105 protein-coding genes, 1 other RNA gene, 5 pseudogenes and 1 riboswitch (1 of these 112 cut by a window edge) are annotated in these 110,890 nt (G+C 72.1%); of the genes and pseudogenes, 60 read left to right on the top strand and 51 right to left on the bottom strand.

Annotated features, from left to right (window positions below; genetic code table 11):
- Positions 1-93: 93 nt before the first annotated feature.
- Positions 94-498: RNase P RNA component class A (gene rnpB, locus ACZ6TD_RS32935), an RNA gene on the bottom strand.
- 344 nt (positions 499-842) lie between these two features.
- Between rnpB and ACZ6TD_RS32930 the strand changes: the two genes are divergently transcribed.
- From ACZ6TD_RS32930 to ACZ6TD_RS32915, 4 genes are all read left to right on the top strand, one after another.
- Positions 843-2,519 (top strand): glycoside hydrolase family 13 protein, encoded by a 1,677-nt coding sequence (locus tag ACZ6TD_RS32930; RefSeq protein WP_471344006.1) that lies wholly within the window; start codon positions 843-845, stop codon positions 2,517-2,519.
- A gap of 405 nt (positions 2,520-2,924) precedes the next feature.
- Positions 2,925-3,728 (top strand): peroxide stress protein YaaA, encoded by an 804-nt coding sequence (yaaA, locus tag ACZ6TD_RS32925; RefSeq protein ID WP_471344003.1) that lies wholly within the window; start codon positions 2,925-2,927, stop codon positions 3,726-3,728.
- 459 nt (positions 3,729-4,187) lie between these two features.
- Positions 4,188-4,847, top strand: a complete 660-nt coding sequence (eda, locus tag ACZ6TD_RS32920) for a bifunctional 4-hydroxy-2-oxoglutarate aldolase/2-dehydro-3-deoxy-phosphogluconate aldolase (protein ID WP_471344001.1) — start codon at positions 4,188-4,190, stop codon at positions 4,845-4,847.
- A 105-nt stretch (positions 4,848-4,952) separates the two neighbouring features.
- On the top strand, positions 4,953-5,099 hold the full coding sequence (locus ACZ6TD_RS32915) for a hypothetical protein (RefSeq protein WP_471343998.1): 147 nt from the start codon (positions 4,953-4,955) through the stop codon (positions 5,097-5,099).
- Here ACZ6TD_RS32915 and ACZ6TD_RS32910 read toward each other — a convergent pair.
- From ACZ6TD_RS32910 to ACZ6TD_RS32895, 4 genes are all read right to left on the bottom strand, one after another.
- Complete coding sequence (locus ACZ6TD_RS32910; RefSeq protein ID WP_471343996.1) at positions 5,087-6,262, bottom strand: bifunctional RNase H/acid phosphatase; 1,176 nt, start codon at positions 6,260-6,262, stop codon at positions 5,087-5,089. The two genes, ACZ6TD_RS32915 and ACZ6TD_RS32910, sit on opposite strands and share 13 nt — an antisense overlap.
- A gap of 4 nt (positions 6,263-6,266) precedes the next feature.
- Positions 6,267-7,010, bottom strand: a complete 744-nt coding sequence (locus tag ACZ6TD_RS32905; protein ID WP_471358239.1) for a zinc ribbon domain-containing protein — start codon at positions 7,008-7,010, stop codon at positions 6,267-6,269.
- Between the two features lie 42 nt (positions 7,011-7,052).
- Entirely contained in the window at positions 7,053-7,901 is an 849-nt protein-coding gene (locus ACZ6TD_RS32900; protein ID WP_471343995.1) for a Nif3-like dinuclear metal center hexameric protein, read from the bottom strand.
- A 189-nt stretch (positions 7,902-8,090) separates the two neighbouring features.
- Complete coding sequence (locus tag ACZ6TD_RS32895; protein ID WP_471343993.1) at positions 8,091-9,125, bottom strand: ABC transporter substrate-binding protein; 1,035 nt, start codon at positions 9,123-9,125, stop codon at positions 8,091-8,093.
- Between the two features lie 227 nt (positions 9,126-9,352).
- Between ACZ6TD_RS32895 and ACZ6TD_RS32890 the strand changes: the two genes are divergently transcribed.
- Together ACZ6TD_RS32890 and ACZ6TD_RS32885 are read left to right on the top strand one after the other, a co-directional pair.
- Complete coding sequence (locus ACZ6TD_RS32890) at positions 9,353-11,026, top strand: hypothetical protein (protein WP_471343992.1); 1,674 nt, start codon at positions 9,353-9,355, stop codon at positions 11,024-11,026.
- 138 nt (positions 11,027-11,164) lie between these two features.
- Positions 11,165-11,326, top strand: coding sequence for a hypothetical protein (locus tag ACZ6TD_RS32885; RefSeq protein WP_165556244.1), 162 nt, complete (start codon positions 11,165-11,167; stop codon positions 11,324-11,326).
- Positions 11,327-11,458: 132 nt separating this feature from the next.
- Here the strand turns inward: ACZ6TD_RS32885 and ACZ6TD_RS32880 are convergent, their stop codons facing one another.
- The 4 genes from ACZ6TD_RS32880 to ACZ6TD_RS32865 form a co-directional block, all read right to left on the bottom strand.
- Positions 11,459-12,400 (bottom strand): 3-oxoacyl-ACP reductase, encoded by a 942-nt coding sequence (locus tag ACZ6TD_RS32880; RefSeq protein ID WP_471358235.1) that lies wholly within the window; start codon positions 12,398-12,400, stop codon positions 11,459-11,461.
- On the bottom strand, positions 12,397-13,482 hold the full coding sequence (locus tag ACZ6TD_RS32875; RefSeq protein WP_471343990.1) for a Zn-dependent alcohol dehydrogenase: 1,086 nt from the start codon (positions 13,480-13,482) through the stop codon (positions 12,397-12,399). Before ACZ6TD_RS32875 ends, ACZ6TD_RS32880 begins: the two co-directional genes overlap by 4 nt.
- Positions 13,483-13,583: 101 nt before the next feature.
- Positions 13,584-14,438, bottom strand: a complete 855-nt coding sequence (locus ACZ6TD_RS32870) for a MaoC/PaaZ C-terminal domain-containing protein (protein WP_471358232.1) — start codon at positions 14,436-14,438, stop codon at positions 13,584-13,586.
- 260 nt (positions 14,439-14,698) lie between these two features.
- Positions 14,699-16,159, bottom strand: coding sequence for an MFS transporter (locus ACZ6TD_RS32865; protein ID WP_471343989.1), 1,461 nt, complete (start codon positions 16,157-16,159; stop codon positions 14,699-14,701).
- A gap of 343 nt (positions 16,160-16,502) precedes the next feature.
- Here ACZ6TD_RS32865 and ACZ6TD_RS32860 point away from each other — a divergent pair, with 343 nt between their 5' ends.
- The 5 genes from ACZ6TD_RS32860 to ACZ6TD_RS32840 all read left to right on the top strand — a co-directional run bounded on the left by ACZ6TD_RS32860 (position 16,503) and on the right by ACZ6TD_RS32840 (position 21,169).
- The gene (locus ACZ6TD_RS32860; RefSeq protein WP_471343987.1) at positions 16,503-17,183 is read left to right on the top strand and encodes a class I SAM-dependent methyltransferase; all 681 of its coding nucleotides are present in this window, start codon (positions 16,503-16,505) and stop codon (positions 17,181-17,183) included.
- A gap of 418 nt (positions 17,184-17,601) precedes the next feature.
- Positions 17,602-18,546 carry an N-acetylmuramoyl-L-alanine amidase gene (locus tag ACZ6TD_RS32855; RefSeq protein WP_471343986.1) on the top strand — a complete coding sequence of 315 codons (945 nt, stop codon included), beginning with the start codon at positions 17,602-17,604 and terminating at the stop codon, positions 18,544-18,546.
- 162 nt (positions 18,547-18,708) lie between these two features.
- Complete coding sequence (locus ACZ6TD_RS32850) at positions 18,709-19,551, top strand: hypothetical protein (RefSeq protein WP_471343985.1); 843 nt, start codon at positions 18,709-18,711, stop codon at positions 19,549-19,551.
- Between the two features lie 219 nt (positions 19,552-19,770).
- Positions 19,771-20,781 carry an LLM class F420-dependent oxidoreductase gene (locus ACZ6TD_RS32845; RefSeq protein WP_471343983.1) on the top strand — a complete coding sequence of 337 codons (1,011 nt, stop codon included), beginning with the start codon at positions 19,771-19,773 and terminating at the stop codon, positions 20,779-20,781.
- 94 nt (positions 20,782-20,875) lie between these two features.
- Complete coding sequence (locus ACZ6TD_RS32840; protein WP_471343980.1) at positions 20,876-21,169, top strand: hypothetical protein; 294 nt, start codon at positions 20,876-20,878, stop codon at positions 21,167-21,169.
- A 350-nt stretch (positions 21,170-21,519) separates the two neighbouring features.
- On the opposite strand, the gene ACZ6TD_RS32835 is transcribed toward ACZ6TD_RS32840, so the two are convergent.
- The 3 genes from ACZ6TD_RS32835 to ACZ6TD_RS32825 all read right to left on the bottom strand — a co-directional run bounded on the left by ACZ6TD_RS32835 (position 21,520) and on the right by ACZ6TD_RS32825 (position 24,784).
- Positions 21,520-22,620 carry a prenyltransferase/squalene oxidase repeat-containing protein gene (locus ACZ6TD_RS32835; protein ID WP_471343979.1) on the bottom strand — a complete coding sequence of 367 codons (1,101 nt, stop codon included), beginning with the start codon at positions 22,618-22,620 and terminating at the stop codon, positions 21,520-21,522.
- Positions 22,617-23,351 (bottom strand): class I SAM-dependent methyltransferase, encoded by a 735-nt coding sequence (locus ACZ6TD_RS32830; protein ID WP_471343977.1) that lies wholly within the window; start codon positions 23,349-23,351, stop codon positions 22,617-22,619. Before ACZ6TD_RS32830 ends, ACZ6TD_RS32835 begins: the two co-directional genes overlap by 4 nt.
- A gap of 92 nt (positions 23,352-23,443) precedes the next feature.
- Positions 23,444-24,784 carry a glycosyltransferase family 4 protein gene (locus ACZ6TD_RS32825; protein ID WP_471343974.1) on the bottom strand — a complete coding sequence of 447 codons (1,341 nt, stop codon included), beginning with the start codon at positions 24,782-24,784 and terminating at the stop codon, positions 23,444-23,446.
- A gap of 394 nt (positions 24,785-25,178) precedes the next feature.
- Between ACZ6TD_RS32825 and ACZ6TD_RS32820 the strand changes: the two genes are divergently transcribed.
- Both ACZ6TD_RS32820 and ACZ6TD_RS32815 read left to right on the top strand, forming a co-directional pair.
- Positions 25,179-25,793: a TetR family transcriptional regulator gene (locus ACZ6TD_RS32820; RefSeq protein WP_471343972.1), complete on the top strand. Its 615-nt coding sequence runs from the start codon at positions 25,179-25,181 to the stop codon at positions 25,791-25,793.
- 203 nt (positions 25,794-25,996) lie between these two features.
- Entirely contained in the window at positions 25,997-26,617 is a 621-nt protein-coding gene (locus ACZ6TD_RS32815; protein ID WP_471343970.1) for a response regulator transcription factor, read from the top strand.
- 93 nt (positions 26,618-26,710) lie between these two features.
- On the opposite strand, the gene ACZ6TD_RS32810 is transcribed toward ACZ6TD_RS32815, so the two are convergent.
- Both ACZ6TD_RS32810 and ACZ6TD_RS32805 read right to left on the bottom strand, forming a co-directional pair.
- Complete coding sequence (locus ACZ6TD_RS32810; protein ID WP_037947116.1) at positions 26,711-26,944, bottom strand: ferredoxin; 234 nt, start codon at positions 26,942-26,944, stop codon at positions 26,711-26,713.
- Positions 26,944-28,410: an aldehyde dehydrogenase gene (locus tag ACZ6TD_RS32805; RefSeq protein WP_471343967.1), complete on the bottom strand. Its 1,467-nt coding sequence runs from the start codon at positions 28,408-28,410 to the stop codon at positions 26,944-26,946. The genes ACZ6TD_RS32810 and ACZ6TD_RS32805 overlap by 1 nt, the downstream gene beginning before the upstream one ends.
- A gap of 167 nt (positions 28,411-28,577) precedes the next feature.
- On the opposite strand from ACZ6TD_RS32805, the gene ACZ6TD_RS32800 reads away from it, so the two are divergent.
- The 8 genes and pseudogenes from ACZ6TD_RS32800 to ACZ6TD_RS32765 all read left to right on the top strand — a co-directional run bounded on the left by ACZ6TD_RS32800 (position 28,578) and on the right by ACZ6TD_RS32765 (position 38,297).
- On the top strand, positions 28,578-29,630 hold the full coding sequence (locus ACZ6TD_RS32800; RefSeq protein WP_471343964.1) for an MBL fold metallo-hydrolase: 1,053 nt from the start codon (positions 28,578-28,580) through the stop codon (positions 29,628-29,630).
- Positions 29,631-29,734: 104 nt separating this feature from the next.
- Positions 29,735-31,258 (top strand): cytochrome P450, encoded by a 1,524-nt coding sequence (locus tag ACZ6TD_RS32795; protein ID WP_471343962.1) that lies wholly within the window; start codon positions 29,735-29,737, stop codon positions 31,256-31,258.
- 41 nt (positions 31,259-31,299) lie between these two features.
- The gene (locus ACZ6TD_RS32790) at positions 31,300-31,863 is read left to right on the top strand and encodes a GNAT family N-acetyltransferase (protein ID WP_471343960.1); all 564 of its coding nucleotides are present in this window, start codon (positions 31,300-31,302) and stop codon (positions 31,861-31,863) included.
- Between the two features lie 31 nt (positions 31,864-31,894).
- Positions 31,895-31,969, top strand: a riboswitch (cobalamin riboswitch).
- A 173-nt stretch (positions 31,970-32,142) separates the two neighbouring features.
- Positions 32,143-33,417: a prenyltransferase/squalene oxidase repeat-containing protein gene (locus ACZ6TD_RS32785; RefSeq protein WP_471343957.1), complete on the top strand. Its 1,275-nt coding sequence runs from the start codon at positions 32,143-32,145 to the stop codon at positions 33,415-33,417.
- Positions 33,418-33,425: 8 nt separating this feature from the next.
- A complete protein-coding gene (locus ACZ6TD_RS32780; protein WP_471343954.1) occupies positions 33,426-34,223 on the top strand; it encodes an SCO2322 family protein in 798 nt (265 codons plus the stop codon).
- 17 nt (positions 34,224-34,240) lie between these two features.
- Positions 34,241-35,413, top strand: a pseudogene (locus ACZ6TD_RS32775) (energy-coupling factor transporter transmembrane component T); the annotation flags it as partial.
- 407 nt (positions 35,414-35,820) lie between these two features.
- Positions 35,821-37,443, top strand: a complete 1,623-nt coding sequence (locus tag ACZ6TD_RS32770) for an ABC transporter ATP-binding protein (RefSeq protein ID WP_471343951.1) — start codon at positions 35,821-35,823, stop codon at positions 37,441-37,443.
- The gene (locus ACZ6TD_RS32765; RefSeq protein WP_471343949.1) at positions 37,440-38,297 is read left to right on the top strand and encodes an ECF transporter S component; all 858 of its coding nucleotides are present in this window, start codon (positions 37,440-37,442) and stop codon (positions 38,295-38,297) included. Before ACZ6TD_RS32770 ends, ACZ6TD_RS32765 begins: the two co-directional genes overlap by 4 nt.
- Positions 38,298-38,372: 75 nt before the next feature.
- Here the strand turns inward: ACZ6TD_RS32765 and ACZ6TD_RS32760 are convergent, their stop codons facing one another.
- On the bottom strand, positions 38,373-38,939 hold the full coding sequence (locus tag ACZ6TD_RS32760) for a hypothetical protein (protein WP_471343946.1): 567 nt from the start codon (positions 38,937-38,939) through the stop codon (positions 38,373-38,375).
- Between the two features lie 286 nt (positions 38,940-39,225).
- Positions 39,226-40,395 (bottom strand): steroid 3-ketoacyl-CoA thiolase, encoded by a 1,170-nt coding sequence (locus tag ACZ6TD_RS32755; RefSeq protein ID WP_471343943.1) that lies wholly within the window; start codon positions 40,393-40,395, stop codon positions 39,226-39,228.
- A 250-nt stretch (positions 40,396-40,645) separates the two neighbouring features.
- Here ACZ6TD_RS32755 and ACZ6TD_RS32750 point away from each other — a divergent pair, with 250 nt between their 5' ends.
- Together ACZ6TD_RS32750 and ACZ6TD_RS32745 are read left to right on the top strand one after the other, a co-directional pair.
- Complete coding sequence (locus ACZ6TD_RS32750; protein ID WP_471343940.1) at positions 40,646-41,878, top strand: cytochrome P450; 1,233 nt, start codon at positions 40,646-40,648, stop codon at positions 41,876-41,878.
- 58 nt (positions 41,879-41,936) lie between these two features.
- Complete coding sequence (locus ACZ6TD_RS32745) at positions 41,937-42,536, top strand: HD domain-containing protein (RefSeq protein ID WP_471343937.1); 600 nt, start codon at positions 41,937-41,939, stop codon at positions 42,534-42,536.
- Positions 42,537-42,618: 82 nt separating this feature from the next.
- Here ACZ6TD_RS32745 and ACZ6TD_RS32740 read toward each other — a convergent pair whose 3' ends face one another.
- The 3 genes from ACZ6TD_RS32740 to ACZ6TD_RS32730 all read right to left on the bottom strand — a co-directional run bounded on the left by ACZ6TD_RS32740 (position 42,619) and on the right by ACZ6TD_RS32730 (position 46,515).
- Positions 42,619-43,245 carry a superoxide dismutase family protein gene (locus tag ACZ6TD_RS32740; RefSeq protein ID WP_471343935.1) on the bottom strand — a complete coding sequence of 209 codons (627 nt, stop codon included), beginning with the start codon at positions 43,243-43,245 and terminating at the stop codon, positions 42,619-42,621.
- A gap of 98 nt (positions 43,246-43,343) precedes the next feature.
- Positions 43,344-45,428, bottom strand: a complete 2,085-nt coding sequence (locus tag ACZ6TD_RS32735; RefSeq protein ID WP_471343933.1) for a bifunctional glycosyltransferase 87/phosphatase PAP2 family protein — start codon at positions 45,426-45,428, stop codon at positions 43,344-43,346.
- A 274-nt stretch (positions 45,429-45,702) separates the two neighbouring features.
- On the bottom strand, positions 45,703-46,515 hold the full coding sequence (locus ACZ6TD_RS32730; protein WP_471358229.1) for an AraC family transcriptional regulator: 813 nt from the start codon (positions 46,513-46,515) through the stop codon (positions 45,703-45,705).
- A 148-nt stretch (positions 46,516-46,663) separates the two neighbouring features.
- Here ACZ6TD_RS32730 and ACZ6TD_RS32725 point away from each other — a divergent pair, with 148 nt between their 5' ends.
- Positions 46,664-47,074, top strand: a complete 411-nt coding sequence (locus ACZ6TD_RS32725; RefSeq protein ID WP_471343931.1) for a DUF2000 family protein — start codon at positions 46,664-46,666, stop codon at positions 47,072-47,074.
- Positions 47,075-47,083: 9 nt separating this feature from the next.
- Here ACZ6TD_RS32725 and ACZ6TD_RS32720 read toward each other — a convergent pair whose 3' ends face one another.
- A complete protein-coding gene (locus ACZ6TD_RS32720) occupies positions 47,084-48,031 on the bottom strand; it encodes an AraC family transcriptional regulator (RefSeq protein WP_471343929.1) in 948 nt (315 codons plus the stop codon).
- 114 nt (positions 48,032-48,145) lie between these two features.
- Between ACZ6TD_RS32720 and ACZ6TD_RS32715 the strand changes: the two genes are divergently transcribed.
- The 4 genes and pseudogenes from ACZ6TD_RS32715 to ACZ6TD_RS32700 all read left to right on the top strand — a co-directional run.
- Positions 48,146-49,129 (top strand): zinc-dependent alcohol dehydrogenase family protein, encoded by a 984-nt coding sequence (locus tag ACZ6TD_RS32715; protein WP_471343928.1) that lies wholly within the window; start codon positions 48,146-48,148, stop codon positions 49,127-49,129.
- A 445-nt stretch (positions 49,130-49,574) separates the two neighbouring features.
- A complete protein-coding gene (locus tag ACZ6TD_RS32710) occupies positions 49,575-49,901 on the top strand; it encodes an antibiotic biosynthesis monooxygenase family protein (protein ID WP_470011068.1) in 327 nt (108 codons plus the stop codon).
- A 362-nt stretch (positions 49,902-50,263) separates the two neighbouring features.
- A complete protein-coding gene (locus tag ACZ6TD_RS32705) occupies positions 50,264-51,460 on the top strand; it encodes a helix-turn-helix domain-containing protein (protein ID WP_471343927.1) in 1,197 nt (398 codons plus the stop codon).
- A gap of 118 nt (positions 51,461-51,578) precedes the next feature.
- Positions 51,579-52,271: pseudogene (locus ACZ6TD_RS32700) on the top strand (zinc-binding dehydrogenase); the annotation flags it as partial.
- A gap of 47 nt (positions 52,272-52,318) precedes the next feature.
- Here the strand turns inward: ACZ6TD_RS32700 and ACZ6TD_RS32695 are convergent.
- The 7 genes from ACZ6TD_RS32695 to ACZ6TD_RS32665 all read right to left on the bottom strand — a co-directional run bounded on the left by ACZ6TD_RS32695 (position 52,319) and on the right by ACZ6TD_RS32665 (position 59,840).
- Complete coding sequence (locus ACZ6TD_RS32695; RefSeq protein WP_262699670.1) at positions 52,319-52,963, bottom strand: response regulator; 645 nt, start codon at positions 52,961-52,963, stop codon at positions 52,319-52,321.
- 4 nt (positions 52,964-52,967) lie between these two features.
- Entirely contained in the window at positions 52,968-54,323 is a 1,356-nt protein-coding gene (locus ACZ6TD_RS32690; RefSeq protein ID WP_471343925.1) for a sensor histidine kinase, read from the bottom strand.
- A gap of 99 nt (positions 54,324-54,422) precedes the next feature.
- Entirely contained in the window at positions 54,423-55,649 is a 1,227-nt protein-coding gene (locus ACZ6TD_RS32685) for a hypothetical protein (protein WP_471343924.1), read from the bottom strand.
- A 214-nt stretch (positions 55,650-55,863) separates the two neighbouring features.
- Positions 55,864-56,367 carry a GNAT family N-acetyltransferase gene (locus ACZ6TD_RS32680; protein WP_471343923.1) on the bottom strand — a complete coding sequence of 168 codons (504 nt, stop codon included), beginning with the start codon at positions 56,365-56,367 and terminating at the stop codon, positions 55,864-55,866.
- Complete coding sequence (locus ACZ6TD_RS32675) at positions 56,364-56,927, bottom strand: YciI family protein (RefSeq protein ID WP_471343920.1); 564 nt, start codon at positions 56,925-56,927, stop codon at positions 56,364-56,366. Before ACZ6TD_RS32675 ends, ACZ6TD_RS32680 begins: the two co-directional genes overlap by 4 nt.
- Before the next feature lie 77 nt (positions 56,928-57,004).
- The gene (locus ACZ6TD_RS32670; protein WP_471343919.1) at positions 57,005-58,309 is read right to left on the bottom strand and encodes a sialidase family protein; all 1,305 of its coding nucleotides are present in this window, start codon (positions 58,307-58,309) and stop codon (positions 57,005-57,007) included.
- Between the two features lie 163 nt (positions 58,310-58,472).
- Positions 58,473-59,840, bottom strand: coding sequence for a phosphatase PAP2 family protein (locus ACZ6TD_RS32665; RefSeq protein ID WP_471343918.1), 1,368 nt, complete (start codon positions 59,838-59,840; stop codon positions 58,473-58,475).
- Positions 59,841-60,076: 236 nt separating this feature from the next.
- Between ACZ6TD_RS32665 and ACZ6TD_RS32660 the strand changes: the two genes are divergently transcribed.
- The 6 genes from ACZ6TD_RS32660 (at position 60,077) to thrS (ending at position 66,025) form a co-directional block, all read left to right on the top strand.
- Positions 60,077-60,811, top strand: a complete 735-nt coding sequence (locus ACZ6TD_RS32660) for a response regulator transcription factor (RefSeq protein ID WP_471343917.1) — start codon at positions 60,077-60,079, stop codon at positions 60,809-60,811.
- Positions 60,812-60,813: 2 nt separating this feature from the next.
- Positions 60,814-61,650: a sensor histidine kinase gene (locus ACZ6TD_RS32655; protein WP_471343915.1), complete on the top strand. Its 837-nt coding sequence runs from the start codon at positions 60,814-60,816 to the stop codon at positions 61,648-61,650.
- A 170-nt stretch (positions 61,651-61,820) separates the two neighbouring features.
- Positions 61,821-63,065 carry a cytochrome P450 gene (locus ACZ6TD_RS32650; protein WP_471343913.1) on the top strand — a complete coding sequence of 415 codons (1,245 nt, stop codon included), beginning with the start codon at positions 61,821-61,823 and terminating at the stop codon, positions 63,063-63,065.
- 47 nt (positions 63,066-63,112) lie between these two features.
- Complete coding sequence (locus tag ACZ6TD_RS32645) at positions 63,113-63,310, top strand: ferredoxin (protein WP_471343911.1); 198 nt, start codon at positions 63,113-63,115, stop codon at positions 63,308-63,310.
- On the top strand, positions 63,307-64,497 hold the full coding sequence (locus ACZ6TD_RS32640) for an NAD(P)/FAD-dependent oxidoreductase (protein WP_471343909.1): 1,191 nt from the start codon (positions 63,307-63,309) through the stop codon (positions 64,495-64,497). Before ACZ6TD_RS32645 ends, ACZ6TD_RS32640 begins: the two co-directional genes overlap by 4 nt.
- A gap of 262 nt (positions 64,498-64,759) precedes the next feature.
- Positions 64,760-66,025 (top strand): threonine--tRNA ligase, encoded by a 1,266-nt coding sequence (gene thrS / locus ACZ6TD_RS32635; protein ID WP_471343906.1) that lies wholly within the window; start codon positions 64,760-64,762, stop codon positions 66,023-66,025.
- 106 nt (positions 66,026-66,131) lie between these two features.
- On the opposite strand, the gene ACZ6TD_RS32630 is transcribed toward thrS, so the two are convergent.
- From ACZ6TD_RS32630 to ACZ6TD_RS32620, 3 genes are all read right to left on the bottom strand, one after another.
- Positions 66,132-66,668, bottom strand: a complete 537-nt coding sequence (locus tag ACZ6TD_RS32630) for a hypothetical protein (protein ID WP_471343902.1) — start codon at positions 66,666-66,668, stop codon at positions 66,132-66,134.
- On the bottom strand, positions 66,662-67,363 hold the full coding sequence (locus ACZ6TD_RS32625; protein WP_471343899.1) for a hypothetical protein: 702 nt from the start codon (positions 67,361-67,363) through the stop codon (positions 66,662-66,664). Before ACZ6TD_RS32625 ends, ACZ6TD_RS32630 begins: the two co-directional genes overlap by 7 nt.
- Positions 67,364-67,457: 94 nt before the next feature.
- A complete protein-coding gene (locus tag ACZ6TD_RS32620) occupies positions 67,458-67,670 on the bottom strand; it encodes a hypothetical protein (protein WP_471343897.1) in 213 nt (70 codons plus the stop codon).
- On the opposite strand from ACZ6TD_RS32620, the gene ACZ6TD_RS32615 reads away from it, so the two are divergent.
- Positions 67,669-68,112, top strand: coding sequence for a GNAT family N-acetyltransferase (locus ACZ6TD_RS32615; protein ID WP_471343895.1), 444 nt, complete (start codon positions 67,669-67,671; stop codon positions 68,110-68,112). The genes ACZ6TD_RS32620 and ACZ6TD_RS32615 overlap by 2 nt on opposite strands.
- Before the next feature lie 27 nt (positions 68,113-68,139).
- Here ACZ6TD_RS32615 and ACZ6TD_RS32610 read toward each other — a convergent pair whose 3' ends face one another.
- Entirely contained in the window at positions 68,140-70,245 is a 2,106-nt protein-coding gene (locus ACZ6TD_RS32610; RefSeq protein WP_471343893.1) for an MFS transporter, read from the bottom strand.
- A 164-nt stretch (positions 70,246-70,409) separates the two neighbouring features.
- Here ACZ6TD_RS32610 and ACZ6TD_RS32605 point away from each other — a divergent pair, with 164 nt between their 5' ends.
- Positions 70,410-71,444: a peptidoglycan-binding domain-containing protein gene (locus tag ACZ6TD_RS32605; RefSeq protein ID WP_471343890.1), complete on the top strand. Its 1,035-nt coding sequence runs from the start codon at positions 70,410-70,412 to the stop codon at positions 71,442-71,444.
- 308 nt (positions 71,445-71,752) lie between these two features.
- On the top strand, positions 71,753-72,403 hold the full coding sequence (locus ACZ6TD_RS32600) for an HAD-IA family hydrolase (protein ID WP_471343887.1): 651 nt from the start codon (positions 71,753-71,755) through the stop codon (positions 72,401-72,403).
- 176 nt (positions 72,404-72,579) lie between these two features.
- Here the strand turns inward: ACZ6TD_RS32600 and ACZ6TD_RS32595 are convergent, their stop codons facing one another.
- A complete protein-coding gene (locus ACZ6TD_RS32595; protein ID WP_471343885.1) occupies positions 72,580-72,978 on the bottom strand; it encodes a VOC family protein in 399 nt (132 codons plus the stop codon).
- Between the two features lie 93 nt (positions 72,979-73,071).
- Here ACZ6TD_RS32595 and ACZ6TD_RS32590 point away from each other — a divergent pair, with 93 nt between their 5' ends.
- Positions 73,072-74,082, top strand: a complete 1,011-nt coding sequence (locus tag ACZ6TD_RS32590) for a helix-turn-helix transcriptional regulator (protein ID WP_471343882.1) — start codon at positions 73,072-73,074, stop codon at positions 74,080-74,082.
- A 164-nt stretch (positions 74,083-74,246) separates the two neighbouring features.
- On the opposite strand, the gene ACZ6TD_RS32585 is transcribed toward ACZ6TD_RS32590, so the two are convergent.
- Positions 74,247-74,828: a TMEM165/GDT1 family protein gene (locus ACZ6TD_RS32585; protein WP_471343879.1), complete on the bottom strand. Its 582-nt coding sequence runs from the start codon at positions 74,826-74,828 to the stop codon at positions 74,247-74,249.
- A 1,601-nt stretch (positions 74,829-76,429) separates the two neighbouring features.
- Here ACZ6TD_RS32585 and ACZ6TD_RS32580 point away from each other — a divergent pair.
- The 6 genes from ACZ6TD_RS32580 to ACZ6TD_RS32555 all read left to right on the top strand — a co-directional run bounded on the left by ACZ6TD_RS32580 (position 76,430) and on the right by ACZ6TD_RS32555 (position 83,618).
- A complete protein-coding gene (locus tag ACZ6TD_RS32580; RefSeq protein WP_471343877.1) occupies positions 76,430-77,089 on the top strand; it encodes an HNH endonuclease family protein in 660 nt (219 codons plus the stop codon).
- 127 nt (positions 77,090-77,216) lie between these two features.
- Positions 77,217-79,079, top strand: a complete 1,863-nt coding sequence (locus ACZ6TD_RS32575) for a DUF7800 domain-containing protein (protein ID WP_471343874.1) — start codon at positions 77,217-77,219, stop codon at positions 79,077-79,079.
- A 217-nt stretch (positions 79,080-79,296) separates the two neighbouring features.
- Positions 79,297-81,270, top strand: coding sequence for an FAD/NAD(P)-binding protein (locus ACZ6TD_RS32570; protein WP_471343871.1), 1,974 nt, complete (start codon positions 79,297-79,299; stop codon positions 81,268-81,270).
- Positions 81,271-81,429: 159 nt separating this feature from the next.
- A complete protein-coding gene (locus ACZ6TD_RS32565; RefSeq protein WP_471343869.1) occupies positions 81,430-81,909 on the top strand; it encodes a DoxX family protein in 480 nt (159 codons plus the stop codon).
- A 236-nt stretch (positions 81,910-82,145) separates the two neighbouring features.
- A complete protein-coding gene (locus ACZ6TD_RS32560) occupies positions 82,146-82,835 on the top strand; it encodes a DedA family protein (RefSeq protein ID WP_470011025.1) in 690 nt (229 codons plus the stop codon).
- Between the two features lie 84 nt (positions 82,836-82,919).
- Positions 82,920-83,618: a lytic transglycosylase domain-containing protein gene (locus tag ACZ6TD_RS32555; protein WP_471343866.1), complete on the top strand. Its 699-nt coding sequence runs from the start codon at positions 82,920-82,922 to the stop codon at positions 83,616-83,618.
- Here the strand turns inward: ACZ6TD_RS32555 and ACZ6TD_RS32550 are convergent.
- The gene (locus ACZ6TD_RS32550) at positions 83,602-84,384 is read right to left on the bottom strand and encodes an alpha/beta fold hydrolase (protein WP_471343864.1); all 783 of its coding nucleotides are present in this window, start codon (positions 84,382-84,384) and stop codon (positions 83,602-83,604) included. The two genes, ACZ6TD_RS32555 and ACZ6TD_RS32550, sit on opposite strands and share 17 nt — an antisense overlap.
- A gap of 276 nt (positions 84,385-84,660) precedes the next feature.
- Here ACZ6TD_RS32550 and ACZ6TD_RS32545 point away from each other — a divergent pair, with 276 nt between their 5' ends.
- The 3 genes from ACZ6TD_RS32545 (at position 84,661) to ACZ6TD_RS32535 (ending at position 86,844) form a co-directional block, all read left to right on the top strand.
- Positions 84,661-85,134: an MASE1 domain-containing protein gene (locus ACZ6TD_RS32545; RefSeq protein WP_471343862.1), complete on the top strand. Its 474-nt coding sequence runs from the start codon at positions 84,661-84,663 to the stop codon at positions 85,132-85,134.
- A 201-nt stretch (positions 85,135-85,335) separates the two neighbouring features.
- On the top strand, positions 85,336-85,998 hold the full coding sequence (locus ACZ6TD_RS32540; RefSeq protein WP_471343861.1) for a histidine phosphatase family protein: 663 nt from the start codon (positions 85,336-85,338) through the stop codon (positions 85,996-85,998).
- A gap of 288 nt (positions 85,999-86,286) precedes the next feature.
- Positions 86,287-86,844, top strand: a complete 558-nt coding sequence (locus ACZ6TD_RS32535; RefSeq protein ID WP_471343858.1) for a helix-turn-helix domain-containing protein — start codon at positions 86,287-86,289, stop codon at positions 86,842-86,844.
- A gap of 21 nt (positions 86,845-86,865) precedes the next feature.
- Here the strand turns inward: ACZ6TD_RS32535 and ACZ6TD_RS32530 are convergent, their stop codons facing one another.
- Both ACZ6TD_RS32530 and ACZ6TD_RS32525 read right to left on the bottom strand, forming a co-directional pair.
- The gene (locus ACZ6TD_RS32530; RefSeq protein ID WP_471343856.1) at positions 86,866-87,471 is read right to left on the bottom strand and encodes a ClpP family protease; all 606 of its coding nucleotides are present in this window, start codon (positions 87,469-87,471) and stop codon (positions 86,866-86,868) included.
- A 1-nt stretch (position 87,472) separates the two neighbouring features.
- Entirely contained in the window at positions 87,473-88,126 is a 654-nt protein-coding gene (locus ACZ6TD_RS32525; protein WP_471343854.1) for a ClpP family protease, read from the bottom strand.
- Positions 88,127-88,420: 294 nt separating this feature from the next.
- On the opposite strand from ACZ6TD_RS32525, the gene ACZ6TD_RS32520 reads away from it, so the two are divergent.
- Positions 88,421-89,065, top strand: a complete 645-nt coding sequence (locus tag ACZ6TD_RS32520) for a restriction endonuclease (protein WP_471343851.1) — start codon at positions 88,421-88,423, stop codon at positions 89,063-89,065.
- A 35-nt stretch (positions 89,066-89,100) separates the two neighbouring features.
- Here the strand turns inward: ACZ6TD_RS32520 and ACZ6TD_RS32515 are convergent, their stop codons facing one another.
- Positions 89,101-90,294 (bottom strand): MFS transporter, encoded by a 1,194-nt coding sequence (locus ACZ6TD_RS32515; RefSeq protein ID WP_471343849.1) that lies wholly within the window; start codon positions 90,292-90,294, stop codon positions 89,101-89,103.
- A gap of 209 nt (positions 90,295-90,503) precedes the next feature.
- Complete coding sequence (locus ACZ6TD_RS32510) at positions 90,504-91,232, bottom strand: SDR family oxidoreductase (protein ID WP_471343847.1); 729 nt, start codon at positions 91,230-91,232, stop codon at positions 90,504-90,506.
- A gap of 164 nt (positions 91,233-91,396) precedes the next feature.
- On the opposite strand from ACZ6TD_RS32510, the gene ACZ6TD_RS32505 reads away from it, so the two are divergent.
- Positions 91,397-91,873, top strand: coding sequence for an RrF2 family transcriptional regulator (locus ACZ6TD_RS32505; protein ID WP_471343845.1), 477 nt, complete (start codon positions 91,397-91,399; stop codon positions 91,871-91,873).
- 40 nt (positions 91,874-91,913) lie between these two features.
- Here the strand turns inward: ACZ6TD_RS32505 and ACZ6TD_RS32500 are convergent, their stop codons facing one another.
- Positions 91,914-92,582 carry a nitroreductase gene (locus tag ACZ6TD_RS32500; protein ID WP_471343842.1) on the bottom strand — a complete coding sequence of 223 codons (669 nt, stop codon included), beginning with the start codon at positions 92,580-92,582 and terminating at the stop codon, positions 91,914-91,916.
- Positions 92,583-92,737: 155 nt separating this feature from the next.
- Between ACZ6TD_RS32500 and ACZ6TD_RS32495 the strand changes: the two are divergent.
- Positions 92,738-92,833 (top strand): annotated as a pseudogene (locus tag ACZ6TD_RS32495) (FMN-dependent NADH-azoreductase); the annotation flags it as partial.
- 61 nt (positions 92,834-92,894) lie between these two features.
- Here the strand turns inward: ACZ6TD_RS32495 and ACZ6TD_RS32490 are convergent.
- On the bottom strand, positions 92,895-93,380 hold the full coding sequence (locus ACZ6TD_RS32490; RefSeq protein WP_471343840.1) for a MarR family winged helix-turn-helix transcriptional regulator: 486 nt from the start codon (positions 93,378-93,380) through the stop codon (positions 92,895-92,897).
- A gap of 211 nt (positions 93,381-93,591) precedes the next feature.
- Complete coding sequence (locus ACZ6TD_RS32485; protein WP_471343838.1) at positions 93,592-94,329, bottom strand: TetR family transcriptional regulator; 738 nt, start codon at positions 94,327-94,329, stop codon at positions 93,592-93,594.
- A gap of 143 nt (positions 94,330-94,472) precedes the next feature.
- On the opposite strand from ACZ6TD_RS32485, the gene ACZ6TD_RS32480 reads away from it, so the two are divergent.
- Positions 94,473-95,615: an FAD-dependent oxidoreductase gene (locus ACZ6TD_RS32480; RefSeq protein ID WP_471343835.1), complete on the top strand. Its 1,143-nt coding sequence runs from the start codon at positions 94,473-94,475 to the stop codon at positions 95,613-95,615.
- Between the two features lie 107 nt (positions 95,616-95,722).
- On the opposite strand, the gene ACZ6TD_RS32475 is transcribed toward ACZ6TD_RS32480, so the two are convergent.
- On the bottom strand, positions 95,723-96,268 hold the full coding sequence (locus tag ACZ6TD_RS32475) for a cupin domain-containing protein (protein WP_471358227.1): 546 nt from the start codon (positions 96,266-96,268) through the stop codon (positions 95,723-95,725).
- A 222-nt stretch (positions 96,269-96,490) separates the two neighbouring features.
- Between ACZ6TD_RS32475 and ACZ6TD_RS32470 the strand changes: the two are divergent.
- Positions 96,491-96,726, top strand: a pseudogene (locus ACZ6TD_RS32470) (cold-shock protein).
- Between the two features lie 62 nt (positions 96,727-96,788).
- Here the strand turns inward: ACZ6TD_RS32470 and ACZ6TD_RS32465 are convergent.
- Complete coding sequence (locus tag ACZ6TD_RS32465; protein WP_471343834.1) at positions 96,789-97,853, bottom strand: aldo/keto reductase; 1,065 nt, start codon at positions 97,851-97,853, stop codon at positions 96,789-96,791.
- Between the two features lie 117 nt (positions 97,854-97,970).
- Between ACZ6TD_RS32465 and ACZ6TD_RS32460 the strand changes: the two genes are divergently transcribed.
- Entirely contained in the window at positions 97,971-98,807 is an 837-nt protein-coding gene (locus ACZ6TD_RS32460; protein ID WP_471343832.1) for a helix-turn-helix transcriptional regulator, read from the top strand.
- 50 nt (positions 98,808-98,857) lie between these two features.
- Here the strand turns inward: ACZ6TD_RS32460 and ACZ6TD_RS32455 are convergent, their stop codons facing one another.
- Positions 98,858-99,856 carry a cupin domain-containing protein gene (locus ACZ6TD_RS32455; RefSeq protein ID WP_471343829.1) on the bottom strand — a complete coding sequence of 333 codons (999 nt, stop codon included), beginning with the start codon at positions 99,854-99,856 and terminating at the stop codon, positions 98,858-98,860.
- Between the two features lie 82 nt (positions 99,857-99,938).
- On the opposite strand from ACZ6TD_RS32455, the gene ACZ6TD_RS32450 reads away from it, so the two are divergent.
- Together ACZ6TD_RS32450 and ACZ6TD_RS32445 are read left to right on the top strand one after the other, a co-directional pair.
- Entirely contained in the window at positions 99,939-100,787 is an 849-nt protein-coding gene (locus ACZ6TD_RS32450) for an NmrA family NAD(P)-binding protein (protein WP_471343828.1), read from the top strand.
- Between the two features lie 64 nt (positions 100,788-100,851).
- Complete coding sequence (locus ACZ6TD_RS32445) at positions 100,852-101,280, top strand: pyridoxamine 5'-phosphate oxidase family protein (RefSeq protein WP_471343826.1); 429 nt, start codon at positions 100,852-100,854, stop codon at positions 101,278-101,280.
- A 207-nt stretch (positions 101,281-101,487) separates the two neighbouring features.
- On the opposite strand, the gene ACZ6TD_RS32440 is transcribed toward ACZ6TD_RS32445, so the two are convergent.
- Positions 101,488-102,339, bottom strand: a complete 852-nt coding sequence (locus ACZ6TD_RS32440) for a helix-turn-helix transcriptional regulator (protein WP_471343823.1) — start codon at positions 102,337-102,339, stop codon at positions 101,488-101,490.
- Between the two features lie 88 nt (positions 102,340-102,427).
- Here ACZ6TD_RS32440 and ACZ6TD_RS32435 point away from each other — a divergent pair, with 88 nt between their 5' ends.
- A complete protein-coding gene (locus ACZ6TD_RS32435) occupies positions 102,428-103,240 on the top strand; it encodes an SDR family NAD(P)-dependent oxidoreductase (protein ID WP_471343821.1) in 813 nt (270 codons plus the stop codon).
- Between the two features lie 109 nt (positions 103,241-103,349).
- On the opposite strand, the gene ACZ6TD_RS32430 is transcribed toward ACZ6TD_RS32435, so the two are convergent.
- Positions 103,350-103,751: a RidA family protein gene (locus ACZ6TD_RS32430; protein ID WP_471343819.1), complete on the bottom strand. Its 402-nt coding sequence runs from the start codon at positions 103,749-103,751 to the stop codon at positions 103,350-103,352.
- A 102-nt stretch (positions 103,752-103,853) separates the two neighbouring features.
- Here ACZ6TD_RS32430 and ACZ6TD_RS32425 point away from each other — a divergent pair, with 102 nt between their 5' ends.
- From ACZ6TD_RS32425 to ACZ6TD_RS32415, 3 genes are all read left to right on the top strand, one after another.
- Entirely contained in the window at positions 103,854-104,237 is a 384-nt protein-coding gene (locus tag ACZ6TD_RS32425) for a winged helix-turn-helix transcriptional regulator (protein ID WP_471343817.1), read from the top strand.
- Between the two features lie 154 nt (positions 104,238-104,391).
- Positions 104,392-104,826: a VOC family protein gene (locus ACZ6TD_RS32420; RefSeq protein WP_471343816.1), complete on the top strand. Its 435-nt coding sequence runs from the start codon at positions 104,392-104,394 to the stop codon at positions 104,824-104,826.
- Positions 104,827-105,223: 397 nt separating this feature from the next.
- On the top strand, positions 105,224-106,345 hold the full coding sequence (locus ACZ6TD_RS32415) for an asparaginase (RefSeq protein ID WP_471343814.1): 1,122 nt from the start codon (positions 105,224-105,226) through the stop codon (positions 106,343-106,345).
- Here the strand turns inward: ACZ6TD_RS32415 and ACZ6TD_RS32410 are convergent.
- The 4 genes and pseudogenes from ACZ6TD_RS32410 to ACZ6TD_RS32395 all read right to left on the bottom strand — a co-directional run.
- Positions 106,332-106,500, bottom strand: a pseudogene (locus ACZ6TD_RS32410) (LysR family transcriptional regulator); the annotation flags it as partial. The gene ACZ6TD_RS32415 and the pseudogene ACZ6TD_RS32410 overlap by 14 nt on opposite strands.
- A 127-nt stretch (positions 106,501-106,627) precedes the next feature.
- A complete protein-coding gene (locus tag ACZ6TD_RS32405; protein WP_471343812.1) occupies positions 106,628-106,915 on the bottom strand; it encodes a hypothetical protein in 288 nt (95 codons plus the stop codon).
- 915 nt (positions 106,916-107,830) lie between these two features.
- Positions 107,831-108,226 (bottom strand): hypothetical protein, encoded by a 396-nt coding sequence (locus tag ACZ6TD_RS32400; protein WP_471343809.1) that lies wholly within the window; start codon positions 108,224-108,226, stop codon positions 107,831-107,833.
- Positions 108,227-108,388: 162 nt separating this feature from the next.
- A complete protein-coding gene (locus tag ACZ6TD_RS32395) occupies positions 108,389-108,649 on the bottom strand; it encodes a hypothetical protein (protein ID WP_471343808.1) in 261 nt (86 codons plus the stop codon).
- A gap of 148 nt (positions 108,650-108,797) precedes the next feature.
- Here ACZ6TD_RS32395 and ACZ6TD_RS32390 point away from each other — a divergent pair, with 148 nt between their 5' ends.
- Positions 108,798-109,313, top strand: coding sequence for a hypothetical protein (locus tag ACZ6TD_RS32390; RefSeq protein ID WP_471343805.1), 516 nt, complete (start codon positions 108,798-108,800; stop codon positions 109,311-109,313).
- A gap of 479 nt (positions 109,314-109,792) precedes the next feature.
- On the opposite strand, the gene ACZ6TD_RS32385 is transcribed toward ACZ6TD_RS32390, so the two are convergent.
- Positions 109,793-110,890 carry the 3' portion of a hypothetical protein gene (locus tag ACZ6TD_RS32385; protein WP_471343803.1) on the bottom strand. The gene runs 246 nt beyond the window's last position, so only the last 1,098 of its 1,344 coding nucleotides appear in the window; its start codon lies beyond the right edge, outside the window; it ends in the stop codon at positions 109,793-109,795.

Below are 110,890 nucleotides of genomic sequence, written 5' to 3'. Positions count from 1 at the left end.
CGGGTCGGCGACGGTCTGTGGGCACGCGAAGAAGTACGGCGACCTGGCCGAGCGCCCTGAACAGGGCATACGCCCAGGTCAGGCGCGTGAAGGCGGACGAGTCGGCCTGTACGCCGGGTTCTGTCTCCCGGGGGCCTCGCGGCCCTCGGGGAGGCGGCCATCCATCTAGGACCGGCGTTGCCGCCGGTCTCGTGCGGTCTACCCGCGGACTCGGGCGGGCAGCCCTCGATCGTCCGCGCAGAGCCGCCGTGCGGCGGCTCCTCTTGACCTTGCTCCAGGTGGGGTTTACCGAGCCGTCCGAGTCACCTCGGACGCTGGTGGTCTCTTACACCGCCGTTTCACCCTTACCGGTCGCCTCGCGGCGTCCGGCGGTCTGTTTTCTGTGGCACTGTCCCGCGGGTCACCCCGGGTGGGCGTTACCCACCACCTTGCCGTGTGGAGCCCGGACGTTCCTCGGCGGGGCCCGAAGGACCCCGACGCGACCGCCCGGCCGGCTCGTCCGCCGTGGTGACCATGATACCCGTAGGGGCAGCCCGGTCGGCTCGGGCGGCCCCGACTCCGCAGGGGGGCGGCATCGCACCGGGCCGGGTGGTCAGGTGGTGCGCGGGCGGATCGGTTTCCCGGCCCGCCGGGTGCCGTGCCCCAGGCGGGGTGGGTGGAGCCGTGCTGCCCCGGGGATGACGCGGGTAGGGAAGACGATGTGGCGGGCGGGTTCGGCCTCCGGGGCATCGGTGATCGAAGGGCCGGCTCCACGGCGGCGCGGACGGCCACCCGCATCCGCGATCCGTGCCCATTTCCGCATCCCGCCCGTACCCATCACCCCCCATCACCGCGAGGACCTCGTGACCCTTCAGCCCTCGGACCCCAACTGGTGGCGGCAGGCCGTCTTCTACCAGATCTACCCCCGCAGCTTCGCCGACTCAGACGCGGACGGCATCGGTGACCTGCCCGGTATCACCTCCCGGCTGCCGTACCTCGCCGACCTCGGCGTGGACTGCGTCTGGCTGAGCCCGTTCTATCCGTCCGCGCTCGCCGACGGCGGCTACGACGTGGCCGACTACCGCGATGTCGATCCGCGCCTGGGCACCCTGGACGACTTCGACCGGATGGTCGCCGAGGCGGACCGGCTCGGGCTGAAGGTCATGGTCGACATCGTGCCCAACCACACCTCCAGCGACCACGCGTGGTTCCAGGAGGCGCTGCGCTCGGCGCCCGGCTCCGCCGCCCGCGACCGGTACGTGTTCCGCGACGGGCGCGGTCCGGACGGCTCGCTCCCGCCCACCGACTGGATCTCCTGCTTCGGCGGCCCGGCGTGGACCCGGCTGCCCGACGGGCAGTGGTATCTGCACCTGTTCGCGCCCGAGCAGCCGGACCTGAACTGGGACCACCCCGAGGTGCGCGCCGACTTCCTCACCACACTGCGCTTCTGGTCCGACCGCGGCGTGGCGGGCTTCCGCGTCGACGTGGCCCACGGCCTGGCCAAGGACCTGACCGAACCGCTGCGCGACATCGGGGACGTGCGGGCTTACGACCCGGACGACCTGCCCGAGGACGGCAGCCATCCGCTGTGGGACCGCGATGAGGTGCACGGCATCTTCCGCGAGTGGCGCCAGGTGATGGACGAGTACGACCCGCCGCGCATCGCCGTGGCCGAGGCGTGGGTCCGCAACTCCCGCCGCACGCCGTACGCCAGCCCCGACGAGCTGGGCCAGGCGTTCAACTTCGACTTCCTCTCCACCCCGCTGTCCGCGCCCGCGCTGCACACCGCCATCGACAGCGCGCTGCACGCCGCCCGTACCGCCGGTGCCTCGGCCACCTGGGTGCTCTCCAACCACGATGTGATCCGGCACGCCACCCGGCTGGCGCTCCCGGACGAGCTGGGCCGGGCGGGGCGGGAGGCGTGGCTGCTCGCCGACGGCCGGGAGCCGGAGGCCGACCGGGAGCTGGGGCTGTGCCGGGCCCGTGCCGCGACCCTGCTGATGCTCGCGCTGCCGGGGTCGTCGTATCTCTACCAGGGCGAGGAGCTGGGCCTGCCGGAGGTGGCCGATCTGCCCCGGGAGACGCTCCAGGACCCGACCTGGGAGCGCAGCGGCGGGCGGATCAAGGGCCGGGACGGCTGCCGGGTGCCGCTGCCGTGGACGCGGTCCGGCCCGTCGTTCGGCTTCGGCGAGGGGGGCTCCTGGCTGCCGCAGCCGGAGTACTTCGGCGAGCTGTCGGTCGAGGCGCAGGACGGAGTGGCGGGCTCCACGCTGGAGCTGTACCGGGAGGCGCTGCGGCTGCGCCGTGCGCTGGGCGGCGACGAGGGCGTGGAGTGGGTCGGCTCGGTGGAGGAGCTGAGCGCGGGGGTGCTGCACTTCCGGCGCTCCACCGGCTGGCACAGCCTCAGCAATCTGTCGGCGGTTCCGGTGCCGCTGCCGGAGGGCCTGGAGGTGGTGCTGGCCAGCGGTCCGCTCGACGGGGGCCGGGTGCCCGCGCGGACGACGGTCTGGCTGCGCCAGGGGGTGTCCGGCGGATCGTGACGCCCGCGGCGGACTGCTTTCCCCTCCCCGCCCCTTCCCTCACAGCGTCGATGTGCGGCTCCGCCACAGCGTCGATGTGCGGCTCCGCCGCGTGGGGACTCCGCCCCAGACCCTGGCCGGGCGACCCGGCCGTGCGCGGGCGTCCGCCCGGTCTGCCGCCGCGTCGGCGTGCCGACCGCGAGCAGTCCGCTGGTGCGGGTGTTCATGGCGGCGACGGTCGGCTCGTCGGCCTCTGGGCTCCAGGGGCGAAGCCCCTGCCACGCGGCGGACACGGCGGACACCCCGTAGCCGGAGGCCATGGGCTGCGGGGCGGTTGGCCGGAGGCCGTAGGCTGCGGGGCGGGGCGGGCCCGGTTTTCCGGGCCCGCCCCGCGCCCCGTCGCCGACGACCCTTCGAGGAGAGACCGTGCTCGTGCTGCTGCCCCCGTCCGAGGGAAAGGCCACAGGAGGCTCCGGGTCCCCACTGGACCTGGGATCGCTGTCGCTGCCGGGCCTGGGCGGGGCGCGGGCGGAGGTGCTGGACGAGCTGGTGTCGCTGTGTTCGGGCGACGAGGCGAAGGCCGCGGAGACGCTGGGGCTCAGCGAGGGGCTGCGCGGCGAGGTCGCCAAGAACGCGGCGCTGCGGGAGGCCGCGGCGCGGCCCGCCGGGGAGATCTACACCGGTGTGCTGTACGACGCGCTCGGGCTGGCCACGCTGCCTGCCCCCGCCCGCCGCCGGGCGGAGCGGTCGCTGCTGGTCTTCTCCGGGCTGTGGGGCGCCGTACGGATCGACGACCGTATCCCCTCCTACCGCTGCTCGATGGGCGTGAAGCTCCCGGGCCTCGGCGCGCTCGGCACTTACTGGCGGACCCGGACCCCGATGGCCGAGGTGCTTCCGGAGGCCGCCGGGGACGGGCTGGTGCTGGACCTGCGCTCGGCGGCGTACGCGGCGGCGTGGAAGCCCAAGGGGGCGGTCGCCGAGCGGACGGCGACGGTGCGGGTGCTCCAGTCGAAGATCGTGAACGGGGTCGAGAAGCGGTCCGTCGTCAGCCACTTCAACAAGGCGACGAAGGGCCGGATGGTACGGGACCTGCTGACCGCGGGCGCCGAACCGGACGGCCCAGGCGAGCTGGTGGAGGCGCTGCGGGGGCTGGGGTACGTGGTGGAGGCCGCGCCGCCGGAGCGGGCGGGGCGGGCATGGGGGCTGGATGTGGTGGTGACCGAGCTGTAACCCTCTGGGCGTCGGCCCGGTCCGCCCGCTTCGGGGCCCGGTCCGACCACCGCTGCCCGCCCCGGCCACCGCCCCTGGCCCGGCCACCGCCTCTGGCCCGGCCACCGCTCCCGGCACGCCCGCTGAGCGGCACGACTCGACTGCCGGGCGGCCCGGCTACCAGGCGGCCTGGACCGTCCGCTGAGCGGTACGGGGGCGGGCTACCAGGCGGCCCGCCCGCTACCCGGCCCGCCCGCTGAGCGTGCGGCCCGCCCACCGCCCGGACACGCCCACCGCCCGGACCCGGCTGCCGGACGGAGCCGTCCGGACCGGCCGCTGGGGCCGCCCGGACTGACCGCTGGGCCGTACGGGGCCGGGGCGGCGGGCCCGGCGCGTCGCGCCCGGCCGCGCCCTCCCCCGTATCGCGCCCGTTGCGACATGCGCAACCGCCATTGCGTAGCGCGCCGCACCACAGGCAGGATGGGCGCCGTGACTAGCACCGCGCCCTCCCCCGGTACCCCGGATTCCTCGCTGCTCGACCTCGCCCCCGTCATCCCCGTGGTCATCGTCCACGACGTGGCCACCGCGGTCCCGATGGCCCGTGCGCTGGTGGCGGGCGGGCTGCCCGCGATCGAGGTGACCTTCCGGACGCCCGCCGCCGCGGACGCGATCCGGGCGATCGCCGACGAGGTCCCGGGCGCGGTCGTCGGCGCCGGTACGGTCCTGACCCCGGAGCAGGTGGAGACGGCCGTCGCCGCCGGGTCGCGCTTCCTGGTCACGCCCGGGTGGACGGACCGGCTGCTGGGGGCGCTGGACGCGTCCGGGCTGCCGTATCTGCCGGGCGTCTCGACCACCTCGGAGGTCGTGGCGCTGCTGGAGCGGGGGGTCGAGGAGATGAAGTTCTTCCCGGCGGAGGCGGCCGGGGGCACCGCGTATCTGAAGGCGCTCGCCTCGCCGCTCCCCCGGGCCCGCTTCTGCCCGACCGGCGGGGTCAACGCGTCGAACGCCCTCGGGTATCTGTCCCTCCCCAACGTCGGCTGTGTGGGCGGCACTTGGATGCTGCCGCCGGACGCGCTGGAGGCGGGCGACTGGGCCCGGGTCGAGTCCCTGGCCCGGGAGGCGGCGGCCCTGCGGCGGTGACGGCCACCGCGATCGGCACCGTGCCGGAGGAGCGGAGCCGCTTCGGTCGGCGCTATGGCACCCGCCGCCGGTCGGCACCGTGACAGAGCCGCTTCGGTCGCCACAGTGACCGCAGCGGTCGACACCGTGACAACAGCGGCGGTCGCCGCAGTGACCACAGCGGTCGGCAACGCGACAACAGCGGCGGTCGCCACCATGACCGTTCCGGTCGCCACCGTGACAGCTACCGCGGTCAGCCCCTACCGCAGGTGAGACGTGTCGTTAAGGAGGCGGACGGACGCGTTCCCGTCCCCGTAGTACGCCACCGCCGTCAGCGAGGCCGCCGAGAGCTCCATGCGGAACAGGGACTCCGGCGGGGCGCCCAGGGCCAGCCGGACCAGGGTTTTGATCGGGGTCACGTGGGTGACGAGCAGCACCGTACGGCCCGGGTAACGGGTGATCAGCTTGTCGCGGGAGAGCGCGACCCGGCGGGTGACCGCCGCGAAGCTCTCGCCGCCGCCGGTGGGGGCCACCTCCGTGGAGGCCAGCCATGCGTCCAGGTCGTCCGGGTAGCGCTCCTTGACCTCCGCGAAGGTCAGGCCCTCCCAGGCGCCGAAGTCCGTCTCGCGCAGCCCCTCTTCGACGCGGACGTCCAGGCCCAGACGGCGGGCCACCACCTCGGCGGTCTCCCGGCAGCGCCGCAGCGGTGAGGCGACGACGGCCTGGATGGTGCCGCGTGCGGCGAGCGCCGCCGCCACCCGCTCGGCCTGGTGGCGGCCCACGTCGGAGAGTCCGGGGTCGGTGCCGCCGCTGCCGGAGAAGCGCTTCTCGGGGGTGAGCGGGGTCTCCCCGTGCCGGAGCAGGACGAACGTGGCGGGGGTGCCCAGGTCCGCCGAGCCCCAGCCCACCGCCGGGGCCCCCGTGGCGGCGGGCTCGGCGAGGGTGTCGTCGGCGGGCGCGGCGGCCGCCGGCGCGCCCGCCGCCAGTGTGCCGCCGGGCGGCACCTTCGGCCGCCACTGCTCGCCCCGCTTGCCCGCGTCCATGGCCTCGTTGGCGAGCCGGTCCGCGTGCTTGTTGTTCTCGCGCGGGATCCACTCGTAACTCACCTGGCCGGGCGGGACGATCGCCTTGGCCTCGGCGGCGAGCGGCCGCATATCGGGGTGCTTGATCTTCCAGCGGCCCGACATCTGCTCGATGACCAGCTTGGAGTCCATCCGCACCCGGACCTCGGCCGCCGGGTCCAGGGCGTACGCCGCCCGCAACCCGGCGATCAGGCCCTTGTACTCGGCCACGTTGTTGGTCGCGGTGCCGAGGTACTCGGCCGCCTCGGCGAGCGTCTCACCGGTCTCGGCGTCGCGCACGAGGGCGCCGTAGCCGGCCGGCCCGGGGTTGCCCCGGGACCCGCCGTCCGCCTCGACGATGAAGCGCCGCGCCATCGGCCTACAGCCCCGACTCGGGCGTACGGACCAGGATCCGGCGGCAGTTCTCGCAGCGCAGCACCGTGTCGGGGGCCGCCGAGCGCACCTCGTTGAGCTCGGTGATGGCGAGCTCCTGGCGGCAGCCGTCGCAGCTCCGCTGGTAGAGCCGGGCCGCGCCGACGCCGCCCTGCTGCTCGCGCAGCTTGTCGTAGAGCTTCAGCAGATCGGCGGGGATGGTCCCGGCGATCACCTCGCGCTCCTTGGTGACGGTCGCGATCTCGGCGTCGATCCCCTCGGCCGCCGCGTCCCGGCGTGACGTGGCGTCGCCGATCTTGGACTGGAGGGACTCCACCCGCTCGGTCAGCTCGGCGACCCGCTCCTGGACGGACTCCCGGCGCTCCATGACCTCCAGGACGACGTCCTCCAGGTCGCCCTGGCGCTTGGCGAGGGAGGCGATCTCGTGCTGGAGGTTCTCCAGGTCCTTCGGCGAGGTGACGGCCCCGGAGTCCAGGCGCTTCTGGTCGCGGGCGGCACGCTGGCGCACCTGCTCCACGTCCTGCTCCGCCTTGGTCTGCTCGCGGGCGGTGTCGCTCTCCTCGGTCTGCGCGGCGATGAGCAGGTCGCGCAGTTGGGTGTGATCGGCGTTCAGCGTCTCGATCTCGGCGTGCTCGGGCAGCGTCTTGCGCTTGTGCGCGAGCTGCGACAGCCGGACGTCGAGCGCCTGGACGTCGAGGAGGCGGATCTGATCGGCGGGCGCGGCATTCAGCGTGGGGCTCCAGGGGAGTCGAGTGGGGATGGGAAGACGAGGTCAGGGAGTCGAGCGAGGGGCGGCGGGGGCCGCGGCGTGGGCCGTCCAGGGGTCGGTCACGATACGGGAGACATGCGTCCGCAGACCCCAGCCGTGCCGGTCGGAGATCTCGTCCAACTGGGCCGCGGCCTGCTCGGTCCAGGGCCATTCGGTGGCCCAGTGCGCGGCGTCCAGCAGGGCGAGATCGCTGTGCTCCCGCGCCTCCGACGACGGGTGGTGGCGCAGATCGGCGGTGAGGAACGCGTCGACCCCGGCCGCGCGCACCGCGTCGAAGAGGCTGTCGCCGGAGCCGCCGCTGACGGCCACCCGGCGGACGGTACGGTCCGGGTCACCCGCGGCGCGGATCCCCTGCGCGGTGGCGGGCAGCCGGGCGGCGGCGCGCCCGGCGAACTCCCGCAGCGTCTCGGGGTGGTCGAGCTCGCAGATCCGGCCCAGCCCGCGGCGGCCCTCGGGGTCGGTGGCGTCGGGCACCAGCGGACCGACGATCCGCAGGTCGAGCGCGCCGGCGAGGGCGTCGGAGACGCCGGGGTCGGCGGTGTCGGCATTGGTGTGCGCGACATGCAGGGCGATGTCGTGCTTGATCAGTGTGTGCACCACCCGGCCCTTGAAGGTGGAGGCGGCGACCGTGGTCGTCCCCCGCAGATAGAGCGGATGGTGGGTGATCAGCAGATCGGCGCCGAGGTCCACCGCCTCGTCGGCCACTTCCCGGACCGGGTCGACGGCGAACAGCACGCGGGTGACCTCGGCGTCGGGGTCACCGCACACCGTGCCGACGGCGTCCCACTGCTCCGCCCGCTCGGGCGGCCAGAGGGCGTCGAGTGCGGCGAGGACGTCGTTGAGTGCGGGCACGGGGCAAGGCTACCTCCCGGATCACGGCTGAGCCCTGCCCCGGGCTTCACCCAGCGCGACGACGGTCGCCACGCGGGCTCCGCCCGGGATCACGGCCTGGCCGACCTGGCGCGGGCACCGGCGGCGGGCCACCCGCACCGGAGTTCACTCCCCGGGCGGCGGCCCCGAGTGCCCGAGCGGAAACGCTCATCAGTGGACGAGGTAGCCGCGCAGGTCGTCCAGGACCCGGTCGGCGGCGGTGACGCCGAGGCCCAGGTACCAGGTCTCCTCGTCGACGTCTTTGGCCCGGCCCGCCTTGACCGCCGCCAGCTTCTTCCACAGCGGGTTGGACCGCGCCTGGTCGCGCTTGGTGGCCTTGGGGTCGCCGTAGACGCCGGTGAAGATCCAGTCGGCGTCGGCCTCGTCGATCCGCTCCGGGCCGATCTCCGCGGCGAGGTCGTTGACCTGCTGGTTCTTCGGGCGCGGCAGACCGACGTCCTGGAGGATGGTGCCGATGAAGGACGCCTTGGCGTAGAGCCGGGTGGCCTGCGGCATGAAGCGGAGCATGGTGATGGTCGGCTTGTCGGCGCCGATGTCCTCGCCCAGCTTCTCGGCCTTCTTCTCGTACGCGTCGAGGGAGCGCTCGGCCTCGGCGGTGCGGTCCAGGGCCGCGGCGTTGAGACGGTAGTTCTCCTTCCAGGTGAAGCCGGGGCGGATGGAGAAGACGGTCGGGGCGATCTGCTTCAGCTCGTCGTAGAGCGGCTCGGCGCGCAGCTTGCTGCCGAGGATCAGATCGGGGTGGAGGGCGTTGATGGCCTCGAGGTTGAGGTTGTTGATGGTGCCGACGTTCTTGGGGTTCCCGGCGTCCTTCTTGAGGTAGTCGGGTATGGCCTGGTCGCCCTCGGAGGGGGCGTAGCCGACCGGCTTCAGCCCCAGCGAGACCACGTTGTCGAGTTCGCCGACGTCGAGCACCACGACCCGCTTCGGCTTGCTCTTGAGCTCGGTCTTGCCCATCGCGTGGGTGATGGTGCGGGGGAACGCGCCGGGCTTCGCGTCCGTGCCCAGCTTCGCGGTCTCCTCGGCCGCCTTGCCGAAGTCCTTGCCGCCCTGGGCGACGGACTTCCCGCCCCCGCCGTTGCGCTTGCCGCCGTCCGCGCCGTCGTCCGACGATCCACAGGCGGTGAGGGAGAGCGCCCCGGCCAGGGCGAGGGTGAGGGCGGCACTGCCGCGGGCGCGCAGGGGCATGACGGAGCTCCAGGGATAGCTGGGCGCGCCCGTGTCCACGAGCGCGCCGACCGCACTTAGGTGTGCCTTACTTTAATCACAAACCATCCCCGCGTCGCTTACAGCACATTCACCCCCGACCTCTCAGGCGAATCGGGCAAGAGCCACACTTACGGGTGGAGCACGCCCATTACGGCCTTCGGTAGCGAGTGCGATAACTACGTTCAGTTGCCGGAGGTGACTGAACGATGACTGCCTGTGCCTTCGACACCGCCCTCACCGGGGGCGTCGGCGACCGGCCACGAGGGGGTTTCACCATCGCCTCGGACCGCTCGTACGGCGCGCGGCTCGCGCTCAGCGGGGAGGCGGGCTGCTGGTACCCGGAGCGCTGGACGCTGGACGGCCCGGAGCCCTACGCCGTGCCGCTGCCCGCCGCCCAGCCCGAGGAGCCGGACAGCGAGTTGCTGCCGCTGGCCGACGGGCAGGTGCTCATCCACCGCCGGGTGGCCGGCCACCACGCCTTCTCGCTGCTCTACCCGGCCGGCCCCGGCACCGGCGAGCGCCCGCTCGGCGGCATCGACCGCGCCGACGTCTCGCTGCTGCCGCCCGCGCCCGGCGGCCTGTGCGCGTTCGCGCTGGGGCGCGGGGCGCGGTCCACCTCCGTCTGGCTGCTGTTCGGCGGCGGCGTCCTCGCCCCCCAGCACCTGGCCGAGGTGCCCGGCCGCTGTACGGGCGGCAGTTGGCTGGACCGTACGGGCCGGCTGCTGGCCCTCGACCGCGAACTCGACGGCCGCACGAAGACCGTGGTGGTCGATCTGCGGCGCGGCGGCGAGACCAGCCCGCTGCTCCAGATCACCGAGCGCAGCGACGACCGGCTGCTGCTCGCCGACCCCGACAGCGGTCTGCTGCTCGTACGGTCCGACGCGCCCGGCGAGGAGCGGCTGGGCTGGGGCGTGCTGGGCAGCACCCGCCCGGTGCGGTTCCCGGACTGTCTGCGTCCCGCGGGGTGGTCCGGGGTCACGCCGTTCGCGGTGCAGCCGGGGCAGGTGCTGACGCCGGAGGTGTGCGCGGTGGCCTTCCGCATCGACGGACGGGGCGGATCCGGGTCCGGGACCGGTACCGGGTCCGGGCGGCCGTGGGTGGGCGTATGGCGCCCGGCGGAGCGGCGCTTGCGCGAGTTCCCGGCCCCGGAGGGCTGGCTCCCGGGCGCGGGCCTCTGGACGAGGGACGGCGAGCTGCGACTGCCGTACGTCACCCCACAGGTCCCCTGCGGGCTGGCCCGGGTCCGCCCACCCGGGGCGCCGGGAGCGCCGGGGGCGGCGGAGACGCGGTGGAGACCCGACGACACGACGGGGCCATGGAGACCGGGCGACGCGGCGGCGCCGTGGGGATCGGACGAGGCGACCGGAGCTCGGCGGATCGCGCGAGTGACACGGGCATCCGGCCCGGCTGCGGCCGAAGCGCGGGGCGTTCACGCGGCGCGGACGATGCCCCCAGCCGGGATCGCGACCAGAATCACACCCTGGACCCGGGTCGGCGGGCCCGGCGCGTCCGCCCCCGCGCGAGCGTCCGGGCCGACGCCTGAGCCGACGCCGACGCGGACGCGGGCACCCGAGCCGATGCCGCTGCGGGAGCGGGTGTCGATGCCCGTACCCGAGCCGGTGCCGATGCCCGTACACGAGCCGGTGCCCATGGCCGTGCACGAGCGGGCGCCGGAGCCCGAGTGCGGGTCCGGGGTGGAGCCGTGGGGTGGGACCGGGTCGTGGGCCGGGGTGGAGCAGGAGATGGGGCCCGAGCCGGAGCCCGCTCCCGGGACCGGTGCGACCCCCGCCCTGCGGCCCGTACCGTTGCAGCAGGCGCCGCTCGCGCGGCCACCGCGGCCCCGGCCACCCCGCTGGGTCCGGGATCACCCACTTGGTTAGACTCGGGCAGGGGCTGCGCATTCCTTGCGTTCCGTCCGCGCGCGGACGCCTCGGGTGATGCGCATCGAACGTCGTGCGACATCGTGGTCAGCCCCTTTCGCACAGTACGAAGCGATCTGACGGGGTGACGTACCCACCATGTCCGAAACCCACATCGACACGACCCAGGCGCGCCCGCGGGACGCCGCCGCGGCCCAGGCCGATGGCGGTCAGGGCAAGCACCGCGGGCAGGCCGCGTCCGAGGAGACCCAGGCACCGGCCCACGGCCGCCACCGTCGCCCGAACGAGAACGGCTCCTGAGGACCTCAGGACCGTAGCTCAGAGTCGTCCCCGATCGCGGGACGGGCTGGATTACCCCCGGAAGTCCGGCCCGTCCGGCGATCGCGGGGGGCCACCGGCCAGCCCCCCGGCCGACGGCCCTCCGACGGCACCTCACCCCCGCTTGAGCCGCAGCACCTCCACCGCCGCGAAGCCCTCCCCGCCCCGCTCCGCGAAGTACGGCGTCAGCGCCGTGTCCAGCTCCTCGAAGCCGAAGGCGTCCCCCTTCGCGTCCACCTTCGCCGCCACCTTCGGCCGCTCCAGGATCGCCAGCATGCCGCCGTGCACCACGAACACCTGGCCGTTCACCTTCGCCGCGGCCGGTGAGGCGAGATAGCCGACCAGCGGGGCCACGTGTTCGGGGGCGAGGGCGTCGAGGCGGCCGTCCTCCGGGAGCTCGAAGTCGGCGAAGACGTCCTCGGTCATCCGGGTGCGGGCGCGCGGGCAGATGACATTGGCCGTCACCCCGTACTTGGCGAGGGCCGCCGCCGTGGAGGTGGTGAGCCCGACGATGCCGCCCTTGGCCGCCGCGTAGTTCGGCTGGCCCGGCGAACCGGCGAGGAACGCCTCGGAGGCGGTGTTCACGATCCGGCCGTGCACCGGGCCGCCGTCCGCCGCCTTGGACCGCTCGCGCCAGTGGGCCGCGGCGAAGCGGATCGTGTTGAAGTGGCCCTTGAGATGGACCCGGATCACCGAGTCCCACTCGTCCTCGCTCATCGAGAAGACCATCCGGTCGCGCACGATGCCCGCGTTGTTGACCAGGATGTCCAGCGCGCCGTAGGTGTCGATCGCGAACCGGACCAGCTCGCCCGCCCCCGCGAAGTCGGCCACGTCGCCCGCGTGGGCCGTGGCCCGGCCACCGGCCGCGCGGATCTCCTCGGCGACCTGCTCGGCGGGTCCGGCCGACGCCTCGCCGCTGCCGTCGCGTCCGCCCTGTCCGAAGTCGTTGACGACGACACTGGCGCCCAGCCGCGCCAGCTCCAGGGCCTCGGCGCGGCCGAGGCCGCGCCCGGCGCCGGTGACGATCGCGGTCTTCCCGGTCAGCGGGCCGGTCACATCTCGATACATGTGCGCAGCGCCTCCCCGGTCCTCATCTGGCCGATCGCGTCGTTGATCTCGCCGAGCCGCACCCGGTGGGTGATCAGCCCTTCGAGGTCGATCCGGCCCGCCCGCCACAGGTCGATGGTGCGCCGGTAGGAGCGGAGCACATCGCCGCCGCCGTACAGCGAGGGCAGGATCCGCTTCTCGTCGAAGAACAGCTCGAACATGTTGAGCTGGAGGAAGTCGTCCAGCGCCCCGGCCCCGACCACGCACAGCGTGCCGCCGCGCCGGGTGATCTCGTACGCCCGGCGGGCGGTGGCGGAGCGGCCCACGACCTCGAAGACGTAGTCGAAGCCCTCGCCCGCCGTGACGCTGGTCTTGACGGCGTCGAGGGCATCCGGCGCCACCGCCTCGGTGGCCCCGAAGCCCAGCGCGGCCTCGCGCCGCGACTCCACGGGGTCGACGGCGACGATCCGCGCGGCACCCGACGCCCTCGCGCCCTGGATGACGCTGATGCCCACCCCGCCGCAGCCGATGACCGCGACCGAAGAACCGGCCTCCACCCGGGCGGTGTTGAAGACGGCGCCGAGCCCGGTGGTCACCCCGCAGCCGATGAGCGCCGCGATGTCGTACGGGACGTCGTCGGGGATCGGCACGGCGCAGGGCGCGGGGAGGATGATCTCCTCGGCGAAGGTGCCGGTCCCGGACATCCCGAAGAGGTCCTCCGGACTGCCGCCGGGGCGCCGGAAGTTGGGGGTTCCGGCGTTCATGAACCCGGTCAGGCACAGCTCGGTCTGACCGCGCTGACAGGACGGGCAGCCGCCGCACGCGGGCAGCCAGCACACCAGCACCCGGTCGCCGGCGCTCAGCCCGGTCACCCCGTCGCCCACGTCGAGGATCTCGCCCGCGCCCTCGTGGCCGGGGACGAACGGCGCGGGCTGCGGCAGCACCCCGGCCATCGCGGAGAGGTCGGAGTGGCACAGCCCGGTGGCCCTCAGCCGCAGCCGGACCTTGCCGGGGCCGAAGCCCACCGCCTCGATGTCGTCGAGGACCTCGAGCTTGTCCTGTCCCGTCTCGTGCAGTACGGCTGCGCGCACAGCGGCTCCTCGTGATGTCGAGCGTGCGTGATCTCGAGCGTGCGTGGTCTCAGGCGTGGGTGGTCTCAGGGGCGTGGGTGGTCTCAGGGGCGTGGGTGGTCTCAGGCGAGTTCGACGACGGTGTCGGTGAGGACCGGCGCGTCGTCCCGCTCGACGGCGGTCGCCGTCACCTGGACGCGCCCCTCGTCCTGCCACATCCGGACGCGCAGGGTCTCGCCCGGGTAGGCCACCCCGGCGAAGCGGGTGGTGTACGAGCGCACCCGGGTCACCTCCCCGTCCAGCGCCGTGTCCACGACCGCCTTGAGCACCATCCCGTACGAGCACAGCCCGTGCAGGATGGGCTTTTCGAACCCCGCCAGCTTGGCGAACTCGGGGTCGGCGTGGAGCGGGTTCCAGTCCCCGGAGAGCCGGTAGAGCAGCGCCTGGTCCTCGCGGATGGCCCGCTCCACGGTGCGGTCCGGCTCCCGGGCCGGGGGCTCCAGGCGGTCGGAGGGGCCGCGCTCACCGCCGAAGCCGCCCTCGCCCCGGACGAAGATCCGGGTGTCGCAGGTCCACAGCGGGCCGTCCGCGTCGGCCACGTCGGAGCGCAGCACGATGACCGCCGCCTTGCCCTTGTCGTAGACGGCGGCGACCTTCGAGGTCTGGGTGGCGTCCCCGCCGAGCGGGATGGGCCGGTGCAGTTCGACGGTCTGGCCGCCGTGCAGGACGGCCGCGAGGTCGACGTCGATACCGGGTGCGGCCATGCCCCCGGCGACCGCCATCCCGCCGCCCGCGACGGTCGCGAAGCTGGGGAGCACATGGAGCTTGCTCTCCAGGGTGTAGCGGAGCTCCTGGGGGTCGGTGGCGGGGATTCCGGCGCCGATGCCCAGGTGGTAGAGCTGGATGTCCTTCTGCCCCCAGATGAGAGCCGTGCTCCGGGGTTCGGCCGAGACGGCCTTCGCGACATCGATGGGCATGGGGCGACACCACTCCTTGGTCCGCTCGCTGGGCCACGGTCCGAAGACCCCGGCCCGCCCGTCCGCACCGTCGGCCGCGCCGGGGTCGTCGCTGGTCGGCAGGGTCACGTCGTCCACGTGGACATGTAGAACGCGTTCTAGCCGATGGCACCCTGTATAGCCCAATCGCCCCGAAGGGGGAAGGGTGCCGACGGCCTGTGCTGACGGACCGTCAGGTCGCGTTGGCCGGGGCGCCGAAGGCCCTGAGCGCGTCCATGAAGCTATGAGGAGCCGCGGGTGCACGTGACCGCGGGCGTCCGCGGCAGCAGGACGGCCATCAGCACCACCGCCGCCGCGATGATCCCGGTGGCCACGACGAAGGCATGGCCGTACCCGGCCGCGAGCGCCTCCGGTCCGGCCCCGCCGTGCGCCGCGATCCGCTCGGCCGCGACGGTGGCCAGCACGGTCAGGCCGAGCGCGCCGCCGATCTGCCGCGAGGTGTTGACCAGCCCGGACACCAGCCCCGCCTCGGAGGGGGCGGCGCCGGAGGTGGCGGAGGCGGCGAGCGGGGTCATCATCAGCCCGGACCCGAGGGACATGGTGATCGCGGGGCCCAGGACCGTCCCCACATAGGTGCCGTCGGCGCCCATCCGGCTCTGCCACGCGTAGCCGACGACGGCCAGCGAGCCGCCCGCGATCGCCAGCAGCTTGCCGTCCACCCGGGCCATCAGCCGGGGCGCGAGCTTCGAGCCGACGACGATCGACAGGCTGTGCGGGAGGAAGGCGAGCCCGGCCTTCACCGGGCTGAAGTGCAACACGTTCTGCAGGTAGAGCGACATGAGGTACCACATCGCGAACATGCCGCCGCCGCACACCACCATCACCGCGTTCGCCGCGGACACCGCCCGGATGCGGAACAGCCGCAGCGGCATCAGCGGCTCCCGCGTGCGCGCCTCGACGGCCACGAACACCGCGAGCAGCCCGAGCCCGGCGAGCAGCGGGCCGAGCGAGACGGCGGCGGTCCAGCCGTGCGGTTCGGTCTGCACGATGCCGTACGCGAGCGCCGCGACGCCCGCCGTGACCAGCACCGCGCCCGGTACGTCGAGCCGCCGTACCACCCCGGAGCGGCCCTCGGTCAGCCACACCGCCGCTGCCGCCAGCACCACGACCCCGACCGGCACGTTGACCAGCAGCACCCAGCGCCAGGACAGGTACTCGGTGAGCACACCGCCGACCAGCCCGCCCGCCGCGCCCCCGCCGGCGCCGACCGCCGTCCAGGTGCCGATGGCCCGGGTGCGGGCCGCGCCGGTCGGGAAGGTGGTGGTGAGGATGGTGAGGGTGGCCGGGGAGAGCACCGCCGCGCCGATGCCCTGCAGCGAGCGGGCGGCGATCAGCTGCCAGGGCTCCTGGGCGACGCCACCGGCCAGGCTGGCCGCGGTGAACAGCCCGAGCCCGGCGAGGAAGACCCGTTTGCGCCCGAAGAGATCGGCGGCGCGCCCGCCGAGCAGCAGGAACCCGGCGAAGGTGAGCGCGTAGGCGTTCACCACCCACTGCAGCGCGGTCTCGCCGAGCCCCAGGTCCGTACGCATCGACGGCAGCGCGACGTTCACCACCGAGACGTCGAGCACCACCAGGAACTGCCCGGCGCAGGCGGCCAGCAGGACCGCCCAGACCGGGGGCGAGGCGCGCGGGGTCCGGGCGGTGGCTGCGGTTTCCGAGGGGAGGGGCGATGGGGTGGACATGACGGCGATGCTCGCATCCGGAACCCGTCCTACGCATCGGCGTTTCTGCGCATTCGGGTAGGGCGCGGGACCTAGTGCCGCGTCAGCCAAGGTTTGCCCCGCTCGCCGCCCTGGCACGGCCATCTGCGGCGTTGCCGAACCGACCGAGTAGGCCCTCCCCCGGACTTCGTCCGGGCGGTGCCCCCTCGAGGCCGATTCGGCGCCTTGCAGCTGACCGCACCAGGACGCCTCGCTACCGGGCAAACCTTGACTGACGCGGCACTAGTACGTCCCCGGTGGGCACCCGTCGAGGGGCCGTGGCCCCGGGCGCCGCGGGCCGGTGGCGGTGCGGCAGGATGAGCGGGTGACTCAGTCTGCTGCCGCCGCCGCGCCCGCGGCCCCCGACCGCACCGTGCTCGACGCCTTCGAGGCGGCGAAGGGCTTCATGCCGCTGGACGAGGGGCTCGCCCTGTATGCCGCGGCCGTGCGGGCGGCGGCGCCGGGGCTGCCGCTGGTGGAGGTCGGCACGTACTGCGGGCGCTCCACCATCCTGCTGGCCGACGCCGCGCGCGCGGCGGGGACGGTCGCCGTGACCGTGGACCACCACCGGGGCTCCGAGGAGCAGCAGCCGGGCTGGGAGTACCACGACCCGGAGGTGGTCGACCCCGAGGTCGGGCGGATGGACACGCTGCCCACCTTCCGCCGCACCCTCCACCGGGCGGGCCTCGAGGACCACGTCATCGCCATGGTCGGGCGGTCCCCGCAGGTCGCGGCGGTGTGGGGGAAGCCGGTCGGGCTGGTGTTCATCGACGGCGGGCACACCGACGAGCATGCGAGCGCGGACTACGAGGGCTGGGCGCCCCATGTCGCGCCGGACGGGCTGCTGGTGATCCACGACGTCTTCCCCGACCCGGCCGACGGCGGCCAGGCGCCGTACCGGATCTACCGCCGCGCGCTCGCCTCCGGCGCGTTCACCGAGGTCTCCGCCACCCGTTCACTCCGCGTCCTCCGCCGCACCGCGGCCGCCACCGGCCCCGGGGCCTGAGGCGCGGCCGCCCCGCCCGCCTGATCACGAGCACGCGGCCGGGCCGCCCGCCTTGTCCCGCCGCCGCCCGCCCCCGGCAACAGACAGCGGCCGACACCCCCGCATCTGGCGGCAGATGGCGGCCGATGCCCCGCCCCCGGCGGCAGACGGCAACCGACACCCCGCCCCGGCAACAGGCGGCGGCCGATGCTCCCGTCCCCCACGGAGGCATCCGCGGCGAGCGCGCCCGTGCGGCCGGGGCCTGCCGGAAGGCCGGCGGCCGCCGCGCCCGGTGACAGCGTGCGGCGCCCGCCCCGGCCGGGGCGGCGCCCGGCCGCCTGGCCGCCCGGGCCGGGCGGCCAGGCCCGCCGGGGCCGCCACCCGTCCGGTGCCCGCCCGGCGCCCCAGGCGTATCGGCCGGGCCGCTACCATCGCCCGCGTGTCCAACGGCAGCTTCTTTCCAGAGCCCGGTCGCCGCGGCGGCACCCTCGCCATCGTCCTGGTGGCGCTGATACCGGCCTGCTTCGTCGGCTGGCTGCTGTGGAGTTCCCTGGGCGGTTCGAAGGACAACGGCGCGGGCGGGGCGAGCGGGCCCACGACCTCCTCGACGTCCTCCCCGCCGCCCCCGTCGTCCGGCACGTCCGCCCCGTCCTCACCGCCCGCCTCAGCCGGGGAGTCCGGAAAGCCCGGAGAGACCGGAGAGACCGGAGAGCCCCTCAAGGGGAAGGTCGTGGTGATCGACCCCGGTCACAATCCGCACAACCGCGACCATCCCTCGCGGATCGCCCGGCTCGTGGACATCGGCACCGAGAAGAAGGAGTGCGACACCACGGGCACGGCCACCAACTCCGGCTACCCCGAGGCGTCCTTCACCCTCGATGTGGCGCGCCGCGCCCGCACCCTGCTCGAAGCGCGCGGCGCCACGGTGCGGTTCACCCAGGACGGCGACCGGCCGTACGGGCCGTGCGTGGACGAGCGCGCGGAGATCGGCAACAAGGCCCACGCCGACGCCGTGGTCTCCGTGCACGCGGATGGCGCGGCCGCCGGGGAGCGCGGCTTCCATGTGATCCTGCCCAAGTCCGTACGGGGCGGCGGCGCGGACACCTCCGCCATCACCGCGCCCTCCCGCCGGCTCGGCGAGCGGCTGCGCGGCGCGTTCGCCGAGGCCACCGGCAGCGCGCCCGCGCAGTACATCGGCGACGGCAGCGGGTTGGACGTCCGGGGCGACCTGGGCGGGCTCAACCTCTCCACCGTTCCCAAGGTGTTCATCGAGTGCGGCAACATGCGCGACTCCCAGGACGCCTCCGAACTGACCGACACGGCGTGGCGCGAGCGCGCGGCGCGCGGTATCGCACAGGGCATTACGGACTTCTTGAACGAGTAGCGCCGCCACAACCGAACGGGAGGTCACGACCGGGATACCGATGGGACACCCCCGGTCTCCGCAGGCGGATTCACCCGTACGATGGGGCCCACCCCCGACGCCTTCGCGCTATCGCGCCTGGCGGCAGCGCTCGTACAGACGAAACCGACAAAGGACCTCACGTTGAACATCCGCTCGCTCACTCGAGGCGACGGCGTGGTGATCGGAGCAGCGGTGTTGCTGTTCATCGCCTCCTTCCTCGACTTCTACACCATCGACTGCGGCGGTAACAGCAGCTTCTGCAAGGACGCCGGTGAGAACGGATGGAAGTCCGACTTCTTCCCCGTACTGCCGTCGATCTTCCTGGCCGGTGTGATCGCCGCGGCGCTCATCGTCTCCGCACGTTTCCAGCCCGCGGGCCGCAACCTCTTCGGGCTCTCGCTCGACCAGTGGGGCTCGGCGCTCGCGGTCTTCGCGGCCTGGAGCTCGCTGTGGACGATCATCGGTGGCCCGGAGGGAGTCGACAAGGGCGTCGGGCAGATCCTCGGCCTGATCGCCACCCTGGCGATGGCGGCCGTCGCGCTGCTCACCCAGCGCGTCCCGGCTCTCAAGGCCCCGCTGATGAACGCCTCCGCTCCGGCCCCGGCCCCGTACGGCGCCCAGGGCCCGCAGCCGGGCTACGGCTACCCGGGTCCGGGCGGTGCCCAGCCCGGCGCCCCCGCGCCGTACGGCACCCCCCAGCCCGGCCAGCCCGGCCAGCCGCAGCCCGGCCAGTCCTTCGGCGGTCAGCAGTCTCCGGCCCCCACCCCGCCGGCCGCGGGTGGCGGGGACTTCGCCCCGTTCTGGTTCGCGGTGCCGGTGGCCCGTCCGCTGTACGCGGAGGACGGCTCCTCGAGCACCATCGCCGAACTGGCCCCCGGCACCTGGTACCTCGCGGTGGAGCAGCGCGGTCAGGCGCTGGTCGCCCAGACGCAGGACGGCCGCCGCGGTGTGCTGCAGGACACCACGGGGATCCAGCGCGGCTGACCCGCGTGTGCGCGTCGCGTGATACGCGGACGCGCATGGCATGACGTGCCCGGGTGCGTCGCATGACGCGCCCACGGCCCCTCGCCCGCATACGCTCGGGCGAGGGGCCGTTGCCATGTGCGGCCCCGGCCCGTACAGTCCGGCCGGTGTGCGTGCGGCTGACGTGCCGTCAGCCGCCGTTCTCCACCTGTCACTGTCCGGCGGAACGAGGGGGCTTCCATGCGGCTCGGCCTGGCGCTCGGCTACTGGGGCCGTGGCCCCGACCCCCGCCATCTGGAACTCGCCCAGGAGGCGGAGCGGCTGGGCTACCACTCGGTGTGGACCGCCGAGTCCTGGGGCTCGGACGCCTTCACCCCGCTCACCTGGCTCGCCGCCCACACCACCCGGATCGCGCTCGGCACGGCGGTGGCGCAGATGGCCGCCCGCACCCCCACCGCCACCGCGATGCAGGCGCTCACCCTGGACCACCTCTCCGGCGGCCGGATGATGCTGGGGCTGGGGCTGTCCGGGCCGCAGGTGGTCGAGGGCTGGTACGGACGCCCGTTCCCCAAGAGCCCGCTGACGGCGACCCGGGAGTATGTCGAGGTCATCCGGCAGGTGCTGAACCGCGAGGCGCCGGTGCGGCTCGACGGGCGCTACCACCCGCACCCCTACGCCGGGCCGGACGCCACCGGCCTCGGCAAGCCCCTCAAGCCCATCGTCCATCCGCTGCGCGCCGACCTCCCGGTGCTGCTCGGGGCGGAGGGGCCCAAGAACATCGCCCAGACCGTGCGCATCGCCGACGGCTGGCTGCCGCTGTACTGGTCGCCGTCGCGGACGGAGCTCTACCGGGCGACGCTGGCCGACGCCCGGGACGGCTTCATGGTGGCGCCGATGACACAGGTGCGGGTGTGCGCCGATGTGGCGGAGGGGCTGAAGCCGGTCAAGGCGATGCTCGGCTTCTACATCGGCGGAATGGGCCACGCGGCCCGGAACTTCCACGCCGACCTGATGGCCCGCTTCGGCTACGAGGCCGAGGCGCGCCGGGTGCAGGAGCTGTTCCTGGCGGGGCGGCGCGCGGAGGCGATCGAGGCGGTGCCGGACGCCTTCGCCGATGAGATCTCGCTGGTCGGGCCGCGCGAGCGGATCGCGGAGCGGCTGGAGTTGTGGCGCAAGGGCCCGATCACGGATCTGCTGGCGCTGGCACCGGACCTCCGGACGCTGCGGGTGCTGGCGGAGTTGGCGGGCTGAATCGCCTCGTACGCGGTCCTAGCGACCCGACCGCCTCGTACGGGTGTGCGGGCGCGCTGGGTTTGGCTCCGCTTCGGGCGGCAACACGTGATGCATGTCACGAAGTTATCGCCACGGAAGCAACCAGGCGGCGACCGTCGTGGCGGTCGTCGCGGACGTCATGGCCGTGATCCTCGGCCTCTGGATCCTGTTCGCCCTGCTCGACGCCAATCGCGCCAACGACCTCGTCACGGTGGTCCACGACGCGGCGAGGTGGCTCGCGGGCTGGTCCCATGACCTCTTCACGATGGACACGGACTGGCTCCGGACCGTCCTCAACTACGGCCTCCCGGCCGTGGTGTACCTCTTCATCGGCCACGCCATCGCCGGACGGCTCCGCCGCGGCTAGGCACGCCCGCGGCGGCCCTTTCCCCTCCCCGCCCTTCCCACAACTGGGGCTGAAGCCCCAGACCCCGGGGTAGCGCCCCAACCTGCCGCCGATGGCTCCGCCGGACACCCGTAGGCTGCGGCCGGGTGCGCGCCCCGAAGGGGCGCGGGGAACTGCGCGACCAGCCACGACGCCGTCGCGGATGATCGACGGCGTGGCGAGGCACTTCCTCGACATGCGGCTCCGCCGCGTGGCAGAGCTCCGCCCTGCACCCCAGGGGGCTGGGGCTTCAGCCCCAGTTTCGGGAAGGGGCGGGTAGGGGAACAGCCCGCCGCAGGCGCCAAGACCCGCCGGCCACCGCCAGAAGGACCCTAGCCGCAGCAGTCCGAGTCCAGCCCACGCGGCAGGCCCTCGCCGCCGAAGACGGCCGTGGTCGCCTCGTCGCCGCCCAGCGCCGCCACGGCGAGCAGCAGCGACCCGGCCGTCCAGGTGGTGCGCTCCTCCGGCCAGACCGCGTCGTCCTCGAAGACGTAGCCGGTCCAGTACATGCCGTCCTCGGCGCGCAGCGTCGGCTGGATCCACCGCAGGATGTCCACCGCGCGGTCGGACTCCCCCATCACCCAGAGCGCGAGCGCCAGTTCGCAGCTCTCGCCGCCGGTGACCCAGGGGTTGGGCGAGACACAGCGCACCCCGAGCCCGGGGACCACGAAGCGGTCCCAGCCCTCCTCGATGCGCTCCTTGGCGGCGGCGCCGGTGACCGCGCCGCCGAGGACCGGGTAGTACCAGTCCATCGAGTAGCGGTGCTTGTCCAGGAACCGCTCGGGGTGGTGGCGTATGGCATGGCCGAGCAGCCCGGCCGACAGCTCCCAGTCGGGCTGGGGCTCCTCGCGGTGCTCCGCGATGGCCAGGGCGCAGCGCAGCGCCTGGTAGACGGAGGAGGAGCCGGTCAGCAGGGCGTCGGGGTCGACGGTGCCGTCGGCGCGGTGCCGCCAGCCGATCTGGCCGCCGCTCTGCTGCAGTCCGAGCACGAACTCGACGGCGGCGAAGACGGTGGGCCAGATCTGGTCGAGGAAGGCGTCGTCGCCCGTGGAGAGGTAGTGGTGCCAGGCGCCGACCGCCACGTAGGCGCAGAAGTTGGACTCCCGGCCGCGGTCGGTGGGGTCGGTCGCGGCCACGCCGTCCGGGGTGTCGGGGTAGGCCGCGTACCACGAGCCGTCGGGGTTCTGGTGCCGGGCCAGCCAGCGGTAGGCGGCCGTGGCGCGCTCGTGCTCGCCCGCCGCGTCCAGCGCCATCGCGGACTCGATGTGGTCCCAGGGGTCGAGGTGGTGGCCGCGGAACCACGGGATGGCGCCGTCCGCGCGCTGGACGGCGGCGATGCCCTCGACCGTGCGCAGCACCTGCTCGGGGCTGAGCACCCCGGGCAGCGCGAGCCGTTCGGTGCGGGGGCCGGGGCGCGGTCCGAGCGCCGTCACGCCCGCTCCTCACGCGGGGCGTGGGGCTTGGTCGCGTACGCCACGAAGCTCTTGCCGATGACGGGGTTCAGGGCGCGCTCGGCGAGCCGCGTGGCCAGTGGCTTCTTCATGATGTCCCACACCAGTAGCTGGTGGTACGCGCGCACCGGCAGCGCCTTGTCGTTGTCCACCCCGAAGGCGCACTTGAGCCACCAGTAGGGGCTGTGCAGCGCGTGGGCGTGGTGGGTGCCGTACGGCCGCAGCCCGGCCTCGCGCATCTTCTCCAGCAGCTCGTCGGCGCGGTAGATGCGGATGTGGCCGCCCTCGACCTCGTGGTAGGCGTCCGACAGCGCCCAGCAGACCTTCTCCGGGCCGTAGCGCGGCACGGTGACGGCGATCCGGCCGCCGGCCTTGAGCACCCGCACCATCTCGGCGAGCACGCCCTTGTCGTCGGGTATGTGCTCCATCACCTCGGAGATGATGACCACGTCGAAGCTGTCGTCGGGGAAGGGCAGGGCGAGGGCGTCGCCCTCCATGGCGGTGGCCGTGGCGCCCGCCGGGGCCTCACCGGCCTCCTTCATGGCGGCGAACCACTTGGCCACCTCGCGTATCTCCTCGCCGTTGCGGTCGAGCGCCACGACCTGGGCGCCGCGCCGGTAGCACTCGAAGGCGTGCCGGCCGGCGCCACAGCCGAGGTCGAGGACGCGATCGCCGGGGGCGAGGGGGAAGCGGGAGAAATCGACGGTCAGCACGGGGGTCTGCTTTCGTCCGGCGGATTCGTGAGGCGGGAGAGGTCGGGGGGCGGGAGGCGTCGGGAGAGGCAGAAGTCGGGCGGGGCGGGGGCTCAGCGGCGGGCGGCGGTCCGCGCGGAGGCCCCGATGGCCTGGCGGTACTGCTCGACGGTGCCGCGGGCGGCCTGCTCCCAGGTGAAGCGCCGCAGCACCCGTTCCCGGCCGGCCGCGCCCAGCCGCCGTCTGAGGTCGGCGTCGCCCAGCAGCCGGGTCAGGGCGGCGGCGAGCGCGTCGGCGTCGCCGGGCGGTACGGCCAGACAGGTCTCGCCGTCGACCCCGGCGACCTCGGGTATCGCGCCGCCGGTGGTGGCGACCAACGGAGTACCGGTGGCCATGGCCTCGGCGGCGGGCAGCGAGAACCCCTCGTACAGCGAGGGCACACAGGCGATCTGGGCGCCGCGCACCAGGTCCACCAGTTCGGCGTCGCTGATGCCCTTGACGAACTCGACGGCGTCCTCGAGCCCGTGGCGCGCCATGGTGCCGGCCACCGGCCCCTCCTGCGGCCGCTTGCCGACGACGACCAGATGCGCGTCGGGGTTCTCGGTGCGGACCTTGGCGAGCGCCTCGATCAGATACACCAGGCCCTTGAGCGGCACATCCGCGCTGGAGGTGGTGACGATGCGGCCGGGGGTCTCCGGGACGGCGGGGTCGGGCGAGAACAGGCCGGTGTCCGCGCCGATGTGCACCACATGGATCCGGTCCGGCCGCACCCCGAGGTCCTCCACGATCTCCCGGCGGGAGGAGCCGGAGACGGTGAGCACCGAGGGCAGCCGCCGGGCCACCCGCTTCTGCATCCGAGTGAAGCCGTACCAGCGGCGCACGGAGAACCGGCGCTTCCAGCCGTCGGCGGCGTCCATCTCCAGTCGGCGGTCGACGGTGATCGGGTGGTGGATGGTGGTCACCAGCGGGAAGCCGAGCTTCTCCAGGCCCAGCAGCCCGTAACCCAGGGTCTGGTTGTCGTGGACGACGTCGAACTGGCCCGCGCGCGCGGCGAGATGGCGGCGGGCGCGCAGACTGAAGGTGAGCGGCTCGGGGAAGCCGCCGGTCCACATGGTGGAGACCTCCAGGGCGTCGATCCAGTCCCGGTACTCCTCCCGCCGGGGGGTGCGGAACGGGTCGGGCTGGCGGTAGAGGTCCAGGCTGGGCAGCTCGGTGAGGGTGACGCCCGCCTCGGCGTCGAGCACCGGATACGGCTGGGCGCCGATGACCTCGACGGTGTGGCCGAGCCGGGCGAGTTCGCGGGAGAGATGGCGCACATAGACGCCCTGGCCCCCGCAGAATGGATTCCCCTTGTAGCTGAGCAGCGCGATGCGCAGCGGACGTTCCTCGGTGGCGGTGGGGGGCGCTGCTCGATCCGGGTCGACCCCGGTCTCCTGCGCGGCCTCTGCGGTCACTCGCGCCCCCTCCTTGGTGCAGTTCAGCGGGAGCGTATCCGCTTCCGTTTATCTAGAACAAGTTTCACTAGCGCATCCCCTGAGGAGTCACGAAGATACCTGCCCCGGACGACCTCTCCAGGGCCGGGGCAGGTGATCCCTACCACTCGGTAGCCGGGCCCCGAGGAGAAGTTGACGACGGGGGTGTGCACCGGGTGCGCCCCCGCCGTCGACGCGGCCGCGGGCGCCGCTCGACAGCAACCTGCCTCAACTGCGCGGACACGGGCGCTTCGAGGAGGACCCGCGCTAGCCTAGAACGAGTTCCAGTGACTCGCAGGCCCGGGACGGTCCTGCCATCATGCACGATGTCCGCTTGTCGCCGACCCGCAGACGCAACACATTCGAAGTGGGACAAATGACCGCAGAAGTCAAGCCGGCCGCCCTGCAGCTGACCGAGCGGCAGGAAGCGCGCCGCCGGCGCATCCTGCACGCCAGCGCCCGGCTGGCCAGCCGGGGCGGCTTCGACGCGGTCCAGATGCGCGAGGTCGCGGAGAACTCCGGGGTGGCGCTCGGCACCCTCTACCGCTACTTCCCCTCCAAGGTCCATCTGCTGGTCGCCACAATGCAGGATCAGCTCCAGCACATGCACGAGACGCTGCGCAAGCGGCCGCCGACCGAGGAGGAGCCGGCCGCCCGGGTCGCCCAGACGCTGATGCGCGCCTTCCGCGCGCTGCAGCGCGAACCCCATCTGGCCGACGCGATGGTGCGCGCGCTCACCTTCGCCGACCGGTCGGTCAGCCCGGAGGTGGACACGGTCTCCCGGCTCACCACCGCGATCATCCTCGACGCGATGGGCCTGGACGAGGCTCCGACCGCCGATCAGCTCTCGGCGGTCCGCGTCATCGAGCACACCTGGCATTCGGCGCTGATCACCTGGCTCTCGGGGCGTGCCTCGATCGCCCAGGTCAAGATCGACATCGAGACCGTATGCCGTCTGATCGACCTCACGGCCCCCGCCCCGGCCCGGTAGCCGGGCGGACGGCACATCGGGGGCGCATGCGCCAATTCCTGCGCCCCTTCGAGCCTCTGGACCTGGTTTATGCGCCCTCGCGCCCCCCATTGGCTCAAATTCCGCGTTCACGCCCTGCCCAATCCCGGTATTCATGAACGGCGCGCGACAGAGCGACAACGGCGCGCGACGAGAGAACCGCATCGTGGGGGGTGGAGAAGTTCGTGATCCGGTTACTTCTGGTACACGAGTCAGGGTTGCTGCGATCGGCCCTGGCATCCGTGATAGGGGCCGAACCAGACATCGAGGCGGCCGCGTGCTCCTGGCGCGACGCGCGTAGCAGAGCTCGTTCCTTACAGCCGCAGGTGTGCGTGGTGGACACGGACTGCCCGGTGGCCGTCAAGGCGGCCCGCAAGGGCGAGTGGGGGAAGTTCGTGGCCGCGGCCTCTCGGGAGGGTGGGGACTGCGGACTGCTGGTGCTGGTCAACTCGGAGCGGCCGGGTCCGCTGCGCCGCGCCCATGAGGCCCATGCGCTCGGCTACGTCGACAAGGACGCCCCGCCGCAGCGGCTGATCGAGGCCATCCGGCAGGTGGCGAAGAAGGAGCGCTACGTCGACGACGCGCTCGGCTACGGCTTCCTCCAGGCGGCCAAGATCCCGCTGACCGAGCGCGAGCTGGGCGTGCTGTCGCTGGCCGCCGACGGCGCCTCCATACCGGAGATCGCCCGTACGCTGCATCTGTCCACCGGGACGATCCGCAACTACCTGGCCGCGATCACCCGGAAGACCGGGGCGCGCAACCGCGTGGACGCCATACGGATATCGCAGGGCGAGGGCTGGGTCTGATGTCGCGGTACGAGGGCTGATGTCTCCGAGTCCGGCCCCGGGCCCGTAAGCGCCCACGGCGGCTTCCGCCCCGGCGGGCGGCGGCCAGGAGAGCTACTCATCGGGGGGAAATACCTGTTCACCGGTTTCCGACAGCCGGATGGCGATCGCCTCGACCGGGCAGCCCTCGGCCGCCGCGAGCACCGCCTCGGAAGCATCGGCCTCCGTCTCGACCGGATGCGACTGCCGCGCCCCGTCGAGCCGGAAGCCTCCGGGGGCGGTGCTCACGCACATCCCCGAGCCGATGCACACGCCGCGGTCCACCTCGATCCGCCAGCGGTCGCCCATCAGCTCGGCTCCCCGTCCCAGCCCTGGGGCAGGTGGATCATCTTGTGCTCGAGATACGCGGAGAACCCCTCCGGGCCGAACTCCCTGCCCAGACCGGAGTTCTTGTAGCCGCCGAACGGCCCGAGCATGTCGAGGCTGAAGGTGTTGACCGAGTAGGTGCCGGTGCGGACGCGCCGTGCGAAGTCGATGCCGTGCCCCACGTCCGCCGTCCAGACGGAGCCGGACAGCCCGTAGTCGGAGTCATTGGCGATCCGGGCCGCCTCCTCCTCGTCCCCGTACGGCAGCAGGCAGATCACCGGACCGAAGATCTCCTCACGGGCGATCCGCATGTCGTTGCCGACGTCGCCGAAGAGCGTGGGCTCCACGTACCAGCCGGTTTCCTGGGCCTCCGGACGGCCGCCGCCGGTCAGCACCTTGGCGCCCTCCCGCTGCCCCAGCGCGATGTAGTCCAGCGACCGGCGCTGCTGCCGCCGCGCCACCAGCGGCCCGACCTGGGTGGCCGGATCCAGCGGGTCGCCGACGACCAGGGCGGAGGCGGCGGCCGCGAACCGCTCGGCGATCTCGTCGTAGAGGGCGCGCGGCGCGAGGATCCGGGTCTGGGCCACACACGCCTGTCCGTTGTTCATCCAGGCGTTGGGCACGATCCCGGCGACGGCCGCCTCCAGGTCCGCGTCCGGCAGGATCACCGCGGCCGACTTGCCGCCCAGCTCCAGTGTGACCCGGGTCAGATGGCGCGAGGCCACCTCCATCACCCGCTTGCCGGCCGCCACCGAGCCGGTGAACGACACCTTGTCCACGCCCGGGTGACCGACCAGGTACTCGCTGACCTCGCGGTCGGCCGGAAGGATCGACAGCACCCCCTCGGGCAGCCCCGCCTCGGCCGCGATCTCCGCCAGGATGTAGGAGTCCAGCGGCGTCTCTGGCGACGGCTTGAGGATCACCGAGCACCCCGCGAGCAGCGCGGGCGCCAGCTTCGCGGCCGCCACGAACTGCGGTACGTTCCACGGCACCACGGCCGCGACCACCCCGACCGGCTCCCGCCGCACCAGCAGCGGGCCGAGCACCCCGGCCCGCCGCTCCTCGTAGACGAAGTCGCGGGCCACGGTGATGGCCGCGTCCCACACCATCATCGCGCCGAGCGCCTGGGCGAGGACGCTCCAGGAGTACGGGGAGCCGTTCTGCGCGCTGATGACCCGGGCGATCTCCTCATGGCGTACGGCGATGGCGTCCTTGATCCGGGCGACCACCGCGATCCGCTCGTCCAGGCTCGTCCGGGCCCAGGGGCCCTCGTCGAACGCCGTCCGCGCCGCCGCGACCGCCCGGTCCACATCGGCGCGGGAGGCGTGCGGCACCCGGCCGATGACCTGCTCGGTGTGCGGCGAGACGACCTCGATGGTGTCCTCGCCCGCCGGATCGGCCAGCGCGCCGCCGATGAAGAGCTGCCCGTGCTCGATGAGGTCGTCCATCGCTGATGCCTTCCGGCCGATGACTGAGGGGTACGTCCGACTGAGAGGTACGTCCGCCGGGCCCGCCCGGGGGCCGTGGGCCGCGTACGAATATCTGACGCTGCATCAGAACTGATACCAGTTCTCGCTATAGTGGGCAATGCTTGTGTCGAGGAGAGGGGGAGCCGATGGCGCAGGTGACGCGGGTGACCGACCATGGCGGCGGAGTGTGGAGCATCCCGGTCCCGATCCCCGACAACCCGCTCGGGCACACCCTGGTCCACCTCCTCGACACCGACCGCGGCCCGGTCCTGATCGACACCGGCTGGGACGACCCCACGGCCTGGGACACCCTCACCGCCGGGCTCGCCGCGTGCGGCGCCTCCGTCGCCGATGTCCACGGCGTCCTCGTCACCCATCACCACCCCGACCACCACGGGCTGTCCGGCCAGGTGCGGGAGGCGTCCGGAGCGTGGATCGCCATGCACGCCGCCGACGCCCAGGTCGTCCGGCGCACCCGTGAGGCCGAGCCCTCCCGCTGGCTGGACTACCTGGAGGAGAAGCTCGGCGCGGCCGGGGCGCCCGAGGAGCATCTGGCCCCGCTGCGCGCCACCCGCGCGGCCGGCCGCACGGACCTCCCCGGGCAGCGGGCCGCGCTCCCCGACCGCGAGATCGTCCCCGGCGAGCTCCTCGAGCTGCCGGGCCGCCGGCTGCGCGCCATCTGGACCCCCGGCCACACCCCCGGCCATGTCTGCCTCCACCTCGAAGAGGCCCATCCGGCGGCCGGGGAGGGACTGCCCGGCCATGGCCGCCTGTTCTCCGGTGACCATCTGCTGCCCGAGATCAGCCCCCATATCGGGCTCTACGAGGACCCCGACGACGCGACCGTCACCGACCCGCTCGGCGACTACCTCGACTCCCTCGAACGCGTCGCCGCCCTCGCCCCCGCCGAGGTGCTCCCCGCCCACCAGTACGCCTTCACCGACGCCCCGGCGCGGGTGCGGGCGCTGCTGCGCCACCACGAGGAGCGGCTGGCCGGGCTGCTGGCGCTGCTCACCACCCCGCTCACCCCGTGGCGGCTCGCCGAGGCCATGGAGTGGAACCGTCCGTGGGAGCAGATCCCCTTCGGCTCCCGCAATATCGCGGTCTCGGAGGCGGAGGCGCATCTGCGCCGGCTGGTGAAGCTGGGCAGGGCCGAAGCGGTGCCGGACAGCGATCCCGTGATGTACCAAGCGATTTGAGTGACGCCTGGGGTGCCGGTCCGACCAACCGGAAGCTAGCCTTACCGGCCTGGCGCACACACCCGGACACACCCCCGTGACAGCCCGTATCAGCAGGAGCATGCGTGACGAGCCCCACCCGCGATTCCGCCCCGACACCAGGTCCGACGGCCGAGCCGACGCCACCCCCGGGCTGCCCCGCGCACTCCGGCCAGGCCCCGGCCGGGGCAGGGCTCGAGTCGCTGCACAGCCCCGAGTTCGCCGCCGACCCGGCCGCCACGTACGCCCGCCTGCGGGATCACGGACGCATCGCGCCCGTGGAGCTGGCGCCCGGCGTCCCCGTCTCGCTCGTCACCAGCTATCAGACCGCGCTGGACATCCTGCGCAGCCCCGAGACGTTCTCCAAGGACGCGCGCCACTGGCAGGCGCTCACCGACGGCACCATCCCCATGGACAACCCCGTGGTGCCGATGATGATGTACCGGCCGAACGCGCTGTGCAGCGACGGCGAGGAGCATCACCGGCTGCGCTCGGCGATCTCCGACACCCTCGACCGGCTGGACATCCACGCGCTGCGCCGCTACGTGGAGCGGAGTGCCGACTTCCTCATCGACCTCTTCGGCCCCAAGGGCGAGGCCGATCTGCTCAAGGAGTACTCCGCCCGGCTCCCCCTGCTCGTCTTCAACCAGCTCTTCGGCTGCCCGCCCGAGCTGAGCGACAACCTCGTCCGGGCGCTCTCGGCGCTCTTCGACGTCACCGAGGACTCCGAGGCGGCCAACGCGCTCCTCGCGGAGACCCTCTTCCAGCTCATCGCCCTCAAGCGGGAGAATCCGGGCCCGGACATGACGTCCTGGCTGATCGCCCACCCCGCCGAGCTCACCGACGAGGAGCTGATCCACCAGATCGTCGTCCTCGTCGGCGCGGGCACCCAGCCCCAGCAGAACCTGATCTGCAACGGGCTGCTGCTCCTGCTGTCCGACGAACGGTTCCGGGGCGATATCGCGGGCGGCACCATGCTGATCGAGGACGCGCTCAACGAGGTGCTGTGGAAGGACCCGCCGCTGGCCAACTTCTGCGTCCACTACCCGCGCCATGACGTCACGGTCGACGGACACCGGCTGCCCAAGGGCGACCCCGTCGTCATCAGCCTCGCGGCCGCGAACAACGACCCGTATCTGCTGTCGAACCGGCGTGGCAACCGGGCGCATCTGGCGTGGAGCGCGGGCCCGCACACCTGCCCCGCGAAGGACCCGGCGCAACTGATCGCCTCCGTCGCCGTCGAGAAGCTGCTCGACCGGCTGCCCGATCTCGAACTGGCCGTTCCCGCCGAGCGGTTGGAGTGGCGGCCCGGCCCCTTCCACCGGGCCCTGGCCGCGCTGCCGGTGCGCTTCCCGCGGACGGCCGCCAAGTCCGATGAGGCGCTGGCCGAGATGGCGGCGGCGGCGACCGCGGCCATCTCGGGGGCCGTGGGCAGGACGCCCCCGGTCGCCCGGGCGGATGCCCCGGGCGAGGGTCCCGGAGAGACCGCGCCGTCGGCGGACACCGCGTCCACCACCACGGAGCCGGAACCGGAGCCCGAATCCGGCGCCGAGCACGAGGCCCGGCGCCGCTGGTGGAAGTCCCTGGCCCAGTGGTGGCGCCGCGGATAGCGGATTGCCCGGTGGCGCCCTGCCGCGTAGCGTCGCGGCGCATGACCCCGACGCTGCGCACCGCGCGCCTGCTGCTCGAGCCGTACCGGCCCGAGGACGAGGACGCCTTCGTGGCGCTGTTCCAGGACCGGCGGGTGCGCCGCTGGCTCGGGGACGGCAGGCTCGCCCCGGAGGCGGAGGACCGGGCGCTGTTCGGGCGGATCTTCACCAAGGTCTACGCCCGGCGGCTGTTCGACGTGTGGGCCGTCCGCGAGGACGGCCGGTACGTCGGCCACGCGGAGATCAAGCCGACCGAGGTCGTCGGCGGCCACGAGATCGTCTACGCGCTGGCGCCGGAGGCGTGGGGGCGCGGTCTGGGGACGGAGTTGACCGAGGCGGTCGTCGGCCACGGCTTCGGCGCGCTCGGGCTGAGCGAGGTGCACGCCACGGTCATGGCGGCCAACGAGGCGTCGCTGACCCTGCTCACCCGGCTCGGCTTCGCACACCGCCGTGATATCGAGGAGGACGACGGCACGACGACCCGCTGTCTCAGCGTCGTACGAGGAGACCGCGCTCGGGGGCGCGAGCGGTGGGCGGCTGAAGGCGCCCGACAAGTCGGCGGATAAGCTGTCCGTAAACTTCATACGCGTCCGATCGGGGGAAGCCGGTGCGATTCCGGCGCTGACCCGCAACCGTGAGCGCGCCCTGCGGGGCGTACGAGCCGGAACACCCGGGCGGGCGCGACGACGCAGGCTCCCGCCGCCGGACGACCGGTGGCGGCACCGTCGAGGTATGCGGAGCTGAGCCGGGTGCCAGGCGTGCCGCGGAGCGTTCCGCGTGCGGCGCGGCTGGACGGCCGTGCGCGGCTGCGTGCGCCCGTCCACCGACCGAGAGGCACCACAGCCATGAACATTCGCCGCAGCGTGGCGGCTCTTTCCCTCTGCGCCGCCCTGGGCGCGGCCGCCGCGCCTGCCGCCGTGGCCGACGACGGCCCGGCCGGGCGTGCCGAGGGGCTCTACGGCGCCAAGGACCCGAAGTTCGACGGGGTGTGGCGGCAGTCGCTGGCGCTGCTCGCCCAGGACGCGGTGGGCGTCACCCCGGCCAAGTCGGCCATCGACTGGCTGGCCGGACAGAGTTGCGCGGACGGCGGCTTCGCGGCGTACCGCGCGGACACGTCCAAGGCGTGCGACCCGAAGAAGGGCGAGTTCACGGACGCGACGGCGGCGGCGGTCCAGGCGCTGGCCGCGGTGGGCGGGCGCTCCGGCACCGTGGAGAAGGGCATCGGCTGGCTGAAGCGCCACCAGAACGAGGACGGCGGCTGGGGCATGAACCCGGGCGGCCCGACCGACGCCAACTCCACCGCGGCGGCGATCGGCGCCATCGCCGCCACCGGCCAGGACCCGGCAAAGGTGACGTCGGCCTCGGGCAAGGGCGGCAAGACCCCGTACGACGCACTGCTCGGCCTGCAACTGGACTGCTCGGCGAAGGCGGAGGAGCGCGGGGCGTTCGCGTACACGGCGGCCAAGGGCAAGCCCGTCGCCAACGAGCTGGCCACCGCGAGCGCCGCGCTGGCCGCGCGGGGCAAGGGCTTCGTCTTCGAGACCGTCGGCAAGGACGGCGGCGCCGAGCCGAAGCCGCTGCGCTGCGCGGGCGGAAAGCGCGGAGCCGGTTCGCCCGAGGACGCCGCCGAGGCCGCCCTGGCCCACCTCTCCCGCGTCATGTCCGACACCGATACGCACCTGAAGTCGGCCATGCCCGGCGCCAAGGACCAGCCCGACTTCGGCGGCACGGCTGACGCGGTGATGGCCCTCGCCGCCGGGGAACACAGCGCGGCCGCGGGCAAGCCCCTCCAGTGGCTCCAGAGCAAGGACAGCGGCACGGCCGCCTGGGCCAAGGGCGACCCCGGCGCCCTCGCCAAACTGATCCTCGCGGCCCACGCGGCCGGCGCCAACCCCCGCGACTTCGGCGGCGCCGACCTCGTCCGGCAACTGAACGCCACCGGCCCGAAGCCCGAAGCGGCGGCCCCGGGGGCGGAGTCCGACGGGAACGGCAAGGGCGAGGAGAAGAAGGACGACAGCGGTGGCGGGATCGGCGGTGTCTGGTGGACGGTCGGCGTCTGCGCGGTCGCCGGAATGGGCATCGGCTTCCTCCTGAGCGGCCGAAAGAGGCGACAGCTTTGACCCCACGCATGGATGTGGCTCCGACGCGCACCCAAGCGGCGCCCCGGGCCCCGCGCAACGGCCCGGCCTCGGCCCCGCGCGAGGACGCGGCTTCCGCTCCGCGCGCCCGTGCGCCTTTCGCCTGGTGCGGCCGCGCGGCCCGGCTGTTGCCGGCCGCCGTCGCCTTGGTGCTGCCCGTCGTCGCCCTCGTCGCGATGCTCGGCGCGGGCCAGGCGCAGGCCGCGGACGGGTATCGCTACTGGTCGTTCTGGCAGCGGGGCGGGGACGGCGGCAGTTGGAGCTATGCCACCCAGGGGCCTTCGTCGGCGCGGCCTGACGACGGCGACATGATCGGTTTCCGTTTCGCGGTCAGCGAGGACTCGGACGACGCCACCCGGCCGCGCGGCATGGCCGATTTCGCCGCCGTCTGTGCCGACACCCCGGCCACGGACGGCACCAAACGGGTCGCGGTGGTCATCGACTTCGGTACGGCCACCGACGCACCCGACCGCCGGACGCCACCCGCGCCCCGTACCGAGTGCGCACGGGTCGGCGAGGACGCGACCGCCGGGGAGGCGCTCGCCGCCGTCGCGAAGCCGCTGCGCTACAACTCCGCCGCGCTGCTGTGCGCCATCTCCGGTTACCCGGAGACGGGCTGCGGGGACAAGGTGAGCGCCTCCGATGACGCCCACGCCGCCCCGAAGGGCGACGGCGGCACGGCGGACGACGGCGGCTCAGGGCCCTCCGCCGGACTGATCGGCGGGCTCGCCGCCGTCGTCCTGCTCGGCGCCGCGGCGGTCTGGCAGGCGCGCCGCCGCCGCGTATGAACGCACGGAAGACCGCCATGCCACCGCGCACCACCCCCGAGGCCACCGCCCCACGCCGCCCCGGCGTCGGCTTCCGCGACGGGTTCCGCACCCGGCTGCGAGCCGGTACCCCGCGAACCGGTCCCCCACGCGGCGGAAGCGCCCTGCACGCCGGGGCCTGGTGGCTGTGGGCGCTCGGGCTGGCCACGGCCGCGTCCCGGACCACCAATCCGCTGTTGCTCGGGCTGCTCATCGCGGTCGCGGGCTATGTGGTGGCCGTGCGCCGCACGGACGCGCCATGGGCCCGCTCGTACACCGCGTTCCTCAAGCTGGGCCTTGTGGTGCTGGCCATCCGGCTGTTCTTCGCCGTCTTCTTCGGCTCGCCGATCCCCGGGACGCGGGTGCTCTTCACGCTCCCCGAAGTCCCGTTGCCCCACTGGGCGCAGGGCGTGCGCATCGGCGGCCGGGTGTCGGCCGAGGGGCTGGTGTTCGCGCTGTACGACGGGTCGCGGCTGGCCGCCCTGCTGATCTGCGTCGGCGCCGCGAACGCCCTCGCCAGCCCGGCGCGGCTGCTCAAGTCGCTGCCCGGCGCGCTCTACGAGGCCGGGGTCGCGGTCGTGGTGGCGATGACCTTCGCACCCCATCTGGTGGCGGACGTGACTCGGCTGCGCTCCGCCCGCCGTCTGCGCGGCCGCCCCGACCGCGGGGTGAAGGCGCTGCTGCAGGTCGGACTGCCGGTGCTGGAGAGCGCGTTGGAACGCTCGGTGGCCCTGGCGGCGGCGATGGACGCGCGCGGCTACGGCCGCACCGCCCAGGTCCCGCCCGCCGTCGCCCGTACCACCACCGCGCTGACGCTGGGCGGGCTGCTCGGCGTCTGCTGCGGTACGTACGGCCTGCTCGCCGCCGAGGGCGCGGGCTACGGTCTGCCACTGCTGCTCGCCGGACTCGCCGCCGCCCTCGGCGGCCTGTGGCTGGGCGGCCGCCGCTCGGTGCGCAGCCGCTACCGCCCGGACCGCTGGGGCGTACGGGCGTGGCTGGTGGCGGGATCGGGGGCGGCGGTCGCGGCACTGATGATCCGCGCCGCCTCCTACGCCCCGGAGGCCCTCCAACCATCGGTCGTCCCGCTCACCACCCCAACCCTGCCGCTGTGGCCCGCCGCGGGAGTACTCCTGGGCCTCCTCCCGGCACTGGCGGCCCCGGCCCCGGCACGGGCTCCGGCCCGCGAACCGGCCCCGCCGCACAAGGCCCCCACCGAACCGGCCCAAGCCCGGGACCGGCAGCGCCCGGAATCCCCCGGCCCCGACACCCGGCCCGCGGCCAAGCGGCACCCGCGACCCGGCGACGCGGCCACGGAGCCGCCCCCGGACACCGCGCCCGCACCGGTACCGCTCCCAGCCACGAGCCGCGAACCGGCCCCGCCGGAAGACGCCCCCACCAGACCGGCCCACGCCCGGGACCGGCGACGCCCCGACCCCCCGTACTCCGGCACCCGGCCCGCCACCGAGCCGCACCCGCGGCCCGGCGACGCGGCCCCCGACAACCACCCCACCCCCGAAACCCCGCCCGGCGGCGAGCGCGCGCACACGCGAGCCGAGGCGGGGCCCGAGGAGGCCACGCAGTGATCCGCTTCGAGCAGGTGTCGGTCCACTACGACGGTGCGGCGCGGCCCGCCCTCGCGGGGGTGGACCTGACCGTCCCCGAAGGGGAGCTGTGTCTGCTCGTGGGCCCGTCCGGGGTCGGCAAGTCGACGCTCCTGGGCGCGGTATCCGGTCTCGTACCGCATTTCACCGGCGGCACCCTGCGCGGCCGCGTCTCCGTCGCGGGCCGGGACACCCGTATCCACAAGCCGCGTGAGCTGGCCGACGTCGTCGGCACCGTGGGCCAGGATCCGCTCGCGCACTTCGTCACCGACACCGTCGAGGACGAGTTGGCGTACGGCATGGAGTCGCTCGGCATCGCCCCGGACACCATGCGCCGCCGGGTCGAGGAGACGCTGGACCTGCTGGGGCTCGCCGAGTTGCGGGACCGTCCCATCGCCACGCTCTCCGGCGGGCAGCGGCAGCGCGTGGCGATCGGCTCGGTGCTCACCACCCACCCCCGCGTGCTCGTCCTGGACGAGCCGACCTCCGCGCTGGACCCGGCCGCCGCCGAGGAGGTGCTGGCCGTGCTGCAGCGGCTGGTGCACGACCTGGGCACCACGGTCCTGATGGCCGAACACCGCCTCGAACGCGTGGTGCAGTACGCGGACCAGATGATCCTGCTCCCCTCCCCCGGCGCCGCCCCGCTGACCGGCGCACCGGCCGAGCTGCTGCCGGTATCGCCCGTGCGGCCGCCCGTGGTGGCGCTGGGCGCCCTCGCGGGGTGGCCGCCGCCGGTGCCGCTGTCCGTACGGGACGCCCGCCGCAAGGCGGGGCCGCTGCGGGAGCGGCTCGCGCCGCTCGCCCCGCGGGCGGTGGCGGGTCCGCCGCCGGGCGGGCCGGTGGGCGAGGTGGCGCGGCTGTCCGTCCGCCACGGCCGGGTAGAGGCGCTGCGCGGGGTGGACCTGACGGTGCGGCCGGGCGAGACGGTGGCGCTGATGGGGCGCAACGGCGCGGGCAAGTCCACGCTTCTGGCCAGCCTGGTCGGGCTGCACGAACCGGCCTCGGGCTCGGTGCGCGTCGGCCCGGACCGGGTCGTACCGCACCGCACCCGCCCGGCCCAACTCCTGCGCCAGGTGGGCCTCGTACCGCAGGAGCCGCGCGACCTGCTCTACGCGGACACGGTCGCCGCCGAGTGCGCGGCGGCCGACCAGGACGCGGGCGCGGCTCCCGGCACCTGCCGTGAGCTGGTCGGCCGGCTGCTGCCGGAGGTGGCGGACACCGCCCATCCGCGCGATCTGTCGGAGGGGCAGCGGCTGGCGCTGGCCCTGTCCGTCATCCTCACCGCCCGCCCACCCCTGCTGCTGCTCGACGAGCCGACGCGCGGGCTCGACTACGCGGCGAAGGCGCGCCTGGTGGAGGTGGTACGCGGGCTGGCGGCGGACGGCCACGCGACCGTACTGGCCACCCACGATGTGGAGCTCGCGGCCGAACTCGCCCACCGCGTCGTCATCCTGGCCGAGGGCGAGGTGGTCGCGGACGGCCCCACGGCGGAGGTGGTGGTCTCCTCCCCCGCCTTCGCCCCCCAGGTGGCCAAGGTCCTGGCCCCACTGCCGTGGCTGACGGTGCCGCAGATACGCGAGGCACTGGAGGAAGCGCCATGAGCGGGACATCACTGAGCGGGCCGCACCGGGCGGAGCGGGAACGCGACGGCGGAACGAAGGCAGTACGCCTCGGCCCGCGCTCGGTGGCGGCGCTCGCGCTGGTCTCCGCGATCGGTGTCGTCGCCTTCGGCTGGCCGCTGTTCGCACCGGGCGACTCGGGGATCACCACCCACGCCGCCGACGCGCCCTGGCTGTTCGCCGCGCTGCTCCCGCTCCTGCTGGCCGTGGTCGTGGCGACCATCGCGGACACCGGTCTGGACGCCAAGGCCGTCGCGATGCTCGGGGTGCTGGCGGCGGCGGGGGCGGCCCTGCGGCCGCTGGGCGCGGGGACGGCCGGGATCGAGCCGATGTTCTTCCTGATGGTGCTGTCGGGACGGGTGCTGGGCCCCGGTTTCGGCTTTGTTCTCGGCGCCGTCTCGATGTTCGCGTCCGCGCTGCTCACGGGCGGGGTGGGGCCGTGGATGCCGTTCCAGATGCTGGCGATGGGCTGGGTGGCGATGGGCGCGGGGCTGCTCCCCGGCGCCGCCCGGCTGCGTGGCCGGGCGGAGTCGCTGCTGCTCGCGGGGTACGGGGCGGTGGCGTCCGTGGCCTACGGAACGGTCATGAACCTCCAGGGCTGGACCCTGATGCAGGGTGTGGCCTCGGGGATCTCCTACGTCCCCGGCGACCCACTCGGCGAGAACCTCGCCCGCTTCGTGGCGTACTGCCTGGCCACCTCGCTGGGCTGGGACCTGCCGCGCGCCGTGGTCACGATGGTGCTCACCCTCACCCTCGGCGGACCGGTGCTGCGAGCACTGCGCCGGGCCACGCGCCGGGCGGCGTTCGAGGCGCCGGTGGCGTTCGAGGACAGGTAACCGGACGGGCCCGGCGCGTTTGTCCGCGCCGGGCCCGCCCATCCGTCCTGGTTCTTGATTACTACTGGTGAAGCGTCAGTTCTGGTGGAAGACGCCGGCGTCCCACTGGGCGACCCACCTGCCGTCGCCGAACCGCAGGTTGGCCGTGCACTTATAGGTGTCACCGTCGCAGTTCAGGGCGGTCACCGGCACCGGGGCGGCGGCCTCCCGCGGAGCCTTGACCGTCTTCGCCGACGCGGCGGGCACGGCATTGGCCACGGCCTGGTGGAACACATTGGCGTTCCACTGGGCGACCCACCTGCCGTCACCGAACTGCAGCCCGGCGGTGCACTTGTAGGTGTCCCCGTCACAGGTGAGGGTCGTGACCGGGACCGGGGCCGCAGCGCCGCGCAGCGCGTCCGTCGCCCGGGTGACCCGCTGATGGCTCGCCGCGCTCTGGTGGAATACGTTCACATTCCACTGGGCGACCCACCTTCCGTCACCGAACCGCAGGTTGGCCGTGCATGTGTAGGTATCGCCGTCGCAGTTGAGGCCGGTCACGGGGACGGGCGCGGCGTTGGCCGCCGGGGCGACCGCCGTGGCGGCCAGGGCCAGGGCTCCCAGCCCCAGGAACGTACCGGTGAGCATTCGGCGAGCTGACATGTCGTCGCTTCCCTTCGACTCCGGCCACACAAGGGGTTATTCTCCATAAACCACCCCAAGTGGCCAATCCGATGACATCCCAGAGATTAGCTGCCCTTAAAGGCTTTTCATGTACTCGTACTACATGAACACATATACGACACAACCCCCGTTACGGCGAGGGCGGTCACCGTGGATTGACGATTCCAGGCATACGAAAACGGCGGCGCCCCAAAGGGCGCCGCCGAGGAATCGATACCGCCGAAATCCAAGCCCGGGATTCCGGTCGGTCAACGCTCGACCATCACTACAGCCGCTGGATGATCGTGCCCGTCGCCAGCGCCCCGCCCGCGCACATCGTGATGAGCGCGAACTCCTTGTCCGTCCGCTCCAGTTCATGCAGCGCCGTCGTGATCAGGCGTGCCCCCGTGGCCCCCACGGGGTGCCCCAGGGCGATCGCGCCGCCGTTCACATTGACCTTCTCCAGGTTCTGCTCGAAGACCTGTGCCCAGGAGAGCACCACCGAGGCGAACGCCTCGTTGATCTCGATCAGGTCGATGTCCTTCAGGGTCATCCCGGCCTTGCCCAGCACCGCCTTCGTGGCGTCGATCGGCCCGTCCAGGTGGAAGTGCGGATCGGTGCCGACCAGGGCCTGGGCCACGATGCGGGCGCGGGGGCGGAGTTTGAGGGCGCGGGCCATGCGCTTGGAGGCCCACAGGACCGCGCAGGCGCCGTCGGAGATCTGGGAGGAGTTGCCCGCGGTGTGCACGGCGGTGGGCATGATGGGCTTGAGTCCGGCCAGCGCCTCCATGCTGGTGTCGCGCAGGCCCTCGTCCCGGTCGACGGCCCGCCACATGCCCTCGCCGGCCGTCTGCTCCTCCTCCGTCGTGGGCACCTGCACCGCGAAGGTCTCGCGCTTGAACCGCTCCTCCGCCCAGGCCCGCGCCGCCCGCTCCTGGGAGATCAGCCCGAGGGCGTCCACGTTCTCGCGGGTCAGGCCGCGGTTGCGGGCGATCCGTTCGGCGGCCTGGAACTGATTGGGCAGATCCACGTTCCACTCCTCGGGGAACGGTTTGCCCGGACCGTGTTTGGAGCCGCTGCCCAGCGGCACCCGCGACATGGCCTCGACGCCACAGCCGATGCCGATGTCGATGACACCGGTGGCGACCATGTTGGCCACCATATGATTGGCTTGCTGCGAGGAGCCGCACTGACAGTCCACCGTCGTCGCCGCGGTCTCGTACGGCAGCCCCATCGTCAGCCAGGCGGTGCGCGCCGGGTTCATGGACTGCTCCCCGGCGTGGGTGACCGTGCCGCCGACGATCTGCTCGACGCAGTCGGGCTGAATGCCGGTGCGGGCGAGGAGTTCGCGGTAGGTCTCGCCGAGCAGATAGGCGGGGTGGAGGTTGGCGAGCGCGCCTCCGCGCCTGCCGATGGGCGTGCGGACGGCTTCGACGATGACGGGTTCGGCGGCCATGGCTGTCTCGTCCTCTCATCGCATCCGCGGGGCTCCCGGCAGCGCCCGCGCCAGAACTAGTACGCGTTCTAGTTCTTCAACTCAGTCTGCTGAGGCCCGGCCCGGCGGCGCAAGGGTTGTGCAGGGGTTGAGCGGACCACGAGGGGCACCGGTCCCCCGAAACAATGGCCGCGTTTTCTCTTGCTACTTGTAGAACCCGTTACTACCTTGCGGACACTTCTGATAGGCCGTCAGATCTCTGGAGTGGCCGATGTCCTGCCCAGCGCTCCCCGAAGGCTTTGACCTCACCGACCCCGACCTCCATCAGCATCGGGTGCCACTCCCGGAGCTCGCCCGGCTGCGGCAGACGGCCCCCGTGTGCTGGATCCCCCAGCCACACGGCGTGGCCGGCTTCGACGACGACGGCTACTGGGCCGTCACCCGCCATGCCGATGTCAAGGAGGTCTCCACCCGGCCGGAGATCTTCTCCTCCCACGCCAACACCGCGATCATCCGCTTCAACGAGCACATCCAGCGCGACCAGATCGACGTCCAGAAGCTGATCATGCTGAACATGGACCCGCCCGAGCACACGCGGGTCCGCCAGATCGTCCAGCGCGGCTTCACCCCGCGCGCCATCCGCGCCCTCGAGGACGCCCTGCGCGACCGCGCCACCCGCATCGTGGCCGGGGCCAGGGAGAGCGGCAGCGGCGACTTCGTCACCGATGTGGCCTGCGAACTGCCGCTCCAGGCGATCGCCGAGCTCATCGGCATCCCCCAGCAGGACCGGTCCAAGATCTTCGACTGGTCCAACAAGATGGTCGCGTACGACGATCCGGAACTGGCCATCACCGAGGAGATCGGCGCCGAGTCGGCCATGGAGCTGATCTCGTACTCCATGAACCTCGCCGCCGACCGCAAGGCGTGCCCGGCCAAGGACATCGTCAGCCGGCTGGTGGCCGCCGAGGACGAGGGCAATCTGGGCTCGGACGAGTTCGGTTTCTTCGTACTGCTGCTCGCCGTCGCCGGGAACGAGACCACGCGCAACGCCATCAGCCACGGGATGCACGCCTTCCTCACCCACCCCGACCAGTGGGAGCTGTTCAAGGCCGAGCGCCCCGCCACCGCCGCCGACGAGATCGTGCGCTGGGCCACCCCCGTGATGTCCTTCCAGCGCACCGCCACCCAGGACACCGAACTCGGCGGGCAGCGCATCGAGGCGGGACAGCGGGTCGGCGTCTTCTACTCCTCCGCCAACAACGACCCCGAGGTCTTCGACCGCCCCGAGGTCTTCGACATCACCCGCGACCCCAACCCCCACCTCGGCTTCGGCGGCGGCGGACCGCACTTCTGCCTCGGCAAGAGCCTGGCGGAGCTGGAGATCCGGCTGATTTTCAACGCCATCGCGGACACCCTCCCGGACATCCGGCTCGCGGGTGAGCCGCGGCGGCTGCGCTCGGCCTGGCTGAACGGGATCAAGGAGCTCAGGGTGACCTACACGTAAGCTGTTCGTGCCGTGCCAGGAGTCCCACAACCCACCGGGCCGGGGCACACTGACCGCCATGAGCGAGATGTACGGCCCGCACGGCGCGGCGGGCGACCGGCGAAGACTCTTCGACTTCATAGCCCTCACCGCCCGCCTCCGTGAGATCGAGCGCGCCAACAACGCCACCCCGGAGCGCAAGGAGAGCGTCGCGGAGCACTCCTGGCACCTGGCGATGGTGTGCTGGATCCTGCACGCCGAGTTCGAGCGCGAGGCCGGGCAGCGGCTCGACCTCTCCAAGATGCTCAAGCTCTGCCTGATGCACGACCTCGTCGAGATGGACGCGGTGGGGCGGGGCGCCGCGGGCGGTGAGCCCCCGCGCTTCGCCTCGCTCCCCGCGCCGCTCGGGGCCGAACTCCTCGCCCTCTGGAGGGAGTACGAGGAGGGCCGTACGCCCGAGGCGTGCCTGGTGCGCGGGGTGGACCGGCTCAACCCCACCCTGATGCGCTGTCTGACCGGCCAGGGCTGGGGCGACATGGCCACCGACAGCCACGCTCCCGTGGACGCCGAGGCGCTGGATGGGCTGCATCTGCCGCGGGTGGCCGTGAGCGAGACGCTGCGCGCGCTGTACGAGGAGATCAGGGACGCCTCGGTGGAGGGCGGGCTGCTGCCGCCGTGACCCCTGCCGCCCTCCGCCGAGCGCCGGGGACGCCGCGGAATGCCGCCGACGCCCCGACCGCCGCTAGGTGAACGGCACGCCGCTACTTGAACGGCACGTTCACACACGCCACCCGGGCGCCCGCCTGCCCGGCCTTGCCCGACGTGGTGTCCGTCGCATGCTTGTGGATCACCACCGAACGGGCCTCACCGGACCGGAAGTTCCACTTCACCCAGGACTTGGCCCAGCCCTTGCCGTTGCCCTTGGTGGTGAGGTCCAGCCACACCTCGTTGTGCGGGTTGGCGTACTTCGGGTTGGTCGAGGGCTGCTTGGGGTCCTTCTTGTTCTGGTAGTGCGGCCCCGACGAGTCGGGCTTGGTGCCACACGGCTTCGTGTGGACGTGGACCCCGAAGTGGTGATCGGCCGCGAGGCCACGCACGCTGATGAACACGAACGTGCCCTTGTGCATCATGTGGCCGTGTTCCCCACCTTCGTGGTACTTCTCCATGCCCTTGCCGCCCAGCCGCGCCTCCGCGACGAACACCGACGCGGACGTCGGCACCAGCGACTTGTCGTACGTCACCGCACCGGCGGTCTTCGCCTGCGACGCAGGCTGGAACCCGTCGTGGACGAAGACGAAGGGGTGCGGCGGCGCGGCCACCGCGGGTGTCGCGATAGCCATTGAGGCGCCCATCGCGACCGCCGCGGTTACTGCCTTCACCAGGGACATCCTTGATCCCTCCTCGGTCGGGGCCCCGCTCCCCGTCTCGATTCCCGGATCCCCCCGTTTAACGCGTTTTCACGCCTTTCCGCCCCCTTCTCACCACGCTAGACCCGCTGGTCATGCCGCTCAACGCGAGCCCCAGCCCCCTTTTCGGGGGACTTGCCGGCCCCCGGTCGGTCCTTCTCCGCGGGCTCGGCGTCGTCGTGCTCCCCGCCGCGCTGCCGTACCAGCCCCGGCACCAGCCCTCTGGCCCGGGCGACCGCGGCGCCCATCGTCGCCGACAGCGGTGGCGCCTCCTCCCGCGGGCGCCTGCCCACACCGAGGAACACGTACTGCAGCGCGAACCCGGCCGTGACGATGACCGCGCCACCGATCGCGTCCAGCACATAGTGGTTCGCGGTGCCCACGATGACCGCCGTGGTCAGCAGCGGATACAGGATGCCGAGCACCTTCGCCCAGACGTACGGCGCCACGATCGCGATGACCACCCCGCACCACAGCGACCACCCCACATGCAGCGACGGCATGGCCGCGTACTGGTTGGACAGCTTGGTGAGCGCGCCGAAGTCCGGGTTGCTCAGGTCCTGCGGGCCGTGCGCGGTGTCCACGTACCCGAGCCCCATCAGCCGCGGCGGGGCCAGCGGGTAGAGCCAGAAGCCGACGAGGGCGAGCAGCGTGGCGAAGGCCAGCGGGGTGCGGGCCCAGCGGTAGGTCGCGGGGCGGCGCAGATACAGCCAGCCCAGCAGGGACAGCGGAATCAGGAAGTGGAAGGTGCTGTAGTACCAGTTCATGAAGTCTTTGAGCCATCCGGTGTCGGCCACGATGGCGTTGAACCAGTGCTCGATGTCGATGTGCAGCCAGCCCTCGAGGGTGAGCACCTGGTGTCCGTGGCCCTCGGCCACACCGCGCTCGTCCGGGGCGTGGCCGCGGATCCAGGAGTAGGCGAAGTAGCCGACGCGGATCAGCATCAGCTCGAGCATCAGGTTCGGGCGGGACAGCGGCCGCTTGAGGACGCGCAGCAGCGGCACCCAGGCGAAGCGGCTCCTGGCCGGTTCGGCGACCGGCGTCGGCTCGGGGTCGTCCCACCGCGGCGAGGTGCGGGAGAGGAACGGCACCAGACAGGCGGCGGCGAGCGCGGCGAGCAGCGGCGCGTTGTAGCCGATATGACCGAGGATCTCGATGTCGGGCAGCAGCGCGGTGCGGTTGAGCGACATCGCCAGGACGACCAGAACCGGCCACACCAGCCGGTCGGAGCCGCGCCGCCCCACCCGGCCGACCACGGCCAGCAGGATCCAGAGCTGCTGGTGCTGCCAGGAGGTGGGCGAGACCGCGAGCGCCACGCTGCCGGTGATGGCGGCGGCGAGCAGCGACTGCCCGTCCTCCGCGTAGCGCACCGCGCGCCGCAGACCGATCACCGCGACCGCGACCGCGAGCACGGCCAGCAGCGCGAGCTCCACCGGGCCCTCGAGGCCGATGCGCAGCAGCAGTCCGTGCAGCGACTGGTTGGCCAGGCTGTCGGCGGGGGCACCGAGCCCGAAGCCACCGATGTGATGCCCCCAGTACGTCCACGAGTCGCGCGGCATGGCCGCCCAGGCGAGCGCGGTGCACCCGGCGAACGTGGCGCCCGCGAGCGCGGCGGCCCGGCGCCGTCCGATCAGCCACAGCACGACGGCGAACAGCAGCAGCGCGGGCTGGAGCGCCGCGGCCACTCCGATGAGCACACCGGCCTGCCGCCCGGAGGTTCTGGGCAGCACGGTGAGGACGACCAGGAGCACCGGGATGATGCTGGTCTGGCCGAGGGTGAAGGTGTTGCGGACCGGAAGCGACAGCACCAGCAGGCTGATGGCCAGCGGTGCGGCGATCAGCGAGGTGCGGCGGGAGACCGGGCCGGGCAGCGACCGGGCCACGACCAGCCCGAGGACGACGACCAGCAGCAGGGTGCCGAAGGTCCAGGCGACCCCGAGGCTCTGCTCGGCGGCCCGGGTCAGCGGTTTGAGGACGAGCCCGGAGAACGGGGTGCCGGTGAAGGAGTCCCCGTCGTACAGCGACCCGCGGACATGCAGCACACCCTGGTCGCCGATCCAGGTCTCCAGATCGGTCAGCCGCTCCTCGGGCGGCAGCCGCAGCACCGCCGCCGCCTGACGGACCGCCAGCACGCCCGCCAGGAGCCACAGGGCGACGAGCCCCATTCTGGTCCGTGACGTCCGCGCCCCTACGGCACCGGGGGCCGGCCCCGTGTCCGGGCTTCTCCCCAGTCCGCTCCGCTCCACGTTCGCCACGCCGTGCCGCTCCCCCACTCGCCCTCTTCATCTGTCCCGGATGTTTGAGACCCTACTGAGCCCACTACTCAGACGCCGAACACCCCCTCTTCACCTGACTGTCGTCCGGGGTTGTCCGAAAGATGTCAGGCTTTGGCAGGGTCCTTGCGGTCCGCGTGGGTCCGTATGGTCCGGGCCAATTTCATCAGGGCCGCGGGGTGTGCCGCGAATCGGGACTCGCCGCGCGCTGAAATGTTCCCGGCGTCACTCCGAAGCACCGCACGAACCAGCGGTGGAAGTGGCTCTGGTCGGCGAACCCGGCCTGGGCCGCGGCCTCCGCCGCGCTGCTGCCCGCCACCAGCAGCCCGCGCGCCCGGCGCAGCCGGAGTTGCCGCTGGAAGTCGCTCGGCGCCATCCCGTACGCGGCGCGGAACGCCCGGTAGAGCGCGAAGCGGCTGCACCCGGCGGCCTCCGCGAGCCGCGCCGCCGGTATCTCCTCCGCGTACGCCTCCTCCAGCAGCGCCCTGGCCCGCCGTGCGGCCCGGACCTGCTCGCCGCTCCCGTCCGGAAGCTCCCGGGTGTACAGCGGCCCGGTGGCCCCGCGCCGCACCATCGCCCCGACGGCCGCGGTCAGCCGCTCGTCCCGCACCAGCGGTCCGGCGCCGCCGACCAGGGCGGTGTGCAGCCGCAGCAGGGCGCGGGGCAGCAGGGGATCGGAGACCACGGGCCGGTCGAACAGCGGCAGCGCCGCCCGGCCGTCCGCGCTGTCGGCCACATCGGCGAGGACATTCCGCACCACATCGGGACCTATGTGGACGATGCGGTACTTGTAGCCGAGCTCGGCGGCCGCCTCCCCGTCATGCGGATCGTCGGGATTGAAGACCATCACCATCCCCGCCCCGCTGGTGCGCAGCGCGCCCCGGCACCGGAAGCGCTGCGCGCCGACCTCGGTCACGGCGAAGGAGTAGGTGTCATGGCTGTGGGGATGGAACCGATGGCTGAAGAAGTGCGCGTGCATGGCCTCCACGGGCCGGTCGGGATCGCGCCAATACCGGGCCCAGTCCTCCCGGCCCCGCTCCCCTTCTCCGACCACGCTCACGGATCCATTGTGCCGTGGCGCACGAGCGTTCAAGACCGCAGGTCGCGGCAGTGGCGAGAGTGACGGCATGCGCTTCGACACCAAGATCGCCGTCATTGTCCGCACCGACCTCGCCGACTGGCAGAAGCTGAACGTGACCGCCTTCCTCTCCAGCGGCCTGGCGCACGCCTCGGACGAGATCGTCGGCAAGCCGTACGAGGACGCCTCGGGCAATGTCTACCTTCCGATGTTCCGCGAGCCGGTCCTCGTCTACGCCGCCGACGCCCCCGCCCTCACCCGCACCCACGCCCGCGCCCTCTCCCGCGACCTGCCGATGTCCCTCTACACCGAGGAACTCTTCGCCACCGACAACGAGGACGACAACCGCGCCACGGTCCGCGCCGTCGATGCCGACGCGCTGAACCTGGTGGGCCTCGCGGTCTACGGGCCGCGCGGCCAGGTGGACAAGGTCACGAAGGGCTTGCGGCTGCACGGCTGAGGGTCCGGCTCAAAGGCCGTGACGGTTCAATGGCCGTGACGGTTCAATGGCCCTCAGCTTCCGCCAGGCGCCGGGGGTGACGCCCTCCCTGGCCGAAAAGGCGCGGCTCAACGCGCTGCCGGTGTCGTATCCGACGCGGACGGCGATCTCCTGGACACTCAGCGACGTCTCGCGGAGCAGGACCTTGACCCGGTACATGCGCCATGCCGTGAGGTAGCCCAGCGGGGTGTCCCCCGTCCTCTCCTTGAACAGGGCGGCGAACGCCGAGCGTGACATCCCCGCCGTGCGGGCGAGTTCGTCGACCGTCCACGGATGGGCCAGGTCCGCGTGCAACTCCTCCATGGTGGCCGCCAGCCGCGGGTCCCGCAGCGCGGCGATCCAGCCGACGGTCCCGCCGCCGACATCCGCACAACAGGTCCGCAACGCCTGGACGAAGAGCACATCGGACAGCCGGCTCATGATGAAGCCGCCACCGAGCCCGCCCGCCGCGCTCTCCCGCGCGATGAGGTCGAACGTGGTGCGCAGGAGTTGACTGGACGCGTCGTCCAGGTTCAGCCGGAACACCGGCGGCAGGAGCGCGAAGAGCGGTTCTGCCGCCACGGCGTCGAAGGCGAACCGGGTGGAGACGATCTGCGTGAGCTCACCGTCGCCCCCGACCCGCGCCGAGTCGCCGGGGGCCTGGGAGACCAGTCCGTCACAGTCCACGACCTCGCTGCCCGCCTCGTCCTGAAGGGTGAACCTCACCCCCGCGCGGACCAGGAAGCAGTCGTTCGCCTCAAGACGTTGCGGTCCGGCGAGCGTGTCCGCGACGAGCAGGCACGAGCCACGGGAGATCAGGACCAGCCGGGCGAGGTGCCGGGGAGGGAATGAGATTCCCCACGGCGCTCGGGCGTCCACCCGCACATACCGCGCGTCCTCGATCTTCATCGTGGCGAGGAGGTCGTCAATCGGATCCATCCCCACTCCCCTGGCCTCTCCTGGACGATCTGCGCCAAACCATGGACGTCAAGATACAGATCGTCCAGCCGGGCGCGCCTATCGTGGAGGCGCCATACGAATGAAGGGTGGGAAATGCGAACATTCCAGGTGAAAGCGGGCGGTGGCCTGGTCGCCTCGGCGGAGCGCCCGGTGCCGAGCCCGTCAGCGGGCGAAGTACTCGTACGGGTGAAGGCCAGCTCCCTCAACGCACGCGATCTGCTCATCGTCACCGGCCGGTACTCCGTCGACGTGGAGCCGGGGCGCATCCCGCTCTCCGACGGTGCGGGCGTCGTGGAGGCCGTCGGGGACGGCGTCTCGCGGTTCCGAGTGGGAGACCGGGTCGTGGGCACCTTCCATCCGACCTGGCTGTACGGCCCGTTCCCCGAGTGGGGGCCGCTGCGCGGCACGCACCGCGACGGCTGGCTCACCGAATACCTCACCCTCGACGAACAGAGCCTGGTCGCCGTGCCGGACCAGTTGTCCTTCGAGGAAGCCGCCACGCTTCCGTGCGCCGCGCTCACCGCGTGGTCGGCCGTGAGCGGCGTCGGCCCGGGGGACGCTCTCCTGGTCCAGGGCTCGGGCGGAGTATCGGTCTTCGCGCTGCAATTCGCCCGCCTGGCCGGCGCACGCGTCCTGGCCACGACGTCCGGCGACGCCAAGGCCAGGCGCCTCGGCGCTCTGGGCGCATCCGATGTCGTCGACTACACCAGCACACCGGAGTGGGGCGCGCGGGTACGGGAACTCACCGGCGGCGGCGCCGACCGCGTCGTCGAGATCGGCGGCGCCGGAACGCTCTCCCAGTCCATCGACGCCGTCGCCCACGGCGGGCAGATCGCCCTCGTCGGCAATCTGGCGGCGGGCGGCGGCATGGACGTGACACGGTTCTTCCGCCGCGCCGCGACCCTCCGGTCGATCAGCGTCGGCAGCCGGAGCGACTTCGAACGGATGAACAAGGCCATCGGCCGGCACCGGCTCCGGCCCGTCATCGACCGCGTCTTCCCGTTCGAGGCGGCCCCGGAGGCGTTCGCGCACTTCGAGAAGGGCCCACGCTTCGGCAAGGTCGTCATCACCCACTGACCGCCGTCTTCATACGCTGTTGACCGCCCGAAAATCAGTGGAGCCGCACTCCCGTGTGCGTTAGCGTGCTCCCGCCCGCAGTCACCCCGTCAAGGACATGCCGTTGTACACCAAGTGAGACCCCCCGAGCGCTGATCCGTCGCGCGTCGCACCTGTGCGCCGCGCTCCTTTTCGCTGCGGTCTTCTCACTGGAAACGGTGTAACTCCATGTCCAAGAACTGGGCGTTTGTGCCCACCTGCCTGCCGATCGTTCTCCACCGAACCGCGCGGCCTGCCTGGCAGTCGCCGTACGGTCCGCCACCGCGCCGGGCACACCGCGGCCGGTGGGCGCCCGTACCGGGGTGGGCGGGGCCTCGGTCCGCTCTGCGGCGTGTCCGGTCCGCCTGACACAGGCCCCGGCGTCGTAGCCCGCGGCCTTCCCCGGTGATGCGGCAGGATGGTGGGCATGAGCATCGTCAAGATCAATGTGCTGACGGTCCCGGAGGAGCAGCGCGAGGTGCTGGAAAAGCGCTTCGCGTCGCGCGCCGGGTCGGTCGAGAACTCCGACGGCTTCGAGTGGTTCGAACTGCTGCGCCCGGTCGAGGGCACCGACCAGTACCTCGTCTATACGCGCTGGCGCAGCGAGGAGGACTTCCAGGCGTGGATGGAGGGCCCGATGAAGGCGGCCCACCAGCGCGGCGGCGAGGACGCCCCGCAGCAGAAGCCCGCCGCGTCCGGCTCCACGCTGTGGTCCTTCGAGGTCGTCCAGCAGGCCGCGCCCAAGCAGGGCTGACCTGGGCCCCTTGCCACCACCGTCAGCCCCCTGGCCTCGGCCAGGGGGCTGACGGTTTTACGTGGCACCCGTCTGACGGGTAGTCACGTGCGCCGATGCACATCGGGGGCACTGACACGGCGGCCACACCGACGTCTCCAGCGGCCTCAGGGGCTCGGTGGACGTGACCACGCGCGTCGGCCCGTAGGTCTTCCCGCCGTCCCGCGACACGCGCATGGTCATCATCGCGCGGCCCTTCACCGTGTCCGACATGCTGTCGCTCCCGTTAGCGGTCCTTACGTACGTCAAGACAACCGGGAATGTGCGGTCGCGGTTGGTGATCGCCTGGTGACTGCGCGGTGACAAGCCGTACCCTAGTCACCATGAACAGCGGGGAGTTCAGCCAGAGAGTCCGCGACCTGATCCGTGACCGGAACATGAGCGTGCGAGCGGTCGCCCGCCACCTGAACTACGACCACGCCTACCTGTCCCGCGTACTCTCCGGGAAACAGCAGCCGTCGACGCAACTCGTGACGGCGCTGGACAACCTGCTCGAGACAAACGGGGAACTCGCCGACATCGCGGCACGAGTTGCACCACCGGCGGAATCACCGGAAGCGACTGAATCACCGTCCATCGCTGATCGGATGCTCAAGCTCAACGAGGCACGCGGAGCCGACTTCGCACAGGCCATCCGCGAGACTTCCCATCGGCTGGTCGTCCTGGACAACGAACTCAGCGGGGTATCCATCGCGGAGCCCGCAGGCCGTGCGTTCAAGGTCGTGCATCGGCGGCTCGGAGTCGGAGACTACGACCCTCGGCATGAGCGCGACATTCAGTCGGCGGCTGCGGAACTCGCTGAAGTCGCCGGTTGGGCTCTTTGGGACGCGGAAAGAGATGACGCAGCCCAACGCTTCAATCATGAGGCGCTGTTGCTCGCGAATCTCTCGGGGGATCGCTCCATCGAATTGCTGACGCTGCAGAACATGGCGATGCAGAGCGAATGGCGCGGGCGGTACCAAGAGGCGCTGTGCATCGCCCGGTCGGTACTCAACCGTAGGCGGCTGTCCCCGCGTGTCGAGGCGATGTTCCGCATCCGCGAGGCCAAGGGGTTGGTCGGTACGGGACGTACATCGGATGCCATCGAGTCGCTTCAACGCGCCCGGTCGCTCATCGAGGACGGCAACGAGGTCGGCGAACCGGGCTGGGCATGGTGGGTGACCCAGGGGGAAATTGACCGCCAGTGTGGTCACACACTTCAGATCGCCGGTGACGTAGAGAAAGCCATTGAGCTACTGCTCCAATCCGTACAACCAGGGCGTGACGTCACGACTGGCTACTCAAGCGAGCGAGTCGCACGGCTCGCACAATGCCTTCTGGACGTCAACGCCTGGCGCGACGCGGAAGACGTAGCCAAATCCTTGGTCACCGCCGCACCCGGAATCTCCTCAGGACGGACCCTCCGCCTCATCGGTCAACTCGCCAAGCAGCGCGAAACGCTGAACGGCGCGCCGACAAGCCTTACGGACACTCTTGAGCACCTGGCGGAAAAGCTCGACGAGGACCCCTTCACGCTGTGATACGCGAGTCGTGCTGACACAGATCGTCAACTGATTGATTCTCACGGGACTGGCCGCTGTCCTGGCCGTGCGTAAGGGTTTTGCGTACCGCGCCGAGTGTTCAGGCGCATCCAGGAGAGAACCCGAGGGCGCGCGCGTCGCGGTGGGAATGGCTCCCCACGCGTGCGCGGAGCGGGTGGCGGTCAGCCCTGCCTGGCTCGGGGCCGCCCCCGGGGGCGTGGACCTGGCCGACGCCGCCGCGCTGGGGATCGCCGGAGTCACCGCATTGCGGGTGCTGCGCAAGCGTTCCCTGCTGGCGCGTAACGTCCTGGTCACCGGCGCCAGCGGGGGCGTGGGGCACTTCGCCGTCCAGCTGGCGGCGTTGGCGGGCGCCCGGGTGACGGCACTCGTCGGTTCGCCGGACCGGGCCGCCGGACTCCGCGAACTCGGGGCCGACGAGGTCCTGACCGACCTGGCCGAGACCGAGGGCCGGTTCGACCTGGTCCTGGACACCGTCGGCGGGCCGCTGGTGGGCCAGGCGTGGAGTTCCCTCGCCGAGGGCGGCACCATCCACCTGGTCGGTTACTCCTCGGGGCAGGACACCACGTTCCCGTCAGGGGCCTTGTTCGGCTTCGGCGAACCCCGCGCCATCGCCACCTACGGCGACATGACGCCGACCAGCGGGGAGCTGACGGACCTGCTGGGCCTCATGGCCGCCAGAAGGCTCTCGGCACCGGTCGGGCTGCGAGGCGACTGGCAGGACGTGGGCGACGCCGTCCGGGCGCTGTTCGCGCGGAAGGTGCACGGAAAGGTCGTTCTTGACGTGACCTGAAGCCGTGAACGAGGGCGCCGCGCGGCAGAAGCCCGCCTGCCCGGGCGTCAGTCGAGCAGTCCCGCCTCCTGCGCCAGCACCGCCGCCTGGACCCGGTTGGTGCAGTGGGCGCGGGTGAGGATGCTGCTGATGTGGGCCTTGACCGTGCCGGAGCTCAGGTGGAGCTGTGCGGCGATCTCGGCGTTGGAGAGGCCGGTGCCCAGCAGTCGGAGGACGTCCCGTTCGGCCGGTGTCAGGTCCGCGATCCGACGTGATGCGGCGTCGCTGCCGTGGCCCAGCCGGATCCGGAAGTCGACGAGTTGGCGGGTGACCTGCGGGGCGAGGACGGGTTCTCCGGCGGCGGCGCGGCGTACGGCGTCGATGAGGTCGCGGGGGCCGGTGTCCTTGAGGAGGTAGCCGTGGGCTCCGGCGCGCAGGGCGCTGGTAACGGTCGATTCCTCGCCGAAGGCCGTCAGCATCACCACCCGGGTGCGGGACGAGTGCCGGGTGATCTCGGCGACGGCGGTGATGCCGTCCCCGGGCATGCGGATGTCGAGGAGGGCGACGTCGACGGGGTGGAGGTGGCAGGCTTCGACGGCCTCGCGGGCGTCCTGTGCCTCGGCCACGATAAGGAACTCGTCGTCGTTCTCCAGGATAAGCCGGATCCCGGCGCGCATCAGCGCCTCGTCGTCGGCGATCAGGACTCGGATCACGGGTTCAGTGTAGAACCGCCATGATCAGCAGGGCGATGGTGCATGCGACCGTCGGCAGCAACACCAGCATCGCCGCGCAGCCGCCGCCCAGGAGGCGGGGCCACGTGAGGACATCCGTGGACAGCGGGGGTCGGGAGCCCGCCCCGCCGGACACCGGCGCGGGCGAAGTGGCGTACACGGGCGGCGAGTCGGGCCGGACGGGTATACGGGCGGAGAGGACGAAGCCGCCCTCCGGGCGCGGTCCGGCGTGGAGGGCGCCCCCGAGCAGGCTGATCCTTTCCTGGAGGCCGATGAGTCCACTGCGGTTCCCGTCCCCGGGCGGACGGGGCGCCGGCGGGGCATCGTTGACGACGGTGACCACCAGGGCTTCCCCTTCGTCGTGGAACGTCACGCGGACAGGCGCGCCGGGCGCGTGCTTCAGCGCGTTGGTGAGTCCTTCGCGGGTGACACGGTGGACGGCCTGACGGCTGCGGGCGTCCGCGTCCGCCTGCCTGGTCGCGTTCCAGTGCAGTTCGGCGTCGGCCCCGGCGCTCCGGGCATCCGCGACCAGGGTCGAGAGAGCCTCGCGGGTCCCCCGCTCGCCGATGTTCTCGCCGGGCTGGTGACGGAGGACGCCGAGGATGCCGCGCAGTTCGTCCATGGCCGTTCCGGCAGTGGTGCGCAGAAGTTCGGCTTGGGAGACCAGCGGGGGCGCCTGTCGTTCGGCGGCGAGCTGGAGGGCTCCGGCGTGCACCGAGATGAGGCCGATGCGGTGGCCGAGCAGATCGTGCATCTCGGAGGCGATGCGCGCCCGTTCCTCCATGCGGGCCGCCTCGTCGGTGAGCAAGCGGTTCTGTTCGAGGTAGGCGTTGCGTTCCCGCAGCAGCCTCGTCAGCGGGCGGCGACGCCCCAGCATCATGCCGGACAGCGCGGGCAGCAGGATGAACAGCGCGGCCACACCGGCGCCGGCGGCCAGGTACGGCATCGTCGGGAGCCCGCTGAGGGATTGGGCGGCAATCGATACGAGCACGGCGCCGGCACCGCTCGCCCCGACCACTGCCCAGGCGCGCCGTGCGGGGGCGATGCGGCGCACGGCGGACCACACGACGCACGGCACCACCACCATCGCCCACACGTTGTCCCCGGCGATCAACGGCACGCAGCACAGCACCGTGAGGGTCGGGTACATCCGCCGCGCGGGCACGAGCAGCGCCGCCCACACCCCCAGGAGGGCCACCGACACCGGGTGGGCCGGCGGAATCAGCGGAACCGGCACCAGCGAGCACAGCAGGACCAGACCGGCGAGTACGGACTCGATGACGACCGTCCGCCGGGGCGCGGCGCGCACCGCCTCCCGGATAGCGGCGGCCTCTCGGCGCATCCGTCTCCACGGTCGCACTGCCGGGCTCATGGTTTCCTCCGTGTGGCTTCCGTCCTCAACGGCTCTGCTGGTCATACGCGTTGGCGGACCACTGCGGCCTCAGGCGGCCTCGGCCGCTCCGCCCGGGACCCGGAGCTCCGGCTCCGCCCGCAGCCCGGCGACATCCGCCCCGCTCTCGGTCAGCACACGCTCGATCTCCGCCGCGGACTCCGCGTCCGTCCCGGTCTCATCCAGCAGCGCGGCCAGCAGGTGGGTCGTGCCGACCGTGGACGAGCCCTGAGCGGAGGCGGTGAGCTCCGTGACGTGCAGGAGCCGCCGCTCGAAGCCGGCGGTGTCGCCGACCTCCGGGGGCTCCCCCTCCGCGACCCCGGTGGTGGGAAGCAGTATCCGGGTGACGGCATCCTGCCGTACGCCGTGCCGGCGCAGGAGTTCCGCCCCCCGGTTCGCCGCCGTCAGCTTCTCGGGCAGCTCACGCCCCGCGACGGTCAACGACCGCTCCAGCGCCAGAATGCCCAGCAGCACATCGACGGGTTCCTCCTCCGGCGCTCCGCGCCGCACCGCCCTCCGTCGTGCCTCCGAGAGCACCACGCCCACGACCGCGGAGCCGAACCCGGCGCCGCCCCCGAATATCCAGGCGGTGAACTTCCGGGTCAGCGGATTGCCGCTCTTCCCGAACGTCCCCGCCTTGCGCAGCACCAACACCGCGGTGGGCTCCGGCGCTTCGTCGCTCCCCCGCAACGCGTCGAGCGCCCTCAAGGCAGCCGAGACGTCCAGCTTCCTCACCGCCAAGGCTTCACGGGCGCGCGTATCGGGCAGCTCGACCAGTGCGCGCGCCACATGCCGGACGCGAACGGAAATGGTGCCCTCCTCCCGTGCGGCCTCCAGCGCCTTGCGCAGACAGGTCCGCACCGCACCGGTCATCGGCGGGAGTTCAAGGCTTTGCCGCTCCTCCCCCTCCTTCTTCTTCCGGTTCTTCCAGCGCAGCCTCTTGGCCTCCTCCTGCCGGACCCCCCGCCAGCAGGCGTCGATCTCCCGCTCGTCGTCCGGGCTTCCCGCCGCGCCGTCACCCGCGTCGTCGCTGACCCACACGGATGTCCCCCGGGTCCCGATCGAAGCGCTGAGCGAGCCGGAGGCCCGCATCCCGGGTGCGATTGCGGAACCCGCGGCCCAGTCACCCGACACGAGCGCATACAGCACGCTTTCCGTACCCAGGTCCTCGCGTTCCTGCTTGGCCACCGCGCGCATCGCCTCCAGCAACAGCTTGAGGACGTCCCTCTCGAACTCGGTGGTCACGCCGGTGTCGCGGTCGGACGTGTGCTGATCCATCGTGCCTTCCCCTCCGTGGTGATACCCGCCGAAAAGGACGCTAGCCAAGGTTCTCCGGCTCCGCGTCGCCCGACCGGCCATGCTTCCAGTCCGATCGGCCAGGATCTTCCGCCCGGGCGGACGACAGCCTTGCGGGAGGGACGCCGGGGTGCGCTGTGGGGGACCATCCAACCCCTGGAACCAGCCCCTGGCCGGGACCAGAGGCCGGGACCGCTCAACCGGACGGCGTGGCCGAGGAGGACCACACGCCGAACCACTGCTCGGCGCCGTAGGCCGCGTACCGTTCCACCTCGGTGAACCCCAGCTTTGCCGCAAGGCGCATCGAGCGCTCGTTGGCGGTCTGGGTGCGCGGCACCACCGACTCGCCGGGAAGCGCTTCGGCGAACCAGTCGAGTGCCGCCGCGCACGCCTCGGCGGCGTACCCATGTCCCCACGCCTCCGGCAGGAACAGGTAGCCGAGCTCGGCCTCCCCGATGTCCGGACGGACGTGGCCCGGACTCTCCGCGTCGTGCCGATCGAGCTTGACCATGCCGATCACCGCTCCGTCGAAATCGATCACATCACGCGGTCGAGGGCCACCGAGGTAGGTGTGCACCTCCGGTGAGGCGAACAGTTCGATGAACGTCGGACGGTCCCCGGCCTCGGACGGGCGGAGCACGAGCCGTTCGGTCCTTATCGGGGCGGGTGGCCAGGCGACGGGGCCGAGTGCGCGGGTCATGACGGCCGCCCGCCGAACTGCCAGCGGTGGACCTCGATGTCCGCGTACCGGTCCGGGGCCAGGACGGCGCGGGCCGTCTCCGGGCCGGGTGCTCGGACCAGTGCCGCCGTACCCAGCCAGGTGCTTCCGTCGTCGGACAGCAGTGGCCCGTAGGCGATCAGCTCGTCCGGGTCGGCGGGCAGGGCGGCGTCGGCGGCCTCGCCCAAGCCCAGGCCGGGACCGAGGCCGAGCACCAGGAATCGGTTGCCTCCGGTCCGGCCGCCGGGGAATTCCCACATCGTGCGCCCCAGCACATCGCGCCACCGCCGCAGCAGTACGTCCCGGTACACACCGGCCTGGTAGCCCGGCTCGTCGAAGGCGAAGGCGCGGGCGGCGGCCGGGTCGGGCAGGTCGACGATGTGGACGCTGCCGGTCGGGACCCCGTCGGCGTCGGAGAGGGTCGGCCCTCGGGCGATCATCTCCGACGCGTACCGATCCATGTAGGACCAGTGCTGTTCGACCAGTTCTTGGCGCAGAGCGAGCGAGCCGGGCCGGTCGCGGTGGAAGCAGAAGAACTCCATGCCCGGCAGTCTTTCGACCCATGGGGTTCCGGTACAGCGGATATCGGCGGGAACCGGTCAGCGGGTCAGCGGCCCGATCACATGCCATCCGTGGCGTGGTACGGGCGGCACACTTCCCCGTCGTAGTCGGTCGCGATCTCCAGCAGCTGGCGCCCGTCGGCCGAGGGCAGGAGGCTGGAGCTGTAGTTGGGGCAGAAGTCGACCTTGTCGGACTTCACGGCGACGGGGGCCGGGATCTCCTTCCAGGCGCCCTCTCCGCCCTCGTTGTTGGTCCAGACGGTGCGCCCGCTGCCCTCGGCCTTGCTGCCGTCCGCGTTGTACATCACCTGTCCCACCAGCAGCAGCTTGCCCTGCGGATTTCCGTCCTCCGGCGCCCAGGCCAGGGTCGGCGCATGCCTGAAGTACTTGCCGTCGGCCGTCTCGGGCCGGGTACCGAGGTTGGCGGGGTCGCCCCAGTCCCAGCCGTCGGAAGAGGCGCGTACGTGCACGACGCAGGAGAACTTGGGGTCCTTGGAGCAGATCTCGTATGTCATGACGTACGTGCCGTCCGGCACCTTCCGTACGACCGCCATCCCGGGGCGGTCGGAGACCGGGGCGCTGGCGACGGTGTCGTGCAGGCCGCCCCAGGAGACGCCGTCCCGCGAGCGTACGGCGACGAGCTTCTGGCTGTGGTTCGGATCGGTCTCGTCGGAGTAGTGGCAGACCAGATTGCCGTCGGCGTCGATGGAGAACTCCGGCTCCCACAGTCCGTTGGCGTTCGTCGCGGTGGCGACCGTGGACAGAGGGCTCCAGGTGCGGCCCACGTCGGTGCTCTTGAACACCCGTATCGACATATGGCGGCTGGATTCGGGCTCGTCCTGGCCGAAGGAGGCGGCCCACAGCAGCGTGCCGGCCGGCATGTCACCGACCTGTTGCGGCAGTTCGTAGAGGGTCGCGCAGCACAGCCCCTTGCCGCCGTCGGCGGACTTGGGGTCGGCGACCGTGCCCACCTGGTTGAAGTTCGCTCCGCCGTCGGTGCTCTCCTGGATGGCGCCGATGCCGTTGCCGCCGTTGGGGACGACGGTCGAGGCGAGCACGCGGCCGTTGTCCTTCCCGCTGTGCTCCAGACGGATCGCCCGGGGGTAGAGGCCCGTGCCGTCGCGCAGCGGCTTGGGGCCGTTCTTTTGCAGGGTCGCCGCGCCGCCCTCGCCGCCCTCGCCGTTCTTCGCCTCGGCGTCGGGGGAGCCGGAGCCCTGGGAGGCGGCGTCCTGGGAGGCGGTGGAGGACCCGGCTTTGGTGTCGCCGTCGCCCTGGCAGGCGGTCAGCCCGAACGCGGCAACTGCGGCCGCCACGGCGGCGGCGACCTTACGAGCGTGGTGATGTCCGGTGCGGCGGCGTGACATGAGACTCCCCCCTGTGTCGCGGGTGGCCCCCGTCCCTGTCTTTCGGGGGCCCGTGACACCAAGGCTGTCCACCGCCGCTGATGATCCCCTGCCGATCGGCTAACGCGTCGCTAACCGCCCTCGCCCTATGGCCGCCTCATGGCCGCCTTACGGTCACCACGGCTCACACCAGTTCGGGCCGCGGCTCCGGCTGCAGCGCCGGTGCGGCCTTCGGCTCCCACAGCCTGGTGGTCCGTACATAGCCGTGGATCACCGAGCCCATCGCCAGCAGGAGCAGGGGTCCGAACACCCATGGATGTCTGCCCATCTCCACCGGCAGATAGCGATAGGCCACCAGGAGGGCGGCGAAGACCACCGCGCCGTGGACGACCAGTTGGGTCCCCGACCGGTCCCAGCCACGTGCGAGCGAGCGCAGCGCCGCCTCGATCGTGAGCGCGAACACCACGCCCGCGACGAGATCCACGCCGTAGTGGTAGCCGAATCCCAGCGTCGCGCCGAGCGTGGCGACCAGCCAGAACGTTCCCGCGAACCGCAGGATCCGTGGGCCCTGGCGAGAATGGATGAAGATCGCGGTGGCCCACGCGGTGTGCAGACTGGGCATGCAGTTGCGTGGCGTGATCTCGTCGAACGGCATCGAGTGCGGGGCGCTGATGGGCGGCGGCGTGTGCGGCCACAGATTGGCCAGCGCCCAGTGCTCACCGCCGGTACCGAAGGCCCCGCCGCCGTAGGCGAAGATCGGTCCGACCACCGGGAAGATCATGTAGATGGCCGGTCCGAGGAGGCCGATGGCGAGGAAGGTACGCACCAGATGGTGGCGCGGGAAGCGGCGCTCGACCGACACCTTGCGCAGTTGATAGATCGAGACGACGACCGCGGCCACTGGAAGCTGGATATAGACGTAGTCGAGAACATGAGCGCCGATCGGGCCCATGGCCTCCACGATCCGGCCCGCCAGCCACGACGGGTTGCCCAGCGCGTGATCGGCGGTCGCCAGGTACGGGTCGAGCACCGCCGGGCGGGTCTTCGCCGTGATGAGCAGCCAGGTGTCGCCGGTCTTGCGGCCGGCCACCAGCAGCAGGCCCAGCCCGACGCCCTTCAGCAGCAGGGCGCGTTCCCGGCCGGTGCGGCGGGTGACCGCGATGGCCACACAGCCCAGCATCACCCACAGCGCGCCGCTGCCGAAGGGGTGCCCTTCGGTCACCTTCGCGTCGGCCACCCACCGCACCAGGAAGATGACGATGTCGATGCCGATCGCGGCACCGGCCGCGATGAACCGCTCCCGCCAGGTGAGCACCACCATCATCAAGCCCATACCGGCGTACAACAGAAAGCCCGATTTGGGGGCGAATACCACCTCTTGCGCCTGGGTGGTCATCGGCCCCGGCAGATCGTAACGACGCGCGGCGATCTCCATCGCGACGAGGAACCCGAGAACCGCCACACCAGCCGCGACCCACAGCACCGCCCGTGGTCGGCGCCACGCGGCGAACGTTATTCTGCTGTTTATGCGCGAAAACACCCGCGATGCCATAGGTATCAATTGTTTGGCCGATTTGCTCGATGTGGGTTATAGGTCACTCTTCGCACCGGATAGCACGGTTTTCCGGTGAAGGGCGGGCGATGGGGGCGCTCGTCGTGAGTTCGGATCATGCTATCGGAGCGATGCCGCGCATTCCGGCAAGGCATCCCGGGCCGCCCTGTCCGGATCTCATCGGTCGCGGTCAAGGCCCCGTGCCCCGGAACGGTCGGTTCACGTAGTGTCATGGCGTGTACGGGAGTGTCAGCGAGAAACCAGTTCCTGCCCGTGGCAATGGGCAGCACATCCTGGTCGTCGACGATGAATCGAGAATCGCCGAACTGCTCTCGACCACCCTCGAACTGGCCGGTTACCGGGTCGGCACCGCGGCCACCGGCGGGGAGGCGCTCGACCGGGTCGGGCGGGACCGGCCCGACCTGGTGATCCTCGATGTGATGCTGCCGGATCTGGACGGTTTCACGGTGTGCCGGCGCCTGGTGGCGGCCGACGAGAACCATCCGCCGGTGCTCTTCCTCACCGCCCGCGACTCGCTCGACTCGCTGGTCACCGGGCTCGGCATCGGCGGGAACGACTACGTCACCAAGCCGTTCCGGATCGCCGAGGTGCTGGCCCGGGTGCAGGCCCTGCTGCGCACCCGCAACCGGCGGCGGGAGGAGCCGTCGCCGCGCTACGCGGATCTTGTGCTGGACGAGACGACCCGTCAGGCGCGGCGTGGGCGGCGAGCGCTGGAGCTGACCCCGGCGGAGTTCCGGCTGCTGCGCTATCTGCTGGTCAACGCCGGGCAGGTGTTGTCCAAGGAGCAGATCGGCGAGCATTTGTGGGTGGCGGACCACCGGCGATACGGCGACAACGCCATCGAGAAGCTGGTCTCCCGCCTCCGCCACAAGGTCGACGAGGCCGGGCCCGCCCTGATCCACACCCGCCGGGGCTTCGGCTACTGGCTCGGCGGACTCGCCTCCGGATGAGCATGCGCGAGCGTCACGGGGACGAGGGCCGCGGGGACGAGGGCCGCGGGGACGAAGGCCGCGGGGACGCCCCAGCCCGCGGCGAGGCCCCCGGCGAGACCCCCGGCGAGGACGCCTACGAGCGCCAGCAGCGGCTGGAGGTCCTGCTGCACGAGCTGCGCACCTCCCTCACCACCATCCGGGGCTGGGCCGAACTCCCGCTGCAGGGGCTCAGTGACGACCCCGAGCTGATGGTGCGCGCCCTGCGCCGGATCCAAGACGAGGCCGACCATATGCACCAGGCGGTCCAGCAGGTGTTCCCCCGCGCGGACGCCTCCTGGGTACGGCCGCTGGAGACGGAGCCGGTCGATCTGCGGGACGTGGCCGACGAGGCGGTGGCGGATCTCGGGCTGCTCGACCCCGGACGCCCCATCGCCCGCGAGAACTCCGGCCGGGCCACCCTCGTCGCCGACAACCGCATGCTCCGGCACGCCGTGCGGAATCTGCTGGGCAACGCGCTGCGCCACACCCCCGCCGGGTCCCCGGTGACCGTGGCGGTGCGCGGTCCGGTGGCCGGGGCGGGGGCCGGGGCCGGGGCCGGGGCCGGGGCCGGGGGAACGCCGCGCGTCGAGCTGTCGGTCAGCGACCAGGGGCCGGGCATGGGCCCGCGGGACATCGCCCGGCTCACCTCCCCGCGCGACGAGGACGGCCGGATCGAGCCGGGCGGCGGCATCGGCCTGACCATCGTGCGGCGGGTGGTCGAACGGCACGGCGGGGAGGTGAGCGTCAGCAGCGCACCGGACCGCGGCACCACGGTCACCGTGGCCTTCCCCACTGTCAGCGTTTCGTCAGCAAACTGACCGGGGGGAGTCAGGTCGAGCGGGTTCGCTGGTCACCACGTCCCCGCACCGCGGAGGTTCGCGTTCCCGTAACGCGAAGGTTCGCGTCCCCGTAAGGCGAAAGACACCCGTCCCCACCGACCCGAAGGTTCACGCTCCGCTCCCATCGGAACCCCCACCCGAGGAGAGACATGACCGAGACGCTGGCAGAGACCGCACCCGAGGCGGAAGCGCCGCTTCCGGAATTTCCGATGCCGCGGGCGGCCGGCTGCCCCTTCGCCCCTCCCCCGACCGCACGGGCGCTGCACGCCGAACGGCCGGTCGCGCGCGTACGGCTGTGGGACGGCAGCGCCCCCTGGCTGGTGACCCGGTACGCCGACCAGCGCGCCCTGCTCGCCGATCCGCGGGTCAGCTCCGAGGCCACGCTGCCCGGGTTTCCCCACGCGAGCGCCGGCTTCCGCGAGAACGCCGGGCGGCGGCGGTCCTTCATCACCATGGACGACCCCGAGCACGCCCGGATCCGCCGGATGGTCACCGGACCGTTCGCCATCAAGCGGATCGAGGCGATGCGGCCCGAGATCCAGAAGATCACCGACGAGCTGATCGACGCCATGCTGGCCGGGCCGACCCCGGTGGACCTGGTGCGGGCGCTCGCGCTGCCACTGCCGTCGTTGGTGATCTGCAAGCTGCTCGGGGTGCCGTACGAGGACCACGACTTCTTCCAGCGGAACAGCTCGCTCCTGATCAACCGGCACTCCTCGGTCGAGGACGTGGTCGGCGCCAACGAGGCGCTGACCGACTACCTGGACGGGCTGGTCGCCGCCAAACTCGCCGACCCCGCCGACGACATGCTCTCCGAGCTGGCCGGGCGGGTCAGGGCCGGTGAGCTGACCCAGCGCGACGCCGCCACCATGGGCGTACTGCTGCTGATCGCCGGTCATGAGACCACCGCCAACATGATCGCCCTCGGCACCGTCGCCCTGCTGGAGAACCCCGACCAGCTCGCCGTCCTGCGGGAGACCGAGGACCCGAAGGTGGTCGCCCGGGCCGTCGAGGAGCTGCTGCGCTATCTGACCATCGTGCACAACGGCCGTCGCCGGGTCGCCCTCGAGGACATCGAGATCGGCGGCGAGACCATCCGCGCCGGGGACGGGATCATCGTCTACACCGGCACCGGCAACTGGGACGCGGAGGTCTTCGCCGAGCCCGAGCGGCTGGACATCGGCCGCGACGCCCGCCGCCACATGGCGTTCGGCTTCGGCGTCCACCAGTGCCTGGGCCAGCCGCTGGCCCGGGTGGAGCTGCAAGTGGTCTACGGCACGCTCTACCGCCGTATCCCCACCCTGCGGCTTGCCACCGGAATCGACCAACTACCGTTCAAAGAGGACGGTTTGGTCTACGGCGTCTACGAGCTGCCCGTCACCTGGACGTCATGAGCGGCGAAGGCGGCGGCGACGGCAGCGGCGAAGGCAAGGGAGTCACCATGCGTGTGGAAGTCGATGTGCCCAAGTGTGTGGCATCGGGGCAGTGCGTGATGATCGCACCCGATGTGTTCGATCAGCGGGAGGAGGACGGCATCGTGGTCCTGCTGGACGAACAGCCCGCTCCCGAACTCCACGCCGATGTGCGGGAGTCCGCGGTGGTCTGCCCGGCTGCGGCGATACGGGTGATCGACAAGTGAAGCATGTGGTGGTGGTCGGCGCCTCCGCCGCCGGTCTGGCGGCGGCGGAGACGCTGCGCCGGGAGGGCTACGAGGGCACGCTCACGCTCATCGGCGATGAGCCGTACCACCCGTACGACCGGCCACCGCTGTCCAAGCAGATCCTCGGCGGGCAGTGGGAGCCCGACCGGGTGCCGCTGCGCACCCCCGCCGATCTGGACGCGCTCGGCCTGGAGCTGCGCCTCGGCGTCGCCGCGACCGGGCTCGACCTCGCGGGCCGTACGGTCGCGCTGGCCGATGGGGCGCGGGTGCCGTACGACGGCCTGGTCATCGCCACCGGCGTCCGCCCGCGACGGCTGCCAGGCGACGGCGGGGAGCGCGCGCATGTGCTGCGCACCCTGGACGACGCCCTGGCCCTGAGGGACCGGCTGGGCCCGGGGCGGCGGCTGGCGGTGGTCGGCGCCGGGTTCCTCGGCGCCGAGGCGGCCGCCGTCGCGCGGGGGCTGGGCACGGAGGTGACGCTGCTGGAACCGGCGCCGGTGCCGCTGGCCCCGGCGGTGGGCGAGCGGGTCGGCCGGATGCTCGCCCAGGCCCACCACGACCACGGCGTGGATCTGCGCACCGGGGTCGCGGTGGCCGAGGTGGCCGACGGCGGGGTGCGGCTGACGGACGGCACGCTCGTCGAGGCCGACGAGGTGCTGGTCGCGATCGGGTCGGTGCCCAACACCGGCTGGCTGGAGGGCAGTGGGCTCACCCTGGGCGACGGCCTGGAGTGCGATGAGTACAGCGCCGCCGCGCCGGGTGTGTACGGCGCGGGGGACGTGGCCCGCTGGCACAATCCGCTGTTCGGCACGGCGATGCGGATCGAGCACCGGACCAACGCCACCGAGCAGGGCATGGCCGTGGCCCGCAACCTCCTCCGCCCGGACGAGCGGCGGCCGTTCGCCCCGGTGCCGTACTTCTGGTCGGACCAGTACGACGTCCGGATCCAGGCGCACGGGTATCTGCGCGGCCACGAGGAGGTCGCGGTGGTGGAGGGCGAGCCGGAGGAGCGGAAGTTCCTGGCCGTCTACCGCTCCGGGGACCGGGTGGCCGGTGTGCTGGCCGTCGGGATGCCGCCGAAGGCGGTGCGCACGTGGCGGCAGGCGGTCGCGACGCGGGCGGCGTGGCGGGACGCGGTGGGGGAACTGCTGCCGGAGGGGGCGTAGCGCGTACGACGGTGCGCCGCGGCGGCGGGCCGCGGCGGCGGGCCGCGGCGGCGCGCCGTGGCCCGGCGTGGCGCACGCCCGGAAAATCCCGGGCGGGCCGCGCCGGGCCTTGCTACGGTGACCTGCATGAAGCGCGCTGCCATGACGACGACGCCGGAGAGTGTCCCGGCGCGCTGATCGATGTTCTGATCCGAAGCCCCGGGGCGAGTGCCCCGGGGCTTCGCCGTGCGGTCACTCGCCTCACGTTGACGAGGAGACCGCGATGCCCGACCACCGCAAGCTGGGCCGTGAACTGGGCCTGTTCGACACCGACCCGCTGATCGGCGCGGGCCTGCCGTACTGGCTGCCCGACGGCGCGACCGTACGGCACACCCTGGAGGAGTACATCCGCGACGCCGAGCGGCGGGCGGGCTACCGGCATGTGTACTCGCCGGTGCTCGGCAAACGGGAGCTGTACGAGCTGTCGGGGCACTGGCAGCACTACAGCGACGACATGTTCCCCCCGATGGATCTGGGCTCGAGCGGCTCGGGGCCGAACGGGGAGCAGGGCGCGGACCAGGGCGCGGAGCAGGTGGTGCTGCGCCCGAGCCTGTGCCCCCACCACGCGGTCATCTACCGCTCCCGCGGCCACAGCTACCGCGAACTTCCGCTGCGCATGGCCGAGTTGGGCGGGATGTACCGCTCGGAGCTGTCGGGGGTGCTCGGCGGGCTGACCCGGGTCCGGGCCATCCAGCTCAACGACGCCCATATCTTCTGCACCCTGGACCAGGTCGCCGGCGAGGCGGGGGCGGCCCTGGAGATGATCCGCCGGGCGTACGAGGCGCTCGGCATCACCCCGGCCCGCTATCGGCTCTCCCTCCCCGGCCCCGGCGGCAAGTACGTCGCCGCGCCCGAGCTGTGGCGCCGGTCGACCGCCCTGCTGACCGACGTCCTGGACCGCTCCGGGCTGCCGTACGAGGCGGTGGAGGGCGAGGCCGCGTTCTACGGCCCGAAGATCGATGTACAGGTCGCCGACGGCTCAGGACGGGAGTCCACCCTGTCCACCGTGCAGGTCGACTTCCACCAGCCCGAGCGGTTCGACCTGCACTACATCGGCCCGGACGGCGCCCGGCACCGTCCGGTCATGGTCCACCGCAGCATCATCGGCAGTGTGGAACGGGCCGTGGCCCATCTCATCGAGGAGCACGGCGGGGCCTTCCCCGCCTGGCTGGCCCCCACTCAGCTGGTGGCCCTGCCGATCTCCGAGGCCGAGCTGGAGCGGGCCGAGGCGCTCGTCCGGCGGTGCGGGGAGCTCGGACTGCGCGCGGAGCTGGCCGGACCGGACCGCGGCAGCCTGGGCGCCCGGATCCGGGAGGCCCGCCTCGTCCCGTACCAGGCCGTCGTGGGCGCCCGGGAGGCCGCGGACGGCCGGGTGGCCCTGCGACTCCGGGACGGCCGCCGGCCGGACCCGCTCCCGGCCGGGGAGGCGCTGGCCCGGATCGACGCGCTGGTGAAGGCGCACAGCGCCGAGCTGTGGGACGCGGTGTAGAGGGCGCCCGACGTATCGTGCCGCCTGCGGCGGGCTGTCTCCCCTCCCCGCCCACGCGGCGGAGCCGCATATCGATGCTGCGGGAAGGGGCAGGGAGGGAAAGCGGTCAGATGCTGATGAGGCGCTCCAGGACATTGCGGTAGCCCCGCATCGCCAGGCGCAGCTCCTCCGTCTCCGAGCTGACCGCGTCGTCCTCGTGCCAGGCGGCACGGAGGGTGGCGCGACGCTCGGCGAGGAGGTCGGTGAGGCGGGCGACCACCTCCACGAGCAGGGCGTCGGCCTCCTCCACGGCGCCGCGTGGGGAGTCCACGAAGCCGCTGACCGCGTACCGCAGCCGCTGGGTGAGCATGTCGTGCTCGCTCGTGGGCAGCACGGGGAAGCTGGGGCCGTTCGGGGTGTTCGACGGCTCGCCCGACGGCTGGGCGGAGGACCCGTTCGTCGGCGTGGGGCGGCTTCCGTTCGTCGGCGTGGGGCGGCTTCCGTTCGTCGGCTCGTGCTTCGGCGTCGTGGCGTGCCAGGACGCCATCGGTTCCGCCGCCTCCGTGTTGCCCGGCCGCTGGGACAGCGGAGCCACTTCATGCTTCTCCAGCCCATGGCGCCGCTGCCCGTCGTTCTCCGTCGGGTCGGTCGGGTCCGTCACCACGCGCCGCCCTTCCTGGTGTGGCCGAACCGCGTATGGCCCGTTCCCGTCCCGGTCCCGGTCCCTGGCAGCCACCTCCGGAGACCGCTCCCGCTCCGCCGCTCGCCGTGGTGGTGCTGCCGCGCGGCCTCGGATCGGGTCGGGGCGCCGTGGTGCGGCGGCCTGACCAGGTCCTCGAAGAACGGCCGGGCGTGCACCACGGCCTCGCGCAGCTCCTCGGTGTCCGCGCGCCCCTCGCGGGCGAGGGCGGCCGTGTCGTGGATCTGCCGGTAGCCCTGGACGTGCTCGGCGTGGTGCACGGACAGCGCCGCCACCTGCTCCTCGTAACGGCCCGACGGGTAGCCACGGTCGTGGGCGAGCCGGGCCAGGAGCTGATCGGCGCCGGTCACCGCGTGTTCCGGAGACTCGATGAACATCTCCTGCATACCGGCCCACTCGGCCACGTACCGCTCGCGCAGCTCACCGGGCAGGGGCTGGGTCCTCAGATCGTCGTACAGCCGCAGCCGTTCCTCGAGTTCCCGCTCCGCCGCCTTGGTGTCGCCCGCGTGCTGAGCGACGTTCAGTTCGTACTCGGGCCCGAAGCGGCGTCGTAGAGCGCGTTCCTTACGGCTGGCGCCCGCGCGGACGACGCGGATGATGAGCGCGGCCGCGAGGACGACCGCGACGACAACCACGATGCTGATCGCACCAGTTGACATGGTCTGCTTCTGCCTTCCCGCTGGCTTCCCCCTCCGCGTTCGGGGGGCTCCTCTCTTCGGGTAGCCCGGTCTTGGGCCCTCAAACTGCGGTGCGTCAGGGCGTGGTGGGTGCCAGGATGCGGACCATGACGAGTACGCCACGTGCCCACGCCGGTTCACCCGCCGCCCCCGCGTGCCCCGTGTCTCCCGTGCCCTCCGCGTCCTCCGCGTCTTCGGCGTCTTCGGCGTCCTCCGCGTCTTCGGCATCCTCCACGTCCTCCGCGTGGGCGGTCGCCGCGCGGCCCGTCGACGACCCCGTCTCGGTCATGCTGCTGCGCGAGTACCTCGTCGATGTCGCCGACCGCTACTACCGGCTCCACGAGGAGCGGGACTCGACCCCGGAGGAGATCGAGCGGGCGCTCGCCGAGATGCCCAGCGACGATCTCGCCCCGCCCCACGGGGTGTTCCTGCTGGCGCACCATGAGGGCGAACTCGCCGGATGTGCGGGGGTGCGGCTGATGGACGCGGGCACGGCGGAGCTGAAGCGGGTGTACGTACGGCCCGCCAAGCGGGGGCTGGGCGGGGGTGCCGCACTGCTCGCGGCCGTCGAGGCGGCGGCGGGCGACCTGGGCGCCGGGCGGATCGTGCTCGACACCCGCCTCGATCTGGTCGAGGCCCGTGGGCTCTACGCGCTCCACGGCTACCGGGAGGTACCGGCCTTCACGGACGGGCCGTACGCCGAGGTCTGGATGGCCAAGGAGTTGCGTTAGCCGGTCCCAGAGCCCCACGCGCCGCAGTCAGGGGCGGCCGCGCGGCGGCGGTGGTCTGCGGTGGTCCGGGCGAGGGGTGCCCTCTCGCGGCTGCTCCGCGTCCGAGCCGCACAGCTCCCGCGTCAGCTCGTCCACCAGCTCGGTCAGGTCGGTCGGCCGGTCCGGTGACCACCAGTCGCCAAGGAGCTCCGCGAGGGACGCCTCGCGGGCCCGGTAGAGCCTGGTCGCGATCTCACGGCCGTCGTCCGTGAGGATCAGCTCCAGCCCGTAGCGGCGGACGAGGCCCCGCTCCTCGATCTGCCGGGCGGCGTCGGTGATGGCCCGCAGCGGTACGGGCGTGCGCTCGGCGAGCAGGGCGGGCTCGACCGAGCCGTAGTGCTGGATGCGCAGCAGCATCCAGCTCGCGGCCGGTCCGAGGTCGAGACCGGCGCGCCGGGTGATGTCCACGTAGACCTGCCGGCGGCCCTCCCGGCCGCCCAGCAGGGACAGCGCGCGGGCGCATTCGTCGCGCGAGGTGCGTTCCACGGGGTTGCTGGCGAATATCTCGGTGCCGTCGGGCGCGGTGACGCTGCCGCGCAGCGGCTCCTCCCGGAGGTACCAGGCGAGGAGGAAGGCGAGCAGCACGACCGGCACCGCGTAGAGGAAGACGTCGGTGATGGAGACGGAGAACGCGTGCCGGACGGCGGCCTGGTCCGCGGGTGGCAGCCGGCCGAGGGTGCGGGGGTCGGAGGTGAGGGCGCCGGGGGTGACACCGGGTGGCAGGCGCCGTCCGGCGAGGGCGTCGGCGATGTGGGGGCCGAGGTTGTTGGCGAAGATCGTGCCGAAGACGGAGACGCCGAACGAGGCGCCGATCGAGCGGAAGAAGGTCGCGCCGGAGGTGGCGACGCCCAGGTCCTGATAGCGGACGGAGTTCTGCACGATCAGCACCAGCACCTGGATGACCAGGCCGAGACCGCAGCCGAAGACGAAGAGGTACGCGCTCATCTCGGCCGCCCCGCTGGACTCCCGGAGCTGGTGCATCAGCAGCAGCCCGACGGCGGTGACCGCGGTGCCCAGGACCGGGAAGACCTTGTAGCGGCCGGTGCGGCTGACCAGATGGCCGGAGACGGTGGAGGAGACCAGCGTGCCGAAGACCAGCGGCAGCAGGTGGAGGCCGGACATGGTCGGTGAGGCGCCCCGCACGATCTGGAGGAAGGTCGGCAGAAAGGTCATGCTGCCGAACATCGCGAAGCCGACGACGAAGCCGATGACCGCGCAGAGCGTGAAGGTGCGGCTGCGGAAGAGGGTGAGCGGCAGCACCGGCTCGGCCGCGCGGGTCTCCACCCGTACGAAGGCGCCCAGCAGCACCAGGCCGGCCACCGCGAGCCCGACGATCTGCCAGGAGCCCCAGCCGAAGGTGACCCCGCCGAGGGAGGTCATCAGCACCAGGGCGGCGGCCACCACGGCGATCAGGAAGGTGCCGAGGTAGTCGATGGTGTGCGGGGTGCGGCGCACCGGGATGTGCAGGACGGAGGCGATGACGAGGAGGGCGACGATGCCGAGCGGCAGGTTGACGTAGAAGACCCAGCGCCAGCTCAGACGGTCGACGAACACCCCGCCCAGCAGCGGCCCCAGCACACTGGCGGCGCTGAAGACGGCGCCGAAGAGCCCCTGATAGCGGCCGCGGTCACGGGGCGGGACGATATCGCCGACGATGGCCATCGACAGCACCATGAGACCGCCGCCGCCCAGTCCCTGCAGCGCGCGGAAGGCGATGAGTTCCGCCATGTTCCCGGCGAGCCCGCACAGCGCGGAGCCGATCAGGAAGATGACGATCGCGGTCTGGAAGAGCTTCGTGCGGCCGTACTGGTCGCCGAGCTTGCCCCACAGCGGGGTGGCCGCGGTCGAGGCCAGGAGATACGCGGTGACGACCCAGGACAGATGCTCCAGACCGCCGAGCTCGCTGACGATCGTGGGCAGCGCGGTGGAGACGATCGTCTGATCGAGCGCGGCGAGCAGCATGCCGAGCAGCAGCGCGCCGATGGCCACCAGGACCGTGCGCCGTGGCCGGCCCTCTCCCGGGCCGGGGGCCGAGGCGCCGGGGGTTCCTGGGCCTCCTGGGGCCGGGGCCGGGCTGCCGGCGTCCCGCGCCATGGCGACTCCTCCTCGCTCCCCTCCGTCCCCTCCTCATCCTCATCCCATCCTCACCTTTATGCCCTGTTACGACCCGCCGGACCGGTCCGCACGGCGGGCGAACGCCTGCGCGGAGGACGATCGGATGCGCATAATCGCTGCGAACTCCAGGGAGGGAAAGTTCCGTGACGGCAGAGTCCTGCCCGCACTGCTTCGCACCGGCGCGCGCCAACGGCCGCCCGGGCTGTACGTGTGCCGAACGCGCCGCCGCGTCCACCGCGACGGCAGGTGCGACCGATGACCAGACCCGGCCGAACCCCCAGGTGACGCTCTCGCAGGAGCGCCCGGTCGGCCCCGATCCGCGTGATCTGCGCCTCTTCGACGAGGCGGAGAAGACGGCGGAGGCGGCGGAGGCGGAGAAGACGGCGAAGGGGGAGAACGCCGGGAGCGCCGGGAGCGCCGGGAGCGCCGGGAGAGGGGACGGCGAGGAGACGCGGGTGATCGACCGCGTCGAGGAGAGACCCGGCGGGGACGAGGGGGCCGGGGCCGACGGCGACGCCTCCGGCCCCGGCCGTCACCGCAAGAGCAAGCGCAAGGTCGTGGCGGCCGTCCTCGCGGGCGCGGCGGCCGTGGCGGTGGCCGGTTCGCTGGCAATCGGCACCGGTCTGCTCGGCGGTGACCACAAGGAGGACGGCGGCGGCGGCGCCGCGAGCGACCATACGCTCGCCGACAGCACCGCCGGCCCCCCGGTCGAGGAGGAGCTGCCGGCCGAGGGGCCCGGCGCGTCGTCCGGCACCCCCTCGTCGCCTGCGACGCCCCACCCCTCCGCGTCCGGCTCGGCGCGGGCGAGCGCGACCCCGAGCAAGGGCGGCCCCTCGGGCTCGGCCCGCCCCTCGGCGTCGGCCTCCGCGACCGACTCGGCGTCGGAACAGCCCGGGCCGAGCGCGTCCGGCGGTCCGACCTCCGCCCCGTCCGACACCCCCGAGCCGCCCGGCCCGCCGGTGCTGCGCGAGGGCGACAGCGGACCCGAGGTGGTCGAGCTCCAGCAGCGGCTGACCCAGTTGCTGCAGTACATCGGCGTGGCGGACGGGAAGTACGACGCGGGGCTGCGCAGGATCGTCTCCAGCTACCAGGACCAGCACGACATCACGGGCGATCCGGACGGCGTCTACGGCGAGAACACCCGCCGCGACCTCGAATCGAGAACCGACGAGCCGTAGGGGCCTGAGCCGTAAGGAGCTCTACGCGCGTCCGACGGACCACGCGGCGGAGCCGCATATCGATGCAGCAAGAAGGAGCGGGATGCAGCAGGAAGGGGCGGGGAGGGGAGCAGCCCTCCGCAGGCGCCACGATCCGTCGAACACGCCCTAAGGGGCCCACCCCCCTGGCGCAGAGCGGCCCTGCTTTGTATCGTGAAGGAACAAAGTGGTTCCGCCCGTTTTCCCTGACCGGCGGGCGGAGCCGCTTGTTTCCCATTCCGTTGCGCCTTTCCGCGGTCCGCACTCCGCGCTCGCGACCAGGAGTCCCGATGTCCCTCACCGCCCGCGCACTCCTCCTCGACATGGACGGCACCCTGGTGAACTCGGACGCCGTGGTCGAGCGCTACTGGCGGATCTGGGCCGCCGAGCAGGGGCTCGACCCCGAGCAGGTCCTCAAGGTCGTCCACGGCCGGCAGGCGCACGCCACGATGGCCGCGCTGCTCCCGGACCGCCCGATCGAGCGGAACCTGGCGGACAACCGCTGGATGCTGGAGCGCGAGACCGCCGATCTCGACGGCGTCGTGCCGGTGCCCGGCGCGCCCGCCTTCATGGCCGCGCTGGCCGCGCTCCCGCACGCCCTGGTGACCTCCGCCGACGAGGCCCTCGCCCGCGCCCGCATGGGCGCCGCCGGACTGCCGATACCGGAGGTACGGGTCACCGCGGAACGCGTCGGCGCGAGCAAGCCCGACCCCGAGGGCTTCCTGAAGGGCGCGGCCGAGCTGGGCTTCGCCCCCGCCGACTGCGTCGTCTTCGAGGACTCGGAGGCCGGCATCATGGCGGGCCGGGCGGCCGGGATGCGCGTGGTCGGCATCGGCCCGCGCGCCGGGGCACACGCCCCGGACGCGCATGTGCGGGACCTGGAGCAGGTCCGCATCGAGGCCCTGCCCGACGGCACGATGCGGCTGCACTTCTCGGACTGAGCGCCGGGACGACGACGCTGCGCGGCGCTCGCGCCCGGCAGCCGCGTCCGGGATTGTAGTAGTTCACGAAAACGGCGAAGAGCGTCCCGTTATACCTCTCCACCCTGGACTCGGCGGCCGCGTTCATCGGGAGCCCTGGGAACTCAGGGCTCCCGCGTGAGCGGCTGTGCGTGGCGTCAGCGTGAGAACTTTTCGATGGCCTCTGGGGTGACGGGGGTGAAGAAGTTGACGAGGTTGCCGTCGGGGTCACGGAACAGCAGCGACCGGTTGCCCCAGGGCATCGTGGTGGGCCCGTTGACGAAGTCGGTGACGAAGCCGGTCAGGTTCTGGTGAACGCGGTCCACGTCGTCGACGAGGAACTCGGTGATCACGCTGTGGTTGTCCGCCGGGCGGGCAGAGCCCGGGGCGAACAGCGGGACGGTGCGGGTGCTGGCGATCGCGAGGGTGGCGCCCGCGGTGTTGAGTTCGGCGAAGTCTTCGGTGGCCCACGTCGCCCGCGCCCCTATAGCTCGCTCGTAGAACTCGACGAGGCGCGCTACGTCGCTGGTGATGATGCGGATCGAGACGAACTCCATGGGGATCTCCTTGGCTGTGCTGGAGGCGTGCACTGCGCAGGCTAGGAGAAATAGTGGACAGAATCGGTCCTGTATTCGCGTTAGGTTGGGAACGTGCCCCGACCCACTGCCCGCGTGCTGACACTCCTGGAGCTGCTGCAGTCGGGCGGCACCCGGACGGTGGCCGAACTGGCCGACCGGCTCGGCGTCGAAGGACGCACCGTGCGGCGGTATGTGGACCAGCTGATCGACCTGGATGTGCCCGTGGAATCGGTGCGCGGCCGCTACGGCGGGTACCGGCTCGCTCCCGGGTACCGCTTGCCTCCGCTCATGCTCAGCGACGACGAGGCGCTGGCCGTGCTGCTCGGACTGGTCGCCGGCCGCCGAGCAGGGCTGACGACGGCGCAGCACACGGCAAACGAGACGGCATCGGCGAAGATCCGGCGGGTGCTGCCCCAGCACATCGCCCGCCGGCTCGACACACTCCTGGAATCCCTCGCCTTCACGGAACAGCCCGGAGAGTTCGACACCCCGGACGCCGGGGTCCTGCTCACCATCGCGGATGCGGTGCGCCACCGCCGACCGGTCTCGATCCGCTACACCGACCGCGACGGACGGCGCAGCGAACGCACGCTGCACGCGTACGGGATCGTCGCGCATGCGGGCCGGTGGTACGTCACGGGCAAGGACGCCCGGATCGGCGAGGACCGGACCTTCCGGCTCGATCGCATCGCAGACGCGCGGGCCCTGCCCGGCTCATTCGAAGCGCCCGGGGGCCCCGGTCCGGCACAGCGCGTGTTGTCAGCGTTCGCCGCGGCCGAGTACCGGCATGAGGTGACCTTGCGGATCCACGGGACAGTTGAGCGGATCCGCGCCCACCTGCCCGCCAGCATCGCGAGCCTGGAGGAGCACGAGCCCGCGGCAGGCCGGGACCGGACGACCGAGCGCTGGCTGCGCGTCGAGCTGCGGGCGGAGCGGCTCGACTGGTTGCCTCCAGTACTCGCCTCACTCGACCGGCCGTTCGTCATCGAGCGCCCCGATGAGCTGCGCGACCTCGTCACCGCGCTCGCCGATCGCCTCGCGTCCTACGCTCGCCAAGCCGACCGCGAGGAACCAATGTCATGAGATGGCACACCTAGGACGCCCGGGCCGGACGGCCCGCGCCCAGGCCCGGGCCCGGGTCGTCCAGGCGAACGGCCGCCCCGGGCCCCCGGCCACCCAGCCGTCTGGCCACCCAGCCGTCTGAGCACCCAGCCGTCTGAGCGCCCGGGCCCGGGTCACTCCGCCGGTCAGGCCGCGATGGCCTCGTACAGGCTGAAGCCGGCCAGCGCCAGCATCACCAGGGCCGCGATCCTGGTGATCAGCCGCAGCGGTACGTACCGCATCAGGGTGCGGCCGCCCACGATGCCCAGGCCCGCGACGGCCCACAGGGCCAGCAGCGCGCCGACGCCCACCGACAGCGGGTCGTCGTAGCGGGCGGCGAGGTTCGCGGTCATGATCTGGGTCAGATCGCCGAACTCGGCGATCAGGATCAGCATGAAGCCCGCTCCGGAGACCTTCCAGAAGCTCTGGTCGGCGGGCTTGCGGACCTCCTCCTCGTCGTCGTCCTTCTTGAAGAGCAGCATCGCCGCTCCTCCGAGGAAGAGCACCCCCACGATCGCCTGGAGCAGGCGGTGCGGCAGCAGGGTGAGCACACTGCCCGCCGCGATCGCGAGCCCGACGTGGAGGGCGAAGGCGGCGGCCACGCCGACGAAGACGTACGACGCGCGGTAGCGGGTGCCGAGCATCAGCCCGGCCAGGGCGGTCTTGTCGGGCAGTTCGGCGAGGAAGACGACGCCGAAGACCACGGCGGCGACGGTGATGCTGAACACGGAATGGATACCTCGTAGATCGGGCCGCGCCAAGGGCCCCGGGGAGGGATCGCTTCGGCACGGCAGCGTCGGACACTGCGGCCGAAGGTCTCGCTGGCGCACGGCCTCCGCGTCCCGCGGTGATCCGTACGCTCCGGGCGCCGGCCCGCACCTCGAGGGGCGGGCAGTATGTCGACGGTCCGGCGAGGAGCTACTCCCCTTCTGCTTCCGCCAAGGATACGGGAACCCCCGCCGCGCCCAGCTCCCGGGCCTCCGCCCCCGCCCCGACGCGACCGTCACCGCCCCCGCCGGGCCCGTCACCGCCTCCCACCGGGCCCGTCACCGCCTCCTCCGCCATCGCCGCGAACAGCCCCACCGCGCCCGCCCACCCGGGTGAGCCGCCACCCGGCGGCATGCCGACGAGGGCGCCGGGAAGCGTGACCAGCCTCACAAGCCCAGGGCCCGGTCGAGCCCCGGCGACAGCGCCCCCACGGGGTGTCCGGCTTTCCCCTCCCCGCCCCTTCCCGATACCAAGGGCTTCGCCCCTGGACCCCGGGGCCCGGGTCGGAGCCCCACCACGCGGCGAAGCCGCGTACCGATGCCACGGGAAGGGGCGGAGCCCCGGTACGAGGTCTGAGGCGGAGCCCCAGCCCGGAGCCCGAGGTGAAGCTTCCCCGCCCGGACCCCGAGGCGAAGCCCCAGCCCGGAGCCCAAGGCAGACCCCGGCCCGAGGTCTGAGGCGAAGCCCCAGCCCGGGGCCTGAGGCAGAGCCCCAGCCCGGGGCCTGAGGCGAAGCCCCAGCCCGGGGCCTGAGGCAGAGCCCCAGCCCGGGGCCTGAGGCGAAGCCCCAGCCCGGAGCCCGAGGCGAAGCCCCAGCCCGGACCCCGAGGCAGAGCCCGGCCCGAGGTCTGAGGCAGAGCCCCGGCCCGGAGCCCGAGGCAGAGCCCGGCCCGAGGTCTGAGGCAGAGCCCCCGCCCGGAGCCCAAGGCAGAGCCCCCAGCCCGGAGCCCAAAGCGAAGCCCCCGCCCGGGGTCTGGGGCAGTCCCCCAGCCCGGAGCCCGAGGCAGAGCCCCCGCCCGGGGACTGGGGCAGAGCCCCCGCCCGGGGACTGGGGCAGAGCCCCGGCCCGGGGACTGGGGCAGAGCCCCGGCCCGGGGTCTGGAGCAGAGCCCCAGTTGCGGGAAGGGGCGGGGAGGGGAACAGCCCGCCGCAGGCGCCACGAACCGCCGGACGCCCCTCGACCGACCGGACGCCCCCCGACCGCCCGGAGGGCCATCGCCACCCGGAGCGCCCTTGCCGCTCGCGCGCCCGGCTCACGGGTGGCCACCCGGCACGGGCACGCGCGCGCCGGACGCCGGAGCGGAAAGCGCCGCCCCGGGCGCGGCGTTGACCGGCGGCAATGCCTCGGCCCCGGGCGCGGGCGTGCGCGATATGCGGCCGTATCGCGACCGTACGACGGCCGCGCCGGATCGAGTGCGTGGCACCAACACCCCCTGGAACCCCTTGCGTTGACATGACCGCGTCGTCACCCTGTTACCTGGCGCCCACCCCGCAGCAACCCGGCGCCGCGACCATGGCCGGGCACCAGCGGCCAACGACCCCCCACCCTCAAGGGAGTTCGCATGTCGGACACGTTCACTCGCCGTCGCGTCTACGCGCGTCGCGCATCCGTCTTCGGCGGGTTCGTCGCCCTGCTGGGCACGCTCGTGCTGAGCGGGCCCGCCGCCGAGGCTTCCCCGCCCGCCCCGCCCAGCGCCGCCACCGCCCGTACCCAGCTCGCCTCGCTGACCGTCAAGGCCGAGGGCTCGTCCGACGGTTACAGCCGCGACAAGTTCCCGCACTGGATCACCCAGAGCGGCGCCTGCAACACCCGCGAGGAAGTCCTCAAGCGCGACGGCAAGAACGTCCAGACCGACTCCAGTTGCGCGGCCACCAGCGGCACCTGGTACTCCGAGTACGACGGCGAGACCTGGTCCGCCTCCTCCGACGTGGACATCGACCACGTCGTGCCGCTCTCCGAGGCGTGGAAGTCCGGCGCCAACAGCTGGACCACCGCCCAGCGCCAGTCGTTCGCCAACGACCTGACCCACTCCCAGCTCATCGCCGTGACGGACAACGTCAACCAGTCCAAGGGCGACCAGGACCCCGCCGAGTGGCTGCCGCCCCGGAGCGCCTACCACTGCGTGTACGCCCGCATGTGGGTGTCGGTGAAGTACACCTACAAGCTCACCCTCGACTCGGCCGAGAAGTCCGCGCTCAGCGGCATCCTCAACGGCTGCTGAGACACCGCTCCACCCGGCACACCGCCGGGCGGAACCGCCGCACCGCCGGGCGGAACCGCCGCGCCTCCTCCGTCGTTCCGTACCGTACGCATGACGAGCACATCGAAGAACGACGGAGGAGGTCCGGATGGCCGGGCTGCGCCTGGGACCACTGCTGCGCCATGTCGACTGGGAGACCGGCACCGGCGCGACCGTCTGGGTCGAGGCCGACCGGCCCTGTGAGGCCGAGGTGCGGTGCGCCGACGGCGCGGGCGGCACCGCCCGCACCTGGCGGATCGCGGGCCACCACTACGCCCTGATCCAGGTCTCCGGGCTGCGGCCGGGCGGCGAGACCGCCTACCGGGTGCTGCTCGACGGTGAGCAGGTCTGGCCGCTGCCGGACTCCTCGTTCCCCGACAGCACCATCCGCACCCCGGCCCCGGGGGCCGACTCCACGGACCCCGCGCCCGTGCGCGTGGCCTTCGGCTCCTGCCGGTGGGCCGCGCCGCCCTCCGACGCCTCGCACGACCCCGTGGGGCCCGACGCGCTCGACACCCTCGCGCAGGCGCTCGCCCGCGCTCCGGAGGCCCCGCGCCCCGATGTGCTGGTGCTGCTGGGCGACCAGGTGTACGCGGACGAGACCTCCGCCGAGACCCGCCGCTGGCTGGCCGAGCGCCGCGATCTGAGCGAACCGCCGGGCGAGCAGGTGGCGGACTACGAGGAGTACACCCGGCTCTACTACGAGTCCTGGCTGGACCCCGAGGTGCGCTGGCTGCTCTCCACCGTCCCGAGCTGCATGATCTTCGACGACCACGACGTCATCGACGACTGGAACACCAGCGAGGCGTGGCAGCGCCGGATGCGCGCCACCCCGTGGTGGCGGGAGCGGATACTGAGCGGGCTGATGTCCTACTGGGTCCATCAGCACCTGGGCAACCTCTCCCCCGCCGAACTGGCCGCCGACCCGCTCTACGCGGAGGTGCGCGCGGCGGAGGACGGCACCGAGGCGCTGCGGGAGTTCGCCGCCCGCGCCGACGCCGATCCGGGGTACACCCGCTGGAGCTACCGCCGCGACTTCGGCCGCACCCGGCTGCTGATGGTCGACACCCGCGCGGCGCGGGTGCTCGAGGAGGGCCGGCGGGCGATGCTGACCGACAAGGAGCTCGCCTGGGTGCGCGAGCAGTCCATGGACGGCGTGGGCGGCGCGCCCGGCCTCCCCGGCCCGGACGAGCCCTGGGCGGCCTCCGGCGGCTACGAAGGCGGTCACGACGACAGTCACGACGACAGTCACGACGACAGTCACGACGGCGGTCAGGACGGCGGTCAGGACGGCGATCACGACGACAGTCGCCACAAGGGCGGCTACGACCATCTGCTGCTCGGCACCTCGCTGCCCTGGCTGCTGCCGCACTTCGTGCACGACGTGGAGGCGTGGAACGCCTCGGTGTGCGGCGGCAGACGCGGTGGGCGCTGGGCGCGGATCGGCGAGGACCTGCGGCAGCGCGGCGACTTGGAGCACTGGGCCGCGTTCCCCGAGTCCTTCGACGCGCTCACCGACACCATCGCCGCGGTGGGCGGCGCGCCGGGCGCACCCGCCACGATCAGCGTGCTCTCCGGCGATGTGCACCACGCCTATGTGGCCGCCCCGGACTGGTCGCGGTGGCCGTCCCGGCCGCCCCGCAGCCAGGTGCGCCAGTTGACCTGCTCCCCGGTCCACAACAGCATCTACGCCTCGATACGGCTCGGCTTCCGCTTCGGCTGGAGCGCGGCGGGCCGCGCCCTGGGCCGGGCGTTCCGGCGCCATGGCCGGGTGCCGCACCCCCGCTTGAGCTGGCACAAGACGGGCGGGCCCTGGTTCGGCAACCAGTTGATGACGCTGACCCTCCGGGGCCGTACCGCGCATCTGCGGCTGGACCAGGCGCAGTCGGACCCCTCGGGCGGCGGCGCCAGGCTGGTGACGGCGCTGGAGGCGGACTGGGCGGGCCAAGGGGCGTCGTCCGACGGATCGTGAGCGGCGGAGCCGCGTCGTCCGCCGGACACCCCGCAGCCGGCCCCTTGAGCGCCGTCCCTTGGGTACCGTTCCGCGCCGTACGTCACGTGATGGAGGTGTACGTCCGTGATACAGGCCACAACGGAGCGGCAGCTTCCGGAGACCGGGTCGATTCGTGGGGAACGGGCGGCATGATGGGCGCGCATCGTGCGTCACATCTGCCCCGGGAGACACAACCTTGGCCGGAGACCCCCACGCGATAGCCGTCGTCGGCGCCGGGCCGCGCGGCACCAGCGTGCTGGAGCGCCTGTGCGCCTCGGCCCCGGAGCTGGCGCCCGGCACCCCGCTGACCGTGCACATGGTGGACCCCTCCCCGCCCGGCGCGGGACGGGTCTGGCGCACCGCCCAGCCGGACGAGTTGCTGATGAACACCGTGGCCTCGCAGGTCACCCTGTTCACCGACGCGAGCGTCGAATGCGCTGGACCGGTGCGGACCGGGCCGAGCCTGTACGAATGGGTCACGGCGCGCGGCCTGGCGCCCGGCCTCGGCCCGGACGACTACCCCGGCCGCGCGCTCTACGGCCGCTATCTGGAGTGGGTGTTCGGCGAGGTGGTGCGGGGCGCGCCGGACACCGTGACCGTCCGGGTGCACCGGGCCCGCGCCGTACGGCTGGAGGAACGGGCCGACGGCACCCAGGTGCTGACGCTGGATGACGGGAGCCGTCTGGAGGGGCTGCGCGCGGTGGTCCTGGCGCAGGGCCATCTGCCGACGGCCACCGGCGCCACGGAGCGGCGGTACGCGGCCCACGCGGAGCGGCACGGGCTGCGCTACTACCCGCCCGCCAATCCCGCCGATGTCGACTTGTCGCTCATCGCGCCGGGCGAGCCGGTGCTGCTGCGCGGCCTCGGCCTCAACTTCTTCGACCATATGGCGCTGCTGACGGCGGGCCGGGGCGGCACATTCGTCCCGAACGCGCACGGCGGTCTGGTCTACCGGCCCTCGGGGCTCGAACCACGGCTGTACGCGGGGTCGCGGCGCGGCATCCCGTACCACGCGCGGGGCGACAACGCGAAGGGGCCGTGCGGCCGGCACACCCCGCTGCTGCTGACCCCCGATGTGCTCGGCCACTTCCGCAAGCGCGCGGACGCCGGCGATCCGCCGGACTTCCTCACCGAGATATGGCCACTCGTGGCCAAGGAGGCCGAGACGGTCTACTACGAGGCGCTGCTGACCCTCCGCGCCCCCGACACCCACGCGCCGGCCGCCCCGGACGCCCCCGAGTCCGGCTCCGGAGCCCCCGCTCCGTTCACCCCAGCACGCTTCAGGCGTCACTTTTTGGCCACCGAGCACGGCAGCCCCGAAGAGGCCGCCGTGCTCGCGGAGTACGGCGTTCCGGAGGCGGAGCGCTGGTCCTGGGACGCGGTGGCCCAGCCGTACCGCGGACGCCGGTTCACGGGGCGTGACGAATTCCGGCGGTGGCTACTGGCCTACGCCCACCAGGACGTGGCGCACGCGCGGCTGGGCAATGTCGAGGGTCCGGTCAAGGCGGCCCTCGACGTGCTGCGCGACCTCCGGAACGAGGTGCGTCTGATCGTCGACCACGGCGGACTGACGGGGGCGTCCCGCCGCGCCCATCTGGACCGCTGGTACACCCCGCTCAACGCCTTCCTCTCGATCGGCCCGCCGCGCCGCCGGATCGAGGAGATGGCCGCGCTGATCGAGGCGGGGATCCTGGACGTCCTCGGCCCACGCCTCGAGGTGACCTTGGAAAGCCCGGAGGAGGGGGCCGACGAGGCCGGTTTCGCCGCGCGGTCGGCCGAGGTGCCGGGTCCGCCGGTGGCGGCCACGACGCTGATCGAGGCGCGGCTGCCGGAGCCGGATGTGCGCCGGACCGCCGATGAGTTGCTGATCCATCTGCTGGAGACCGGGCAGGGCCGTCCGCACCGGGTGGAGGGCTATGAGACCGGCGGCCTCGATGTCACCACCGCCCCCTACCGGCTGGTGGACGCCCAGGGCCGCCCGCATCCGCGGCGGTTCGCCCTCGGGGTGCCGACCGAGGGGGTCCACTGGGTGACGGCCGCGGGCGCGCGGCCGGGCGTGAACTCGGTCACCCTCTGCGACACGGACGCGGTGGCCCGCGCGGTGCTGCGCGTGATGACCGCGCGGGAGCCCCGGCAGGAAGGTGCCCCGATGTGCGCCGTGGGGCTCTGAGGAGCGGGTTCAGGACGCCAGGAAGACGTCAGGAAGACGTCAGGAAGGGCTTCCGAGGCACTCACAATGGCAGGAACTTGAACTTGCAACAAAAGATGAGGGGAACCTAACCTGGCGTTCCGCTGTTCCCCGTCCCCAGGAGCAAGGAGCTCCCCTCCCATGCCTTCTTCCCCCACCCCCCGCACCCTCGGCGAGGCGCTCGACAGCGCCAAGCCGTACGTCCTGTCCCTCTTCCGCATCGTGGTCGGGCTGCTGTTCTTCTGCCACGGCGCCTCGTCGCTGCTCGGCTGGTTCGGCGGCATGATGGGCACCGGCAAGACCATCGAGGCCGGCACCTGGCCGGGCTGGTACGCGGCCGTCATCCAGCTCGTCGGCGGCGCGCTGGTGATGCTCGGCGTCGGCAGCCGCAGCGCGGCCTTCCTCTCCTCGGGCTCGATGGCCTACGCGTACTTCCACGAGCACCAGCCCGAGAAGCTGTGGCCCATTCAGAACGGCGGCGAGCCCGCCGCGATGTTCTGCTGGGCCCTGCTGCTGCTCGTCTTCACCGGCCCCGGCCCCTTGGCGCTGGACCGGATATTCGGCTCGGCCCGCGCGAGCGAGGCGGCGCCGGAAGCGCGGCGCGAGCCGTCCCGGGTCTGACGGACGGCAGCCGGACGGCACGTCGTCCGGCCGTCAGTTCCGCGCATGCGACGTCACGTCACCCATCACGCCATGCGGGGCCGAACGCCCCGCATGGCGTGATTCGAACAACATCATCACACCCCTTACCGTTATCCTCTTCAGTCACAGGCGTACGCTGTATGGCTGTTACAGGCTGACGCCTGCCGCTTCCCGGCGACATGCGCAGCGGGGGGACCGGGATCGGGAGTAGAACGTTGTTGGAACATTTGGGGTCGCTGACCAACACCCCATGGATTTACGCGGTGATCGGGGCATCCGTTCTGCTCGATGTCTTCCTGCCCGTTCTGCCCAGCGGAGTTCTGGTCATCACCGCCGCCACCGCGGCCGCCGGCACCACCGTTGACGCCGTCGGCGTGGTGCGCCAGGCCGGCGCGGCCGACTTCCCCGCCATGTTCGGGCTGATGCTGTGCGCCGCGACCGCCTCCGTCCTCGGGGACATGGTCGCCTACCGGCTGGCCTGGCGCGGCAGCGACCGGCTCGACCGCGCCATCGCCCGCTCCCGCCGACTCACCTCCGCCCAGGAGAAGTTGGGCACCGCGCTGGTGCGCGGCGGCGGTCCGCTCGTGGTGATAGCCCGCTTCGCGCCCGCGGGACGCTCGGTCGTCAGCCTGAGCGCGGGCGCGGCCCACCGGAGGGTGAAGGAATTCCTGCCGTGGTCGGCGGTGGCCGGGCTCGCCTGGGCGGCGTACAGCGTGGCCCTCGGCTATGTCGGCGGTCAGTGGCTCGGCGCCACCTGGCTGGGCACGGCGGTCTCGGTGCTCGCGCTGTTCGCGGCGGGCGCCGGTGCGGCGTATGTGATGAAGCGTCCGGGCGAGGGTGAGGCAGGTCCGCTTCCCGCGGGTCCGGCCGGGCAGCCGCTGCCCGGTGTCCACCAGGCACGGTAGGGCCGTGTCGGCGAGCGATTACGGATCGGCCCGCGATACCGGCTACGGTCCCTGCATGCGTACCCCCATCGTGCCGGTTCCGGCATGCTGACCCGCGCCGCCGGGACGGTCGCCGCGTTCCTCGCCGGCCTCGCCCTGGTCGTCGCCGCGGTCCTGGTCGTACGGCATCTCACCGAGCCCTCGGAGCCCGAGCTGCCGGTGATCCCCGATGCCAGGCGCCCCGTCGTGGAGGCCGCGGTCCGCGCCTGCTCCCCGCTGAGCGTGCCGCTGCTGGCCGCCCAGATCGACGCGGAGAGCGGCTGGCGCCGGGACGCGGACTCCGGGCACGCCCAGGGCATTTCGCAGTTCTCCCCGGTCACCTGGAAGGAATGGGGCCAGGACGGCGATGGCGACGGCAAGGCCGACGTCTGGGAGCCCCGCGACGCCATCCCCTCACAGGCCCGCTACATGTGCCATCTGTACGAGGTGGTCAAGGCGGTCCCGGGCAGCGGGACCAGGCTCGGCTCGACCCGGCTCGCGCTCGCGGCGTACAACGCGGGGCCGAACGCGGTGCTCCGGGCGCGCGGCATCCCGAAGATCCTCGAGACGCGGGAGTATGTCGACAAGATCTTGAACGAGCTGCTGCCCAAGTACCAGGAGAGCGAGGAGAGATACCAGCGGAGCGAGGGGAAGCACACCAGCGGTGCCTCCGCCTCACCCTCCACACCGGCCTCCCCCTCGCCCTCCGGCGATCCGTCCGGGCCCGCCTCCGGCTCCCCACCGGCGGCTACGCGTCAGCCGTGATGAAGTCCTCCACGGCCCGGACGAGTTCCTGCGGTGTCTCATCGGCGGGGTAGTGCCCGGCGTACTCCAGCTCCACCAGCTCGGCGTTGACGTACCAGCGCAGCCAGGTCTGCCGCATCACCTCCGCCGTGAGCGCGGGGTCGTGGGCGCCGACCACGATCCGCACCGGCACCTGGGCGCCGGCTATGTCCTCGTGGAAGTCCTCCAGCGCCCAGGAGTCCAGCCACGCGCGGAGCGCCTTGGGGTCGCTGTGCTCCACTGAGTGCCGCACCATCAGGTCCAGCCAGGCGGCCGGGTGGCGGCCGCCGGTGGTGAGGTCGATGATCTCCCGGCGCTTCTCCGGGCGGTCGGCGGCGGCCGCGAAGAGCTGCCACTGCTCGGCCTCCATCGGCACCCCGCTGGCCGGCACCGGCGCGACCCCGACCAGCCGGCGGACCCGGTCCGGGGCGGCCGCCACGACGCGCTGGACGACCGCCCCGCCCATCGAGTGGCCGATGAGCGAGAACCGCTCCCAGCCGAGGTGATCGGCGAGCGCGAGCAGATCGCCCCCGGCCTCGCCGGTGGTGTACGCGCCGGGGATGTCGCGCGCCTCGCCGTAGCCGCGCAGATCGGGCAGCACATAGGTGAACCCGCGCCGGTCGACGTGCGGCAGCATCGCGGCGTACGCGGCCCGGTCCGAGAACCAGCCGTGCACCGCCATCACATGGTGCGGCCCGTCGCCGACAGTTTCGTACGGTGGAACGAGGGGTGGAACGATCGGTCCCATGGCACCTCCGGTCCCAGTCGAATACGGGCGCGCGGCGCGTGCCCGTGGGGGACAACGGTGACGTCTCCCGGTTCGGGTGGGCAAGCCCGATGCGCATATGCGTGCCCGCGATACGCCCCGGGAAGGGGCCGTACCGCGGGTGCGGGGTCGTCCGTGTGGCGGGAGGTGCGCGTGCTTCGCACCGGCCCTGACATCGTGCTCGCGGTGCGGCGTACGGGCGAGCCCCTCCCCCGCGGCCGCGTGTCAACCAGGCCGCCCGAGGGCGCCCGTAGTCTCATGGCGGCTGTGGCGCGCGACATGGGGACCCGGCGGAACAACGGCCTCCGGCGCCACGGTGCCACGGCGCTGCGGCTCGTGACCGTCGCGGCCCTCTACTACGCGGGCGCCAGGATCGGACTGCTCCAGGAGCTGGTGCGCGGTCAGGTCACTCCGCTGTGGCCGCCGACCGGCATCGCCCTGGCCTGTCTGCTGACGCTGGGCCCGATGGCCTGGCCGGGGATCGCCCTCGGCGCCGTCGCGGTCAACGCCCCCATCGGCCCGTCGCCTCCGGCCGTCCTCGCGATCGTGGCGGGCAACACCCTGGTCCCGGCCCTGACGGCTCTGCTCCTGTCCGCGATCATCACGGAACGCAACGCCACCCGCCGCCAGATCGAACGCGTCTGCGCCCAACTTGCCGACGTCGTCTTCCGCATGGCCCCGGACGAGCCCCGCCCACCCGGGGCCGACCCGCTATCGCCGGGCAGGCGATAGCGGGCCGTCCGGTGCGGCCCGAACGGGCCCCGGAGGTGCCGCCGATACGGGCGAGTCGCCGTTACGGGCGGGCGCCGCCGCGACGGGACGTCCGGTGCCGCCGGACGCGCCCTCAGGTGCCGCCGGAACAGGCCGGACGCCGCCGGAACCCGCCACCCGTCACCGGCCGTCCCTTCCAGCGACTCTCGACGGACAGGGACCATGACCGCGACTCACACGACCCACACGACTCACCCGACCCACGCCACCCGCTATCTCTATCTGACCCGCCACGGCGAGGCCACGCCGGACGGAGGCGGACTCACGCCCACCGGCCGCCGCCAGGCCACGCTGCTCGGCGAGCGGCTCCGGGGCGTCCCGCTGTCGGCGATCCACCACGGCCCGCTGCCCCGGGCGGCCGAGACCGCCCGGCTGATCGGCGACCAACTCGACGGCGTACCGGCCCATGTCTGCGAACCGGCCGGCGACTATGTGCCGTACACCCCCCGGCGAGCCGAACTGCCCGCCGATTCCGCCGACTTCCTGCTCGAGTTCGTCCATCGCTTTCCGCCCGAGGAGCGCGCCCGCGGCCCGCTGCTGGCCCGTGCCGCCGAGGAGCGCTTCACGGGTCCGGTGGACGGCCCCGAGGACCGCCATGAGCTCGTCGTCACGCACAACTTCCTCATCGGCTGGCTGGTCCGGGCCGTGCTGGACGCCCCGAAGTGGCGCTGGCTCGGCCTCAACCAGTGCAATGCCGCGCTGACCGTCATCCGCTGTCCCCCGCCCGGCCGACCGCCCTCGGTGCTCTTCTCCAACGACATGGCGCACCTGCCCGCGCCACTGCGCTGGACCGGCTATCCGCCGGAGCTGCGGATCACCTCCTGACCCGACCCCCGTACCCCGGGCGGTCGAACCGTCTTTCCGCCGGGGGCCGGACCCGCGCTGTTGGGCCCGGCCCCCGCCGTGTCCGAGTTACGCAAGCAGCCCAGCAAGCGTGAATAAGGACAGCCATACGCTAGGGCCCGGCACTGACAACGGGGCTCCTCGCCGGGGATGCGCGGGGTGTGCGCGGTCCGGTTCGCGCCATCCGCCCCGAGCCGAACGCATGAGCGATTCGCCAAGGGCAGAACGTTGCCCCCTTCCCGTCGGGCGCCACGCTCCTACCCTGAGGGGGTGAGCAGCCACGCGTCGAACCGAGCCCGCGTCATTCCCCTGCGTCCGGCCACCGCGGACCCGGCGCCCCGGACGGGAGCCACCGCCGGGGCCGGAGCCCCCCCGGCCGCCCCCGCCCCGGCGACCCCCGCCGTCCCGGCCGGACCGGGCGGACCGGAGCAGCCCGGCCGGGAGCCGGTGAAGGAGCCCTTGTGGCGGGATGTCGTCGGTGGCGTGCTGCGGCGCGAGCGCCTCGCCCAGCAGCGCACGCTCAAGGACGTGGCCGAGGCGGCCCGGATCTCGATGCCGTACCTCTCCGAGCTCGAACGGGGCCGCAAGGAGGCGTCGTCCGAGGTCCTCGCGGCCGCCGCCCGCGCACTCGGCCTCGGCCTGGCCGACCTCCTCGCGATGGCCCAGGGCGAGCTGATCCGCCTCGTCTCCGGCCCGCGGCGGCGCGACGGCGCGGCGATGTCGGTCGCGTCGCTCACGTCCGTCACCTCCGTCGCCTCCGCCACGTCCGTCGCGGAGCGGGGGGCCCGGCACGCGGGGCGGCAGGGCGACGTACGCCTGGCCGCCTGAGGCGCCGAGGGCACCGAGCCCTCAATACGCCCTGGCCATCCGCCGACTCAGCACCTCATCGGCGAGCCCGTACGCCACCGCCTCCCGCGCCGTGAAGACCTTGTCCCGGTCCATATCGGCGCGGAGCGTGGCCGCGTCGTGGGGCGTATGGCGTGCCAGCACCTCCTCGACCTGCGAGCGGATCCGGAGCATCTCCTTGGCCTGGAGGCTGAGATCCGAGACCGTCCCCTGCGCACCACCGCTCACCGGCTGCCCCAGCAGCACCCGGGCGTGCTCCAGCACGAACCGCCGCCCGGGGTCTCCCCCGGCCAGCAGCACCGCCGCGGTCGAGGCCGCCTGCCCCACGCAGAACGTGGAGATGGGCGCGGACACGAACGTCATCGTGTCGTAGATCGCCATCAGCGAGGTGAACGAGCCGCCCGGTGAGTTGATGTAGATCGCGACCTCCTGCTCCGGGCTCGACGATTCGAGATGGAGCAGTTGTGCGATGACGACGTTGGCCACGCCGTCGTCGATCTCCGTACCGAGGAAGATGATCCGCTCGGACAGCAGCCTGCTGTAGATGTCGTACGCCCGCTCCCCCTGCGTGGTGCGCTCGACGACCGTCGGAATCGTGTACTGCCCCATGTCAGATCCCCATCCTGCGCCGCGCACCGGCGGGCCGTACGTCCGCGAGCGACTCCACGACCCGGTCGACCATTCCGTACTCCTTCGCCTGCTCCGGGGTGAACCACCGGTCGCGGTCACCGTCGCGCGAAATGGTCTCCACGCTCTGTCCGGTGTGCTCCGCCGTGATCCGCTCGATCGATCGCTTCATGAATTCCAGATTCTCGGCCTGAATCGCGATGTCGGCCGCGCTCCCCCCGATACCGGCGGACGGCTGATGCATCATGATGCGGGAATTCGGCAGCGCGTAGCGCTTTCCCGTCGTTCCGACGGTGAGCAGAAACTGCCCCATGCTCGCGGCGAATCCCATGACGAGTGTGGAGACGTCGTTCGGAATCAGCCGCATGGTGTCGTAGATCGCCAGCCCCGCCGTCACCGAGCCGCCCGGGCTGTTGACGTAGAGGCTGATGTCCGACCGCGGATCCTCGGCCGAGAGCAGCAGCATCTGCGCACACACCCGGTTCGCGGACACCTCGTCCACCTGGGTGCCGAGAAAGACGATGCGCTGGGTCAGGAGCTGCGCGGCCAGGTGATCGTCGAACCGCGTGGGTGCCGTGTCCCCCTCCGCGGCTCGCGGACTCATTGCCGGCTCCCAGCCGGTGGCGAATGTTCCCATGGGACCTCCCTGTGAATACCGCGGCCCACACCGCCGCGGTCCTTTCACCATCGCCCCAATTCGCCCGCACGGTAAGGAATCTCGGCCCGCAGCAGATTCGCCCACGGCAGACCCCGCCGCCGCGCGAGGGGCGGTCTTGCGGGGGCGCCCCGCCGCTCCCGACACTGCGGGAGGGAAACGAGCCGGCAGGGGGGCGCACCATTGACCGTGCGAGGGCGACAGCGAGGGCGACGTAAAGCGGCATTACGGCGAGCGAAGGCACGGCTGCGCCGAACGGCCTGGAGCGGCGGCGCGGTGGCGGCCCTCGCGCTGGCCCTGACCTGGAAGACGGTATGGCCGTACCTCGCCGGGGTGGTCCTCGTCGGCGTGCTCGGCACCATCGGCTGGTGGCTGTGGAAAACGCATCTGCGCACCGTGGCACAACACCGCGCCTGGCAGACCGAGCAGGAGAACGCGGCACGTGAGCGGTCCATGGCCGAGGTGGATGCCATGACCTGGCAGCAGTTCGAGAGTTACGTCGCGGAGCTGTGCCGCCGGGACGGCTGCACCCGGGTCGTCGTCTCCGGGAGGTCGGGCGACCTGGGCGCGGACGTCATCGGCCGCATGCCGGACGGGCGCCTGCTGGTGATCCAGTGCAAGCACTACGCACCCCATCGCACCGTGCCGAGCGGCGACATGCAGAAGTTCCTCGGCACCGCCAAGGCCGAACACGGCGCGGACGTCGCGGTGTTCGTCGCCACCTGCGCCTTCACACGGGAGGCGGAGAAGCTCGCGCTGAAGCACGGAATCCTGGCCCTGCACCGGAACCTCCTCGGCGCCTGGGTGCGGGGCGCCACCCTGGAGTCCCTGATCCCCCTCAATGGCGCGGGCAACGGCCCAGGCGGCCGTCGGCCACGCGGCCTCAGGGGTCCCGGCCCCAGGGGTCCCCGGCCGGGGTAGCCGTCGCCGTGCCACCGCGGATCACCGACGAGACGTCACCGCCCCGCCGGGAAGGCCGCGCGTCGGCCGCAGCCGACCGTGACCAGTGCGATGAGCGCGAGCAGGATCATCCCGGCGGGCAGGACCGATGCGCCGATGCCGTCGACGACGACGGCACCGAGCGCACCGCCCGCGAAGATCGCCAGGTTGAAGGACGTCGTGAGCATGGCGTTCGCCACGTCACCGTTCTCGCCCGCGGCTTCCCCCATAGCCGTCTGGAGGTGCGTCGCCGCGCCGCCGAAGGCGAGGCCCCACAGGACGATCGCGAGGAGCACGAGAACCATGGAGTGCCCGCCGAGGACGAACGTCGCGCCGGAGACGATGAACAGGCTCACGCTCACCAGGGTGAGCCGACGCAGCGCGTGGTCGATAAGCACACCGGTGATCCAGATCCCCCCGAGTGCCGCGACGCCGAAGACGACGAGTGCGATGTCGGGCCGGAGCGGGAGATGGGTCTGCCGCAGATAGGGGGCGATGTAGGTGTAGAGGAGGTTGTGCGCGAGCATCCAGACGAAGACGACGACGAGGATGGTCCCCACGCCCGGAATGCCCAGCACCCGGGCGAGCGGCTCCCGCGTCTGCGCCCGCTGCCCCGGGACGTCGGGCACGAGGAACCACGCGAAGATCATGGCGACGGCGGTGAGGAGGGACATCGCGGCGAAGGCCCATCGCCATCCGGCCGTCGAACCGAGCCAGGCCCCCAGAGGCGTCCCGGCCGAGAGCGCGACCGGGGTCCCGGTCATGGCGATGGAGAGGGCGCGTCCCGCGTGCTCCGGAGCCGCGACGCGCCGTGCGTATCCCGCGAGCATGCCCCACAGCAGACCGGAGAACGCGCCCGCGACGAAGCGGGCGCACAGTGCGACGGGGAGCGAGGGCGACAGGGTGGTGACCGTGTTGGCGACCAGGAATCCGAGCAGCCCGGCCAGGAGCAGCGGCTTCCGCCGAGCTCCGCGGGTCAGCATGATCGCGGGTATCGCGGCGATCACCGTTCCGATCGCGTAGGCGCTCACGAGCTGCCCGGCTCCGCCCTCCGAGACGCCGAGTCCACCGGCGAGTTGCGGGAGCAGCCCGGCCGGCAGCGTCTCCGTCATGATCACGATGAAACCGGTGCACGCCATCACGACCAGCGCCGGAACGGGAAGCGGCTCGCGTGATCGCGTGGCGGCCGCAGCAGGGAACGTCGAGGTCATGGGGGAGGTCTCCTCCGGTCAATCACGGATCGGCGCTTACGGATCGATCGATCCGATATTGACGAGCGGCACGACGTCCGTCAAACTGGATCAACCATTCCGAAAATGGAGGAGGTCTGCCGCGCCACCCGCCGGCCGTGCCCCGAGCCCCGCCGGGGCCGTAACGCCGGGCGGGGCGGGGCCTCAGCTCTCTCCAGGCCGCGCGCGCGTCAGGAGAGCCAGTCGGCGTAGCGGGTGGGGGCGAGGTCGGCGCCCGTGTCGGTGAGAACGTCACCCTTGACGGCGCCGAACATGCCGGCGGTGGGGTCGGTGACGACAGTGCGGTTGTCGCCCTTGTGGGCCAGGGTGATCCGGCCCAGCTCGTCCAGGGGGAAGACCTCGGGCCCCGCGACGTTGCGAATACCCCGCAGCGGGGCGCCCGCGGCGACCTCCGCCACCGCGGCGGCCACATCCTTGGCGGCGATCGGCTGGATCGGCGTGGCGGGCAGCCGGACGGTGTCGCCGTCGGCGGTCCAGGACAGAACGGCATCCATGAACTCCATGAACTGCGTCGCCCGGACGATCGAGTACGGGATCGGCTCGGCCGCGAGGATCTCCTCCTGGAGCGCCTTGGCCCGGTAGTAGTCCAGCTCCGGCACCTGGTCCACACCGACGATCGAGAGGATCACGAAGTGGCCGACGCCGCCCTTCTGGGCCGCGGCCAGCAGGTTCTCCATCGAGGTCTGGAAGAAGGCCGGGGAGGCTTCGTCGAAGGTCGGGGAGTTCGTCAGGTTGACGACGACGCCGGCTCCCGCCACCGCCTCGTCCAGCCCCTGACCGCTGATGATGTCGACCCCGGTGGACAGCGCGTGCGGTACCGCCTCGTGCCCGGCGGCGCTCAGATTCTTGACGACCTGGGACCCGATCAGCCCGGTACCGCCGATGACCGCGAACTTCATGACATGCCTTTCGTCGGGATGGCGCGCATGGCGCCTGCCTGGGTACGGCGCATGAACCACCATGTGGCCGCGCCGTCCATGAAACTCGGACACATCTTGTCCGAGAAAATATCCGGACACAAGTTGTCCGAGTAAGCGGGCTGATTAGAGTGGGGCGGGTGAAGATGTCCGGCGGAGTCGAGTGGGCCCTGCACTGCTGCGTCGTGCTCACCTCCGTCGAGGAGCCCGTCCCCGCGACCAAGCTGGCGGAACTGCACGACGTCTCGGCGAGCTACCTGGCCAAACAGCTACAGGCACTTTCCCGGGCCGGGCTCGTCCGCTCGGTCCAGGGCAAGGCGGGCGGCTACGTCCTCACCCGGGAACCCGCCTCGATCACCGTGCTCGACGTGGTCGAAGCGGTCGACGGCCCCAGCCCGGCGTTCACCTGCACGGAGATCCGCCAGCGGGGCCCGCTGGCCACCCCGGCCGAGGCATGCACCACTCCGTGCCCGATCGCCCGCGTGATGGGCGGCGCGGACGCGGCCTGGCGAGAGGCGCTGCGCACGGTCTCGATCGCCGACCTGGCCCAGGACGTCGCCTCCACCTCCGGCCCCACCGCACTGGCCCGCGTCAGCGCATGGCTGACCACGCCGCGAGGCTGACCACTCCGCAGGGCCGACCACTCCGCAAGGCCGAGGCCCCTCAGCGGCCGTCGACGAACCTGACCGTCTCACCGAGCGGCGCCCGCCCCGTACGGGGGTGGCTCAGGGCGACGTCCTCGTACCCGATCGACATGCCGCAGAAGAGGATGAGCTCCTCCGGCGGTGAGACGATCTCCGCGACGGTCTTGTGGTATTTCGCCCATGCCATCTGCGTGCAACTGTGCAGCCCTTCGGCGCGGAGCAGCAGCATGACGGTCTGCAGAAACATGCCGACGTCGGACCACTGCGGTCCGCCCAGGTCGCGATCGATGTAGCAGAACAGCGCGGCGGGCGCGCCGAAGCACTGCCAGTTCGCGGAGGCGGCCCGCTGGCGCGCCTCCAGGTCCTCGCGCGGAATGCCGAGCCCGCCGTAGCGCTGCTCACCGAAAGCGGATCGGCGCTCGCGGTACGGGGACTTCAGCGCGGGCGGGTACTGCTCGTACTCCGCCTCGTCCCAGGGGTCGCCCGCGGCCAGCCGCTCACCGGCGCGCTTCTTGAGCTCGGCCAGCGGTCCGCCGGTCAGCACGTAGGCGTGCCACGGCTGGAGGTTCGACCCGGACGGCGCCCAAGCCGCCGCGGACAGCACCCGCTCCAGCACCTCCCTCGGGACCTGCCGGTCGGTGAATCCGCGCACCGCCCGTCGGCTCGTGACGGCGTCATAGACGTCCAAGATCCCCTGTCTCCCATCCACCCGAGGCATCGCATCTTCGCCGCGTACTTCGTTACGCTCGCGACAGTATCATTCGATACCATCTTACTCTCAACCATCACCGAGCACTCAGGGGAGAAAGTCACATGGTCACGCTGTTGCACATCGACTCGCCCTGGTCCGCCGGTTACACCGCGCCGTCCGAGCGCACCCCGGAGCAGTCGGCGGCGTTCGCCGCGCGCGAGAAGCTCATCGAGGAACTGGAGCAGGCGCCGAGGCCGTCACACGGCGTCAGCCCGCCCTGTCCGAGGCGAGGGCCGACGCATAACGCCCTTACGCCCCGCCCTCCGCGGGATAGGCGAACCGGGTCAGCAGATCCTTCAGCCGCTCGGCCTCGTCGGACCCCAGCTCGCCAACCAACCGCTCGGCCAGCGGCTCCGCCGCCACATGGGCCGCGTCGAAGAGCTCGACCCCCTGAGGCGTGATCTCCACCGCTCGCACCCGCCGGTCCCCCGGCACGGCCTTGCGTACGACCAGCCCCTTGCGCTCCAGGTCGTCCACAACGCGCATGATCCCCGCCTTGTCCGACCCCGTCGCCGCCGCCAGGTCCCGCTGCACCGTGGGCCCGCGGTCGACCAGCACGATCAACACGGCAAAATGCCGCAACTCAATGCCGAGCGGCCGAAGCGCCTCCGTCATCACCGCCGCCGCCCGCCAGTGCGCCCGACGCAGCAGCAGGCCGAGCGCGAAGGGCGAGGTGTCCCCGGCACGGCCGGTCGCCCGCGAGGCGGTGGTGTGGTGAGGGAGGTCGGCGCTCATGGGGCCAGATTACAGCCATTCATTCGTTCGATACCGTATCAATTGAAACCAAATCCGGCGGGCGAACCCGGTTCAGGCCACCAGACCGCGGGACGGCCGCCATGCCGCCCAGCCGCCGGTCGTCCGGCATCCCCGTACCGCGGAAGCGAGAGCCGAACGGAAAACGTGCCACCGCATGCGGGTCGTCAGTGCGCGTTGGGCCTCACCCCGGTCAGGTGGCAGGTGGCGTAGTGCCCCCCTGTTCGCCGGGCAGGTGGAGAGCCGTGATGCCGGTGAGGACGAGGTCGATCCCGGCGAGGAACTGCTCGCGGTCGTCGTGCTCGCGCATCTGGGCCGCGACGGCGTGGATGAACGGATAGTCGTCGGGGTCGAGCTCTTTCCATGCCTTCGACGCGGTGTCGAGGAACTCGGCACGGTCCACGTCGGGCGCGAGGGTGCGGGCGCTCGCGGCGTTCGCGGCGTTCTGGCCGGTGGCACCGAGGATGTAGTGCACCAGTGCCGAGGCCGCCGTGAACCAGTGGCCCTCCGGCACACCGAGGGCGCGGACCTGCCGGCCGATGCTTTCGAAGATCCGCGGCGTCACGGACCCCCAGGGGCTGCGGGAGAGCTGCAGGGCGAGCTGCGTGGGGAGCCACGGGTGGTCCTCGATCGCGTCGAACAGGCCGAACGCGACGGCGCGGATCTTGTCCTGCGGCGAGTCCGGGGACTGGGCGGGCGCGAGCGACAGCGCGGCGGCGACGACCGCGTCGGTCGCGGCGTCGAGCAGCTCTTCCTTGTTCGCCACATGCCAATAGATCGCCCCGGGGCCGGTGGCGAGGCGCTCGGTCAGTGCCCGGAAGGTCAGCCCGCCCTCGCCGGCCGCGTCGAGCAGCTCGATGGCGGCCTCGACGATGCGCTCGCGGGAGAGCGCCTCTGTGCGCCGCTGTGACCGGCGTGTCCGCGTTGCCATGCCGCCATTTTGACATGGCTGGAGTGTTGTTCCAACATGGAGCGACGTTCCACTATGGAGCGGCGTTCCAATTCTGGAACGGCATACCAGCGAGGTTGCCCGGACTGGCACCGGGCGGCCTCGATCCCGAAGGAGTAGTCACGATGCGCACTCCCGTCACGATCATCGGCGCCGGACTCGGCGGCCTCACGCTCGCCCGCGTCCTGCACGTCCACGGCATCCCGGCCACCGTCTACGAGGCGGAGGTCTCCCCGGCCGCGCGTTCGCAGGGCGGGATGCTCGACATCCACGACTACAACGGCCAACTGGCCGTGCGGGCCGCCGGCCTGATGGACGAGTTCCGCGGCCTCGTCCTGGAGGGCCGCCAGGCGATGCGGGTCCTCGACCGGGACGGGACCGCCCTGTTCGAGAAAGCCGACGACGGCACGGGGGGACGCCCCGAGGTGCAACGCGGCGAGCTGCGACAGATGCTGCTCGACTCGCTCCCGGCCGGCACCGTCCGGTGGGGGCACAAGGTCAGCGGGACCCGTGCCCTCGGCGAGGGCCGCCACGAGGTGACGTTCGCCGACGGCAGCACCGTCGTCACGAGTCTGCTGGTCGGCGCGGACGGCGCGTGGTCACGGGTCCGGCCGCTGCTCTCCACCGCCGTACCCGAGTACACCGGCCTGTCGTTCGTCGAGACGTACCTGTACGACGCCGACACCCGGCACCCCGCCGCCGCCAAAGCGGTCGGCGGCGGGTCGCTGATGGCGCACGCGCCGGGCAGGGCGATCCACGCGCACCGGGAAAGCGGCGACACCCTGCACACCTACGTATTGCTCCCCAGGCCGCGGGACTGGTTCGCCGCCATCGACTTCACCGATGCCGCCGCGGCCACCGCGCGGATCGCGCGGGAGTTCGACGGCTGGGCACCGGAGCTCACCGCGCTGATCACCGACGGCGACACCCCGCCGGTCCTGCGCCCCCACCACGCCCTGCCGATCGAGCACCGGTGGGAGCGGGTGCCGGGAGTGACCCTGGTCGGCGACGCCGCCCACCTCACGGCCCCGAACGGCGAAGGCGCCAACCTGGCCATGCTCGACGGCGCCGAACTCGGCGAGGCCCTCGCCGCGCACCCCGACGACGTCGAGGCCGCGCTCGCCGAGTACGAGCAGGCGATGTTCCCCCGCAGCGCCGAGGTCGCCGCCGAAGGCGTCGGCAGCGATGAGCTCATGTTCGGCGACGACGCGCCCCACGGCCTGGTCACCGCGTTCACCGCGTTCATCGGACAGGAGCAGGCCCCATGACCCGGTGATCGCCGTCCTCGACCTCGGCAGGAGGTCCGCGCCCTCGGCGGCGCGTTGCCCGCGCGTGAGCGCATGACGCGCGGGCAAGGCCATACGCGACTACTCCCCTACTCCCCCTCGGGCTCGGGCTCGGGCTCGGGCTCGGGCTCGAAATCCTCCACGAAGTAGCTGTCGTGCCGGATCCGAAAGCGCTTGAGTTCCTCGCCACCGCGCCGCGACATCTCCGCGACCCGCTCGAAGTACTCCTCGCGCGGGGCGCCCGGGGAGAAGAGCAGGAGCATGGACATGGGCTCATTGGTCACGTTCTTGAAGGCGTGCAGACCGCCGACCGGTACGTACAGGAAATCGCCCTCGCGGCCCGTGACCCACCTCTCGCCGTTGTAGAGCTCCAGCTCGCCGGAGAGAATGTAGAAGGACTCCGACATCGCCTTGTGGAAGTGCGTCTTGGCTCCGGCGGCCCGCGCCCCCAACTCCACCTTGTACAGGCCGAATTCGCCGCCGGTCGACTCGTTGGTGGCGAGGTAGTGCGTAGAGCCGCCACCGGGCGAGGAGATGTCCGGCGGGGTGTGGGCCGGGCGAAAGGCCGCGTTCACCTCGCCCTTGTCGCCGTGGTAGCGGGGCTCCGGGTATGCGAGGAATTCCGGGTACGACATGATGCGCTCCTCTTCGCAGGTCTCCACCAGCATGGTGGCTCCCGCCCCCGAAACGCGGCATCGGGCTCGCGGACGATCTAGGGTCGGCCCGAGCGGAGGTCTGGGGACCTAGGGCGGGCGCGTTGCGAAATCGCTGGACCAGCGCAGTGAGCCGTTGAGCCCTGCCACCACCAACGCATAAATACAGAGACGAGACCGGACCGAGCCCCTAGGGTCCCTCCCATGGTGATTGCGACTGTCCGCGAGTGGAGCGACGAGGAGGGCTGGGGGCGGGCGTGCTCGATTCCCCCGAGACTCCCGGCGGCTGCTTCGGCCACTTCTCCGACATCCAGGTGACCGGCTACCGCACGCTGTCGCCCGGACAGCAGGTGGACCTCACATGGGAAGCTCCCGGCTTCACACAGGACGGGTACGACTACCGCGCGGTGAGCATCGTGCCTCGGCCTGCCGACGGCTGACTCGCTCACGGGCCACGGGCCACGGGCCACGGGCACGGAATACCGACAAACCGGATCGGGTATCAGCGGCGGGTTTCGATCTTCAGGTCGCCTTGGGTCACATTGCGGATGTGGTCACTGGCGAGCAGGCCGTGCGGGGCGCCGAGTTCGATCGCGCTGGCCTCGTCGAGGCGGGCCAGTTGGGAGGCGGTGAAGTCGACCTCCAAGGCCCCCAGGTTGCCCTCCAGTTGCGCGGGGGTGCGTGCGCCGATGATCGGTGCTGTCACGCTCGGGTTCCGCAGGGTCCAGGCCAGCCCGACCTGGGCGGGTGTGTGGCCCAGTTCCGTGGCGACCTCCTTCAGGACATCAGCGATGGCGAGGTTACGTTCGGTGAGCGCACCCAAGGCGAGGTTGAAGCTCTTGCGGGTGCCGTCGCCGGCTGCGACGTTCGCCGCGGCCAGGTCGTCGCGGCTGTACTTGCCGGTGAGCACCCCGCCGGCCAGCGGTGAATACGGGACCACGCCCAGCCCCAGTTCGCGTGCCATGGGGATCAGGTCACGTTCCCCGGTGCGCTCGATCAGGTTGTATTCGATCTGCAGCGCGACCAGCGGCGACCAGCCGCGCAGGTCGGCGATCGCCTGCATGCGCGACACCTGCCAGGCCGGGGCGTTGGAGATCGCCACGTACAGGACCTTGCCCTGCCGGACCAGATCGTCCATGCCGCGCAGGATCTCCTCGACCGGCGTCGTGAAATCCCACACGTGCAGATAGAGCAGATCGATGTAGTCCGTATTCAACTGTCGCAGGCTGGCTTCCACCGACGCGAACAGGCTCTTGCGGTGACTGCCCCCGGAATTCGGATCGCCGGGTCGGCGCAGCGTCGTGTATTTCGTTGCCAGCACCAGGCTCTCTCGGTTGTCGCGGGTGAATTCGCCCAGCAGGCGCTCGGAGCTGCCATTGGTGTAGGTGTTGGCGGTGTCGATGAAGTTGCCGCCGCGCTCGACGTAGAGGTCGAACAGCTTGCGCGCCTCGTCCCGCTCGGCGCCCCAGCCCCACTCGGTGCCGAAGGTCGCCGCGCCCAGCGCCAGCGGTGAGACCCGCAGCCCGGAGCGGCCCAGCAGCCGATAGGTGTCGAGGGTGAGTGACATCGTGTCCTCCTGTGCTTGTGATCCGTTGTCGAGAACAAGCCTGTGACCACCGCGAGCCGGGGATAAGGGAAAGAAGTTCCTGGGAATGCCAGTCCTACCCTGGCTGTTGGATCGACCATGACGACCCGCACCGTGGATGCGACGCAGGAGCTGGCCGCGTTCCTGCGGACCCGGCGCGAACGGCTAGACCCGAACGATTTCGGTCTGCCGTCGCGTCGGCGGTCCCGGCGGACCCCGGGATTGCGCCGCGAAGAGGTCGCCGAACTGGCCGGGGTCAGCATCGACTACATCGTGCGGCTGGAACAGGGCCGCGGGCTGCGGCCCTCGGCGGACGTGGTGGAGGCGCTGTCCCGGGCGCTGCGCCTGGCCCCCGACGAACGCGCCTACCTCTTCGACCTGGCCCAGCAGCGCCGCCCGCGCAACGCCGACAAGCCCGCCACGACCGCGGTGCCGCCGCTGGCCCGGCTGGTCGCCGACCTGTCGCCGCTGCCGGCCATGCTGATGAACCACCGCTACGACATCCTGGCCTGGAACGACGAAATGGCCAGGCTGCTCCTGGATTTCGACACCCTGCCGCCGTCGCAGCGCAATGCGATGTGGCTGTGCCTGATGCATCCGCGGATACGTGAGTTCTACGTCGACCGCGAACGCGTCGTGCGGGAGGGGATCGCCCATCTGCGCGCTGCGTGGGCCGCGCATCCGGAGGACAAGGCGTTGACCGACCTCATCGCCGAATTCGCCACCCATGACGAGGAATTCGCGCGCTTGTGGGCCGAGCGGGATGTCAAGGTCAACGGCCGCGGGCACAAGGAGATACGGCATCCCCACGTCGGTGTGCTCGCGCTGCATTTCGAAGTGCTGATGCCACTTCAAGATCCGGACCAGCGGTTGCTGATCTACCGCGCCGCCGACGACGAGAGCCAGTCGGCATTGGACCGGTTGTGCGCACGGTGATGTCGAACCGCCGGTTCGTGCACTGAGTCGAACCGCCGTTCCGGCGTCTTTCAGGGGGCGGTCGCGGTGCGGCGGAAATCGCTTGGATTGACTCCCCGGACCCGTTTGAACGCCGCGCTGAATCCGAACGGGTCGGAGTAGCCCACGGTGCGGGCAACGTCCGCGACGGTCGCGGCCTCCCGCTCGACCAGGAGGTCTGCCGCGAGCGTCATGCGCCAGCGGGTGAGGTAGGTCAGCGGCGGTTCGCCGACCAGGTCGGCGAACCGCTTGGCCAGCGTCGAACGCGACACCCCGGTGCGCTCGGCCAGCGCGGCGACCGTCCAGGGTGCCGCCGGTTCGGCGTGCAGCAGGCGCAGCGCGTGGCCCACCACCGGGTCCCGCTGGGCGGCCCACCAGGCCGGGGGCTCGCCGCCGGGCCGGTCGAACCACTCGCGCAGCGTGCAGACCAGCATCCAGTCCAGCAGCCGGTCGAGGACGACCTGCTGGCCCGGCGTGTCGACGGCGACCTCGGCGGCGAGGTGGTCCAGCACGGGGTCGGCCGTGCCCCCGGCGTCCACGCGCAGCACGACGGGCAGCGCGTCCAGCAGTCGGCGGCTGATCTCGCCGCGTACGGGATAGGCGCCGACGATCAGGGTCGTCGCGCCGTCACCGGCGCCCCCGTCACCGGCGCCCCCGTTACCGGCGTCCCCACCGCGGTCGTCCCCGCCGCAGTCGTCCCCGCCGTCGTCGTACCAGCCGCGACGGTGCCTGGTCCCGCCCTGCTCGGGCGTCGCGCAGTGCTCCCCGCAGGCGATCGGTTCGGCCCGGGTGCCGACCTCGTCGACGAAGGTGAACGTCCCGGGGCCGCGTACGACGATCGTCTCCCGGGCGCGGAGCGGCTCGGGCGGACGGTGCTCCGGCACGATCCAGCCCGACCCGGTGAGGACGGTGCACAGGGTCAGCGGCGCGCCGTCCACGAAGTGGAGCGCCCAGGGCGGGGAGAGGGTCGAGCTGCCGAACAACGAGCCGTGGGCTCGCACCCCACGGATCAGGTCACTGAACGCGTCCACCTCAGTGAGTTTAGACGAATACACAGGCAATCCGGCTCTTCACCTATGGGGTCGTCCGAGTCGGCCGTGTTCAATCGGCGTCATGAGCAACGACACCACTCTCGTCCTCGGCGCGACCGGCAAGACCGGTCGGCGGGTCGTCGCCCGGTTGCGGCTGCGCGGCACGCCGGTGCGTGCCGCCTCCCGGTCGAGCCGGACCCGGTTCGACTGGTCCGATCCCGGCGGCTGGGACGCGGCCCTGCGAGGCATCGCCGCCGCCTACGTGGTGGCCCCGCCCGTGCCGGGCCCGGTGCACGAGTTCGTGGCCCGGGCCGAGGCCGCCGGGGTGCGGCGGCTGGTCCTGCTCTCCGGGCGCGGCGCCGACACCTGGGGCGACTCCACGTTCGGACTGGACATGCGCTCCGCCGAGGAGGCCGTGCGCGGCTCGGCGCTGGAGTGGACCGTCCTGCGGTCGTCGAACTTCGACCAGAACTTCGACGAGGACGTCTTCCACGCCCCGCTGGTCGCCGGGGAGCTGGCGCTCCCGGCCGACGCGGTACCCGAGCCCTTCATCGACGTCGAGGACGTCGCCGACGCCGCGGCCGCCGTGCTGACCGAACCCGGCCGGCACGCCGGACGCGTCTACGAGCTGACCGGACCGCGCGCGCTCACCTTCGGTGAGGCCGTCGAGCTGATCTCCCGGGCGGCCGGGCGGCGCCTCACCTACCGGCAGGTCTCCCCCGCCGAGTACGCCGCGACGCTGGTCGAGGAGGGCTTGAGCGAGGACGCCGCCCACCACGTCGCCGAGATGTTCGTACTGATGGAACGCGGGCTGCTCGCCGGGACGACGGATGACCTCGCCACCGTGCTGGGACGGCCGCCCCGGACGTTCGAGGACTACGTCCTGCGGGCCGCGGCGGCGGGCGCCTGGCGGCGCCCCGACACCGGTTGACCGAGCCGCTCGGCCATCGTCCTCGGAACACCGCCATTCCCCCCAGCCCATCGGAAGGACCGTGATGAGCACCGACGCCAGTTCGCTGACCGCCCAGGACCTCGAGTTCCTCCGCCGCCCCCTGCACGGGTTCCTGTCCGTGGCCGGGGGGCCGGTTCCGCCACAGCCCCGGCCGGTGTGGTTCGAGGCCACTGCCGAGGGCACGATCCAGTTGTTCACGGCCCCGGACTCGCTCAAGGTGCGGCGCCTGCGCCGCGACCCCCGCGCCTCGATCGTCGTCGCCGCCCCCGTGGATGAACGCGAGCGCTGGCTGTCGGTCACCGGCCGCACCACGGTGGAGTCGGACGGGGCACACGAGTTGTGCGCCCGCCTGGCCGCTCGCTACTGGGACCTCGACGACCCGGTCCGCGCCGGCGACCTCGCCGGGATCCTGGCCACGGAGCAGGTTCGTCTCGTCATCCACCCGGAGACCGTGAGCCGCTTCGCGTATTGACCTCCGCGACGTCCTGTCAGGGCACAACGCCATGAGTTCGGCAATCGCGGTTTCAGGGCTGCGCACGGCATACGGCGACAAAGTCGTGCTCGACGGCTTCGACTTCGAGGTCGCCGCGGGATCGGTTTTTCCACCGGCGCGGGCCGCCGGAGCGGCATCCAGACCGGCGGCCATCCGCGTGAACCGACCGGCCGCCGGAGGCCGCGGTCAGCCGGGTACGTCCATGCGCTGTGTGCCGATCACCGACAGCAGCCGCAGAGCCTCCTCCGCCGGGGAGCCGGGATCGGCCGTGTAGATCACGACGCGCTGGTCCCGGTCAGTGATGTCCAGGACATCGCAGTTGAGCGTGATGGGACCGACCAGGGGGTGCCGAAAGGTCTTGTGCGGGGCGGGTTCGACCGACATGTCGTAGGCGGCCCACAGCCGGGTGAACTCCGCGCTGCCGGCGAGCAGGTCCTTCACCAGGGTGGCCACTTCGGGGTCATCGGGGTAGCGGGCAGCGGCGGCCCGCAGATGCCGGGCCGCGGTACGGCCGAAGATCTCCATGCCGGACCGGCTGTACCACCGCCGCTCCCCCACTCGCGAATCGAGGAAGGTACGGCGCAAGAAGTTGCGCTCGTGCCGGGGCAGGGCGGAGAAGTCCTCCAGGAGGGCGGCCGCCAGGTCGTTGTGGGCGATCACCTCATAGGTCGCGGACAGTACGAGTGCCGCGGCGTGCGGTAGCCGCCGCAGCAGGTCCAGAATGCTCGGGCGCACCTCGCGGGAGGGTCCTGGCGGCGGGGCGGGCGGGGCGCCGGCGAGGTAGTGCAGGTGGGCGCGCTCGGCGTCCGACAGGCGCAGGGCACGGGTCAGACCGGCCAGCACCTCGCGCGAGGGGCGCGGGCCGCGGGCCTGCTCCAGCCGCGTGTAGTACTCGGTCGAGATGAACGCAAGCTGCGCCACCTCCTCGCGTCGCAGCCCCGGGGTCCGGCGCCTCGGTCCGGCGGGCAGCCCCACGTCGGCGGGGGTGATCCGCTCGCGCCTGCTGCGCAGGAAGCCGGCCAGCTCTCGCCTGTCCATGTTCCCCAGTATTGGCGGGGCCGACGAAGCCGATCCAGGTACCGCCGGTGCCTGGATGGGGGTGCGTGGCGGCCACAGGCTCGTCGGCATGGACAACACCCAGACCACCGACACCACCGCCCCCACCCCCGCCGCCTTGGGCCTGCTGGCCGGCAAGGTCGCCTTCATCAGCGGGGCCGGCCGCGGCATCGGCGCCGCCGCGGCGCGGCTGTTCGCCCGGGAAGGCGCCCGGGTCCTGCTCGCGGCCCGCACGGAGAGCCAGCTCGAAGCGGTAACCGAACAGATCCGGGCGGCAGGCGGCACCGCGGAGTACGCGGTGTGCGACCTGGCCGACGCGACAAGCGTGCGCGCCGCCGTCGACCGCACCGTGGAGGCGTACGGCCGACTCGACGCCGCCTTCAACAACGGGGCGATCGGCACGCGGCAGATCGGCCCGGTGGACCAGGTGCGGGAGGCGGACTTCGACCAGCAGTACGGCGTCAACCTCAAGGGCGTCTGGCTGGCGCTGGCCGCTCAGGTCACCGCGATCCGGACGACCGCCGGCACGGGCGCCATCGTCAACACCTCGTCCGTCGGCGGCTGGAAGGGCAACCCCGTACTGCCCGCGTACAGCGCGATGAAGCGAGGTGTCCACAGCCTCACCGAGTCGGCGGCCGTCGCCTACGGCCCGGAAGGCATCCGCGTCAACGCCATCGCCCCCGGCACCACGCTGACCGAGATGATGCGCGGCTGGGAAGCGGAATCGCCGGGCGTCATCGACCAGCTCAACGCGCGCACCCCGCTGCGCCGCGCGGCCGAGCCCGAGGAAGTCGCCGAGGCCGCCGCCTGGCTGCTGAGCGACCGCGCCTCCTACGTCACCGGAGTGGTCCTCTCCGTCGACGGCGGCATGCAGGCATCGTGAGCCGCGGCCGGGCGCCGACGGGCCACGTGGAACGGTCACTGTGACTGTTCCACGTGACTGTTCCACGAACGGGGATCCCGGAGGGCAGTGGGACGTGCGAGGAGGAGCCTCAGGCGGGCAGCTTCGTGTCGATGACGAAGCTGATCTCGATGACCTGGCCGGGCAAGGTCAGTTCAGTGACGCCCAAGACCGTGCTGGCCGGGCGGTGGTCACCGAAGTACGCCAGGTTGCCCTCCGCCGTCGCCGCGGCGTTCTGCCGCAGGTTCACCACGTACAGGGTCTGCGAGACGACCTGGTTCCGGGTGGCGCCGTAGTGGTCCAGGACCCTGTCCATGTTGGCGTAGGTCTGCTTGAGCTGGGCGGCGAAGTCGCCCGCGTAGAGGAACTCGCCCGCCTCGTCGAACGAGAGCTGTCCAGAGACGTGGATCAGCTCGCCGGACTTGATCGCCTGTGAGTAGCCGAAGTCACTCTCGGCCGGCACGTCGTAGGTGAAGACATCAATGGTGGCCATGGTGCTCGCCCTTCCGGTTTTGCTCTCTTGTGGTTACTCGGAAACTGTAGGAGAGTAAAGCCTGACCTGGAAGAACGCACTTTTCGGTGACTGAGGAACCTCATGGTGACCAAACATCTGCTCAAGGGCCTGCCCGAGGACGCCGACCTGCGGCGCGCGGACTCCCTGGCGCGAGAGATCTTCTCGGACGTCGCCAACAAGTGGGCGCTCCTGATCATCGAGGCGCTCGGCGAGCGCACCCTGCGTTTCAGCGAGCTGCGGAACGAGGTCGAGGGCGTCAGCCACAAGATGCTCACCCAGAACCTGCGCATGCTGGAGCGCAATGGCCTGGTCGACCGGAAGGTGCACCCCACCGTGCCGCCGCGGGTGGAGTACACCCTCACCGAGCCGGGTCAGGGGCTGCGCGCCGCGGTCGACGTCATATGCGGCTGGACCCACCAGCACCTCAGTCACATCGAGAGCGCACGCGGCCGTTTCGACGCCTGACGGACACGCGGCGACGCCTGACACACGCGGCGACGCCGGACGGGCACGCGGCGGCACCCTCGCGTTGCGCGCGGTCCTCGAGGGGCCGTCCTCCCCACAACCCGCGGCTCCACACCGGGAAATGAGCAGCAGAGCCCCCTGCTATGGTGCGCCGATGTCATCGATCAAGCAGTTCCAAGTCACCTTCGACTGCGCGGAACCTGAGCGCGTCGCTCGCTTTTGGTGCGAGGTGCTGGGGTACGTCGTACCGCCGCCACCGGAAGGGTTCGCCACATGGGACGAGTTCGATCGCTCTCTGCCGCCTGAGCGGCAGGGTGCGGCGTTCGCCTGCGGTGATCCCTCAGGCGTGGGCCCGCGTCTGTACTTCCAGCGCGTCCCCGAAGGCAAGGTCGTCAAGAATCGGCTGCATCTTGACGTGCGGGTCGGCACCGGGCTCGTGGGTGAGGAGCGCCTCGCCACGCTCGAAGCCGAGTGCGCACGACTGGTCGCGCTCGGCGCGACACGCGTGCGAGTGCTGCTTGCCGATGACCACGATGAGTCGTGCATCGTGATGCAGGACATCGAGGGCAACGAGTTCTGCCTCGACTGACCATCCGCCGAGACGGCGAGGTGGGAGCCGCCTCCCTTGGGCCTCTCTCCAAGGTGGTCCCGTAGCTGGTCCAGAGAGTGGGCGCAGACGGGTTCGAACCGCCGACATCTGCCTTGTAAGGACGGCCCACGCCAACCGCCGCAGGTTGGTGGTTCGCCGCGGCCGAGCGCGCGACACGGCGGGCACGGCTGTCGGCGCCGCGGGTGAGGAGGGAACAGGGCGGGTCTCCGGTGTGCGGGGCGATGACGCTCGAACTCGACATGGTGTGCGAGTCGTGCCGCAATCACCTGTTCACGATCACCGAATCCCCGAGAAACATGCATGCGGAATGTTTCTTTCCGCCGCATCCGTCCAGGTCGTGGCAGTGCACATCCCGCCGAGGAGAAGAACGCCGCCCATGCGCATGCTCACCCGCCGTTCCACCGTGCTGCTCACCCTCCTGACCGCCGCCGTCGGCACGACCGCGCCGGTCGCCGGCGCGGAACAGGAGAAGAAGGCCCTTCCGAAGGTCGCCGTCATCGGCACGGGAGGCACCATCGCCGGTGTCAGCAAGAGCCGGGTGTCCTTCCAGGACTATGAGGCGGGCAAGCTGCCGATAGCGAAGCTCGTCGGCGACCTCAAGCCGGAGGTGGACTCCGTCGCCGACGTCACCACGGAGCAGTTCGGCAACAAGGGCTCCAGCGGCTACTCGATCGCCGACTACCGCCGGCTGACAGCCACGGTCGACGCCCAGTTGGAGAAGAACGACGCGGCCGTCGTCACCACCGGCACCGACACGATGGAGGAGTTCGCGTACTGGCTGGATCTGACGGTCCGCAGCGACAAGCCCGTGATCCTCACCGGCGCCATGCGCCCGTGGACGGTGATCGGCACGGACGCCCCCGCGAACCTCTACAACGCCATCCACCTGGCCGCCAGCCGGAAGACGACCTGCTACGGCACCGTGCTGATGCTCAACGACCAGATCCAGGCCGCCCGCGAGGTCCGTAAGACCAACGCCCTGCGGATGGACACCTTCACCAGCGGGGATAGCGGTGAGCTCGGCGTCATCGACCAGGACAACATCCGGCTGAACCGGGCCCCCGCCCGGATCCAGAAGTGCGGGAAGAAGACCTGGAAGACGCCGTTCGACCTCGACCGGATCGCCAAGAAAGCGCTGCCGAAGATCGAGATCGCTTACAGCTACCAGGACGCGAGCGGTGACGCCGTCAAGGCGTTCGCCGACTCCGGCGCGGACGGCGTGGTCACCGCCGGAACCGGTGCGGGCGGCATCTCCCCGGCCATGTCGAAAGCGCGCGAGGACGCCGTCAAGAACGGTGTGCTGTTCGCCTCCACGACCCGCACCGGCAACGGCTCCGTCTACGACGACCACACCGACGGCGTCATCGGAGCGGAGGACCTGACCGCGCAGAAGGCCCGTCTGCTGCTCCTCCTCTCGCTCGCCGCGACGGATGACCAGAGCCAGATCCGGAAGTGGTTCGCCACCCTGGGCACCGCGCAGTTCATCACCCGGCGGTAGGGGTCAACTTCGCGCAGCTGCGGGCGACGGTACCGGCGAAGGCCCGGCGGCGGAGGGAGCGCGTCCCAGCGGCGTACGGCCCAGCCGACCGGCAGTGGCGGCGGCGCGGGGACGGGCACCGGAGGCAGAGGCCGGCCGTTCCCGGCCCCCGGCAGCCCCGCCGTCCCCCGTCCTCAAGGCCACCCGGCAGGTCAACGCGGCCGGGCGCGGCGAGCTATAGGACGAGATCGCCAAGGCGGCCGACAGCGCCGGCTGACTGGCCGCCTCCTGGTCCGCGACCCCCTACGCGCCAACCACGTCCCTCTTCCGCTCTGCGTCAGTGTGCGCCTTGCCCCGGATCAACGAACCTTCTTCCTGCTCGTAGTGGGACAGAGCAAGGCCGAGGCACATGAAAGTCGGTGCCCATTCGCCAACGAAGATGCCCCACCGGTCGGCACGGTCGAGACCCCTGCCGGGCTCGGCGCGGAGGGATGCGGTCCAGGTGAGAACGGAGAGGCCGATGGAAACGATTCCGGCGGTGTAGGCGTGTTCGCTGCGCAGCCCCATGTCGTGGAGCTTCTTGATCGCCATGGTGCGCTCCTTTGGGAGATTCCCCCTTCGGGCTCGCCTCGTGTGCCCTGCCTGCGGTGAGTGACACAGATGGGAGTTACCAGATGTCGGGGCTGCCGCCGCGCCGCGTCCAAGGCTGGTCCGATCGTGGTACCTAGCGGCACCCGCGCAGGCAGACGCCTGCCTCGAGGGTGCATTCGAAAGGGCGTGCTTCACAAGCTACGGCGACTACTTCGACTTCTTCGTGGACGACACTACTGTGCCGCTAGGGGATCGTTATATCGAGTGGCGGACCTCCTACGGTCGCACCGGTTACTGCATAGCCGAGCCGGACGACTATCACACTGTCTGCAACTACGACATGAAAGAAAACCAAAGGGTTTACTTCAAAATATGCACAGAACATGGAAGCGTGATCGGGTGCACGCGGGAAGTCTCCAGTTCTACGTAGCCTGATCGTCGGCGAGCGTCGCGGCGGCACCGGCTGACCGTGCCACGGTCGCCAACCGCGAGCAGCGCCGCGAGCGAGCCCACCACGGGCTGATCCCGAACGACCGGATCGACGAGGTACCCGGCCCGCTCGCGGTCCTTGGGCAGGCAGCGCTGCGTTCCGGGCTGGAGCTGCTGGCCGAGGGCAGCCGATGGGCCGGGAAGTCGAAGGCCGTGCGGGAGGTGCGCGCGAGCGAGTACTGGCGGCAGGCCGTACGACTGCTGTGGATCGGGGTAGGGGTGCTCGTGCTCGTCGCGCTGGTTGGTCCACGTATCTTCTGATCGGCCCATACTGGGCGGGTCGCGTGCCCGTGCGGGGTAGCTCAGCCAGCTCAGAGCAGCCGGGCGCGGTCCCGGCGGTCGCGGATTCGAATCACCATTCCCTGATCGCGCGCATACGCGGCGCGGCCCCGATGCTCTGCGCGTCTGGGCCGCGTTAGGTGGTTTCTACGCGACCGAGTACCACATGTTCCACTGTCCGGTCTGCGTCTCCCCCTTGACCTGTACCACCCAAATACGCACCGTTTGCCCTTCGGGGAGGTTGCCCGTCTTCCAGGGACTGCACCAAGGCGAGTTGTGTCCCTTTGTGTCGACCGTGCGGTCAACCGTGCCGTTGTTGTCCTCGTCAAGCCAAACTGCGATCCCCCAGCCATCGGCGGTGTCGTCACATGCCTTGATGGCGTCGCCCGGAAGGTTTCCAGTGGGGTCGGCGCTCCACAGCCCGTACCCACCAGGGATGTTAAGGCGCGCTTCTGCGTGCGCTTGCCCTTGTAGGCCCAGCACGAGCCCTAACGCGCCGAGCACGCTGAATCCGAGTCTGACGTAACGCCTGGACTGCTTCATGCTGCCCCCTCTGCTTGTTGCGGCAGTCGCTTCAATCGCACGCTGTCATGACAGAGGCCGGAAAGCTTTAACCGTCGGTGCACACTTCTTTGACGATGCGTATCCCCGAGCGCGGCGAAGCCCCACCTCGATCCCCGCGAGGTGGGGCTTCATGCTGCGCGGCTACTCCTCGGCCTTCTTGTCCTTTAGGTCCGTCCGCTCGCCCTGACGGGACTTGCGCTTCCGGAAGTACGGAACGGCCGCACGCCAGTCCACCGCCTGAGCCCGGCCGATCTTCACGACCGGGGGGAAGTCTGGATCGTCCCTGCTCAGCTGCGACACGCGCTGATGACTCATCGAGGGGACGACGCCCTCGGCCACGAGTCTCCGTGCGAGCTCACGGAACGACACCATCTCAGCCCCTCCTCCGACGTCGTCGGCCATGAGCACCATCCTCCCTGACTTCCCAGCCATATGGCTAGGAAGTCGCCACTCTCGAAGTGGCAACAACAAAGCCCCCGGCCCGGCGCTGGAACGCCATATGGGCCGGGGGCGGACCCACCTGCAACAGCGACGAAGAGGCAGGTCCGCCATGGATCGTATCGACCCCACCCCGGCCCGGGGAGCCCGCCGCGACGAGCACATGCCCGCCGCACCCGACCCGGCCTGGCACATCCGCCACGCCCTCACCGCACTCGCCCGCACCACCCCCGGCCGCCGCCGGATCATCCAGACCGCCGCTCAGGAGCTCGTCCGCGAGCGCGACGCGTACCGCGCCAACCCCACCGGCGCCCTCTACACGCTCCACGACTCGCACGCCACGTGGGGCCGACGGCTCACCACGATGCTCGGCCTTCCCGGACTGACCGGCGCCGAGACCGAGACCATCGCCCGCGCCATCCGCGCCGAGACCGACACCCCCGCCCGGCAGCTCACCGCCGCCGGGCCCGCATCGACCACGAGTCGCAGCGCGCGGAGCAGCTGCGCGCGGAGGACGACCGGCGCGGCGCCGCCGTCACCACCCTGGCGACGGATGTGCGTCGGCTGCGCACGCAGATCAAGAGCGCAGGGCGGACGCCGGTGGCGCCGGATCCCACACAGGCGGTGAAGGATCTCCCGGAGAGGGCCGAGGTGCCGGTGCCGATCCCGGGCCCGAAGGGGGACCCCGGGGCGCCGGGCAAGGCCGGAAGCGACGGGGCGCCCGGGAAGCCCGGAGTCACGGGCCAGCCTGGTAAGGACGGCCAGCCGGGGGCGTACGGAGCCGATGGCGCGGCGGGGCAGGAGGGGCCGCAGGGTGAGCCTGGTCCGGCTGGACCGCAGGGGCCCGCGGGGCCGCCGCGTGCGGATGGGAAGGGCGGCCGTGATGGGGCCGATGGCCGGGACGGGCAGACCTGCCCGGATGGGTACAGCCTCCAGGCCCCGGCCGATGATCCGGATGCCCTGGTGTGCCGGAGGGATGGCGCACCGCAGCCTCAGCCGGAGCCGACGCCGAGCGGGTCGACGCCGGCTGCGCTCGCGCCGGACCGGCGCCGTCTCTGATACGTGAGCCCCCTTTGGCCTTCGGGCTGAAGGGGGCGTTTCGTCGTGTCAGCTTCCCAGTACGTCGATGAGGTGATCGTCCAAATCGGCGACGAAGCCCTCACGCCGCCACGGACGCAGCTCCTTACGGGCCTGGCGCAGACGCAACGCCGGTACACGTCCACCGGTGCTGGCTGCCGAATCGACGCAAGCGTGCAGGAGGTCTGCGGCCCGCTCTGGCGCATCGAGGCGAATGCAGGCCAGGGCCTGGTCGGTGGAGACGATGGCCCGCTGCACCCGCTCGCGTGGCGTGTCCAGGGCTTCCGCGCTGCTGGCGAAGACGTCGTGAGCGACCGCCGCATCTCCTACGTACAGTTCGCACAGGCCCTCGAAGCCGCGGAGATGATCAGCGGTGAAGCTCGTTGGTGCCGGATCCCCGTCTATGTCGCGGTCGAGGTCGTACCAGGCGAGCGACAGCGCGGTCTGCGCGTGCCGCTCGGCGCCCGACCGGGCTGCGACCTCGGCCTGTAGCGCGTGTGCTCGGGCCCGTACGCGGACGCTGTCTCCCGTACGCGCATCGCGCACCGCAGCATCGACCAGCCCGCGGGCCGCTTCGACGCCGGGGGTTGAGTACAGCGTGACCAGGGCGTGGCTCATGTGAACGACGGCCCGCCGCCACCGTGCGTCGAGCTGTCCGGCCGTATCGGTGGCGGCCGCGTACAGCGCGCGTGACGCGAGGTCGTCTCGGGTCTCGAATGCCAGCCGCCCGCCGAGGGCATACGCCTGCGCCGCGACCGTGCGCAGCTCAGGCAGCAAGGGGGCGGGGACACCTCCGGTCAGGAGCCGTCGGCAGGACTCGATCACGGGGGCGAGTAGTAGCTGGAGCCGAGCGAAGGGCAGCGAGCCGACTTGCGCGTTGACGTCGCCCACTGCTGTCCGTAGCCCGTCGAGCAGGACCTCATCGACGTGTGCCGGATCGGTAAGCGCAGCGGCGATGGAGAGTCGCGTTGTGGGCCCGAGGAGGGCAAGCAGCCCGGTCCCATCACCAGTGGCTGTGCGAATCAACAGCGCGCGGAGAGCGCTCAACCGGGCCTCTGCCTCTCCCAGGTGGGCCAGTGCGTCAAGCAGCTCGGCGAAGTCGCTGCCCGGCCCGAGCGCGATATGCCC

This window comes from Streptomyces yongxingensis (assembly GCF_055597465.1).
Note: the sequence above shows the minus strand (reverse complement) of the source record. Positions and strands in the feature narration are given on the sequence as shown.

Excerpts from the sequence above, each read along its gene's own strand:
- eda (WP_471344001.1), top strand. The coding sequence starts at position 4,188 with ATGGGCGCCGTGACTAGCACCGCGCCCTCCCCCGGTACCCCGGATTCC.
- ACZ6TD_RS32910 (WP_471343996.1), bottom strand. The coding sequence starts at position 6,262 with ATGGCGCGGCGCTTCATCGTCGAGGCGGACGGCGGGTCCCGGGGCAAC.
- ACZ6TD_RS32895 (WP_471343993.1), bottom strand. The coding sequence starts at position 9,125 with ATGCCCCTGCGCGCCCGCGGCAGTGCCGCCCTCACCCTCGCCCTGGCC.
- ACZ6TD_RS32890 (WP_471343992.1), top strand. The coding sequence starts at position 9,353 with ATGACTGCCTGTGCCTTCGACACCGCCCTCACCGGGGGCGTCGGCGAC.
- ACZ6TD_RS32885 (WP_165556244.1), top strand. The coding sequence starts at position 11,165 with ATGTCCGAAACCCACATCGACACGACCCAGGCGCGCCCGCGGGACGCC.
- ACZ6TD_RS32870 (WP_471358232.1), bottom strand. The coding sequence starts at position 14,438 with ATGCCCATCGATGTCGCGAAGGCCGTCTCGGCCGAACCCCGGAGCACG.
- ACZ6TD_RS32865 (WP_471343989.1), bottom strand. The coding sequence starts at position 16,159 with ATGTCCACCCCATCGCCCCTCCCCTCGGAAACCGCAGCCACCGCCCGG.
- ACZ6TD_RS32845 (WP_471343983.1), top strand. The coding sequence starts at position 19,771 with ATGCGGCTCGGCCTGGCGCTCGGCTACTGGGGCCGTGGCCCCGACCCC.
- ACZ6TD_RS32840 (WP_471343980.1), top strand. The coding sequence starts at position 20,876 with ATGTCACGAAGTTATCGCCACGGAAGCAACCAGGCGGCGACCGTCGTG.
- ACZ6TD_RS32820 (WP_471343972.1), top strand. The coding sequence starts at position 25,179 with ATGACCGCAGAAGTCAAGCCGGCCGCCCTGCAGCTGACCGAGCGGCAG.
- ACZ6TD_RS32810 (WP_037947116.1), bottom strand. The coding sequence starts at position 26,944 with ATGGGCGACCGCTGGCGGATCGAGGTGGACCGCGGCGTGTGCATCGGC.
- ACZ6TD_RS32805 (WP_471343967.1), bottom strand. The coding sequence starts at position 28,410 with ATGGACGACCTCATCGAGCACGGGCAGCTCTTCATCGGCGGCGCGCTG.
- ACZ6TD_RS32800 (WP_471343964.1), top strand. The coding sequence starts at position 28,578 with ATGGCGCAGGTGACGCGGGTGACCGACCATGGCGGCGGAGTGTGGAGC.
- ACZ6TD_RS32790 (WP_471343960.1), top strand. The coding sequence starts at position 31,300 with ATGACCCCGACGCTGCGCACCGCGCGCCTGCTGCTCGAGCCGTACCGG.
- ACZ6TD_RS32785 (WP_471343957.1), top strand. The coding sequence starts at position 32,143 with ATGAACATTCGCCGCAGCGTGGCGGCTCTTTCCCTCTGCGCCGCCCTG.
- ACZ6TD_RS32780 (WP_471343954.1), top strand. The coding sequence starts at position 33,426 with ATGGATGTGGCTCCGACGCGCACCCAAGCGGCGCCCCGGGCCCCGCGC.
- ACZ6TD_RS32765 (WP_471343949.1), top strand. The coding sequence starts at position 37,440 with ATGAGCGGGACATCACTGAGCGGGCCGCACCGGGCGGAGCGGGAACGC.
- ACZ6TD_RS32760 (WP_471343946.1), bottom strand. The coding sequence starts at position 38,939 with ATGTCAGCTCGCCGAATGCTCACCGGTACGTTCCTGGGGCTGGGAGCC.
- ACZ6TD_RS32755 (WP_471343943.1), bottom strand. The coding sequence starts at position 40,395 with ATGGCCGCCGAACCCGTCATCGTCGAAGCCGTCCGCACGCCCATCGGC.
- ACZ6TD_RS32750 (WP_471343940.1), top strand. The coding sequence starts at position 40,646 with ATGTCCTGCCCAGCGCTCCCCGAAGGCTTTGACCTCACCGACCCCGAC.
- ACZ6TD_RS32745 (WP_471343937.1), top strand. The coding sequence starts at position 41,937 with ATGAGCGAGATGTACGGCCCGCACGGCGCGGCGGGCGACCGGCGAAGA.
- ACZ6TD_RS32740 (WP_471343935.1), bottom strand. The coding sequence starts at position 43,245 with ATGTCCCTGGTGAAGGCAGTAACCGCGGCGGTCGCGATGGGCGCCTCA.
- ACZ6TD_RS32735 (WP_471343933.1), bottom strand. The coding sequence starts at position 45,428 with ATGGGGCTCGTCGCCCTGTGGCTCCTGGCGGGCGTGCTGGCGGTCCGT.
- ACZ6TD_RS32730 (WP_471358229.1), bottom strand. The coding sequence starts at position 46,515 with ATGCACGCGCACTTCTTCAGCCATCGGTTCCATCCCCACAGCCATGAC.
- ACZ6TD_RS32725 (WP_471343931.1), top strand. The coding sequence starts at position 46,664 with ATGCGCTTCGACACCAAGATCGCCGTCATTGTCCGCACCGACCTCGCC.
- ACZ6TD_RS32720 (WP_471343929.1), bottom strand. The coding sequence starts at position 48,031 with ATGGATCCGATTGACGACCTCCTCGCCACGATGAAGATCGAGGACGCG.
- ACZ6TD_RS32715 (WP_471343928.1), top strand. The coding sequence starts at position 48,146 with ATGCGAACATTCCAGGTGAAAGCGGGCGGTGGCCTGGTCGCCTCGGCG.
- ACZ6TD_RS32710 (WP_470011068.1), top strand. The coding sequence starts at position 49,575 with ATGAGCATCGTCAAGATCAATGTGCTGACGGTCCCGGAGGAGCAGCGC.
- ACZ6TD_RS32705 (WP_471343927.1), top strand. The coding sequence starts at position 50,264 with ATGAACAGCGGGGAGTTCAGCCAGAGAGTCCGCGACCTGATCCGTGAC.
- ACZ6TD_RS32690 (WP_471343925.1), bottom strand. The coding sequence starts at position 54,323 with ATGCGCCGAGAGGCCGCCGCTATCCGGGAGGCGGTGCGCGCCGCGCCC.
- ACZ6TD_RS32685 (WP_471343924.1), bottom strand. The coding sequence starts at position 55,649 with ATGGATCAGCACACGTCCGACCGCGACACCGGCGTGACCACCGAGTTC.
- ACZ6TD_RS32680 (WP_471343923.1), bottom strand. The coding sequence starts at position 56,367 with ATGACCCGCGCACTCGGCCCCGTCGCCTGGCCACCCGCCCCGATAAGG.
- ACZ6TD_RS32675 (WP_471343920.1), bottom strand. The coding sequence starts at position 56,927 with ATGGAGTTCTTCTGCTTCCACCGCGACCGGCCCGGCTCGCTCGCTCTG.
- ACZ6TD_RS32670 (WP_471343919.1), bottom strand. The coding sequence starts at position 58,309 with ATGTCACGCCGCCGCACCGGACATCACCACGCTCGTAAGGTCGCCGCC.
- ACZ6TD_RS32665 (WP_471343918.1), bottom strand. The coding sequence starts at position 59,840 with ATGGCATCGCGGGTGTTTTCGCGCATAAACAGCAGAATAACGTTCGCC.
- ACZ6TD_RS32655 (WP_471343915.1), top strand. The coding sequence starts at position 60,814 with ATGCGCGAGCGTCACGGGGACGAGGGCCGCGGGGACGAGGGCCGCGGG.
- ACZ6TD_RS32650 (WP_471343913.1), top strand. The coding sequence starts at position 61,821 with ATGACCGAGACGCTGGCAGAGACCGCACCCGAGGCGGAAGCGCCGCTT.
- ACZ6TD_RS32645 (WP_471343911.1), top strand. The coding sequence starts at position 63,113 with ATGCGTGTGGAAGTCGATGTGCCCAAGTGTGTGGCATCGGGGCAGTGC.
- thrS (WP_471343906.1), top strand. The coding sequence starts at position 64,760 with ATGCCCGACCACCGCAAGCTGGGCCGTGAACTGGGCCTGTTCGACACC.
- ACZ6TD_RS32625 (WP_471343899.1), bottom strand. The coding sequence starts at position 67,363 with ATGTCAACTGGTGCGATCAGCATCGTGGTTGTCGTCGCGGTCGTCCTC.
- ACZ6TD_RS32615 (WP_471343895.1), top strand. The coding sequence starts at position 67,669 with ATGCTGCTGCGCGAGTACCTCGTCGATGTCGCCGACCGCTACTACCGG.
- ACZ6TD_RS32620 (WP_471343897.1), bottom strand. The coding sequence starts at position 67,670 with ATGACCGAGACGGGGTCGTCGACGGGCCGCGCGGCGACCGCCCACGCG.
- ACZ6TD_RS32610 (WP_471343893.1), bottom strand. The coding sequence starts at position 70,245 with ATGGCGCGGGACGCCGGCAGCCCGGCCCCGGCCCCAGGAGGCCCAGGA.
- ACZ6TD_RS32600 (WP_471343887.1), top strand. The coding sequence starts at position 71,753 with ATGTCCCTCACCGCCCGCGCACTCCTCCTCGACATGGACGGCACCCTG.
- ACZ6TD_RS32595 (WP_471343885.1), bottom strand. The coding sequence starts at position 72,978 with ATGGAGTTCGTCTCGATCCGCATCATCACCAGCGACGTAGCGCGCCTC.
- ACZ6TD_RS32580 (WP_471343877.1), top strand. The coding sequence starts at position 76,430 with ATGTCGGACACGTTCACTCGCCGTCGCGTCTACGCGCGTCGCGCATCC.
- ACZ6TD_RS32575 (WP_471343874.1), top strand. The coding sequence starts at position 77,217 with ATGGCCGGGCTGCGCCTGGGACCACTGCTGCGCCATGTCGACTGGGAG.
- ACZ6TD_RS32565 (WP_471343869.1), top strand. The coding sequence starts at position 81,430 with ATGCCTTCTTCCCCCACCCCCCGCACCCTCGGCGAGGCGCTCGACAGC.
- ACZ6TD_RS32555 (WP_471343866.1), top strand. The coding sequence starts at position 82,920 with ATGCTGACCCGCGCCGCCGGGACGGTCGCCGCGTTCCTCGCCGGCCTC.
- ACZ6TD_RS32550 (WP_471343864.1), bottom strand. The coding sequence starts at position 84,384 with ATGGGACCGATCGTTCCACCCCTCGTTCCACCGTACGAAACTGTCGGC.
- ACZ6TD_RS32545 (WP_471343862.1), top strand. The coding sequence starts at position 84,661 with ATGGCGGCTGTGGCGCGCGACATGGGGACCCGGCGGAACAACGGCCTC.
- ACZ6TD_RS32540 (WP_471343861.1), top strand. The coding sequence starts at position 85,336 with ATGACCGCGACTCACACGACCCACACGACTCACCCGACCCACGCCACC.
- ACZ6TD_RS32530 (WP_471343856.1), bottom strand. The coding sequence starts at position 87,471 with ATGGGGCAGTACACGATTCCGACGGTCGTCGAGCGCACCACGCAGGGG.
- ACZ6TD_RS32525 (WP_471343854.1), bottom strand. The coding sequence starts at position 88,126 with ATGGGAACATTCGCCACCGGCTGGGAGCCGGCAATGAGTCCGCGAGCC.
- ACZ6TD_RS32515 (WP_471343849.1), bottom strand. The coding sequence starts at position 90,294 with ATGACCTCGACGTTCCCTGCTGCGGCCGCCACGCGATCACGCGAGCCG.
- ACZ6TD_RS32510 (WP_471343847.1), bottom strand. The coding sequence starts at position 91,232 with ATGAAGTTCGCGGTCATCGGCGGTACCGGGCTGATCGGGTCCCAGGTC.
- ACZ6TD_RS32505 (WP_471343845.1), top strand. The coding sequence starts at position 91,397 with ATGTCCGGCGGAGTCGAGTGGGCCCTGCACTGCTGCGTCGTGCTCACC.
- ACZ6TD_RS32490 (WP_471343840.1), bottom strand. The coding sequence starts at position 93,380 with ATGAGCGCCGACCTCCCTCACCACACCACCGCCTCGCGGGCGACCGGC.
- ACZ6TD_RS32485 (WP_471343838.1), bottom strand. The coding sequence starts at position 94,329 with ATGGCAACGCGGACACGCCGGTCACAGCGGCGCACAGAGGCGCTCTCC.
- ACZ6TD_RS32480 (WP_471343835.1), top strand. The coding sequence starts at position 94,473 with ATGCGCACTCCCGTCACGATCATCGGCGCCGGACTCGGCGGCCTCACG.
- ACZ6TD_RS32475 (WP_471358227.1), bottom strand. The coding sequence starts at position 96,268 with ATGTCGTACCCGGAATTCCTCGCATACCCGGAGCCCCGCTACCACGGC.
- ACZ6TD_RS32465 (WP_471343834.1), bottom strand. The coding sequence starts at position 97,853 with ATGTCACTCACCCTCGACACCTATCGGCTGCTGGGCCGCTCCGGGCTG.
- ACZ6TD_RS32460 (WP_471343832.1), top strand. The coding sequence starts at position 97,971 with ATGACGACCCGCACCGTGGATGCGACGCAGGAGCTGGCCGCGTTCCTG.
- ACZ6TD_RS32450 (WP_471343828.1), top strand. The coding sequence starts at position 99,939 with ATGAGCAACGACACCACTCTCGTCCTCGGCGCGACCGGCAAGACCGGT.
- ACZ6TD_RS32445 (WP_471343826.1), top strand. The coding sequence starts at position 100,852 with ATGAGCACCGACGCCAGTTCGCTGACCGCCCAGGACCTCGAGTTCCTC.
- ACZ6TD_RS32440 (WP_471343823.1), bottom strand. The coding sequence starts at position 102,339 with ATGGACAGGCGAGAGCTGGCCGGCTTCCTGCGCAGCAGGCGCGAGCGG.
- ACZ6TD_RS32435 (WP_471343821.1), top strand. The coding sequence starts at position 102,428 with ATGGACAACACCCAGACCACCGACACCACCGCCCCCACCCCCGCCGCC.
- ACZ6TD_RS32430 (WP_471343819.1), bottom strand. The coding sequence starts at position 103,751 with ATGGCCACCATTGATGTCTTCACCTACGACGTGCCGGCCGAGAGTGAC.
- ACZ6TD_RS32425 (WP_471343817.1), top strand. The coding sequence starts at position 103,854 with ATGGTGACCAAACATCTGCTCAAGGGCCTGCCCGAGGACGCCGACCTG.
- ACZ6TD_RS32420 (WP_471343816.1), top strand. The coding sequence starts at position 104,392 with ATGTCATCGATCAAGCAGTTCCAAGTCACCTTCGACTGCGCGGAACCT.
- ACZ6TD_RS32415 (WP_471343814.1), top strand. The coding sequence starts at position 105,224 with ATGCGCATGCTCACCCGCCGTTCCACCGTGCTGCTCACCCTCCTGACC.
- ACZ6TD_RS32405 (WP_471343812.1), bottom strand. The coding sequence starts at position 106,915 with ATGGCGATCAAGAAGCTCCACGACATGGGGCTGCGCAGCGAACACGCC.
- ACZ6TD_RS32400 (WP_471343809.1), bottom strand. The coding sequence starts at position 108,226 with ATGAAGCAGTCCAGGCGTTACGTCAGACTCGGATTCAGCGTGCTCGGC.
- ACZ6TD_RS32395 (WP_471343808.1), bottom strand. The coding sequence starts at position 108,649 with ATGGCCGACGACGTCGGAGGAGGGGCTGAGATGGTGTCGTTCCGTGAG.
- ACZ6TD_RS32390 (WP_471343805.1), top strand. The coding sequence starts at position 108,798 with ATGGATCGTATCGACCCCACCCCGGCCCGGGGAGCCCGCCGCGACGAG.